Source organism: Pseudomonas sp. UME65 (assembly GCF_014170225.1).
GTDB lineage: Bacteria > Pseudomonadota > Gammaproteobacteria > Pseudomonadales > Pseudomonadaceae > Aquipseudomonas > Aquipseudomonas protegens.
The window spans coordinates 54,356-166,382 of sequence record NZ_LZZQ01000019.1 but is presented as its reverse complement, the minus strand read 5'-3'; the positions used below and the strand labels follow the sequence as shown (position 1 = coordinate 166,382).

Here is a 112,027-nt window from a genome sequence, read left to right as displayed (position 1 = left end):
GGTTCGCGCCTGCGCGCCTTCGCCGCCGCGCAGTACAGCCACCTGTATTTTCACCAGGGGGTGAAACTGCGCCTGGGCCGCCTGATGGCCACCCACCCACCGCTGGCTGCGCGCATCCAGCGCCTGGACCCGCAGTGGGATGGGCGCTTCAAGCCGCTGTAAGGGCCCTACCAGAGGGCAATGTCGTAAGTGATGTAGAGGCGGTTGCTGTCCCGCCCACGGGAGTAGTCGGAGCGATACACATAATTGCGCAGCTTCACCCCCAGCCCCTTGAACGAACCTTGCTGAAGCACATAGGCCAGTTCGCTGTCGCGCTCCCACTCATCGACCCGGGTCCTGGACTTGCCGCCATTGCCACTCAGGTAGCGGGAACTGAAGGTCAGGCCGGGGAGACCGAGACCAGCGAAGTTGTAGCCGTAGCCGAGCATCCAGGTCTTCTCGCCCTCTTCGATGAACTTGCCGATGCCGGCGTTACTGAAGGAGTAGACCGTGGCGCCGCTGATATAGGGCAAGCCGGCATCGCCACTGAGGCGCTGATAGCCGCCGCCAAGGGAATGTCCGGCAATCGCGTAGGTCAGTTGGCCGCTGAACATGCGGTTGGCGATCTTGCCGTCAAACGCAGCGCCTGAATCGGCGCTGCGAAAGTAGCGCAGGTCGCTGGTCAAGGTCCCCTGCCCCAGCGCCAGGTCATGTTGCAGGCCGACGAAGTCCTGCCGATAGAAGTTCTCAAGCTCGCCATGGAAATAGCTCAGGCGCAGGGTCTTGCTCCATTTGTATTCGGCCCCGCCGTAGCGGAAGTCCCCGGACTGGCCGCCGCTGTAGCCGTCGGGGGCCAGCCCCACGCTGTCGGTGGAATCGCGCAGTTTGAAGCGCTGCAGATAGCCGCCGGTCAAGCTCAGGCCGTCGATATCCGTGCTGGTGAGCTGGGTGCCCTGATAGGTCTGCGGCAACAGACGGGCATCGTTGTAGACCAGCACCGGGGTCTTGGGCAGCAGGGTGCCGTACTTGAGCGTGGTCTTGGCCAGCCGCACCTTGGCCGTGGCGCCGGCACTGGCAAATTCGCCTGCGGCGCGACCGTCGTCGTGCACCGGCAACAGCCCCGTTCCACTGCGCCCCTTGCCGGAGTCGAGCCTGACACCCAGCAGCCCCAGGGCATCGACCCCGACCCCCAGGGTGCCCGGGGTGAATCCGGACTGATAATCGAGCAGGAAACCCTGGGCCCATTCAGTGCGCTCGCTCTTGGCCGTGCGCGCGGCCTTGGCGCTGAGCCCGTGTTCGTCGCGGAAGTTCTCGTTGAAATAGACGTTGCGCAGTTGCAGCTTGAGGCTGCTGTCATCGATGAAGCCAGCGCCCTGGGCCGCCGCCAGGGGCAGCAGGCTCAGGCTGGACAGAATCAAGGTGCGAGTGTGCCAATAGCTCATGAGGTAGTTCTCGTTATTGTTATTCAAGGCGCAGTTGTCCCTGGCGCCCCTGAAACAAGCGCGCCGGGCCACCAAAGAGGGTTTCGAACGAATCAGACGAACAGGGTCAGGGCGCCGGTCAGCAAGGCCAGGGCGGTAATCACCAGAGAGGTCAGCACGGCCCACTTCACCGTGGCTTTCTGGAAGTCGCCAATGTCACGGTCCACCATGCCCACCAGCAGCAGGGTCGAGGCCACCAGCGGGCTCATCAGGTGCACCGGCTGGCCGAGGATCGAGGCCCGGGCGATTTCCAGGGGGGAAATGCCATAGGCCGCCGCCGCGTTGGCCAGGATCGGCACCACGCCGAAGTAGTAGGCATCGTTGGACAGGACGAAGGTCAGCGGCATGCTGGTCAGCGCCACCACCAGCGGGAATAGGTGACCCCAGGACGGCGGAATCCAGTCCACCAGGGTCTGCGCCAGGGCGTCGACCATCTTGGTGCCGGAGAAAATCCCGGCGAAGATCCCCGCGGCGAACACCAGCAGCACCACGGTCATGGCGTTACCCGAGTGGGCGAGAATGCGCTCCTTCTGAATATCCAGCTGCGGGTAGTTGATCATCAAGGCCAGGACAAAACCGATCAGGAACAGCACCGCCGAGTGCATCAGCCCCAGCACCAGCGCGGTCATCACCGCCATCACCAGCAGCAGATTGACGTAGGCCAGCTTGGGCCGTTTGTGAGGGGTGTCTTCGAGAATCGCCTTGATGTAGCAGTCGCCACCGCCGCTTTGCAGTTGGGTATTGCCGATGCGCTTGCGTTCGGCCCGGCCCAGCAGGTAGGCGGTAAACACCACCCAGGCGGCGCCGCCGATCATGGTCGGCAGCAGCGGCACGAAGTACTCGCCGGCATCCAGGCCCAGGGCGGCGATGGCGCGCGTGGCCGGCCCGCCCCAGGGGGTCATGCCGCTCATGATGCTTAAGGACAGCATGGAAATGGTGGCGAGGATCATGGGGTTCATGCCGATGCGCTTGTACAGCGGCAGCATGGCCGCGCAGGTAATCATGTAGGTGGTGGTGCCATCACCGTCCAGGGCCACCACCAGCGACAGCAACGCGGTGCCCATGGCGATCTTGGTCGGATCACCATTGACCCGCTTGAGAATCTTGCGGATCAGCGGGTCGAACAGCCCCGAATCGATCATCAAGCCGAAGAACAGAATGGCGAACAGCAACAGCGCCGCCGACGGCGCGACCATTTTCAGGCCGTCGAGCATCATCTTGCCGGTGGTGCCGGCAAACCCGCCGAGCACCGCGAAAACGATCGGCACCAGGGTCAACGCCACAATGGGCGACAGGCGCTTGGTCATGATCAGGAAGGTGAAGACCACCACCATGGCGAGGCCGAGTAAGGCGAGCATAAGTCGATTCTCTTGTTTTTATGGTGAGCGTGACCGGCACGCAGGCGCGGCCACCCGGGCACCGGGCGCCCCTCTGGGGCGCCCGGCACAGGTGTTGAGTCGGTACTTGGGGTAAAGCGCTGGTGCCTGGCGGGTCTAGCCGAGCTTGCTCGCCAGAGCGGCGGCTGGGCTGTCATCGGCGGCAGCAGCCTGGGCCGCAAGCGGCTGGCCATCGAGCGTGCGCAACAGCACCTGGCGGTCGCAGGCCTGCTCCGAAAGGGCGATCACCACGGTTGCCACGGCGTTGCTGGCCAGGCTGGTCAAGGCCCGGGCCTCGGACATGAAGCGATCGATACCGATCAGCAATGCCAGGCCTGCCAGGGGAATGTCATGAATCACCGTCAGGGTCGAGGCCAGGGCCACGAAACCGCTGCCGGTCACCCCGGCGGCGCCCTTGGACGACAGCAGCATGATCGCCAGCATGGTGACCACCTGCCCGGCACTCAGGTCGATGTTGCACGCCTGGGCAATGAAGATCGCCGCTAGCGACAGGTAGATCGCCGTGCCGTCGAGGTTGAACGAATAGCCGGTGGGCAGCACCAGCCCCACCACGCTTTTCTTGCAACCCAGGGCCTGGAGTTTTTCCAGCATGCGCGGCATCACCGGTTCTGTGGACGAGGTGCCGAGCACCACCAGGAACTCTTCACGCAGGTAGCGCAGCAGCTTCCAGAGGCTGAAGCCGTTGGCCCGGCAAATGCCGCCCAGCACGACGCAGACAAAGAAGCCGCAGGCGACATAGAGGGTCATGATCAGTTTGGCCAGGGCGCCCAGGGAGGTGATGCCGTACTGGCCCACGGTAAAGGCCAGGGCCCCGAAGGCGCCGACGGGGGCAAAACGCATCAGGTAGGAAAAAATCTTGAACACCATGTGCGAGGCCGACTCCAGCACCTGCAGCACCGGTTTGCCGCGCTCGCCCAGGGACGACAGGGCAAACCCGCACAGCACCGCGATAAACAGCACCGGCAACACCTCGCCCTTGTTGAAGGCGCCGACAAAGGTCTCGGGAATGATGTGCATGAAGAACTCCACCACCCCCAGCTTGGCTGCCGAATCGGTGTACTGGGACAGCCCCTGGGTGTTCAACCGGGTGGGGTCGATGTTCATTCCCGCGCCGGGCTGGAACAGATAGACCGCCGCCAGGCCGATGAACAGGCTGATCAGGGTCAGGCCCAGGAACAGCAGCATGGTCTTGCTCAGCAAGCGCCCCAGGGAGCGCTTGTCGCTCATGCCGGCGATACCGGTGACGATGGTGCAGAACACCACGGGGGCGATCATCATCTTGATCAGCTTGATGAAGGCATCTCCCAGAGGCTTCAGGGCAATGGCTTGCGCGGCCCAGAAGTGCCCCACCAGGACCCCGAGGAACACGGCGCAGAGGATCTGGAAATAGAGCGATTTAACAACTTTCATGGCATCACCCATTTTTAGAATTGTGTTGATGCAACGCGGGTCGACAGCAACGACTAACCGGCCAGGCGCTGTGAAGCCGGCGCGTAGACATACCCGGAAAACAATCGGCGAGCGGTGCGGACCACCGAGGCGCGGATGGTCTCGGGGCTGGTTCCGCTGTAGGACAATACGACATCTATCGCCCCGCTGGGGTGTTCGATACGAACCTGGTGCAGACGCGGTTCACTGACCCCGCCCAGCATCTCGGCCACCACGCTGCCGGCGGTGACACTGGCGGTAGCCAGGCCGATGGAGCCGGTGATGGCCAGGGCCCGATGGCAGTTGTGGGGCATGAAATAGCGCACCGCCAGGGTGCCCCCGGCCCGGGCTCGGGACACCAGCACCGGCTTGGGAATCACTTTGTCACTGACATCCCCCAGGCCCATGGCCAGGCCGGCCTTGAGCCGCAGGCTCTCCAGGCGCTGGAGAAAGTCCGCATCGGCATCCAGTTCGGCAGGGGTTTCATCGCCGCGCTTGCCCAGGCAGGCCGCCTGTACCAGCACCATGGGCATGGCCATGTCGATGCAGGTCACGACAATGCCTTCGATCAGGTCCCGAGGCCGGCCGGTGGGAAACAACTGGCCGGTCTTGCTGCCGGCGGCATCGAGAAAGGTCAGGGCCACCGGCGCCGCGCTGCCCGGCACGCCGTCAATGGTGGTGTCGCCTTCGTAGCTGACCTTGCCATCGGGGGTCTGGACCTGGGCATTGACCAGGGTGCCGGTGTTGAGGTTGCGAATCCGCACCTGGGTCTGTGCCCCCGTGGCCTTGACCAGCCCCTGCTCGATCGCGAAAGGCCCGACGGCGCAGAGCATGTTGCCGCAGTTGGGCGCGGTATCGACCCGCCGCTGCGACACCATGACCTGGACGAACAGGTAATCGACATCCGCGTCCGGGTGCAGCGACGGACTGACGATCGCCACCTTGCTGGTTTGCGGGCTGCCACCGCCGATGCCGTCGATTTCCAGCTCATGGCCGGAGCCCATCAGGTTGAGCAACAGCTCATCACGTTCGGACACCGCCACCGGCAGATCCCAGGCCAGAAAAAACGGCCCTTTGGAGGTGCCGCCGCGCATCAACACACAAGGAATTCGTTGCATGAACACTGACTCTTGTTGATCAATCGAGGTAATTGATGTTCTGGACACAAGAGTGGCAGGGATTAAAAAGTGTTTCCAATGCAAAGATCAGAGAGATTATTGCGTTACAAGCATGAATTAAATATCGTGTCCGGCACCGCCACACCCGACGCCCGCCTTGAGAAACCAGCATGGAATATGAGCTCCAGGACATCAGATCTTTCGTGAAAATCGCCGAACTGGGGAGTTTCCACGAAGCCGCCGACGCTTTGCACCTGTCCCAGCCCGCCCTGAGCCGACGTATGAAAAAGCTCGAAGAGGGCCTGGGCACCGCGCTCCTCGACCGCACCACGCGCAAGGTCAGCCTGACCAGCGTCGGCCGCGACTTCCTGCCCAAGGCCCGACGACTGCTGGACGACTTCGACGACTCGATCCTCAACATCCGTGAGCTGGCAGAACGGCAGATCGGTCAGGTGACCCTGGCCTGTATCCCCACGGCGGCCTTCTACTTCCTGCCGTCAGTGATCCGCCTGTATAACCTGCGCTATCCGAAAATCCGCATCCGCCTGCTCGACCTCAGCGCCAACGAGGGCCTTGAAGCGGTGCTGCGCGGCGAAGCGGACTTCGGCATCAACATGATGAGCGGCCAACACCCGGACATCGAGTTCGTGCCCCTGGTCAACGAGCCCTTTGTCCTGGCCTGCCGGCGCGACCATGAACTGGCCGAGCGCAGCTCGGTGACCTGGTCGGAACTCAGCGATTATCGCTTGATCGGCGTCGGTCGCCTGAGCGGCAACCGCATGTTGCTGGACCATGCCCTGTCCGGCTTGAGCTGGCGCCCCCAGTGGTTCTACGAGGTGCAGCACCTGTCCACGTCACTGGGCATGGTGGAGGCCGGGCTCGGGGTTTCGGCGATGCCGAGCCTGGCCATGCCGGCCGCCGATCACCCGACCCTGGTCAGCGTTCCGCTGACCGAGCCCGTGGTCAATCGCACCCTGGGGCTGGTGTCCCGGCGCGGCGCGTCGCTATCGCCGGCCGCGGAAAAATTTGTCTCGATTCTGCTGGAGCAGTGGCCGCACTGACCCGCCCGCCCCCCTGCTCTCCCGTACTCCGACGTGCCTTGCAGGGCGCACCGCCAGTCTCAGAACATCCACGCCGTTTTTATCCGGGCGCAGACTGGCAATACCAATCCGCTCATCGTCACCGACGAGCCTTTATCATCACCTGCGCCCCGTTCTCCCTGGAGTCCCCCCGATGCCCCATGAAGGCAACCTGCTACAAGCCGCCGTCGTGTTCCTCTGCGCCGCGGTGCTCATCGTGCCCCTGGCCAAGCGCCTGCAACTGGGGGCCGTGCTCGGCTACCTGCTGGCCGGGGTGCTGATCGGCCCCTCGGTGCTGGGCCTGGTGGGCAACCCCCAGAGCGTCAGCCATATCTCCGAACTGGGGGTGGTGCTGCTGTTGTTCATCATCGGCCTGGAGCTGTCGCCCAAGCGCCTGTGGGTGATGCGCAAGGCGGTGTTCGGCGTCGGCCTGGCCCAGGTGCTGCTGACCGGGATGCTGATCGGCGTGGTGGCGCTGTTTCTGTTCGGCCAGTCGCTCAACAGTGCCATTGTCCTGGGCCTGGGCCTGGCCCTGTCGTCCACCGCCCTGGGCCTGCAAAGCCTGGCCGAACGCAAGGAGCTGAACAGCCCTCATGGGCGCATGGCCTTCGCCATCCTGCTGTTCCAGGACATCGCCGCCATTCCACTGATCGCCATGGTCCCGGTGCTGGCCGGTGGCGATCACCACACCAGCAGCGCCGAGGACCTGCGCCACGGCCTGCAAGTGCTGGGCAGCATCGCCGTGGTGGTGGTGGGCGGGCGCTACCTGCTGCGCCCGGTATTTCGCATCGTGGCCAAGACCCGCTTGCCGGAAGTCTCCACCGCCACTGCCTTGCTGGTGGTGATCGGCACCGCCTGGCTGATGGACCTGGTGGGCGTGTCCATGGCCCTGGGCGCCTTCCTCGCCGGCCTGCTGCTGGCGGACTCGGAATACCGCCACGAGCTGGAAGCACAGATCGAACCCTTCAAGGGCCTGCTGCTGGGGCTGTTCTTCATCAGCGTCGGCATGGGCGCCAATATCAGCCTGCTGCTCAGCGCGCCCATCGCGGTGCTGGGCCTGACCCTGCTGCTGATCGCCCTCAAGCTGCCGCTGCTGTTCGTGGTCGGGCGCCTGGCCGGTGGCCTGGGACGCGAGAGTGCGGTGCGCCTCGGGGTGGTGCTGGCGGCGGGCGGCGAGTTCGCTTTCGTGGTGTTCAAGATCGGCCGCGACCAGGGCCTGTTCGAGCCCCGCCTGTATGACCTGCTGGTGCTGACCATCACCCTGTCCATGGCCCTCACCCCACTGCTGTTGCTGGCCTGCACCCGCTGGCTGAAACCCAAGGCCAAGCCGGTGGAAATGCCCGCCGAGTACCGCCGGATCGATTCCGACGGGCCGCGGGTGGTGATTGCCGGCATGGGCCGCATGGGGCAGATCGTGGCGCGGATCCTGCGGGCACAGAAAGTGCCCTTCGTGGCCCTGGACACTTCGGTGGAAACCATCGAACTGATCCGCAGTTTCGGCGGCATGCCGGTGTTCTACGGCGACCCGTTGCGCCCGGAGATCCTCAGCGCGGCCAAGGTCGGCGAAGCGGAGTACTTCGTCATTGCCACCGACGACCCGGAAACCAATATCAAGACCGCCGAGCAGGTCAGCCGGCTCTACCCGCACCTGAAGATCATCGCCCGCGCGCGCAACCGCCAGCACGTGCACCGGCTGGTGGACCTGGGGGCCCAGGCGGTGCGGGAAACCTACTATTCCAGCCTGGAAATGAGCCGCCGCACCCTGGTGGGGCTGGGCTTGAGCCAGGCCCAGGCCGATTCGCGGATCCAGCGTTTCACCCAGCACGACGAACAACTGCTGGCGGCCCAGCATGCCGTCTACGACGACGCCGCCAAGGTCCTGCAAAGCGCCCAGGAAGCCCGCGCCGAACTGGCCCGGCTGTTCGAAGCCGACGAACAGGACGAACAGATCGAAAGCCCGCTGCCGCCGATGCGCTGAGGCGCCAGGCCCTGCGCCACCTCGCAGGAGCCGGCTTGCTGGCGAAGGCGGCCTCAAGGACGCCGGGGAATGATCTGAGGGCCGTGGTGTACCCTTCGCTGGCAAGCCAGCTCCTACAGGCCGGCACGACACACCGTAGGAGCCGGCTTGCCGGCGAAGGCGGCCTCAAGGACGCCGGGGAATGATCTGAGGGCCGTGGTGTACCCTTCGCTGGCAAGCCAGCTCCTACAGGCCGGCACGACACACCATAGGAGCCGGCTTGCCGGCGAAGGCGGCCTCAGCAACACCGGAAAACGATCTGCATGACGCAACACGCCCTCCGGCGGCTACCGACAGATTCTGTCAGCAGAGGGCGTGTAGAGTGGACGCCGCCCCGGCTTTGAATGGATACGCCCCATGAGTTCTACCCAAGAGCAGGCCCCCGCCCTCAAGGAAATCTTCAACCCGCAGCGCCTGATGCATATCGCCGACGCCATGCACACGGTGCATCCGGCCTTCGACCGCCAGGGGTTCCTGCAACGGGCCGGCCACGGCCTCGCCGAGCTGTCGCTGATGCAGCGCCTGGCCCGGGTCAGCGAGAGCCTGCACCAGGTACTGGGCCTGGACTACCCCAGCAGCCTGGAGCTGCTGCAAGCCCTGGCGCCGCGCCTGAACAGCCGCTTCGTGTGCATCTTCCTGCCCCACTACGTGGCCAGCTACGGCCTGCATGACTTCGAGCTGTCCATGGCGGCGCTGAAGTATTTCACCGGCTTCGGCTCATCGGAGTTCGCCGTGCGCCACTTCTTGCGCCAGGACTGCCAGCGCACGCTGGCCGTGATGCACGAGTGGGCCACGGACAGCGATGAACACGTACGCCGCCTGGCCAGCGAAGGCAGCCGCCCGCGCCTGCCCTGGTCGTTCCGCCTGGAGCAGTTGCAGGCCGACCCGCAACTGGCGGCGCCGATCCTCGAACGCCTGCGCAATGACCCCAGCCTGTACGTGCGCAAGTCGGTGGCCAACCACCTCAACGACATCACCAAAGAGCACCCGCAGTGGGTCCTGGAACGTCTTGAAGGCTGGCCCCTGGAGCAGCCGCACAGTGCCTGGATCGCCCGTCATGCCTTGCGCAGCCTGATCAAGCAGGGCGACCGCCGGGCCCTGGCGCTGATCGGCGCCGGGGCCCGGGCCGAGGTCCAGGTTTGCCGCTTCCAGGTGGCCCCCGGGCAATTGCGCCTGGGGGACAGCCTCAACCTGTCCCTGACCCTGGCCTCCACCTGCTCGCACGAACAGCTCCTGGTGGTGGATTACGCCATCGACTACGTCAAGGCCTCCGGCGCCACCGCGAGCAAGGTGTTCAAGCTCAAGACCTTCACCCTGCAAGGCCTGGCCCAGGTGGAGCTTGGCCGCAGCCAGCAGATCCGCGAACTGACCACCCGCCGCCACTATCCGGGGCGCCACGGCGTGCGATTGCTGGTCAACGGCGAACCCCTGGCCACAGGCCATTTCGACTTGCTCGTCCCCTGATCCCCAAGGAAGCCCCATGGCAATCATCAGCAAATGGGCGAAATCCATCGCCCGGGTCCTGGAAAGCAGCTTCAGCGTCAGCAGCACCATCGCCAGCCACTCCGGCGTCCTCGGTGACGCCCGGGAGAGTTTCATCCGTGACGTCCTCAAGCGCTTTCTGCCGAGCAACATCAGCATCGGTGCCGGGCAGATCATCGACTCCGAGGGGGGCATCTCCAAGCAGATCGACCTGATCATCTACCGCAACGATTTCCCCACGCTGCGTACCTTCGGCTCGGCGGACGTGTACCTGATCGAAGGGGTGATCGCCACCGTGGAGGTCAAGTCCCAACTCAACGAGAAGAGCCTGTTCGAGGCGCTGGAGAACGGCAAGTCGGTGCGCAACCTCAAGCCCTCGGTGCTGCGCCACTCCCTGGACGAGTACAGCGCCCGCATCTATGGACGCGACTATCAGAACCTGACGGTGTCGCAGATGAATTCGGTCATGGGCCTGGTGCTGCCGCCAGCCTATGTGTACGGGTATCGAGGCTACCCCGGCAGCAGCCTGGAGCCGTTGCGCAACAGCCTGAACGCCTGGCACAACATCCCCGACCGTGCCGGCGAACTGGACGTGACCCTGATGCCCGAGGTCATTGCCACCCAGGGCTGTGTGACCCTGAAGAACCTCAACAACCACCTGGCCCTGCCCCGGCCCGGCGCCGCCGACCTGGAGGCCTGTCGCCAGAGCTACAACACGGCCATGTCCAGCAGCATGAGCAAGCAGGAATTCTTCGGTTGCTTTCGCGAAAGCAACGCTGAGAGCTTCGACTACGGCATCGCCATCAAGGCCTACGAAACGCCGCTGCAATACCTGATTTCCAGCTTGCTGGAGGCGGTGACCTCACGCATCGGCTACCAGCAACTGGGGGGGACGGCGATCCAGTACAACCTGTTGAAATACCACCTGACTGAAGAGATGGAGGGCGGCTGGTCCGGCGCCGCGATCAACCTGACCCGGGTGCGTGATCCCAAGCTGGATCTGGCGGGCAAGTTCGGCTTGTGGAAGGCCGGGGCCTGAAGCGATCGACAGGGCCCGCAAACCGCGACTGGGCGCTCAGCCCGCCGTGGCCTTCGTGGGCAGCGCGATCAAGTGCTCGCTGCAGCCGAAGCCACCCACTGCGTCGTCGTACCAGAACACTTCCACCACCGCGATGCAGCCGTCATAGGACTGCCCTACCAGCGTGCCGTCGGCCTTGAACACCCGCAGGTAGCCGCCAACGCTGTAGCGCGAGCTGTCGCCATCGCCGGGCATGGTCATGGTGGGAATCCAGGTGCGCCAGCTGAACAAGCGGTACTTCTGGTAGTAGAAGGCCTGGTCGGCGCTGTAGTCGCGGCCCTGATACGGCGTGCCGTAGTAGAACGAGCCATAGGCCTGGTACGCCAGGTACAGCGCCAGCGCGGCGCCGAGAATGAGGTTGATCTTTTTCATTGCAGGGTCGTTCCTTTTACCCGTGGAAACATCAAGAAGGAGGCAGGCCCAGCATGCGCAGGCACGCCTGGACAATGGCCTCGGCCAGGGCCCGGCCATCGTCCTCGCCGGCGGCGATCACATCGTCGGTGGCGCCATGCACCCCGGCGTAGATCAGCGAAGCGATCACCCCTGGCTGGGCCAGGGACCAGCAGCCGGCGCGCTGGCCGCCTTCGAGAAGGCCCAGCAACTGCTCGAGGATCGCGTTCTTTTCCGGGTTGCCGCGGTCGTGATGATGGTGGTTGGGGTAGACGATGTCGTGCAGGCGGTAGGTGTCGAGGTAGGCCTGCACGCTGGTGCGGATCCAGCTGCTGAGCTGCGCCACCCAGTCGTCCTCGGGGCAGGCCGCCACCGCCTGCTCCAGGCGCTGCAGGTAGTGCTGGGTATAGCGTTGCCCCAGGGCCACCAGCATGTCGTTCTTGGATTGGAAGTAGTGATAGAAGGTGCCCTTGGCCACCTCGGCGCGCTCGACGATCTCGCTGATGGTGGTGGCTTCCACGCCCTGGCTGAGGAACAGGTCTTGGGCGGCGGCCATCAGCTCTTCCAGGCGTACTTCGGCCGGTTTGGTGCGCGGCCGCGGCTGGGCAGCGCGCTTGGCAACCGGGGAGGTTTTGACACTCATGAACGAATCCGGGCTGTTCGACAAAGGTCGCCATTCTAGGGGATTTGTGGGGGAAAAGAGAGTTGAGAATCTTTTTCATTCTCCATTGACCGACGGTCAGTCGAAATACTATGCTCGCCCTGCAAGCCCATTCCAGACCTTGCGGGAGATACATCATGCAGCGCTATCGTCGCCCGGCCCTGGTCGCCGCCGCCTACCTCGGGACCTTCCTGGCGTCCCTCGACATCAGCATCGTCAACGTCGCCCTGCCAACCTTGCAGCAGGCCCTGGCCACCGACCTGGGCGGTCTGCAATGGGTGGTCAATGCCTACGCCATCTGCCTCTCGGCGTTCATGCTCTCGGCAGGCCCCCTGGGGGATCGCTTTGGTCACAAACGCTGCTGGCTGATCGGTGTGCTGCTGTTCTGCCTCGGCTCGGCGCTGTGCGCGCTGGCCCAGGAGCTTTCGCTGCTGCTGGCCGGGCGCGCAGTGCAGGGGCTGGCCGGGGCCCTGCTGATTCCCGGAGCGATGCCGATCCTCAGCCACGCCTTTCCCGAGCCTCGGCAACGGGCCCACGTGATCGGCGGCTGGTCGGCCTTCAGCGCCCTGGCCCTGATCCTCGGCCCGCTGCTGGGTGGCCTGTTGCTGGAGCACCTGGGCTGGCAGAGCATTTTCCTGATCAACCTGCCCATCGGCCTGCTGGCCCTGGCCCTGGGCGGCTGGGGCATCAGCGAGCGCAAGTACCCCCAGCACGCCGCGCTCGACCCCCTGGGCCAGATCCTCAGCGTGCTCTGCCTGGGGGCCCTGACCTACGGCCTGATCGTCGCTGGCGAGGACGGTTTCGGCAGCCGCGAGGCGCTCACCTCATTGCTGCTGGCGACGCTGGCGCTGCTGGCCCTGATCCAGGTCGAGCGTCGAGTGCAGCGGCCCCTGGTGCCCGTCGCCCTGTTTCGCCAGCGGCCCTTTGCGGTGGCCAACCTGGCCTCGTTCATCCTCGGGTTTTCCTGCTACAGCAGCCTGTTCTTCTTCTCGATCTTCCTGCAGCAGATCCAGGGCTGGTCCGCCGCCGACACCGGCCTGCGCATGCTTCCGCAGTTCGTGGTCACAGGCGTTGTATCGATGCTCTTTGGCCGCTTGCACCGGCGCATCCCCCTGCCCTGGCTGATGGTTGGCGGCTATGGCCTGGTAGGCCTGGCCATGAGCGCCATGGCCGGCTTCGATGCCCACACGTCCTACTGGCGGGTGGGTTCGCTGTTCGGTCTGCTGGGGCTGGGCATGGGCCTGGCGGTGCCGGCCACCGGGCTGGTGGTGATGGCCTGCGCACCGGCAGAGCGCGCCGGCATCGCCTCGGCCAGCATGAACGCCCTGCGCCAGACCGGCATGAGCGTCGGCATCGCCCTGCTCGGCAGCCTGATGAGCACCCGGGCAGTGCAAGTGCTCAGCGAATCCGGCGCCACGGCCGGGTTCGACGGCGCCGCCGAACTGGCCCGGCAAGCGGTGACCGAACACCGCCTGCCGCTGCACGACCCGCTGTTCGCCGACCTCTATGGCGCCGCCATGACCAGCGGATTTGGCCTGGCCATGGCCCTGGCCGGTTGCGCCAGCCTGCTGGCCATGGGGCTGTTGCTGGGAACTCGCCAGCAAGCGGTCCGCGAGCCTGCCGGCAGCCCCGGCACCAGGCCGGCTCGTTGACAAGCGCCGTGGTGGCACCGACCTTCCAGGCCCGGGACCGCTACATCCGGCCTGACGACTAAGGCGCCGTCCTCCACGATGTCGCAAAGGCGTTGCTCAAGGTCGAATCCAGCCTGCCGCCCCAGCGCGCACTGTCCATACTCAAGGGCCTTGTCCCCTGGTAATGGAATACCCCCGTGAACCTGCCACCGGTCCTGCCTGACACCGCCCCTGCCCTGGTCAACCCGCTACGCCTGGATCAGGACGATCTACGGCATTTCAAGGAGCGTGGCTTCATCAAGCTGCGGGGGTTGTTGACGCCTGCGGCCATCCTGCAACTGCGGGAGCTGGCCAACAGCCAACTGCGCCCGACCTCCTCGGGCACCTCGGCCCATGGCGACGGTTTCAGTCGCCTGACCCACCGGGTGACCCAGGTCGGCATCCTCGAACGCCTCTACCGGCAACCGGCCTTCGCCCAGGTGCTGACCCGCCTCAGCGGCTGCCGCCTGATCATGAGCGAGGCCCAGAGTTTCGAGCTGGGGGTGGGACGCTCGGGCTTTGCCTGGCACTACGACTCGCTGAACTTTCGCTACATCCGCCCCCAGGACCCGGCCTTCAGCCTGTGGATGCCGTTGCAGCCGATACGCCCCGAAGTGCAAGGTGGCGGCATGGCCTGGGTGCCCCTGTCGCAATTCTCGGCCCAGGAGAATTTTCAGTTCTCGCGCCTGCTGGCAGGCAAACTGGCACGGGGCGAGTCGGTGGCCGAATTTTCCGCGCACCTGCACCAGACCTACTGCACACCCGGGATGCTCACCGACAGCTTCGAAGCACAGCGCATCGAAGACTCATTCGAACCCGGCGACGCCCTGCTGTTCAGCAAGTACCTGTGGCACCGCTCCAGCCCCTTGCTGGCCGGCGACCTGGAACGCCGCCAGGCTGTGACCCTGCGCCTGCTGGACTGGCGCGCATGCCTTGATCCACTGATGCAGGAAGGCGAAACCCGCAGCGCCGGTGGCCTCGGCATGGGCCTGGACGGTGGCCCGCTGAACCCAGTGTCCTACGGCTCGCGCTTCGTCGATATCACGCCCGGGGCACCGATCCGCAGCTCGGTCCATTGCGGGCCGATCCTCTGATCCAGGCTAGATCTCAGGCCCCAGCAGCACCTGCTGCTGCGCCGCACACTGCTCCACCAGGTAATCCCAGACCACCCGCAGCCGCACCGATTTGTGCAGCTCGCGGCGGGTGCTGATCCAGTAGGCGCGCTGGATGCTTTCCGTCGGCAGCAGCGGCACCAGTTGCGGGTCGGCGGCGGCCATGTAGCACGGCAGCACGGCGATCCCCAGGCCGGAACGGGCCGCTTCCTGCTGGGCAATGACACTGGTGCTGTGGAACACCACCTGGGGGTTGCGGCAGAAGCTGTTGAGGAACATCAGCTCCTGGCTGAACAAGAGATCATCGACGTAGCCGATCCAGGCATGCCGGCCCAGGTCCTCGCGGCTGCGCAAGGGCGGCGCGCGGTCCAGGTAGGCCTGGCTGGCGTACAGCGCCAGGCGGTAGTCGGTGAGCTTGCGGGTCACCAGCATGTCGGCGCTGGGTCGCTCCAGGTGGATGCTGATCTCCGCCTCACGGTTGAGAATGCTGACAAAGCGCGGCACCGCCACCAGTTCCACTTCCAGCCCCGGATACCGCTCGAACAGCCCAACCATGCGGCTGGCGAGAAACTTCACCCCCAGGCCCTCGGTGACCCCGACACGGATCTTGCCCAAAGGCGCGCTGGACTGGGTGATCTCTTCCTGCACCAGCAAGGCGACGTTTTCCATGGCCTCGGCGTGCTTGAGCAGCGCTTCGCCGGCCGGGGTCAGTTCGTAGCCCTGGGCGTGCTGGACGAACAGTGCGGTGCCCAGGGCCTTCTCCACCGCCTCGATGTGCCGGGCCACCGTGGCGTGGGTGGTGTTCAGCCGTCGCGCGGCGGTCAGCAGGCGGCCGCTGCGTTGCAGCTCAAGAAAGAAGCGCAGGTCATTCCAGTCGAACATGGGGTTTCCTTGCCGGAGTCGAAGGCCAACGCTGTTAGAAAACGCACAGCGGGTGGGTAAAAACTAACATTCTTTTAACGAAAGCTAACAACTAGGATGGCTCCCAATAAGAACGAAAAACGAGGTTAAGGATGCTCCCTGCCTTTGACGCCTACGACTACATCGTGGTCGGCGCCGGCCCCGCCGGCTGTCTTCTGGCCAATCGCCTGTCGGCCAACCCCCAGCACCGTGTGCTGCTGCTGGAAGCCGGTGGCCGCGACAACTATCCCTGGATCCACATCCCCGTGGGCTACCTGTTCTGCATCGGCAACCCGCGCACCGACTGGTGCTTCAAGACCGAGGCCGAGCCCGGCCTGCAGGGCCGCAGCCTGAGCTACCCACGGGGCAAGGTGCTGGGAGGCTGCTCGTCGATCAACGGCATGATCTACATGCGTGGGCAGGCTGCCGACTACGACAGCTGGGCCGCTGAAGGCAACCCGGGCTGGGGCTGGGACCAGGTGCTGCCGCTGTTCAAGAAAAGCGAGAACCACTTTGCCGGCGGCAGCGAACTGCACGGCGCCGCCGGTGAATGGCGGGTCGAGCGCCAGCGCCTGTCGTGGCCGATCCTCGATGCCTTTCGCAGCGCTGCCGAGCAGAGCGGCATTCGCAACATCGACGACTTCAACGGCGGCGACAACGAAGGGTGCGGCTACTTCCAGGTCAACCAGAAGGCCGGGGTGCGCTGGAACGCCGCCAAGGCCTTTCTCAAACCCATCGCCCAGCGCCCGAACCTGGTGGTGCTGACCGGCATCGAGGTGCAGCGGCTGCTCCTCGAGGACGGCCGCGCCACAGCGGTGCGGGCCAGTTGCCAGGGGCGCCTGGAGAACTTCAAGGCGCGCCGCGAGATCATCCTCTGCGCCGGCTCCGTCGGCTCGCCGAGCATCCTGCAGCGCTCGGGGATCGGCCCGGCGCCGCTCCTGCAACGCTTGGGGATCGGCGTCAGCCATGCACTGCCCGGGGTGGGCGGCAACCTGCAGGACCACCTGCAACTGCGCCTGATCTACAAGCTGGAGAACGCCCGCACCTTGAACCAGATCGCGGGCAGCCTGTGGGGCAAGATGGGCATGGGCCTGCGCTACCTGTATGACCGCAGCGGCCCGCTGTCCATGGCCCCCAGCCAGCTTGGCGCCTTTGCCCGCTCGGGCCCGGAACAGACCCGGGCCAACCTGGAGTACCACGTGCAGCCGCTGTCCCTGGAGCGTTTCGGCGAACCGCTGCACGCCTTCCCGGCCTTTACCGCCTCGGTCTGCGACCTGCGCCCGCAGAGCCGTGGCCGGGTCGAGATCCGTTCCGTGGAGGCCGGCGATGCGCCGCTGATCCAGCCCAACTACCTGAGCCACCCCGAAGACCTGCGGGTCGCCGCCGACGCCATCCGCCTGACCCGACGCATCGTCAGCGCCCCGGCCCTGCAACCCTTCAAGCCCAGCGAATACCTGCCCGGCCCCGAGCTGCAAAGCACCGAGCAACTGCACGAGGCCGCGGCCCGCATCGGCACCACCATCTTCCATCCGGTGGGCACCTGCCGCATGGGCAGCGATGCCCAGGCGGTGGTGGACGCACAACTGCGGGTGCACGGCATTGCGGGGCTGCGCATCGCCGATGCCTCGATCATGCCGCGCATCACCTCGGGCAATACCTGCTCACCGACCTTGATGATCGCTGAAAAGGCCGCTGAACTGATCCTTGCCAGCGTCCCCAGGAGCACCGTCCAGCACAAGGAACCCGCCACCCCGGCATGAGCGCAGGAGCCGGCTTGCCGGCGAAGTAACCCCCAAGGCCGGCGCCCGGCTTACGGGCCTCTTCGCTGGCAAGCCAGCTCCTACGGGACAGCAGGAACAGATGCACCTGATGTAGGAGCCGGCTTGCCGGCGAAGGCGCCTCCAAGGCCGGCACCTGGCTCACGGGCCTCTTCGTTGGCAAGCCAGCTCCTACGGATGAGGGAAACGAGGGTTCATCGTGCGGTCGCGGTGAATCTGCAACAGCGGCGCCGGAAACGGCGTCGGCAGTGGAACAACAACAATAATCACTGTAAGGAAGCCCCCTATGTCAGAACACGCACAGCCCCTGAACGCGCCCCTGCAGGACTCCACTGCCAAGGGCAGCCAGAAGGTCATCTTCGCGTCGTCCCTCGGCACGGTGTTCGAGTGGTACGACTTTTTCCTCTACGGCGCCCTGGCGGCGGTGATCAGCAAGCAGTTCTTCGCCGGGGTCAACGACACCACGGCCTTCATCTTCGCCCTGATGGCCTTTGCCGCCGGCTTCGTGGTGCGCCCCTTCGGCGCCCTGGTGTTCGGCCGCCTGGGGGACATGATCGGGCGCAAGTACACCTTCCTTGCCACCATCATCCTCATGGGCGTTGCGACCTTCGCCGTGGGCCTGTTGCCCAACTACGCCAGCATCGGCATCGCCGCGCCGATCATCCTGGTGGCCCTGCGCATGCTCCAGGGCCTGGCCCTGGGCGGCGAGTACGGCGGCGCCGCCACCTACGTGGCCGAGCACGCGCCCCAGGGCAAGCGCGGCCTGCACACCAGCTGGATCCAGTCCACCGCGACCCTGGGCCTGCTGCTGTCGCTGCTGGTGGTGCTGGCCTGCCGTTACTTCACCGGCGACCAGTTCGAGGTCTGGGGCTGGCGCCTGCCGTTCCTGCTGTCCATCGTGCTGCTGGGCATCTCCACCTGGATCCGCATGAGCCTGCACGAGTCGCCGGCCTTCCTGAAAATGAAAGAGGAAGGCCGCGCCAGCAAGGCGCCGATCCGCGAATCCTTCGGCAAGTGGGAAAACCTCAAGGTGGTGCTGATCGCCCTGTTCAGCATCAATGCCGGGCAGGCGGTGACCTTCTATGCCGCGCAGTTCTACGTTTTGTTCTTTCTCACCCAGTTTCTCAAGATGGACCCGGCCCTGGCCAACAGCCTGCTGATCATCAGCGTGGTGATCGGCGCGCCGATGTTCATCTTCTTTGGCTGGCTCTCGGACAAGATCGGCCGCAAGCCGGTGCTGATGCTCGGCCTGCTGCTGGCCACGCTGCTGTACTTCCCGATCTTCAAGGCCCTGGCCCACTACGCCAACCCGGCCATCGACCAGGCCAGCCGCCAGGCGCCCATCAGCGTCACCGCCGACCCGGCCACCTGCACCTTCCAGTTCGACCCGGTGGGCAAGGCGCGCTTCGACAGCCCCTGCGACAAGGTCAAGACCTTCCTGGTGAAGCAGGGCCTGCCCTACAGCAGCATCGCCGCCCCCGCCGGCAGCCCGGTGCAGGTCAGCGTCGGTGATGTGAAGATCAACGGCTTCGACGAGGCCGCCCTGCGCGGCGCAGTGACCCTGGCCGGTTATCCGCAGCAGGCCGACAGCCAGAACGTCAACAAGACCATGGTGGTGGTGCTGATCGTCGCGCTGATCCTGATTGCCGCCATGTGCTACGGCCCGCTGGCGGCGCTGATGGTGGAGCTGTTCCCGACCCGTATCCGCTACACCTCCATGTCCCTGCCCTACCACATCGGCAACGGCTGGTTCGGCGGTTTCCTGCCGACCGTGTCCTTTGCCCTGGTGGTCTACACCGGCGATATCTTCTATGGCCTGTGGTACCCGGTGCTGATTACCGGGGTCAGCCTGGTGGTGGGGTTGTTGTGCCTGCGGGAAACCCGGGACGTCGACATCAACCACAACTGAGCAGCGTGCTCGGGCTTGCCGACGGGGGCGGTCTTGCGGGCCTCTTCGCTGGCAAGCCAGCTCCTACGGTGGCCGGTGATAGTGCGGGGAGCCCGTAGGAGCCGGCTTGCCGGCGAAGGCGGCCTGGCGGACCTCAGGTGTTGTTGCAGCCCTTGGCGATGGAGTCTTCGTTGGAGGTGTAAGGCCGTGAAGGCTCCAGGTTCCACTCCGGCTTGTTGCGCGCAATATTGAAGTGGCAGACCAGTTGCCGGCGCATGCTGCCCACGCTGCTGTCGCGGTTGTCCGGGTTGTTCTTCCACTGGGCGGCCAGGTAGTGGTCGCTGGCCAGTTCGTTGAAGAAGTTGTTGGTCTGGTTGTCCTTGACGTTGCGCCCGCAATCGGTGGGCGTGACTTCCAGGGTCATGACTTTCTTGCCGAAGCCCGGGTCATCACGTTCGATCCATACCGCACTCTGCACATAGCGATCGCAGCTGTTCTTCTCGGTGATCGGGTAGATCACCTGCTTCTTGTTGTCGTAGACGAAACTCGCGTCCTGCGCCGGCGTCTGCGGCAGCTTCATGTTGATCACCGGCAGGTACTGCTGCACGGCCTTGTACCACTGGATCTGGTTCAGCCGTGCACCTTCCAGGCCGCCATCCTCGGTGTAGAACAGGGCCAGGATCGAGGGCGATTGCGGCGGTTTCTCCTCCCACTTGGCCAGGCGCAGCTCATTCTGAGTGCCGAAGGATTCTGCGGCGATCTGCGCCATGGAGCGGATGCTCTGGTAGAACGCCGGGCCGGCGGCGCTGTTGCGTTCGTCACGTACATCGAAGGAACACTGGCGCGAGTGGTCGCCACGGTTCTGTCGGTAGTTGGCGCCCCATTGCTCGGCGGTGGTCACACCGATCTCGTGGCAGTACTTCTCGACATTGCCCGGGGTGCGCCGCGAGTCGGTGCAGCCCTGCTGCCCGCGGTCGTCGGTGGCGGCGTCGATGGGGAAGGAACAGAGCACCGCATAGTCCTGGTGATCCTTGGGGTTGCCGAAGATGGTGTCGAAGATGAAGCCGCTCTGCAGTCCGTAGGCCAGCTTGCGGAACTTCGAATCCTTGCGCAGGTAGGACGCCGATACGCCGCCGCTGGCCTGGCTTTTCGGGCTGATGCTGTAGAACTGGTAGTCGGTGGACGGCCAGGTGGCGCGAAACAGCACCCCGGAACACAGGAATGCCGGTTTCGACGGGCCGCCGCAATCCTGGCGGGTGTCGTTGTACAACTGGTTGAGGCGGGCCACCGTGTCGCTGCCCTGGTCGGCCTGCACCGTGGGCAACAGGCACAGGCCGGCGAGGCCGATGGCAACGGCAATGGGGGTTCTGCGTGCTTTCATGGGGTGACTTCCGTGTGGTGTGTAAACCCTGGCCAGCCAAGTCGTGGTCCGGCAATAAGCAGAAGATAGAAGTGCTGGTTGGCCCTGATGGACTTTTCCCGGCCTGTGTCCCCGATCCCCACCACCGGCAGCAGGCGCACGGCGATGGCTTGAATAAAACGCCGCATTGCGCCACTGTCTCGGCACTTTTTCCGGCGGAGACCGAACATGCTGTTGATCTTGCCCGCAGTGGTGGCCCTGGCCCTGATCCTGGTGTTCTGGCGCCGTCAGAAAGCCCTCACGGCCTTGCGTCGGGAAGCCCACATCCGCAACTTCACCCTGCCGCCGCGCTTGTTCGAGCCCCTGCGCACCCAGCACCCGCACCTGAACCTCAAGGACTGCCAGCTGGTGGCCCAGGGCTTGCGCCAGTTCTTTCTCGCCTACCTCAAGAGCGGCCAGCGCTACGTGTCGATGCCGTCCCAGGTGGTGGACGACCTGTGGCACGAATTCATCTTGCATACCCGGGACTACCAGCAGTTCTGCAACCAGGCCTTCGGCCAGTTCCTCCACCACACCCCAGCGGCGGTGCTCGGCCAGAACGCCGCGCAACAAAGCGACAACGGCCTGCGCCGGGTCTGGCGCCAGGCCTGCCTGGAAGAAAACATCAACCCGGCCCAGCCCAGCCGCCTGCCACTGCTGTTTGCCCTGGACGCCAAGCTGAAGATTGCCGGGGGCTTTCACTACGTCGCCGACTGCCAGTCCCTGCGCCGCCTGACCGACAACGGCGGCAGCGCCAACTTGGTGCACTGCGGCAGCGAGCTGCACAGCAGCTCCCTGGACAGCGACTCTTCCGGCAGCAGCAGCGACAGCGACAGCTCGCGTTTCGGCGGTGATGGCGACAGTGGCGGCAGCGATGGCGGTGGAGGCGACAGCGGCGGTTGCGGTGGGGGCGGTTGTGGCGGCGGGGGTGGCGATTGATCGCCTAGGGCCGCGCCACCGACAGCCCTCAGAATGGATTGCAGCCTGCGGCCTTCGCGGCTTCAGGCGATACCGTCGGACGGAACGGTCCAGGCTCCACAGGGTCTTGCCGCGGACCTTCGGCGTGACGCTGAGGGTCCATTCGTTGTTCTTCGTACCCGGGTCGAAACGCGCGGCCCAGGTGGCCTAGGCAATGTACTGGAGCGGTGATTTGCCAGGCGCAGGCGCAGTGCCTGTCGTACCCGCGAAGTCCACCGCCTGATCTGCCACTACGTAGCGAAAACGCTGTTGCGGCGGCTGGGCGCGATGCCCAGCACCCACATCAGAGCGCGCGGGCGTGGAAAAAGCTGGGCGTTAGAACAAGTGGATCGCCAGCTCGAAAACGCTCTCCCCACACCATGACGTCCTCCTGCGATGGCAACAGCATGGGGCGTGATCGATACCCTTTGAGAAGGGCCTCGATGCCTCGGGCAAAATCATGCCCAACAAAAAGCATCATGGACGCGACCAATCCGTTCGAGAACAAACGGCCTTGGCTGTCCAGCCAGAGCTGTGCATGACCATGATGTACATCACCCAAGCAAACAAAGTCGGTGCGCAGCGCTTCTTGCCAGCCATCTACTTGTTCATCGGGGCACGCCGGACAGCCAAACTCGATGTCACTAGAGGCACACTCCTCCCCCGTGCCGATATGCCCTACGGTCAATTCGCCAAATGCTTGCAGGATGCGAAATGCCGGATGTGCGCGGGGTACGTGACTATCAACCACAACGGCCCTGCCAGGGACCCATCCGGCAGCTCTGAAAAACGGTTCTATGTTCGGAGTCAGGAGATTCATGCGGCGAAGATAATCAAAGTGCAGGAAAAACGCAAAAGCCCTGGATACGGCCCCTGCCGGAACGCTATCCGTTGCTCTGCGCAACAGCTCGACATCCACGGCTATCGACGGCAACGCCATGGCCAGCCCATCCCTGTCTCGGTCAAACCTGCCCGGGACCGGGGAGAACAAGGGGGGATAGGGGAAGAGTAATGTGGAAGCGGCGCATCGCGCGCCGCTCCACTGTTTCCGATCGATCAGGCGATGATGTCGGTGACCGCCGCCTGGCCCACGGTACCCACGGCGAAGTCCACCGCGCCATGACCGGTCAGGTCGATCATCAGGCTGGTCTGGTTGGTTTCGGCGTAGTAGGTGAGGATCGCGTCGCCGGCATGCCCGGTGAAGCCGCTGACGAAGTTCAGGGTGGCACCACCGGAGGCGAATTGCGGGATCCCGGTGAGGTCGATCTTGTCCTCGCCACTGACGAAATCCATGATCCAGTCCGGGGCGTCGAAGGTCGAATCCGCGGCCGCGCCGTAGACGAAGGTATCAGCCCCTGCCCCACCCCACAGGGTGTCGCCACCGCCACCGCCATAGATGATGTCGTTGCCGGCACCGCCTTCGAGGATGTTCGCCGCGGCGTTGCCGATCAGCAGGTCATTGCCCGAGCCGCCGATGGCGTTTTCCACCGTCACGCCATGGGCGATGGACACGTTGCCCACCAGGCCGCCGACATCGGAGAAGCCCCCTTCATTGAGATTGATCTTCTGGTTCTGGGTGAAACCCGAGAAATCCAGGGTATCGTTGCCGCCGCCGTCCCAGACCGCGAACACCAGCTTGTCCGAAGCGCTGTGGGCGCTGTAGAAGTCCCGACCGGTGTTGGAGTTGAAGCCGTAGACAGTGTCGTCGGCACGGGTTTCCAGGTTGGCGCCATAGAGCTTCTGCACCGCAACGATATCGTCCAGCAACGGCGCCGAGGCGTAGGCACCGCCGCCGTCCTTGCTGAAGTCCTGCCCGGTGTTGCTCTCACTCCAGTAGCTCATCAGGCTGTAGCCGCGGGTGTCCTGGGCGTAGGTCACATCGTTGTAGGTCGGACTGCCGCTGCCGGCGTTGTACACGCCCGGGTGGGACAGGCCCAGGCTGTGGCCAATTTCGTGGGTCAGGGTCTGGCGGCCGTAGTTGCCGTTGCCCGGGGTTTCGTTGACCCGGTACTGGTCGTTGATCAGGTACCAGGACTGGCCGTCGTAGCTGCTGCCGGACGGCAGGTAGGCAAAGGCCGCGCCGCCGGTGCTGACGTTGTAGTTGCCGAAGCTCATGTGGCCGTCGCCACCCTTGGCCGCTTCAGTGAAGGTCACGTTGGCCACGTCCGCCCAGGATTGCAGAGCCAGCAGCGCCTGGGCTTTTTGCAGTGCGCTGAACTCGCTGAAGCTGCCCAGGGCCGGGTTGTAGTTGGCCGGTTTTTCGGTGAGGAAGCTGTAGCTCAGGTCGATCTTGCCGTCGCCGTTCTGGTCGTGCCAGGACAGGCCTTTGCGCAGGATCGAATCCGCCGCCTGGTCGGCGGTGAAGGATGGCTTGCCGTTCACCAGCTCGCTGCCGCCACGGTCATACAGGTGGCTGAAGGCCAGAACTTGCTGGTAGGCATGGCTGGCCTGAGCGGCCGAATCGATGCCGTTGCCGACTGCTTCCGAGAGTGCTTTTGACATTGCTACGTCCTTGTTCCAGACAAAAAATCCGATAGGACAGCTGCGACCCCGCCTGCGAGATCGTCCTATCACTCGCCCATTGAGGCGCTGGAAACCTGACATATCCGTCAGCCGTGAGTCCACGGTTTTTTTTGTCCTACAAAGCCCCCGGAACGCTCTGGCACGGGGTAAATTTTCCACTCGCACGAGGGGGCGCCAAGGGATAGGCTAGACACCGCACCGGGGCCCCGCGGCCCTCTTTGGATAGGAGTCTGTGATGCGCAAAATCCTGTTTCTGGGCACCTTGCTGATCCTTGCCGGCTCGGCCCACGCCGAAGGCATTCCACTGTTCAACGTCTCCTGCCCGGGCAATCTGGCAGTCAGCGCCGACCAGGGCGGCCCGGTTTACATCAACGGCAAAGCAGTCAAGAACAGTGCCGTGGATGACCGGCATTTCCAGGTCAAGACGGCGGAAATCACCCTGTCCATCAGCGTCGAGGACGATGAATCGGTGACCGTCAAGTACACCGACAAGCATGGCGCCAGTGGTCTCTGCGAAGCCGTGGACGACTGAGCCCTCTCCCCTTTTGCCTCACAACCTCAAGAGCCGTGCATGCACATCAGCGCAATTCCCTTCGCCACCACCGACTGGTCGAGCATCGAACCCACCGAGCATCGCGGCGAAACCGGCAGCGCCTTCTGGCGCACCCGGCAGTTCGGTGAAATTCGCGTGCGCATGGTGGAATACAGCCCCGGCTACCTGGCCGACCACTGGTGCTCCAAGGGCCACATCCTGTTGTGCCTGGAAGGCGAGCTGCACACCGAACTGGAGGACGGCCGGCGGTTCGTCCTGACCCCGGGCATGAGCTACCAGGTGGCGGACAACGCCGAGCCGCACCGCTCCTTCACCGCCGTGGGGGCCAAGCTGTTCGTGGTGGATTGAAGCGCTTCAGAACAGGCCCATCTGCCCACCCACCAGGGTACTGAAATCGTCCTGCACGAACGGCAGGATGGCGTCCGCCACCGGTTGCAACTGGCGGGTCAGGTAGTGCTCGTAGTCGATGGCCGCGCGGCGGTTTTCCAGGGGCTCGGGGCCGGCCAGGGTGATGACGTAGCTGATCCAGCCGCCGTTCTGGTACTGCAGCGGGCGGCCCTGCTCGCGGTTGTATTCGTCCGCCAGGCGCGCCGCGCGGACATGGGGCGGCACGTTGCGCTCGTAGTCGTCCAGGGGCCGGCGCAGGCGCTTGCGGTAGATCAACAGGTCATCCAGTTGCCCTGCCAGGGTGCGTTGCACGTAGTCGCGCACATAGTCCTGGTAGGGCTGGCGGTGGAAGATGCGCTGGTACAGCTCCTGCTGGAATTCCCGGGCCAGGGGCGACCAGTCGGTGCGCACCGTCTCCAGGCCCTTGTAGACCATCTCCTGGCTGCCATCGGCGCGCTGCACCAGGCCGGCGTAGCGCTTCTTGCTGCCCTCCTCGGCGCCACGGATGGTGGGCATCAGAAAGCGTTTGTAGTGGGTTTCGAACTGCAACTCCAGGGCGCTTTCCAGGCCGTATTGCTGCTGCAGGTGATCACGCCACCACTGGTTGACGTGGGCCACCAGGGCACGGCCGATCAGGCCTGCCTGTTCCTCGTCATGCAGGCCGCCGAGCCAGACGAAGGTGGAATCGGTGTCGCCGTAGATCACCTGATGCCCCTGGGCCTCGATCAGTTGCCGGGTGCGGGCCATGATCTCGTGGCCACGCAGGGTGATGGAGGACGCCAGGCGCGGGTCGAAGAAGCGACAACCGCTGGAACCCAGCACGCCGTAGAAGGCGTTCATGATGATCTTCAACGCCTGGGACAGCGGCGCATTGTGCTCGCGCTTGGCCACTTCGCGGCCCTCGGCGACCCGGGTCACGATCGATGGCAGGCAATGCCGGGTGCGGGAGAAACGCGCGCCGCGAAAGCCCGCTACCGAATGCTGCTCGTCCGGTTGGCGCAGGCCTTCCACCAGCCCCACAGGGTCGATCAGGAAACTGCGGATGATCGACGGGTACAGGCTCTTGTAGTCCAGCACCAGCACCGACTCGTAGAGCCCGGGCCGCGAATCCATGACGAAACCGCCGGGGCTGGCCTGGGGCGGCAGCTCGCCCAGGTTGGGGGCGACAAAGCCCTGGCGATGCATCAGCGGCATGTACAGGTGGGTAAAGGCCGCCACCGAACCGCCGCTGCGGTCGGCGGGCAGGCCGGTGACCGTGGCCCGTTCCAGAAGAAAGGTCAGCAACTCGGTCTTGGCGAAGATCCGCGTCACCAGTTCGCAGTCCTTGAGGTTGTAGCGGGCCAGGGCCGGCTTGTCCTCGGCGAACATGCGGTTGATCTCGTCCATGCGCTGGTAGGGGTTGTCGATCGACTTGCCCTCCCCCAGCAGGGTCTGGGCGACGTTTTCCAGGCTGAAGGAAGGGAAGCTCCAGGTCGCCGAACGCAACGCCTCGATGCCGTCGATGATCAAGCGGCCGGCGGCCGAGGCGAAATAGTGGGTACGGCTGCCGTGCTCGCGCCACTGCATTTCCTCGCCACCACGCCCCAGGCGCAGCGGCACCGCCAGGCGCCGGGCATGTTCGTGGAGTACGCGCAGGTCGAACTGCACCAGGTTCCAGCCGATGATCGCGTCGGGGTCATGCTCGGCCAGCCACTGGTTGAGCCTCTCCAGCAACTGCTCGCGGCTGGCGCAGAACTCCAGGTCGAAATCCACCGCACTGTCGTCGTCCCGGGCCTTGCCGAGCATGTACACCTGGCGCTGGCCGCAACCTTCCAGGGCAATGGAATACAACTCGCCGCGCTCGCTGGTCTCGATGTCCAGGGACACCAGCTTGAGGCTCGGCCGGTAGTTTGGCGCCGGCTTCATCTGCGCCTCCAGCAACAAGCCATCGGGGCCGGGCTGGCCGCCGAAGGACACCGGCGCGGTGATGAAGCGCTCCATCAGGTAGCGCTCGGGCGGCCGCACATCGGCTTCGAACACCTCGACCCCGGCGCGCCGCAGGGTCTTCTCCAGGCGCATCAGCTGATTGTGCTGCGGGCAGTACAGGCCCAGCACCGGGCGCTGGTGGAAGTCACGCAACTGCAATGGGCGCAGTTGCACATCCGGGTCGTCGCTCAGCAAGCGCTCGGCCTGGGCCCGCTGCGCCGCCGGGACGAAGGCCACGGAGGTCTGCAACGGCAGGCGGATCTGGCGCGGCCCCCGGTCGGTGGCCAGCCAGAAATCGACTTGCGTGCCCGCCGGCGTATCGCGCCAGTGCCGAGTCAGGACGAAGCCTTGTTGTACATCCACCGCTGCAACCTCAGAACATTTCAAGGCGCCGATTCTACCTGCCCAGCCCTGCGTTGGGGGGGCCGGATGATGGCTTTTCGGCTTTTGTCAGACAATATGTAGTGCCTGAAAATTTTCACTACAAAACCGTTGACGAGAGGATTTCGGCCTTGCATGATGCAGACGTCTCCCCGATCGGGGGACGAGGCAAAGGTGTTATGAGCAAGCTCGTCTGACCGCCGAGCTGTGACCCGGATGTGTACTGCCCACAAGGCAGATTGATGAAACTGACCTGGCATTGACCGTCCAGTACCACGACGGGAAGCCGGCGAAAACTCTTCAAGATGCTTGTGGCCGATGGTGGGAATGTCGGCAGCTTCATCCAGGTTTACGCTGCTTCTCTTCGTTGTGACGCTATTGCGTAGCAGTTAATCAAGGCAACTACACGCATCAGGCTCTGGGCCTTATCTGTATCCGACAGACACCCTCTGTCGCCCTGTTTCCGGTATCAGGGTTCAACTTACCGACGTAGCAAGATGAATTAGCGAATCAACTTAGATAGATCGATAAATGGTCAAGGGGGCTACAAATGAATCTTAATAACCAACCCACTATTGATGAATTGGCACGTATGTTCGCCGCACAGAAAGACAGCCACGACAGCCACATCCTGTGGATCGCCAAGTCGGGCCAAGTGCATATCGACTGCCTGTCGCCCCATAGCCATGAAGCAGAGTTCGACCAGAACAACCGGGAGCTGGCAGCCCGCCTGAAGATGTACCGCCGCGGCCAGGGCTACGTCGGCAAGAAAGCCGCCGCCGACAAGGACTTCATCGGCCGGGTCCTGGAGACCCTGAAAGCCGAATGGCAATCGCTGCGGGATAAATCGGAAGTTCGGGTTATTGATCGGTTCTGCTAAGTAACACGATCAATTCGTTAATCACCAACTAGTTGTTTAAACAATTGAATGGGCGCTCTTCATGAGCGCCCATTTTTATTGAAGCCAATTTCAAACCCGTAGGAGCCGGCTTGCCGGCGAAAGCGGTGCTAGCCTTGAAACCGCCTTCGCTGACAAGCCAGCTCTTACAGCTCAGAACGCAAAACACGAACACCCAAACGCCCCCCAGAACCCCTGGAAGTCACTCACCGGCACATTGGACATGCGCGCTTTCTGGTGCCCGTGGGCATGCACTGCGCACGGGCCGCTGCACTGGTGCACCCGGTTCTGCAACGGTGCGTTGGGCTTCCAATGCCCAGGCACCTTGGCCACCGGCGACCAGTCCGGGGTCACCGGCAGGCTCGGTGGGGCCAGTTTTTCGAAGTCACCGGCGGCATGCACCACCTTGCCATCCACCACGGTGAGCAGGGATTCGATCCACTTGATCGCCTCTTCCTCGACGCTGAAGTAGTCCGCCGACAGGGCCACCAGGTCCGCCAGTTGCCCGACCTTGATCTGGCCTTTCTTGCCCTGTTCCGAGGAGAACCAGGCGCTGCCGTGGGTGTAGAGCTCCAGCGCGGTATCGCGGCTCAAGCCCTGGGGGTACAGCTCCAGCCCGCCGACAGTCCGGCCACTGACCATCCAGTACAGCGAGGTCCAGGGGTTGTAGCTGGAGACTCGGGTGGCGTCGGTGCCGGCGCCCACCGGGACGCCTTCGGCGAGCATGCGCTGGATCGGCGGGGTCATTTCGGCGGCCTTGGCGCCGTAGCGCTCGACGAAGTACTCGCCCTGGAAGGCCATGCGGTCCTGGATCGCGATGCCGCCGCCCAGGGCCCTCACCCGTTCGATGTTCTTCGGGCTGATGGTTTCCGCATGATCGAAGAACCACGGCAGGCCGTTGAAAGGAATGTCGCGGTCGACCTTTTCGAACACATCGAGCATCCGCGAGATGGATTCATCGTAGGTGGCGTGCAGGCGGAACGGCCAGCGCTGCTCCACCAGGTGGCGCACCACCGGTTCCAGCTCCTGCTCCATGCCCTGCGGCAAATCGGGACGCGGTTCGAGGAAGTCCTCGAAATCCGCAGCGGAAAACACCAGCATCTCCCCTGCCCCGTTGTGCCGCAGGAAGTCGTCGCCCTGGCCGTAGGTGACGCTGGAGGTCCAGTGCTTGAAGTCCGCCAGTTCTTCCTTGGGTTTCTGGGTGAACAGGTTGTAGGCGATGCGCACAGTCAGTTGCTGTTGGGCCGCCAGTTCGTTGATCACCTGGTAGTCGTCGGGGTAGTTCTGGAAGCCGCCACCGGCATCGATGGCGCTGGTGACCCCCAGGCGGTTGAGCTCGCGCATGAACTGGCGGGTGGAGTTGACCTGGTACTCCAACGGCAGCTTGGGGCCCTTGGCCAGGGTCGCATACAGAATCATCGCGTTGGGCCGGGCGATCAGCATGCCGGTGGGGTTGCCGTTGCCATCGCGGACGATCTCGCCCCCCGGCGGGTTCGGCGTGTTGCGGTCGTAGCCCACCACCCGCAGCGCGGCGCGGTTGAGCAAGGCGCGGTCATACAGGTGCAGGACGAACACCGGGGTATCCGGCGCCGCCTGGTTCAGTTCTTCCAGGGTCGGCATGCGTTTCTCGGCAAACTGGAATTCGTTCCAGCCGCCCACCACCCGTACCCACTGCGGCGCCGGGGTGCGCAGGGCCTGTTCCTTGAGCAGGCGCAGGGCATCGGCCAGGGACGGTACGCCTTCCCAGCGCAGTTCCAGGTTGTAGTTCAGGCCGCCGCGGATCAGGTGCAGGTGCGAGTCATTGAGCCCGGGGATCACCGTGCGCCCCATGAGGTCGATGACCTGGGTGCCGGCGCCGCGCAGGGCCATGGCCTGGGCATCATTGCCCACGGCGATGAAGCGCCCGTCCTTGATTGCCACCGCGCTGGCCCGGGGTTTGGCCCGGTCCACGGTGTGCAGGCGGCCGTTGAACAGAATCAGGTCGGCAATTGCATCGGGTTTCATGGCATTGCTCCAAACGAAGGTCGGGAAGGAATCAGGCCGCACTGCGTGGCTGCAGCCAGCGGCTGAACAGGCGCGTGACCCGGGGCATGAAGACGTAGACCACCAGCAGCACGATGCTCAGGGTGATCAGCACCGTGGCCGGCACATAGCCGCCAAGCCAGGGCAGTTGGGCGAACAGCGGCTTCCACAATTGCGGCACCAGGAAGCTCAGCGGCAGGATCACCAGGAAGGTCACACACGCCTGTTTCCAGCGCGGTGGCGGGGTCGGTGCGCCGCCGTCCTGAGGGGTAAACCAGAATTCGCGATCGGCGTTGATTTCGGTCTGGTCACCGTCGGCCAGCAGGTGCTGGGCCTGTTGCACCAGCTCGCGGCGGTCGGCGGAATCCAGCCAGTGCTGCAACTGTTCGGTGCTGGCAAAGCGCAGCACGCTGGTGAACAACCCGAGGCCGCCGCTGTGGCCACGCACCACGTCGATGCCCAGGTGCCCCGGATAGCTGCGAGCCTTGGCGATGATCTGCCGCAGCCAGGTTTCATAGGCCTGATCCTGGCCCTGCTTGATCCGGTGACGGACCAGCAGGGTCACGACACCGTCGGTGAGTTCGATGTTCATCAGAAGGCTCCAGGGTCTGCGAGGAGATGCATTTGCGCATCACAGTTAAGGCCCGTAAGCGCTGGCTTGCCAGCGAAGCGGTCGGTGCGATCGCATTCGCCGGCCAGGCGGCGCCTACAGCTGACGTTGCGGGGCCTTGTGCACCATGCTGTAGGCGTAGTCCACGCCCATGCCGTAGGCACCACTGTGTTCCAGTACCAGGCCCATGACCGCGTCGTAGCTGTCCTTGTGCGCCCAGTCGCGCTGGTACTCCAGCAGCACCTGCTGCCAGGTCACCGGTACCGCGCCGGCCTGGATCATCCGCTGCACGGCCATGTCGTGGGCCTCCTGGCTGGTGCCGCCAGAAGCGTCGGTGACGATGTACACCTCGTAACCTTCGGCCATGGCCTCCAGCGCCGGGAAGGTCAGGCAGACCTCGGTCCACAGCGCCGCCATCACCAGTTTCTTGCGCCCGGTGGCCTTCACCGCGTCCACCAGCTTGCGGTCTTCCCAGGAGTTCATCGACGTGCGCTCGATGGGCTGCTGGCCGGGAAACACCGCCAGCAGTTCCGGCCAGATGTAGCCGCTGAAGCTTTCGGTCTCCACCGAGGTGAGGATGCTCGGCACGTTGAAGATCCTGGCCGCCTTGGCCAGGGCCACGGTGTTGTTCTTCAGGGTCTGGCGATCGATCGATTGCACGCCGAAGGCCATCTGCGGCTGGTGGTCGATGAGGATCAGGGCGGAGTTGGTCGGGTTGAGCAATTCACGAATGGACATGGCGCGTTCCTTTTGCAGTCAGAGAGTGAGGGTCGAACATGACCGGCTGATGGCGCTGCTTGCGCCCCGTGGCGTCCGGCTTGGTGGCTAATCTAGGGCCTGGCCGAAAAAGGAACAATTACCTAAAATCGAGAATCATTGATTCTAAATCAGGGACAATCATGGACCGTATCGAATGCATGCGCGCCTTCGTCGTCACCGTCGACGAAAACGGCTTTGCCGCAGCCGCCCGCGCCATGGACGTGCCCCGTTCCAAGGTCAGCAAACAGATCCAGGCGCTGGAAGAAGCCATCGGCGTGCAACTGCTGCAACGCACCACCCGCAGCCTGCGCCTGACCGAAGCCGGTGCCGAGTACTACGAAAGCGTTCGGGAAGTGCTGGCCACGGTGGACGAAGCCGAACAGCGCGCGCGCGATGGCATCGCCGAGTTGCGCGGAGTGCTGCGAGTCAATGCACCGATGTCCTTCGGTCTGCGTCGGCTCGGGCCGCTGGTGCCGCTGTTCCACGAACAGCATCCGCTGATCGAGTTGCAACTGGTGCTCAGCGACCAGCAGGTGGACCCGCTGCGCGGCGGCTTCGATGTCACCCTGCGCATTGCCAGCCTGCCGGACTCGTCCATGGTGGCCCGCCAGCTGGCACCGGCACCGCGAATCATGGTGGCCTCCCCCACCTACCTGGCCCGCGCCGGCATCCCGCGCCAGCCCAAGGACCTGAGCAGCCACCAGTGCCTGAACTATGGCTACCTGCAAAGCGGCGTCAGCCTGCAATTGAGCAACGGCAGTGACGTGCAGCGGGTGCATGTCACCGGGCCGCTGCACGCCAACAATGGTGACCTGCTGGCCCAGGCCGCCGAGGCCGGCATGGGCATCGCCCTGCTGCCGGATTTCATCGTCGAGGACGCCCTGGCGGCCGGGCGCCTGGTGCCGGTGCTCTGCGAATGGCAGGCGCCGCCCATCAGCATCAACGTGGTCTACCCCTCGGCGCGGCGGGTGCCGCAGAAGACCCGGGCCTTCATCGACTTTCTGGCGGGGCACCTGACCCAGAAAACCACGGGCTGAACCTTGTAGCGGACGAACGTACGCCTTCACCCGCAGGCGGGCTCCTACACTCAACACAGGTTCCCGCTACTGGCGCAACGGATCATGAAAATCTCCCTCAGGCTGGCCGTTTCCAGCATCCTCGGTGCCCTCGCCTACCTGGGCCTGGCGATCTGGGGCATGGGCGGTTTCTCCGCCTTCTTCGGCCATCCACAGTTGACCCTGATCGCCATCGCCACCCTGCTGATGGTGGTCGCCGCGCTGTACAGCGAAGTCAACCTGAGCAGCGGCGAGCAGGAAGACCAGGGCAACCGCTGGGTGCTGCCGGTGTTCGGGGTGATCGGCCTGTTGAGCGGCTTCGTCCCGGCCTACAGCGACCGCATCGATTTCTGCACCTTCGGCGGCGAAGGCCTGCGCTGGCTCGGGGCCTTGCTGTTCATCCTCGGCGGCGGGCTGCGGCTGTGGCCGGTGTTCATCCTCGGCCGGCGCTTCAGCGGGCTGGTGGCGATCCAGCCCAACCACCGCCTGGTGGTGGACGGCCTCTACCGCCACCTGCGCAACCCCAGCTACCTGGGCCTGCTGGTGAATGCCCTGGGTTGGGCCCTGGCGTTTCGCTCGGGGCTGGGGTTGTTGCTGGCAGCACTGACCCTGATCCCGCTGATTGCGCGGATTCATGCCGAGGAGGCCTTGTTGCTCAAGCATTTCGGCGATGAATACGAGGCCTATTGCGCCCGCAGCTGGCGCCTGCTGCCGGGCCTCTACTAAGGTTCTGTAAAAAAAATCAGACACGCCTGGCAGCCGGGACGCGCCGCTCTAGCACGCGGTTTTCACCATGAGCGAAAGCCCCATGCCAAGGGGCTTGCGCCCTTTACCCCCCTTACATTGGCCTGCGCTTTCTTGCAGTATTGATCCGCCCTGGAGGCTCGCCGCAGCAGTTCGCATCCTCCAGCGCCCGGTGTAAACCAAGAATAATCACCCCGAACTCGACAGCGAGATCACCCGGCAGATGCATCCCCAGAGCCCGTTCCACGGATTGGCCTGCACCCGCTCCACGGCCCCGCGCCTTGGCGGTGGTACGCTTGTCGACGCTCGTATCGCACTGCCCTGCCACTCCCCGCTGCACCCTGCCCAACGCCCTTGTGAGGTGCATGAGGTGCGCGCTGGCGTCATCGGTTTTCTCTTCCTGGACAGGCCCTGCCCATGAAGCTTCTGGTCAACCTGCCCATGGCCCTGTGCCGTTCCCGCCTGCGCCATTCCTCACGCCCTCCGGATCACTCGCCGCTGGCCTGATCGCGCTCCTGCGTGGTCCCTCCCAGACCTGATTTCTGCCCTTGCAACCGGCCCGTGCGCGGCGTCGTTGCAGGACCTGAAAACCTGCGCGCCCCACGGGCGCCAAGCGAGCACAAACATGAATTTTGCAGCCCTAGACGAAGCCCGGAGTTTCCTCGCCGCCAACCCCGATATCGACATGATCGAGCTGTTCATTCTCGACGCCAACGGCGTGCCCCGGGGCAAACTGTTGCACCGCGAAGAACTGCTGGCGGTGTACGAAAGCGGCCGGCCCCTGCCCAGCACCATCCTTGGCCTGACCCTCAACGGCGACGACGTGGAGAACTCCGGCCTGGTCTGGGATGTGGGCGATATCGACTGCCGTGCCTACCCCCTGGCCGGCAGCCTGGTACGCCTGCCCTGGCGGCAGATCCCTACCGCCGCGGTGCAGGTCAGCATGCACCCCCAGGAGGGCCTGCCCGCCAGCATCGCCGACCCGCGCCACCTGCTGATCAAGGTGATCGACGGGCTCAAGGCCGAGGGTTACCACCCGGTAATGGCCTGCGAGCTGGAGTTCTACCTGCTGGACGCCAAGCGCGACGGCAATGGCCGGCCGCAACCGGCGCTGGACGCCGATGGCGGTCGCCCGCGCAGCACCCAGGTCTACGGCCTGCGCGAGCTGGAGCAGATCGAACCGTTCCTCGCCGACCTCTACGCCGCCTGCAAGCTGCAAGGCATTCCGGCGCGCACGGCGATCTCCGAATACGCCCCCGGGCAAGTGGAGATCACCCTGGAACACGGCGACGCCCTGGAAGCCATGGACCAGGCCGTGCGCTACAAGCGCCTGGTCAAGGCCGTGGCCCACAAGCACGGGATGCAGGCCACCTTCATGGCCAAGCCTTTCGATCACCTGGCCGGCACCGGCATGCACATGCACGTGAGCATCGCCGACGCCGCGGGCCGCAACCTGTTCGCCAGCCAGGACCCGGCCGGCACCCCGCTGTTGCGCCAGGCGGTGGGTGGCATGCTCGCGTCCCTGCTGGAGTCGCTGCTGCTCTTCTGCCCCAACGCCAACTCCTACCGGCGTTTCCAGAGCAACAGCTACGCGCCCCTGGCCCCCACCTGGGGCGTCGACAACCGCACCGTGAGCCTGCGGGTGCCCGGCGGCCCGGCCAATAGCCGGCACATCGAGCACCGCATCTGCGGTGCCGACGCCAACCCCTACCTGGCAGCGGCGGCGATTCTCGCCGGCATCCATCGCGGCCTGCGGGAAAACCTCGACCCCGGCGAGCCGGTACAGGGCAATGGCTACGCCCAGGCCACCGAACTGCTGCCCACCGACTGGCTGACCTCGCTGGTGGCCCTGGAGCAATCGGCCTGGGCACGGGATGCCCTGGGCTCCGAATTCCTCGGTGTGTACCTGGCGGTCAAGCGTGCCGAGTACCGCCAGTTCATGGCCGAAGTCGGCGAGCAGGACTGGCGCTGGTACCTGACCCAGGCCTGAGGTCCGTTGCCGATCTGCCGTGCAGGGCTCAGGCGCATCCACTGCGTGCCGAACCCGCCGGCCCATCGACCGATTTCAAAGCCCTGGCCGCTGCCTGCCCGCAGCGGCCCGGCTCACTTTTTTGCGAGGTTCTACTCATGACAGCCGCCTTCGATCCGCGGACCCCGGCAGCCGAGCGCTGCCCCAGCTACTACAGCGCCACCCTTAACCAGGAAACCCACTACCCGACCCTGCAAGGCACCCATCAAGTGGATGTGGTGATCATCGGCGGCGGCTTCACCGGCGTCGCCAGCGCGGTGGAACTGGCCGAGCGCGGCCTGAAAGTCGCCATCGTCGAAAGCCACAAGATCGGCTGGGGCGCCACCGGGCGCAATGGCGGCCAGGTCACCGGCAGCCTCTCCGGCGATGAAGCCATGCGCAAGCAGATGCGCCGCCACCTGGGCGAGGAAGTGGACGATTTCATCTGGCACCTGCGCTGGCGCGGGCACCAGATCATCCAGCAGCGAGTAGAAAAATACGCCATTGCCTGCGACCTCAAGCACGGCCACCTGCACGCGGCCTACAAACCCAGCCACCTGCCGGGCCTGCGCGCCGACTACGAAGAAGCGGTGCGCCGCGGCATGGGCGACGAGGTCAGCCTGCTGGACCGGGCCCAGGTCCGCGGGCTGCTGGAAAGCGAGCTCTACCACGGCGCCATCAAGAACACCCGCAACCTGCACCTGCATCCGTTGAACCTGTGCATCGGCGAAGCCAGGGCTGCCGAAAGCCTGGGGGCGCTGATTTTCGAACACAGCGAAGTGCTGGAGATCGTCCACGGCGAGCGCCCGGCGGTGGTCACTGCCCAGGGCCGCATCGATGCCCGGCAAGTGCTGCTGGCGGGCGATGTGTACCACAAGCTGGAACCGAAGAAACTCAAGGGCAAGATCTTCCCCGCCATGGGCGGCATCGTCACCACCGAGCCCCTGGGCGACCTGGCCAGGCGCCTCAACCCCGAGGACCTGGCGGTCTACGACTGCCGCTTCGTGCTCGACTACTACCGCATGACCGCCGACGGCCGCCTGCTGTTCGGCGGTGGCGCCAACTACAGCGGCAAGGACTCTCGGGACATCGCCGGCGAACTGCGCCCGTGCATCGAACGCACCTTCCCGGTGCTCAAGGGCGTAGGCATCGATTTCCAGTGGAGCTGCGCCATGGGCATCGTGATCAACCGCATCCCGCAACTGGGCAAGCTCTCGGACAACGTCTGGTACTGCCAGGGCTACTCCGGGCATGGCGTGGCCACCACCCACATCATGGGCGAGATCATGGCCCAGGCCCTGACCGGCCACCTCGGCCACTACGACACCTTCGCCGCCTGCCAGCACATCCGCGTGCCCTTCGGCGACCAGTTGGGCAACCCGATGCTGGCGGCGGGCATGTGGTACTACCAGATGCTGGAGAAACTGCGCTGAGGGCCGGGCAAGCATCCGCGGGCCGCTGAACCGGCTTGCTGAACCGCCCCCTGTTCAGTAGTCTGCCCGCCCCTCGAAGGCATGGACCGCCCCGAACCCGCGGGCGGTCCCTGTGCTTCGTCTTGTAAAGACCCGCCCAAGCCTGAGGCTTGGGCCCAGCGAGACTGCCGTTATCCGAGTCCTCGACCAGGAAAGAATCGACCGCATCAATCAAGACCTGACCCGCGCCTGGAAGGCTGATGTTGAAACCACCTGCGTCCTCTCGGGCATCCTGCTGCTCCCCTGCCTCATCCTCATCTGCCTGCTGGATGGCCCGCTGTTTGCCAAGGTCATCCTGTGCACCTTCCTCTGCCTGATGGTCGGTGGCTGGTGCATCGCCAAATGGCTCAACGCCCAGGCGCAACCCAGGACCGACATCACGGGCGTAGAGGTGGAGCAACTGGAAGGCTACTTCGACCGCCGCTGGGTTCGGAACGGCGGCAAGCCCTATATCGAATACAGCTTTGGCAAGCATTGGTTGCACATCCAGACCTCGGCCTGCAGCTTCTTCAGTGGCGACACCCAGTTGAAGCTCAACCGCCGCTATCGCGTCGACGCCCTGTACCTCACAGGCCATTCCAGCGCCTACACCGGCTATTACCTTCTGGAAGAAACCTTCAAGGAAATCTTCGATGACAGCGACCTCAGCGCTACGGAGAAAATCCAGATCGCCGAGCGTGAGAAGCGGATCAACCAGGACCTAGAGGAACAACACAAACGCCTCTACCGCCTCTATCGCAACCCCCAGGGCGAACTGGAAGCCGTGGCCATCGGCTTCAATTTTGCCGCCTGCTTTCTCACCGTACTCTGGTCGTACTGCGTCAGCCTGTACTGGGTGACCGGCCTCACCCTGGCTGCCCTGGGCCTGATCCTGCTGATCCCTGATACAGGCGCCGGCCACCACGGGTTCGCCCTGGGCTGGCTGCTCAGCGCCGGGGTATTCGGCGCGTGCGGCAACCTGTGGCGAGAAAGGCAGGTGCTGTCCAAGGGTTTTTTCCAGGTCGATGCCCTGCTGTCCTGCAACCCCGACCAGGCCAAGGTGCAGTACAAAAGAAAGGTCGAAGAGGCAGCGCCGGGGTTCGGTCAATAGCGCCGCCGGGCAGGTCATTCCGGGTAACGCGCTACACAAAGCCCTAAGGTTCTCGTACCATCGCGCCGCTCACGAGCGGCGCCAGGGAAGGCCATGTACAGACACTCATGCCTCCCTGCCTGCGCCTTGTCCAAAGTCACTTTCAGGGTTCCCCATGTTCCGCGTAATCAAGGCTTCGTCCTTGCTGCTGGCCACCAGCATAGTTTCTGGCTGCATCAGCCAACCCGCCGCCATCGTCAGCGCCCCTCTGCAACCCGCAGCCAACGAACCCACGACCTATCTGGTGGGCGCTATTGGCCCGCAGTACCTGGGCGGCGGCGGTGCCGCCACCAACCTGCGCCTGCTGATTCGCAAGCGCGGCTCAATCAATGGCGCCGCGGCACTCTGGGAGGGCGACCCACGGCCAACGCCAGAGGACATCCATGAACCCCGCGCCGCCGGCAGTGTATTTGTCATGCCGCTCAAACCGGGTGATTACGAGTTCTACAACTTCCAGTTCTGGTCCATGGTCTACACCCCGGGGCTCGGCTCACGCCTGCAATCCCAGGAAGCGCGCGAAGAGTTCGTACTGCCGCTGCGCCTGGAGGCGGGCAAGGCGTATTACATCGGCGAGTTTCGCTCAGTCTGCAGCCAAGTGACCCAGTGCTTCTTTGCCTGGAGCAATCAAATGCCCCGTGACGCCGTGATTGCCCAGCGCCAGGTGCCGGGGCTGCCGGACCTGCAATGGATGCCGCTGGATCTGGACAAGGCCAAGCCCTTCATCCTTCCCGTCGACAAGCAAACCAGCCCAGCCAACGCCACTGCGGAGAATCATCCATGAAATCCTGCTTGACCCTTTGCGCCCTTCTGCTGCTCGCGGGCTGCACGGCAACCGACACCTTGCCGGACCGTCCGCTGCCGGATGGCCAAGCCTATTTGATGCCCCTGCATGTGATGGTCGATGACCCATTGCGCGCCGCTGAGTTACGTAACGCCTTGCGTGCCACCGGGGTGTTCGAAGATGTCCAGACCGGCGCCGGACAAGCTGGCGACTACAGCGCCCGCATTCAATTCAAGTCCGAGCGGGACATGCCGCCAATGCCGTTGATCTTCCTCAGTGCCGCCACTCTGTTCCTGATGCCGCTCTCCAATGGCATCGACACCCACACCGACATCAGCCTGCTGCACGAGGGCAAGCTCCTCAAGCGCTACAGCTATCGCAACCTGACGCATAAATACACCTGGCTGCTGGATCAAGGCGGTGAAATGCAAGAGCAGAATATCCAGCGCATCGCCCGCGCCTTTGCTGGCGATCTGCGTCAGGATCAACTGTTGCCAACCGCGAGTCAGGCCCAATGAACCCCATAGGTTTGACCGCCCTGCTGTGCAGCGCACTGATCATCACCGGTTGTGGCACCCGAATGGCGCCGCTGGACTACCGCAGTCAACATCCCTATGTACCGCTGACCCTGGACCTGGGCCCGGTGAAAAGTCGCTTCGACGAACAGGAGCAACGGGAAACCATCGCCGCCCTGCGTCAAACCGGAGCCTTCTCCTTTCTCGATGGTGGCTACAGTCGCAGCGGCTACAGCCTCCTGATCAGCGAGCCTGGAGGCAAGAGTGCGGGACTGCTTGGCGCGTTGAATGCCATCACCCTGCTGACCTTCCCCATGCCCTACTCCTACCAGAGCAACTTGCGCGGCAGCCTGCTCAAGGACGGCCAACTGCTCAAGACCTACAACTACCGTCGTGAAGGCTATAGTGTGGCGGCCTGGTATGTACCGCCGGTGCAGATCGAAAGCCGCAGAGAGATGCTCGATGAACTGCTGCGCGATTTGGAAAAGGACCGTTTGATTCCTCAGGAGAACCCACGCTGATGACTGCCAGCCTGTACCAGGGCGGCTGCCTGTGCGGGCAGATTCGCTTCGAGGCCCAGGGGCCTGCCGCCAATCCCCATACCTGCTCGTGCAAACTGTGCCAGCGCCACAGCGGCGCGCTGACGCTGGCGTGGGTCGAATTCCCCCGAGAGCGGGTGACCTGGACCGGCCCTGGCGGCGCACCGGCGACCTTCAGGTCGTCGGACTCTTCGAGCCGGGCCTTCTGCCGGGCTTGCGGCAGCTCCCTGGGGGCCATCGATGATCAGCCGACCGTTGCCTTGCTCCTGGGCTGCTTCGATGACAACCGCGAGCCGGCGCTGATGCCGCACAGCCATTCGTTCAGCGACCGCTGGCCCGAGGGCTGGCAGCCCGCACCGACAACGCAGGATAAAGGCGGACAGCATGAGTGAAGCACCCACTCGCTGCAGCTCCCCCCTCGCCTCGAACGTCTGGACCTGGTACGGCCAGGACGAATACCGGAGGATCATCCTGTTGGGAGAACTGGGCGTGGCCCTGGAATTTCTCGCCCTGGACGCCAAGCGACAACGGGTGGAGGTCGGTTGCTGTGCCGAGTGCAATCTGTGGTCTGGCTATCTGGACTATCTCGCTGGTTTTGTGAAGCAGTTTCCGCTGCATCTGGCGCCGCACTTGCTGCCGCGCTTGCAAGCACTGTTAAGCGGCTGTGAAGTACTGTGCCGGGAGGCTTACGGCCTGACCCTGGAAGACAACGGCTTCGAACACCCGCAATTGCGATCGCTGCGAGAAGGCGCCCGCGAGGCGCTGGAGATATTGGGTTGGTCGCAGGTACGGGAGCATATGCCGGAGCTGACCGAAGAATGCCGTGTGGCCTTGGAGAAATGGCCGGATTGACCGGCCCTGTCGACAAAGGCCGCGGGGCCTTGCCTGGCGATTGCCCGACGGGCCTCTGGCGGCCTTCAGCTCGCCGCGTCTCCTGCGGAGCCGATCGCAGCCTGCGGCAGCGGCTACAAAACCCGGATCGACATTAGCCTGTAGCCGCTGCCGAGTCCGCGAGGCTGCGAAAAGGTCCGTAGGACCTTGCTTGGCGATTTCCCAACGGACCTCTGGCGGCCCTCAGTTCGCTGCGTCTCCTGCGGAGCCGATCGCAGCCTGCGGCAGCGGCTACAGGACGCTGGGCAGGACCGGCTGGGAGAGGCCATTCGACGCATGCCGATAAGGCGGAGTGTGGGGCAAGGCGCGTTTGTGGGCAGTGCGCAGGTAGGCACGCTCGATCAACTGGCGCACCGCGTCGGTAACGGGCTCGCCCATCAGGTAGGCGTCAATTTCTGCGTAGCTGCAACCGTAAGCCGTTTCGTCCAGCTTGCCCGGCGCCAGTTCCTCCAGGTCCGCGGTGGGCGCCTTGTACACCAGATGCCTTGGCGCGCCGAGGGCCTCGGCCAGCAGCCGCACCTGGGTCTTGGTCAGCCCCGACAGCGGGGCCAGGTCGCAGGCGCCGTCGCCGTACTTGGTGAAGAAACCCATCAGGGCCTCGGCGCCGTGGTCGGTGCCCACCACCAGGCCGTTGCTGAAGTTGGCCACCGCGTACTGGGCCAGCATCCGCGCCCGGGCCTTGACGTTGCCCTTGACGAAGTCCGTGAGGGCCGGCGAAGGCTGCAGGCCGTCGATCCGCACCTGGTTCATCAGGCCCTCGACGCTGTCGGCAATGTTGCAAGTGCTCACCGCGTCCGGGCCAATGAGGTCCAGGCAAGCCTGGGCATCACTTTCATCCGCCTGCTGCCGATAAGGCAGGCGCATGGCGATGAAACGGGCCTCCTGCCCCGCGGCGCGCATCTGCTCCACCGCCAACTGGCACAGGCGGCCGGCGGTCAGGGAATCCACCCCACCACTGATGCCCAGTACCAGGGTGCTGCAGCCGGACTCGCGCAGTACCTGCTGGATAAAGGCCACACGCCGGGCGATCTCGGCGGCCTCGCCACCGCGAACCAGTTGCCGGTCAATGCCCAGTTCCCGGGCGATGCGTGCTTGGGTTGAATTGCTCATGTCAGGCCTCCAGGGGCGAGTGGGCAAGATCGACGTTGAACACCTGGGCCGCGTACCGGAGGAACGACGGGTCTTCGCAGACGTTCTTGATCGGGTCGTCGGAGAACTTCACCACCGGTTCGCCATGCACCCGCACCAGCTTCATCACGATGCTCAGCGGCTCCACGCCCTCCACATCGCAGGCCAGGCTGGTGCCCATGCCGAAACCGAAGCGGGCCTGGCCACGCACGTGGCGCAGGATCGGCAGGCATTTCTCGAAGTTCAGGCCATCGGAAAACATCAGGTCCTTGGTCCGCGGGTCAATGCCCAGTTCCCGGTAGCGGGCCAGGACCTTGTCGGCCCAGAGGATCGGGTCCCCGGAATCCTGGCGCAGGCCGTCGTAGAGCTTGGCGAAGTACAGGTCGAAGTCCTTGAGGAAGAAATCGGTGCTGATGCAGTCGGTCAGGGCAATGCCCAGGCGCCCGCGATACTCGTGCACCCAGTTCTCAAGGGCCGCATTCTGGCTCTCGCGCAGCCGCCCCAGTTGCTGGTGCACCATCAGCCATTGGTGGGCCATGGTGCCGATCAGCGGCAGGTCGAACTCATAGGCCAGGTGCGCATTGCTGGTGCCGACGAAGACCCCGGGGAAATCGCTGCGCATGATCTTCACCACTTCGCGCTGGGCCTTGAACGACAGGCGCCGGCGGGTAGAGAAATCCGAAACGCGGAACTCGGCAAGCTCGTCGCGGCTGGCGTTTTTCTCCAGCCATTCGAACTTCTGGTAGAGCCGGCGAGTGACATCCTCAAGCTCCACCTCGGGGTACTTATCGCGGTTGCGCAGTTCGCTGACCATGGCCAGCACCGGCTGCTCGAACATGATGCAGTGCAGCATCGGGCCGCGGACGCGGATGCTCAGTTGGCCGTCGACCGCCGCCACGTGGATGTAGCGCAGGTTGAAGCGGAACAGGCCGAGGAACTGTTCGAAGTCAGGGGTCAGGTATTCACGAAAGCGCTTGTTGAACAAAAAGCGCTGTTCGCCTTCGCGCATCTGCAGGCCGGCAAGCTTTTCCAGTTCCTGGCGGATCTCGGGGATCAGGTGCACCAGGGACTCTCTGGAACGAACGATGAACTGGTATTCCACGTCCACATTGGGGTGCTGGTGCAACACCGCCTGCATCATGGTGAAGGTGTAGTAGTCGGTATCCAGCAGGCTCTGGATCACGCCGTTGTTACGGTCGAATGCACTTTCCATGATGACTCCTCAAGCCTTGGCCAATCTGGCGGTTTCTTCGCGGGTCGCGGCAACCGTGATGCCCGCTTGTTGCATGTCGGCGATGGCTTGGGTAGCGCCCTCGGCGCTGATGGCCCGGCACGCCGGCAGGTGGATGAGCACCTTGAAACCGGCAGCGGCCAGTTGCAGGGCAGTAGTCTTGACGCAGAAATCCAACGCCAGGCCGCCGACTATGACTTGCTGTACGCCCTGGCCCTTGAGGTACTCGATGACCCCGGTGGAGAGCTTGCCGTGCAGGTCGTGGTAGCAGGCGCCGTAGGGGTGCAGGTCCGGCTCCACGCCCTTCCACACGAAGTAGTCGTAGTCATAGGGCGCAGGCAGTTCGTCCAAAAGGGTGAAGCCTTCAGTGCCCGGAACGCAGTGGCTGACCCAGGTCAGATCGGCATGTTCAAGGCCCGTGGGCTGGAGCATCTGGTCGTGTCCGGTCACCACCCAGGGAGCCTGGGGGCTGTGGGCGTCCTTGCTGCCGATACGCAGGCTGGCGAGGGTCGCCATGAAATTCAGCTCGCCGCCGATGCGATCGCCTTCGGTCACGGGCAACTCGTCCGGGCACAGCGGGGTAAAGCTCTTTTGTGCATCGACATCGAAGGAAGCGGTCTTCATCGTTTGGCTGTTCATGCTGGGTCTCTCCTCTGCATGGAGCACAAAGTACATGTCATGTACTTTCATAGCAAGACCCTGCAGGTTTTATTTTTCTCGAACCAAATTCAATAACCACGCACAAATAAGGTGCAGAAGATTATTTCCCACTGACAAAAGCGATGCTAAGGTACACGTCATGTACCAAACGAGGAAAAGCAGATGTTTGAACTGGCCCTCTATGGCGGCGCCTTCAACCCGCCCCACGCCGGGCACGCCCAGGTGATGCTCGAAGCCGCCCGCCATGCCCGCCGGGTACTGGTAGTGCCCAGCTTCCGCCACCCGGACGGCAAGCGCATGGCCGACTTCGAGCACCGCGCCAGCTGGTTGCAGGCAATCACCGCGCACCTGCAGCCAGAGTGCGACGCCGAGCTGGCGGTCAGCCGCCTGGAACGGCAACTGGCCCTGGCCGACCCGGGCCCGGTCTACAGCTTCACCCTGTTGCAACGCCTGGCCGACGACCTGGCCCTGGACGGCAAACGCATCGCCCTGGTGGTGGGCGAAGACGTCGCGCGCCAGTTGCCCAGGTTCCATCGCGGCGAGGAACTGCTGCGGCGCTTTTCCATCCTCTGCATCGAAGAGCAGCCCGGGGTGCGCAGCAGCGTGTTGCGCCAATGCCTGGCCCGTGGCGAAACGCCGCCCAGGCAATGGCTGGCCCCGGGAATGAATCCGCTAAACTACGGCCTCTACGCCGTCCACGGAAGTTGATATGCACGACCGCACCACCCTCCCCAGCGCCTACCTGCACACCATCGACCTGTGCCTACTGCGCTATCACCGCGAACGCGGCGAGCTGCAGATCCTCCTCCATCAACGGGATGCCGAGCCCTTCGCCGGGCACTGGGCGCTGCCGGGCATCGTGGTCAACGGCGACGTCGAAGACCGCAGCCTGAATGACGCGGTGGAGCGCCTGCGCCGTTCGAGCAAGGTGGACATGCCCCTGGCCTGGCTGGAACAGGTGGGCACGGTGGGCGACGCCTTTCGCGACCCGCGCTGCTGGTCGTCCTCGACCTTCTACCTGGGGATCCTCAGCGAGCCGGTGGAGCCCGCCGCGCAACAGGGCTTCTTCGCCCTCGGCGAGGTGGCCAGCGGTGCCTTCAAGCTGCCCTTCGACCACAACGCCCTGGTAGCCCAGGTGAACGAGCGGCTGTTTTCCAAATCCCTGTACAGCAGCCTGCCGCTGATGTTTCTCGGCAACGAGTTCAGCGCCCCCGAGGCGGTGAGCATCTTCTCCCTGGTGCTGCAGCGTCCGGTGCTCAAGACCAGCATCCGCCAGCGCCTGCTGAAGATGAGCGAGGCCGGCTACCTGCGCGACACCGGGCGCAAGAAGAGCGGCGACGGCGGCCGGCCCCAGGCCACCGTGGAGCAGCTCAAGCCCGCCGAGCTGTATTTGTTCGATCGTTGTTTCCTGGAGTGATAGCCCCCATGAGTTCCACCCCCGACACCCAGTGCCTGCTGCAAACCCCGTACTTCAAGGTGGTCCGTGAAAACGGCTACTTCATCATCAAGGAAGCCCAGGCGGTGAACGGCGTCGTGGCCGTGCCGACCCTGGCCGATGGCCGACTGATGCTGGTCAACCTGCGGCGCCGGGCCATCGGCGGCCAGTCCATCGAGTTTCCCCGGGGCGCCATCGATGCCGGTGAAAGCGCCTGCGACGCGGCGGCCCGGGAACTGCTGGAGGAAACCGGCTGGCAAGCCTCAGAGGTACGCCAGCTGGGGCTGCTGCACAGCAACACTTCGCTGATCGCCAGCGCCGTGGCGGTGTGCCAGGTGCAGATCGCCGAGCAGCAGGCCGCCGCCACCGATGGCGAAGTGGACCATGTGCTGTGGGCCAGCCGCCAGGAGTTGCTGGCAATGATCGCCGCCGGCCAGATCACCGATGGTCACACGCTGTCGGCAGCGATGATGCTGCTGGCCAGCGAGTCGGCCTGACGCCCCCATTTCTCCAGGGCAAAGTCGACAAAGCTGCGCAGCTTGGGCAGGCGATAGCGGTCCTGGGCATAGAGCAGGTGCATCGTCCGAAAGGGCAACTGATAGTCCTGCAGCACCGGCACCAGCCGGCCCTGCTGCAGGTCTTCCTCCACCAGCGCATCGGGCATCATCACCAGCCCCAGGCCACCCCGCGCCGCACGATGCAAACCGGACGAGGTGTTGGCCAACAATGACCCCGACACCGGAACCTGCACATCGCCTTCAGGCCCGCGCAACGGCCACAGGGTGGCGGTGGCGCTCCACTCATCACCGGCCGGGTAGGCAAATGCCAGACAGTTGTGCCGCTGCAGGTCCTCGGGGACCTGGGGCGTGCCGCAGCGCTCCAGATACTCCGGCGCAGCGCAGATCGTCAGGGTGTAGTCCTGCAGGCGCCGGGCAATCAGCGAAGCGTTGTCCAGGTTGCCCAGGCGCACCGCCACATCGAAGGTGCCATCGGTCAGGTCGAAGCGCTGGTTGGCCAGGGTCAGCTCGACCTTGACCTGGGGGCAGCGCTGGCGGAACTCGTCCAGCGCTGGCGCCAGGCGTTCGGTGCCGAAGGTCAGGGGTGCGGTGATGCGCAAGGTGCCGGTGGGTTCGCCCTGGACCTGCTCCGCCAGGCGCTCGGAATCCGCCACCAGCCCCAGCACCGCCAGGCAGCGCTGGTAGTAGTCACGGCCAAAATCGGTAAGCCGCTGGCGCCGTGTCGTGCGGTTGAGCAGACGCACTCCGAGGCGCTGCTCCAGGGCCCGCAGGTGATTGCCCACCATGGTGGTGGACATGCCGCACTCCCGGGCCGCGGCGGTCATGTTCCCCGCCTCCACCACCTTGACGTACACCGACATTGCCTGGAACAGATCCATTATCAACCCTGACTTCAAGATGATTAAAGAAATAGCGAGTTTATCTAGCCTGGGTGGCTAACGATACTGATAGCACACCCCCCAAGATGGAGCCGCCCGCCATGACCGCCGCCTGCCTGATGAGCACCTACCAACCCCTCGCGCTGAGCTTCTGCAAAGGCCTGGGCAGCCGTCTCTGGGACCAGGCCGGGCGAGAGTACCTGGACGCCATCGCCGGGGTCGCGGTGACCGGCATCGGCCACAGCCACCCACGGCTGGTCGGCGCCATCAGCGAACAGGCCGGCCTGCTGCTGCACAGCTCCAACCTCTACGACATCCACTGGCAGCGGCAACTGGCCGCCAAGTTGACCCAGTTGAGCGGCATGGACCGGGCGTTCTTCAACAATTCCGGGGCCGAGGCCAACGAGACCGCCCTCAAGCTGGCACGCCTGCACGCCTGGCACAAAGGCATCGAGCAGCCCCTGGTGGTGGTCATGGAAAACGCCTTTCATGGCCGGACCCTGGCCACCCTGGCCGCCAGCGACGGCCCGGCAGTGCGCCTGGGCTACGGCCAGTTGCCAGGCGGTTTTCTCAAGGTGCGCTTCGGCGATCTGGCCGCCCTGGAATCGGCCGTCGCCGAGCATGCTCCACGCATCTGTGGCGTATTGATGGAGCCGATCCAGGGGGAAAGCGGCATCCAGCTGGCCCCACCCGGCTACCTCAAGGCCGTGCGCGAGCTGTGCACCCGGCGCAACTGGCTGCTGATGCTCGACGAGATCCAGAGTGGCATCGGCCGCACCGGGCGCTGGTTTGCCTGCCAGCATGAAGACGTGGTGCCGGATGTGATGACCCTGGCCAAGGGCCTGGGCAACGGCATTCCCATCGGCGCCTGCCTGGCCCGGGGCAAGGCTGCCCAGCTGTTTACCCCGGGCAGCCACGGCAGCACTTTCGGCGGCAACCCCCTGGCCTGCCGCGCGGCCTGCACCGTACTGGACGTCATCGAGGACCAGCAGTTGCTGGCCAACGCCGAACAGCGCGGTGCCCAACTGCTGCGGCGGCTGCGCGAGGAACTCGCGGCGCATCCGGCGGTGCGGGAGATTCGCGGACTGGGGCTGATGGTGGGTATCGAACTGCGGCAGCCGGCCCGAGAGCTGGTGCAGGTCGCCGCCCGTGACCACGGGCTGCTGATCAATGTCACCCGGGGCACCACCATCCGCCTGCTGCCACCCTTGGTGATCGATGGGCAGGAAGTGGAGATGATCGTCGATGGGCTGCGTCAGACCCTGGAGGCGCTCTAGCCTGGGCGAGGCGGGGCAATGCAGTCGGCAGGCACCGGGGCGGTCAGCGCCTGCCCCGGCCTCCGCCCATGGGCTTCAGTCGTCCAGCGCCTTGGGCGCTGCGGCGGGCTTGGCCGCCTTGCCGGCCTTGGCATTGGCCGGCTTGGCCTCCGGCTCGGGGGCCGGAGCCGGCGCTGCGGCCTGTTTCTCCGCCGCCGGCAACTGGTCGACGGCACTGAAGACTTCCTTGAGCTCGATGGCCCCGGAGTGCTCCAGCTTCTTCTCGCCGTCCTTGCCCACCAGGATCACCTTGGTCTGCGCCCCGGCGCCCAGCTTGAGGCTGCGGATCAGGGCCATGGTGGATTGCGGGTCGATGTCCTTGCCATCGCGCTGGCCGATGGTGTTGATCACCGTGTACAGGACCATGTTGCGTTCGTTGAAGGCTTGACGGGTGGCCGGCTCTTCCAGGGACTTCTTCAGGCTCACCAGGGTCGGGTCCACGGTGCTGGGGGCAATCACGATCAGTGGCCGTGACTTGCCCAGGTCCTGGGTCAATGGGCCGTCGTTGTCGGCCGCCAGGACAGGGCCGGCAACAGCGAGCAGAGTAGCGAAGGTCAATGACCGAATGAACATGCGTCTCTCCTTATGTTTTCCACGCAGTAATGATTGCGCATTGCGGGAAAAGGTCCAGGCCGGGACTCAAAATCTGACATTTTTTTGCCCACGGCGCAGCGCTGGTCATCGGTTTGCCACAGGCCGCGCACGACCGGGGCTGGCGCCCTTCGAGCGGTCGGCACAACCAGGTTCGCGGTAAGGTTTTGTTGCATATGCAGCAGGAGCGCAGCCCGACAACGACGCCCCTGCAGCACTCGTTCCAACAGCCTTGCGCCCGTTCTTTAATATTCGAATCAATACAACAGCGGCCCTGGGTTGTTTATAAGAACCGCTGCACGACACATTCAACCCACACAACTCCAGCGCTCTTAACAACCATTGAAACGAACCACTCGCAGAACCTCCGGCAACAATCAACAAGAAGATTCCGAAAGTTTGAAACTTATGCCTCAAGTGTCATTTTTCAAACGTCAGAAAACAGGCGCGAATCTCCTACCCCGATAGAAAAATCTGTCTATATCAAGGCTTACAGAGGCCTCTCAGTTTATTGCCACAGCCCACGCCACGGGCCGCCGCGGCCTTTTAACTGCTGCCCTGCAACAACTCTAAGTTACATGCCAAGGCCTGCTTGAATTGCAGCAGACAATGATCTGGAGCAAATAACCGAAGCCATCACTACTTGTTCTTTTATTGCCGAGGGAACTATAGTGCGGCGCGGCACGGACAGCCCGATACGGCACAACTATAAAGCGGCAACTCGCCCTATTACCGAACACTATCCCTTACGGGTTTTTTCGAATGAGCGTCCGATACCGATGATCCCCCTCCTCATCTGCGATGACTCGAGCATGGCCCGCAAGCAGGTGCTGCGGACCTTGCCCAGCGAGTGGCGGGTGTCCGTGACCCAGGCCTGCAACGGGCGCGAAGGCCTGGAAGCCCTGCGCCGCGGGCTGGGCAAGGTGGCGCTGCTGGACCTGACCATGCCCGTGATGGACGGCTACCAGGTCTTGAGTGCGGTGAAGGAAGAAGGCATCGAGGCGCAGATCATTGTCATCTCTGGCGACATTCAAGAAGAAGCCGTGCGCCGCACCCGCGAGCTGGGCGCCCGGGCCTTCCTCAAGAAGCCCTTCGACCCGCAGCAACTGCGCGCCCTGCTCAACGAACTGCAACTGCTGGACAGCACTGACGCCAAGCCATTGGCAGCCCCTTCGCCAGCACCGGTGGTGACCTTTCGCGACGCCTTCCGGGAAACCGTCAACGTTTCCATGGGCTACGCCGCGGCGCTGATCGCCAAGGTCCTGGATGTCTTCGTGCACCTGCCGATTCCCCACGTCAATGTGCTGGAAGCCGGCGAGTTGCAGATGCTGCTGGCCGATGCCAACCGCGCCCGGCAACTGACCGCCATCTGCCAGAGCTACATCGGCAGCGGCATCGCCGGCGAAGCCTTGCTGATGTTCTACGACTCCGAAGTGGCCGACATCGCCCAGTTGATAGAGCAAGGCACCGACCCCTACCAGGAAATGGAAGTGCTGATCGACCTCTCCAGCGTGCTGATCGGCGCCTGCCTGAGCAGCATCGCCGACCAGCTGGACGTGTTCTTTTCCGTGGGCCATCCCCAGGTACTGGGGGAACACACCACCATCGACGAGCTGATCGTGCTCAACCAGCAGCGCTGGAAAAAGACCCAGGCGGTGGAGATCAGCTACAGCCTGGAAGAACAGAACATCCACTTCGACCTGTTGCTGTTGTTCACCGAAGGCTCCATGGCCTTGCTGGAACAGAAGCTCGCCTACCTGATGAGTTGAGCCATGCCCAAGAGAATGGATTTCAGTGAATTGCACTGGTTGCTGGCGGTGGTCCAGAGCATCGACGTGGGTATCGTCGTGCTCGACTTGGAGTGCCGGGTCCAGGTGTGGAACAGCTTCATGGAGAACCGCTCCGGAGTGCCCTCCAAGCAGGCCATCGACCAGTCGTTCTTCGAGCTGTTCCCCGAGGTCGAGCGCCCCTGGTTCACCCGCAAGGTGGGGCGCGTGGTGGCCCTCGGCACGCCGGCCTTCACCATCTGGAAGCAGCGGCCGTACCTGGTGCATTTCAACAACTACCAGCCGATCACCGGCCAGGGCGAGTTCATGTACCAGAACACCACCCTGCTGCCGCTGCGTTCCTCCAACAGCGAGATCCACCACGTCTGCCTGGTGATCTACGACCTGACCGACGTGGCAATCAACAGCCTGGCCTTGCAGAAGGCCAACCAGCAGTTGCAGCACCTGTCGCGCACCGACCACCTGACCCAGCTCTACAACCGCGGCCACTGGGAACAGCGCCTGCAGTTCGAATACAGCCGCCACGGCAGCAGCATCGCCCTGCTGATGCTGGACATCGATCACTTCAAGTCGATCAACGACCGCCATGGGCACCAGGCCGGCGATGCAGTGATCAAGCGCGTCTCCGAGCTGATCCACCAGCATGTGCGCGACAGCGACGTGGCCGGGCGCTATGGCGGCGAGGAGTTCGCCATTCTCCTGCCCCACACCGACCTTGCCGGGGCCCGCACCCTGGCCGAGCGCTTGCGCCAGTCGGTGGAAGAGCAGGAGGTGATCCACAACGGCCAGGCCATCGCCTTCACCATCAGCCTGGGCATCGCCTGCCTCGACCGTCCGGCCCGGGATCATCGCTGCCTGATCGAGTGGGCCGACCAGGCGCTGTACGCCTCCAAGCGCGCCGGGCGCAACCGGGTCAGTACCTACGCGCCTTGAACGGCAGCCCTGGAAAAACCTGAAAAAAACTCGCTCCCTAGGGATAAACTGCGCGCTTTTCCGGTCCATCCCCCGGTCTGCTACGCCTTTCCCAGCGCCACAAGGAGTCCTGCGCGCATGTCCCAGTCGAATTCGAACCACTCCCCGCAAGAGCAATGGCAGCAAGCCGTGCTGACCTATGCCCGCGACATCAATCGCTATGTCGAGACCGGCAACCGCGACGGCTGGAAGGGCTTGAAGGAACCGCACTTGCCCGATACCGAGCACCTGCTGCCAGACTGGCAGGCGGCCCTGGAAGCGAGCAACCAGGAGCCCTACGACGCAGCCCGGCGCCAGGCATTCCGCCAGGAGTGGCCGCCGGCGCACTTCCCATTGTCGCCACGCCTGGAAAGCCAGGGACGGATGATTCCGACCCTGGCCCTGTTGCCGGACGGCAGCCTGCTGGCGCGCATCGGCGCACCTTACGAGGCTGGCGAGGTGGTGCATATCGACGACGCAAGGATCCAGACCCTGGAGCAGATGGAAGGCTTCGGCATGTGCCCCCAGCGGCGCTATTTCGCTTGGGCCCGGGCTGACGGCATCCAGCTCACCGACGGCTGGAACGGGCCAGAGGTGGCAAGTTTTGCCTGGCCCGATCCCCACGCGAACCTGCCGGCGGGGGTGGCGCTTGAAGACACCGGGCGCCCTCGCCCCAGCAGCCTGATCCCCTTCCCCGACGGGCGCCGGGTACTGCTGGTGAGCTCCGACGGCATCTTCGTCCTGCAGGCCGAGGGCGCCACGCGCCTGCTGCCGAGCCTGGAAGACCTGCAGCAAGAGCTGGCCGACGGCGTCGCCCCCGAGGACCTGGGCATCGGCCTGAGCATGGAGCATGGCGCGGTGTCGCCCGATGGCCAGTGGATCGCCGTGGGCGAGCAAAGCAGCTCGCACCTGGTGTTCGATGCAAGGTTGCAACGGGTAGCGCAGATCGGCCCCGCCAGCGAGTACCCGCATTTCGCCCATTTCAACCAGCGCGGCGATCGCCTGCTGCTCAATGCCTGCCACTTCTATGGCGGTGCCAGCGTGGGAGTGGCGGTGGCCGACCTGCCAGGGCTGAGCACCGACTTCTACAGTGACGATGCGCGCACCCCGGTGCTGCAGGAAGGCGCCCGGGTGTATGCCGCGGCATCACGGGGCGACGAATTCATCATCGGCGACGCCTACGGCTATCTGCGGGCCTTCAGCGAAAACGGCGAGGAACGCTGGCAGCACTATATCGGCTCGACCCTCACCGCCATGGACATCAGCCCCGATGGCAAGACCCTGGTGGCCGCCACCTATGCCGGGATCATCGTCAAGCTTGACCTGGACGCCGGGCGCCCGGACTGGCAGATCGGCACCGGCGAGCACCTTGAAGTGCAGCGCTGGCTGTTCTGGAAAGACTTCGCCAAGCCGCTGCTGTGGTGACCGGGGGTTAAACCGGCGGGCGCGAGAAACTCACTTGCAGTTGCAGGTGATCCGGATCGTCGATCGCCCGCAGGTACTCCTCCACGCTGACCTCGCCGGCACTGGACCGGGCCCCCGGGCCCGGCACATGGCCGGCGAGCAGCTTGTGCACCACCGCCACCGCCGCGCAGCTGGGAATCTCCGGCCCGTGGTCATGGGTTGCGGTGAGCTGCACGCTCATCGACAGTGGCTGGCCGTCCTGGCCCAGGCCGTGCACGTCGATGTACAGGGCACTGAGCCCATCTCCGAAACCTTCGAACCAGGTGCCGCAGCGATGCAGGCGCGCCGCCCAGGGCGCCGGGTCGCCCACCAGGCCGAGCTTCACCGCCTGGGCCAGCAGCGCATTGGCCAGCCCGGCGATCATCAGCCCGGCGCCGGCCTGGAAGCTCAGGGTGTGGGCACCGTAGCGCTCAGCGAACAGATCCAGGTCCGGCACATCGACATTGGCCACCAGCCGCGTGCCCAGCCTGGGCAGCTTGCGCAGGGTCAGGCCCTGCCAGCCGATCACCGGGTGCGGCCGGCCGTCCTTGAGTTGCAGGATGGGTTTGCCGGCATAGGCCAGCACGCCCTGGATGGTGGACAGGCCGGGCATCTTCGCCGAGGAGGAAATGCCGTGCTCGATGCGCTCGATGCGGGAAAAACGCTCACGGTGCTCATCGATCATCGCCGCCGACAGGGTCGGCACCGAGCTGCAGCCGCTGAGCAGCGTCACCCCGGCGGCCCGGGCGGCCTCATCCAGAGTGCCAATGCCGCGCACGAACTGGCGACAGTCGGCCAGGTCGCAGTAGTTGACCCCGGCCTCGATGCAGCCCCGGGCCACCGCGTAGGACTGGCCCTGGAACGGCCCGCCGGTATGGATCACCCAGTGCACCTTAAGGGCCTTGAGCGCCGGCACCCATTGCGGCCCCATGGCATCGCCGCACCAGCCTTCGCAGGGCTGCCCGCCTTCAGCCTGCAAGGCCTGAACCTTGGCCGCGAGCTTGTGCGGGTCGCGCCCCGAAATCAGCAGATGCACCCCAGGGGTATGGATCAGATAGCGGCAGACGATGCTGCCGAAATTGCCATAACCACCCACCACCAACACCCTGAGCGCCATTGCCTGCATCCTTGAACTAAGCCGTTGCGCAGCGTGAACGCTGCCATTCGAGGCGCGGCAGCTTGGTGGATTTGCCAGCGCTCGACAAGCCCCCGCCAACCTTCGACATGCCCCCGAAACGCCCCTGGCAAGTGCTTGTAATATTCAGTTAGAAAAAAAATGCCAATGCCGGTCCGGCATAATGCTATGCAAAATCCTCATCATCTACGGCCCTGGAGCGTGATAGCCTCGTCCTGCTATGTCGGCCTCGCATAATAAACCCGTCGGTTCGCGCAACCGAACGGGATAAAGACGCCTTGCTACCCACCTTGTTTCATCTTCATCTGCCCAACTAACGTTTCGCTGTGAGCCGCTCTTTCCCCGGCTCGCCAAGGGAACTGATTGCAAAATTTGACTCGACCTCAAGGTCGATCTCTCGATCCTATCTCGGAGCTGTTATGTCCAGGCTTTCCCATCAAGATTTGCGCCGCGGTTTCCGTGAACTGATCGCTTCCAACTCCTGCTACCACACCGCTTCCGTATTCGACCCGATGTCTGCCCGTATCGCCGCCGACCTGGGTTTCGAAGTGGGCATCCTCGGCGGCTCGGTGGCCTCGCTGCAAGTGCTGGCGGCCCCCGACTTCGCCCTGATCACCCTCAGTGAATTCGCCGAACAGGCCACCCGCATCGGCCGCGTGGCGCAGTTGCCGGTCATCGCCGACGCCGACCACGGCTATGGCAACGCGCTGAACGTGATGCGCACCGTGGTCGAACTGGAACGCGCCGGCATTGCCGCGCTGACCATCGAAGACACCCTGCTGCCGGCCCAGTTCGGGCGCAAATCCACCGATCTCATCTCGGTGGCCGAAGGCGTCGGCAAGATCCGCGCCGCCCTGGAAGCCCGGGTTGATCCGGAACTGGCGATCATCGCCCGGACCAACGCCGGCATCCTTCCGGTGCAGGAAATCATCAGCCGTACCCAGCAGTACGAGCGTGCCGGCGCCGACGCCATCTGCATGGTGGGCATCCGTGATTTCGAACAGCTGGAACAGATCTCCGAGCACCTGAGCGTGCCGCTGATGCTGGTGACCTACGGCAACCCGGCGCTACGGGACGATGCGCGCCTGGCCGAGCTGGGCGTGAAGATCGCCGTGGACGGTCATGCCGCCTACTTCGCCGCGATCAAGGCCACCTACGACTGCCTGCGCGAGCAGCGGCAGATCTTCACCCAGGCGTCGGACCTGAGCGCCACCGAACTGGCCCACACCTACACCCAGCCCGAGGAGTACATCGTCTGGGCCAAGGAGTTCATGAGCGTCAAGGAGTAACACCGGCGATTGGCCGGGGTGAGGCGCCACGCCTCAACCCTGGGCCGATTTCAGCGCGCCTTCCACGCAGTCGAGGATCTGCCCGATGGTCCAGGGCTTGCGGATGAAGGACACCGGATAACGCACCCCGGAACTCTCGGGGGTCTCGAAACCCGACATGACCACGATCGGCAACTGCGGCCAGCGCTCGCCGCACAAATTGCTCAGGCTCGCGCCATTGAGGGTGCCGGGCATGGTGATATCGGTCAGCAGCAGGGCCACGTCCGCGGCCTGTTCCTGCAGGAATTCCCAGGCCCGATCCGCGCTGTCCATCGCCTGGGTGGCAAACCCTTCGTCCTGCAGGATCTCGCAGAGAAACTCCAGCACCGTCGGCTCATCCTCCACCACCAGGATCAAACGGGATTGGGCGCCGGGATTGACTGGCGTGGCTGGGTTCATGAGGGTGACACTCCCTGACGGATTGAGGCGGCTACACACAGGACCGCTGACAAGAGTTATGAGCGGCGCCTTGACGATAAATTCATTTACGCTGCAAGGCCGGCGCGTTTTTAGTACCGGTCCGATCCGCACGCGGAAGCGGGCGCCCCGTTCTTTCACCCACGGCAGGAACATCTTCAACCATGCAGTTCGATCCCAAGCGCCTGGCCCAGGCCCGGCATGTGGTGGTATTCAGCGGTGCCGGGGTCTCGGCGCAAAGCGGCATCCCGACCTTTCGTGACGCCCTGACCGGCCTGTGGGAACACTTCGACCCGGCGCGCCTGGCCACCGTGCAAGCCTTTCGCGAAGACCCGGCGCTGGTCTGGGGCTGGTATGAATGGCGACGCCAGAAAGTGCTCCAGGCCCAGCCCAATCCAGCCCATCTGGCCCTGGCCGAACTGGCCCGGCGGGTGCCGCGCCTGACCCTGATCACCCAGAACGTCGACGACCTGCACGAACGCGCCGGCAGCCCCTCGGTGCTGCACTTGCACGGCAGCCTGCACACCCCCAAGTGCTTTGCCTGCAACCGCCCGTTCAAGGGCCAACTGCCCTTGCCGGACTTGCCGGAACAGGGCGCCAGCCTGGAGCCGCCGCGCTGCACCGGTTGCAACGGCAAGATCCGCCCCGGGGTGGTGTGGTTCGGCGAACCCCTGCCCCAGGCGACCCTCAAGGCCGCCTTCAACGCCGCCGAAGCATGCGACCTGCTGCTGTCGGTGGGCACCTCCGGGCTGGTCCAGCCGGCGGCGCGAATTCCCCAACTGGCGCTGCAGCACGGCGCCTGCGTGGTGCATATCAACCCCCAGCCCCAGGCTTGCACCGGCGCCGAGGAATACAGCCTGGAGGGCAAGGCCGGGCAGTTGCTGCCGGAACTATTGCGCCAGGCCTTTGCCTGATTCCCTGGTGGCTCAAGCCGGGCCGCCGCTTCTGTTCAAGGACGCTTTCACATGCCGCAATCCCCCGACTCTTCATGGCTCGAAGCCGCCTGGGCGCAACGTGAAGAACAGATCTACCCGGCGCTGTTCGGCGCACTGGGCCCGGGCATCTATCCCCTGGACATGGCGCTGTTCAGCCAGGTCTTTGGCCAGCACGACGTCGATCCGCGCTGGCTCAGCCACGGGGTCTTCGAATCACCGCCCAATGCCGGGCGCAGCAGTTGGCTATACGTCACTTCGGGCCTGTCCAATGCCTGGGAAGATGCCCGGCCCGATGCCGATGGCGAATCCGGCATGGGCCACGAACTGCTGCTGGAAACCCGCGAACAGTCACCCTGGGCCCTGCGCCTGTTACGCAATTTCTGCGCCTACCAATTGCTGCTGGCCGCCGGCCGTTTTGGCGAGCAGCCGCCGTTGGGCGAATGGGACCGCATGCGTACCGGCGAGCCGATCAATGGCGGCGACAGCCTGTTGCAGGCACTGCTGTTCATCCCCGCGCCGGGTTTTGCCGGCCCCCGGCAACTGCTGAGCGGGCGCTTCGGATTTCTGCAGATCATCGGCCTGACCCTGGCCGAACACGCCTGGGGCCAGGCCGAGGGCTACCCGGCCCTGATGGAGCGCCTGGCCCAGGCCGGTGCTGCGCCGGTGCTGGACCCGACCCGAGCCAGCCTGTGCTGAAGGCCGGTGAAAAATCCGCCACCACCAGGGCGGATCGTCATTTTTCCCGCCACGGCGGGCCCGCATGAGGTAGATTCAAGCAGCGAACAATCTCGCGACGACGTTTGCTTTCTTGCCCTGCCGCTGGAAACCAAGCCCCGTACCGGTGGCTCTGTTCACTGCCCCGCTATTTTTTCGCCACTGGCCGCGCATGGTGCGGTGGCGACGCTTTCAGGAAATGGATGAATGCCGCAAAGACAAGTGATCAATGCTTCGGTGAGCCCGAAAGGCAGCCTGGAGACCCTCTCGCAACGTGAAGTGCAACAGCTCAGCGCCGCCGGTTCCGGCAGCATCTATACCCTGTTCCGCCAGTGCGCCCTGGCCATCCTCAATACTGGCGCCCACGTCGACAACGCCAAGACCATCCTCGACGCCTACCACGATTTCGAAGTGCGCATTCACCAGCAGGATCGCGGCGTGCGCCTGGAACTGCTGAACGCGCCGGCCGATGCCTTCGTTGATGGCGAGATGATCGCCAGCACCCGGGAAATGCTCTTCAGCGCCCTGCGCGACATCGTCTACACCGAGAACGAACTGGACAGCCAGCGCATTGACCTGGACAGCTCCCAGGGCATCACCGACTACGTCTTCCACCTGCTGCGCAACGCCCGCACCCTGCGCCCCGGCGTGGAGCCCAAGATGGTGGTGTGCTGGGGCGGCCACTCGATCAATACCGAAGAATACAAATACACCAAGAAGGTCGGCCACGAGCTGGGCCTGCGCAAGCTGGACATCTGCACCGGCTGCGGCCCGGGCGTGATGAAGGGCCCGATGAAGGGCGCGACCATCGCCCATGCCAAGCAGCGCATGAGCGGCAGCCGCTACCTGGGCCTGACCGAGCCGGGGATCATCGCCGCCGAAGCACCGAACCCCATCGTCAACGAGCTGGTGATCCTGCCGGACATCGAGAAGCGCCTGGAAGCCTTCGTCCGCGTCGGCCACGGCATCATCATCTTCCCCGGCGGCGCCGGCACCGCGGAGGAGTTCCTCTACCTGCTGGGCATCCTGATGCACCCGGACAACCGCGACCTGCCCTTCCCGGTGATCCTCACCGGCCCCAAGAGCGCGGCGCCCTACCTGGAGCAGCTCAACGCCTTCGTCCTGGCAACCCTGGGCGAAGCGGCGCGCCAGCACTACCAGATCATCATCGACAACCCGCCGGAAGTGGCGCGGCAGATGACCGAGGGGCTCAAGACCGTCAAGCAGTTCCGCCGCGAACGCAACGACGCCTTCCACTTCAACTGGCTGCTGAAGATCGACGAGAGCCTGCAACGTCCCTTCGATCCGACCCACGAGAACATGGCCAACCTGCAACTGAGCCATGCCCTGGCGCCCCACGAACTGGCGGCCAACCTGCGTCGTGCGTTCTCCGGCATCGTCGCCGGCAACGTCAAGGACCAGGGTATCCGCCTGATCGAACAGAAAGGCCCGTACAGCATCCACGGCGACCCGGCGATCATGCAGCCCCTGGACCAGCTGCTCAAAGCCTTCGTCGAGCAGCACCGCATGAAGCTGCCCGGCGGCGCCGCCTACGTACCGTGCTACCGCGTGGTCAACTGAGCCCTGCCCTGCCGCCTTGAACAACGCCGCGTTCGCTGCCTGGGAACGCGGCGTTTTTTTGCCCGGCATCCACCCGCAGCGCAAGCGCCTCTGTGCAGCGGCCTTGCGTCCTTGAGCAGCACAAAGAGGCCTGCTGGCCACTCTGACTTTCCCACCTGAGCGATATCGCCTTCCTGCCCTTCCGGCAGCCCCTCCTGAAGGTGCCCCCGTAGCTAAAAGCACCTTCTGCTCCCCTGCACCAATGAGCCTGCCTGGTCCTCCTCGCGGTTTGACAGCTTCCCAGGCAGTGTGAAATAGTTTTTCAAATTAATGGAACTTGATTCCATTTTTATCATAATTCAAAAAAAGGCCCTGTCATTGTGAGCGACGTTCCCGCTGCAACCCTCCTGCCCCTGGATTGTGATTTGCTGGTGATCGGCTCCGGCGCCGCCGGCCTGGCCTGTGCGGTGACCGCCGCGTGGCATGGCTTGAAGGTGATAGTTGTGGAAAAGGATTCCACTTTCGGCGGTGCCAGCGCCTGGTCCGGCGGCTGGATGTGGGTGCCGGGCAATCCCCTGGCACGCCGCGCCGGCATCCATGAAAACCCGCAGCAACCGCGCACCTACCTCAAGCATGAGCTGGGGGAGCGCTACGATGCCGCACGCATCGACGCCTTTCTGGATAACGGGCCGCAGATGGTGGCCTTCTTCGAACAACACACGGCCCTGCAATTCGTCGACGGCAATGGCATCCCGGATATCCACGGCCAGGTGCCCGGGGCCGGGATCGAGGGCCATCAGGTGATCGCCGCGCCGTATGACGCCCGGGCCATCGGCCCACTGCTCAAACGGCTGCGCAAGACCCTGCGGGAAACCTCGTTCCTGGGCATGCCGATCATGGCCGGGGCCGACCTGGGGGCCTTTCTCAGCATGACCCGTTCCTTCAGGTCGCTGCTGCATGTGGCCGGGCGCTTTGCCCGCCACCTGCGGGACCTGGCGCTACACGGCCGGGCCATGCACCTGGTCAACGGCGTGGCGCTGATCGGCCGGCTGGGCAAGTCCGCCGAGGACCTGGGGGTCAACCTGCTGGAGTCCACCCCGGCCCGCTCGCTGCTGCGCAATAGCCAGGGCGTGCAGGGCGCCCTGGTGGACACGCCTGAGGGGCCGCGGGAAATCCGCGCCCGGCGTGGAGTGCTGCTGGCCGCCGGCGGCTTCGCCAATGACCTGCCCCGGCGCCAGGCGTTGTTTCCCCGCGCCCCGGGGCCGGACGAGCACCTGGCCCTGCCGCCGCGCAGTTGCTGCGGCGACGGCATCCGCCTCGGCGAACAGGCCGGTGCCGTGCTGGCCACGGACCTTGCCAGCCCGGTAGCCTGGGCCCCCGTCTCTCGGGTGCGGCATGCCGACGGCAGCATCGGCCACTTTCCCCACATCATCGACCGGGCCAAACCCGGGCTGATCGGCGTGCTGGCCAACGGCAAGCGTTTCGTCAACGAGGCGGACGGCTACTACGACTACGCCGCGGCCATGCTGGAGGCGGTTCCCGCGGGCGAGGAAGTGGCGTCCTGGCTGATCTGCGACCACCGCTTCCAGCGCCGTTACGGCCTGGGTTATGCCCGGCCCTTCCCCCTGCCGGTGGGGCCGCTGGTGCGCAGCGGCTACCTGGTACGGGCCGACTCCATCCAGGCCCTGGCCAGCCAGTGCGGCATCGACCCCCAGGGCCTTGCGGCCACGGTGCAGGCATTCAACCAGCATGCCCGCAACGGCCAGGACCCCGAGTTCGGCCGCGGCTCGACGCCCTACAATCGCAAGCAGGGCGACGCCCTGTATCCCGGGCCCAACCCCTGCGTGGCGCCCATCGAACAGGGGCCTTTCTACGCGGTGAAAGTGCTGCCCGGCAGCTTCGGCACCTTTGCCGGGCTCAAGACCAACGCCCAGGCCCAGGTGCTGGATTCGCACGGCACGGCGATCCCCGGGCTGTATGCCGCAGGCACCGACATGGCCAGCGTGATGGGCGGCTTCTATCCCTCCGGCGGTATCAACCTGGGGCCGGCCATGACCTTCGGCTACATCGCCGGGCGCCATGCGGCCGGGGTCAGCGACTACGAAGTGCCGCTGAATCCTGGTGCCGAGGCCACCCTGGGCTGAGCCGCCAGGACGGGCTCAGGGGCCCCGGCCATCGCCGGCGTCCTCATTGACCAGCGGCGCCTGCAGCTGGCGTTCGAGCTGCTGGCCGAGGTAATACACCCCGGCCATGACCCCATGCTCGGGGTCATGCAACTGCCTGGACCAGGCCTGATCGAAGGCCGCGCCCAGGTCCCGTCGGGTCTGGGCCTGCAGGTCTTCCCGGTCATGGTCCTGGACCAGCGCCAGGACCCCGTGGCGGCAGCAGAGCATCGTTGGCCGCAAGGCATGTACCTCCCGCAAAGGCCGCGCCAGGCTCGACAGGTCGCCCTGGCGTTCCAGCAGTATAGGTAGCGCAAAGGCGGGCCCGATCGATTGCGAGCCGGGCTTTTTTCCTGCACCACGAAGAAACACTGCCACCGCCCACCGGCCCTCGGTATATTGCGCCCCGGCGCCTGCGCCACGGATCTGCCCCCTACAAGGAACCCCCATGCTCTACCGTATTGCCGCCGACAGCCTGGTGCTGTTTCACCTGTCCTTTATCGTCTTCGTGCTGCTGGGCGGCCTGCTGGTGCTGCGCCACCCGCGGCTGATGCTGCTGCACCTGCCCGCCGCAGCCTGGGGCGTGGCAGTGGAAGTGCTGCACCTGGAGTGCCCGCTGACCCGCTGGGAAAACCTGCTGCGCCACGCCGCCGGCCAGGACGGCTACGGCGCCGGCTTCATCGAGCATTACCTGATCCCGCTGATCTACCCCGCCGGGCTGACCCCGGGCATTCAGCTGTGGCTGGGCAGCCTGGTGCTGCTGATCAACCTCTGGGTCTACGGCTACCTGGCCCGACGCTGGCTGCGCAAGCGCCGCGCCTGAGCCTGCCGCCAGCCGGAACGGCGCACCGTTCCGGCCTTGCCTCCTCTGTTCTCCCCTCTATGAAACAGCCGAGACAGCAGCGCCGGCGCCTGAGGCAGGTGTTTCGCTATATACTTTTGTATATTGCGATTTCACACCCCCGAGATTTGCCCATGCACTGCCCCTCATCCACCCCGTTTTGCCTGACCCCGCAGGCGCTTGAGGCCGACTCGGCAGCGCCCCGGGTGCCAGCGCCAGCCCGCCAGGAACGCCGCTCGCGCCTGCGGCATCGGCAACTGATCCTCGATGCCGCCCGCAACGAGTTCGCCGCCAAGGGCTTCAGTGCCTGCCAGACCCTGGATATCGCGCTGCGCGCCGGGGTGCCCAAGGCCAACCTGTACTACTACTTCCACACCAAGGAAAACCTCTACGCCGAAGTCCTGCAGCCCCTGCTGGAACCCTTGCACCAGGCGTCGCGGCTGCTGCACCCGGAGGCCGATCCGGCGCAGGCGTTGCAGGCCTACATCGAGGCGCGGATGCAGATCGTCGAGGATTTCCCCCTGCGTTCGAAGATTCTCTGCAGCGAGTTGCTGCACGGCGCGCAGCAGTTGCCAGAGGCCTGGCGTGAAAGCCTGGAGGCGCAGAACCGCAGTGAAATCGCTTGCCTGCGCAATTGGGCCGAACGCGGCCTGATCCGCGCCATTGCCCCGGAGCACCTGCTGCTGTTCATAGGAGCGGCGACCCAGACCTACCCCACCCTGGGCTGGCAGATCGCCCTGATGAGCGGCGTAGCCCAGCCCTCCAGCAGGGACTTCCAGAGCGTCGCGGCCACCCTGACCCGCATGGTGCTGGCCGGGGCACTGCCGGCGCTGGCGAGCGCCCAGGGGCTGCCGGCCCGGGCCCTTGCGATCTAACCCGGTTCGAGTTCGCCCAGGCGTTCGCAAGCCAGGGTCAGGGCCTGCCAGGTCGGCTCGTCAGCGGGAATCAGGTGTTCGATGCGCAGCGACGCCACGGTAATGTCCTGGGGCATGCCGAAGGTGGTGAAGGTGGACAGAAAACGCAGCTCGCCCCCGGGCCCGCGCACCCGGGTCAGCAGCAACGGCTCGGCCGGGCTCGGGGTAGCCGGCGACTCTCCGGGGAACGGCAGGCCGGCCTGCAGCGCCGCCAAGCCGGGGTCGCCCATGGCCTCCCGGGAGGCCCGCTGCCAGGCCACCTGGCGCACCTCCTCGGCATTGATCAGGCAGTCACCGAAACCACCGGGCTCCAGCAGGGCCGTCAACAGGTTGAAGCCCTGTTCCATGGCGTGTTGCGACAACCCCAGCAGTTGGAACAGCGCCGCGGTAGCCTGATTGGCCGCCAGCACTTGCCAGCCACTGTCGATGACGATGGCTGGCGCCGGGTTGTTGGCCTTGAGCAGGTGCATCAGCGCTGCGCGCACCGGTGCCAGGCCGGGGTCGGCCAGGGGCAAGGCGGCGTAGCGCGGCGCATAGCCCGCGGCGAGGAACACCCGGTTGCGCTGGGGCAAGGGGGTGTCCAGGGTGGTCAGCAGCGCATCCAGCAAGGCCGGGCTGGGCTGGGCGCGGCCGGTCTCGACGCAGCTCAGGTGGCGCTGGGAAATCCCCGCCTGCAACGCCAGGTCTAACTGGCTCAAGCGCGCCTGGCGCCGTAACTGGCGCAACTGTGCGCCCACCGGCAAGGGCCCGGCGCGGGGAGCTTCAAGGGTGCAGGGCATGGCGGCGCGACCGCTGTCGGGCACAGGCATCCCGGCTCAGCCCACACGCTTGCAGAAGATCAGCTCGGGGTCCTGCTCGTCGAGGTTCTCGATCACCCCACTGGGCTGGAAACCGGCCTTGGCAATCAGGCCCCGGGCCGCCAGGTTCGACTGGTTGGTGGAGATGAACAGCCGGGGCGTGCGACAGGCCCGCTCGGCGGCGCCGAGCAAGCGCCGGGCCACGCCCTGGCGTTGCTGCCCCGGAGCCACCACCACCAGGGACACGAAGCCATGGTCGAAGAAGTCATGGTTCAGCAGCAGGTAGCCGGCGACCCGGCCGGCCGCCACCTCCACCCAACCCTGGCCACGGCCCACCGCCACGCGTACGGCATCGCCCCGGCTGGCGTGGGCCTGGGCATAGGTGTCGCACTCGAGCATGGCCGGCACATCATCGGGCCCGGCCACGCGGATCACCCGGCCTGCGCCGGGAGCCTGCTGGTTGGAAGTCATCGCTGTTCAATCCTTGAAAGTGAAAGTCGCACCGCCCCAGCTGACAGCCTGAAGCGCCCCGCTGTCTATGACCTGGGGGGTCATTGAGTGACAACAGGCTTGCCACTTAGCCTGTTCATTCCCGCTTGTTCAAGGATTTTCACCGTGAAAAACACACTCTGGCGACTCTGCATCGGGCTGTTCGCCGGCCATGAGCTGGATGCCGTGGCGCAGCGTGAATGGCGCCTGCTGTATGGCCTGCGCGACCTCGACCCCATGCTCGGGCAGCACCTGTTCATTGCCCTGCACGTCCCCCTGTGTGCCGGGCTGGTCCAGCTGTGCGGCCATCGGCGCCGTCGCGTGCGCGAGCTTGCCCGCCAGTGGCTGGCGGCGCTCGCCCTGGTGCATGCCGGGTTGCATCAACGCCTGCGCGACGACCCGCTGTACCTGTTCGACTCCCTGCTGTCGCAAAGCCTGATCTTTGGCTGTGGCGCAGCCGGCCTGCTGTATCTGCTGCTGGGCCTGGCCACCCGCAACCGCCGCGCCGTACACCCTGCCCATCCCTGATCGAGGACTGCGCCATGCGCCACCCTTACCCCGCCCTGCTGGCTCTACTGGGCTTCAGTGCCTACACCCTGTACTGCCTGTTCCAGGCCGAACAGTCGCTGCTGCAATTCGGCCTGCAACTGCTGTCGCGCCCGGACACCGCACAAGTGGTGATCGACCTGTACCTGATGGCGCTGCTGGCGGCTGCGTGGATGCTGGGAGACGCCCGCGCCCGTGGGCGCTCCTGGCGTTCGGTGCTGCCCTATCTGCTGCTGACGGCGGTCTTCGTCTCCATCGGGCCCTTGCTGTACCTGGTGGTTCGCGACCTGCGCCCGCCCCGGCAGCCACTGGCCGGCGGCGCTTGAGCGCGGGCCTCAGATCAGGCGCTGGATCTCCTTGTGGCGCCACACCAGCTTGAAGTAGCAGACCTGCAGCACCAGCATGGTCAGGTAGGCCACCGGGAACGCCATCCACACCCCTTGCAGGCCGAAATGTGCGTCCAGCACATAGGCCGCCGGCACCTGCACCCCGAGGATGCAGAAGATCGAGATCGCCACCGGCACCAGCACCGTGCCGCTGGCGCGCATGATGCCGCCGACCACCGCCTGGAAACCGAACACCAGGATGCTCCAGAGCATGATGTGCAGCAGGTGCTGGGCCTGCACCAGGGCTGCCGGGTCGATGATGAACAGGCCCAGCAGCCAGTGGGAAATCAGGTAGCCGAGCAGCACCAGGGCGCCGGTGAGGCACAGGTTGATCGCAAGCCCGGTACGCAGGATCGGGGTGATGCGCTCCAGGCGCCCGGCGCCGATGGCCTGGGCGCCGAGGATCGAGGCGGTGATAGCGATCGACAGCGCCGGGAACTGCACGTAGTTGACGATCTGGGTCACCGCGCCATAGGCCGCCGTGGCCTGGGAACCGTGGCGGTTGACCAGGGCCAGGATCACCAGTTCGGAAAGCGAGATGACCACCATCTGCACCCCGGTGGGCAGGCCGATGCGCAGCACCTTGCCGAGTATCGCCCGGTTCAGCCGCAGCGCCGCGAACAGCGCCCGGTCCGGGGCCAGGGGGTGGTCGCGGCCACTCAGGCGCCAGACCAGAAACCCCATGGCCAGGATATTTCCCGCCAGCCCGGCGAAGGCCGCACTCTGGATACCCATGGGCGGCAGGCCCAGCCAGCCACGGATCAACGCCGGGGTCAGCAGCAGCCCCGCCAGGGTCGAGACCATCAAGGCCAGCAGGGGCGACAGGGTATCGCTGACACCCCGCAGCAACTGGGTGTAGAGCACGAACACCAGCAGCAGCGGCATGATCAGCATCATCACCCGGGCATAGCCCACTGCGTCGTCCAGTACATCCGCCGGTGTGCCCAGGCCCTGCAGGGCCGGGCGGGCGAACAGCATGCCCAGCACCGCCCCCAGCAGGCCGATCAAGGCCCCCAGCATCAGGGTACTGCCGGCCACCGACTTCACCGCATCCAGCTCCCGGGCACCCCAGGCCTGGCCGATCAGCACAGAGGCACCGGCCCCCAGGCCGATCACCAGGGCAATGAAGAAGAACACGATGGGGAACATCCCCGACACCGCCGCCAACGCCTGGGTGCCCAGCAACTGGCCAATGTAGATACCGTTGAGGGTGCCGGAAAACGACTGCAGGAAATTCGACAGCACCATGGGCAGCAGGAAGACCAGGTACACCTGCCAGAGGGGGCGCTGAGGGGAAATGGACATGAAACAGGCAACCTCGGATCAAGAGGACGAAGGGCCGCGAAGAAGCCCCGTGGCACGGGGCTCGCGTCGGACCTGAAACATGCAGCAACCCAGGCCGCGCACGGCGTTCCGACAGCGCGGCCCGGGGTTTATATCAGTGGTTGACGTCGACCACCACCCGCCCGCGAACCTTGCCTTCAAGCAACTCGTGGGCGACGGTCAGGGCCTCTTCCAGGCCCACTTCGCGGGTGATCCGCTGCAGGTGCTGCAGGTCCACCTCGGCGGCCAGGCGTTCCCAGGCATGCACCCGCTCGTGATAGGGACGGGTCACGCTGTTGATCCCCAAGAGGCTCACCCCACGCAGGATGAAGGGCGCCACCGAGGCCGGGAAATCCATGCCCTGGGCCAACCCGCAGGCGGCCACCAGGCCATCGGCGGCGGTGCCGGCACAGACGTTGGCCAGCGTATGGCTGCCCACCGAGTCAATGGCCGCCGCCCAGCGTTCCTTGGCCAGCGGACGCCCCGGCTGGGACAGCTCGGCGCGCTCGATGATGCGGCTGGCGCCCAGCGCCTTGAGGTAGTCGGCCTCCTCCGGACGCCCGGTGGCGGCGATCACCGAGTAGCCCAGGCGCGACAGCAGGCTGATGGCAAAACTGCCGACCCCGCCGCTGGCACCGGTGACCAGCACCTCGCCGTGTTCGGGGGTCAGGCCGCTGCGCTCCAGGGCGATCAGGCAGAGCATGGCGGTGTAGCCGGCGGTGCCGATGGCCATGGCCTGGCGCGCGCTGAAGGCTTCAGGCAGGTGGATCAGCCAGTCGCCCTGCAACCGGGCCTTCTGCGCCAGCCCGCCCCAGTGGCTCTCGCCCACGCCCCAGCCATTGAGCAGCACCTGTTCACCCGGGCGAAAGCGCGGATGGCTGCTGGCTTCGACGGTGCCTGCCAAGTCGATACCAGGGACCATGGGAAACTGCCGCACCACCGGGCTCTTGCCGGTGATTGCCAGGCCGTCCTTGTAGTTCAGGGTGCTGTAGGCCACCCGGACCGTGACATCGCCCTCAGGCAGTTGCGCCTCCTCCAGCTCGCGCAGATGGGCGCGATAACCTGCAGTGTCTTTGTCGATCACAATGGCCTTGAACATCATGGACTCCTGTTGGCAAGGGAGGCTGCAGCGCTGGCTGCAACGGCGTAGAGCGCGAACGCGCCATCCTACGCAAGCCTCTGCAAGGCGTCCATGAGCCTCCCCTCCCCACCCGCGACGCTCGAAACAGCCCACTGCCCACGCCGGCGTCGCGTATCGCAGTACAGCCCGGCGCGCCCGGCCTGCCGGAACCGGGGCGTGGAGTAGCCCGGGCGTGGCAGAACCTGGCCCCAGAGCGCTACCATGCGGCGGCATCTGCCCCCTGACCGAACGGATTTCCGACCTTGTCCCATCTCCTGGAAAAAGCCGCCGCGCGCGGCGACCTTGCTGCTCTCGAGCGCCTGCTGGATGCGGGTGCGGACCTTGAATGGCAGCACAAGGGCACCGGCCGCACGGCCTTGCTGGCCGCCACTATCGCCGGGCACCGGCCGACCGTGGCGCTGCTGCTGGCGCGCGGCGCGAATGTCCAGCAGCCGTGCAAGGCCCTGGGCTACAGCCCCCTGGCCTGGGCCGCCAGCCACGGCGACACCGCCCTGGCCGAGTTGCTGATCGCCCATGGCGCAGCGCTCGAACAGGCCAGCCCCGAACTGCAACGCACCGCCCTGATGAACGCCGCCCAGGCTGGCCACGAGGCAATGGTGGCCTTGCTGCTCGAGGCCGGCGCCAACCCCTCGCCCGTGGATTTCCAGCAACGCAACGCCTGGTCCCTGGCCGAAGAAAATGGCCATGCCCAGGTCATGCAACAGCTGGAGCAGGCCGGTACCGGGGCACCGCCAGCGCCTGCACCGGCCCCTTCCCTGCCCTGGCCGCCGCTGGTGCCTGGCACTGACAGCAGCGCAGATCCGGTCACCCAGGTGCGGGCCTATACCCTGGCTTTGTACTCTTGGGAACAGCGCGGCAATGCCCTGGGCCACGACGCGCTCGACGCCGCCTTCTGGGCCGAACCGCAACAGTTGCTCGAACGTTTTTGTACCCTGCGACCGCGGGCCTATCCGCGAGCCTCCTATGGTTACCCCACGACCCACGCCGAGGCCGACGAGCTACTGGGCTGCCAGTTGCTCAAGCCCGCCCAGGCCGAAGTGCTGGTGCGCGACCCGGCGTCCCGGGCCCTTTGCTACGAGCATCGCTTCGTGGTCAAGCGGGTTGCCGGCCAATGGCGCATCGACAGCGTCAAGCGCCGCCTGGCCGGCACCCAGAAATGGGCAAACGCCATTCTCTAGCGGGGGCAAGGGGCAAGAGCGAACGGGCGCAGCCTGCTCGACGTGCGTCACGGTTCGAGCCCGTCGCCCTTGGCGTGCAGTCGCCCGCCATCACCACCGCTGTCCAGATCCGCGTTGAAACACGTGCCGACAAGCCCCTGGCCCGACAGCAGGCGGCCGCCAGCCAGCAGCAATTGCTGGTTGGCAGGCGGGCTGCTGCCCGTGGTTAAATGCCGCCCCGAAAAAATGACCGGCCCCGCTGATGACCCCTCTCGCCCTCGCCACCCTCAACCAGCACCTGTTGACCGCCCTGGCCGCCGCGCCCGGCGAAACCCGGCGCCTGTTCCATGGCCGCGGCCGCTGCTGGCCGGGGCTGGAACAGCTGACCGTGGACTGGCTGCAGGGGGTAGTGCTGGTGTCCTTGTTCAAGGAACCCGAAGCCGGGCAACTCGAAGCCCTGCAGCAGTTGCTGGCGGACCTGGGCTCGACCCCGCAATGGGTGGCCAGCGGCGCCCGCAGCCTGATGCTGCAACACCGCTACCTGCCCGACAGCCGTGGCGAGTGGCTGCTGGGCGAGGCCATCGACAGTTGCACCATCACCGAGGAAGGCCTGCGCTACCAGGTGGACCTGGGCAGCAAGCAGAACAACGGGCTGTTCCTCGACATGCGCTACGGGCGCAACTGGGTGCGGGCCAATGCCCGGGGCAAGAATGTCCTGAACCTGTTTGCCTATACCTGCGGCTTCTCGGTGGCGGCGATTGCCGGCGGTGCCGAGCGGGTGGTCAACCTCGACATGTCCCGGGCGGCCTTGAGCCGCGGCCGCGACAACCACCGGCTCAACGGCCACGACACCAGCCGGGTGAGCTTCCTCGGCCATGACCTGTTCAAGTCCTGGAGCAAGGTCAAGCAGGGCGGGCCCTATGACCTGGTGATCATCGACCCGCCGTCGTTCCAGAAAGGCAGCTTTGTCCTCGGCAAGGACTATGCGCGGGTGCTGCGGCGCCTGCCGGAGTTGCTCACGGCCGATGGTTGCGTACTGGCGTGCATGAATGATCCGGCGTTTAGCGTGGATTTTCTTCTGGAGGGGATGGCCGAAGCCGCGCCGGGGTTGCGCTTTGAACAGCGGCTGGAGAACCCGCCGGAGTTTCCGGATGCGGATCCGCAGTGCGGGCTCAAGGCACTGGTATTTCGGCATGGGGCATAGGCCTTGATCCTGGCTGGGTGGCCGTTGCTGCAGCAACGGGCATCCAGCCAGGCCCTTACAACTCCATCCGATACTCGATCACCCCCGGCTTGTGCGCCACCCAGTCATACAACCGTTGCGCCCGCTTGTTGCTCTCCTGGGTATGCCAGTACAAACGAGCGCACTGGTGTTGCCGGGCAAAGGCCTGCACCCACTCGATCAACAGTTTCCCCGCCCCGCTGCCGCGAATCGACGGGGCCACGTACAGGTCTTCCAGATAGCAGAAGTCGCCGACGGCCCAGGTCGAACGGTGCAACACCAGGTTGACGAAGCCGATGACTTCATCGCCCTGCACCGCCACCGCCGAATACATCGGTTCCCGCGAATCGAGGAAACGCTCGAACGTGCGGCGGCTGACCTCTTCGCTCAGCGTCACCTGATAGAAATCCTGATAGGCCAGCCACAGCGGCAGCCATTGCTGGTAATCCCCAGGCTGAATCGCCCGTACCGTCACCGCAGGTTGTTGATCGCTCATTACGCGCTCCTCTTGATCATCCACACCGGGATCAGCCCCGGTTATTGAAGAGTGCGCAGGTTAGTGCGTGAGTGGCGGATTTTATCAGGCCAATTCTGCCATCTGTAACAGACCACTTTTCCCAACCCCTCACAGCCCGGGCTGCTGATGGGTCACGCAGTGAATGCCGCCGCCCCCTGCGGCGATAGCGTCGATATCCAGCTGGATCACCTGCCGCCCGGGATACAGGCTGGCCAGCAGGCGGTGGGCCTTGCCCTGGTCAGCCAATTGCTGAGCCCTTTGTGCGAACAGAGCGTGCGCGGCCCGACCTGGGCCTGGCTGATTCACCGCGACAGTGAAAGCAGCCCGCTGACCCGCAGTTTCTCGCAGTGGCTACAGGCTGCGCTGAAGGGAACAGTGCAGGCAGGCCCCTACAATTGAGACAGGCGCTCGGCAGACTCCGCGGCCTGATATCCAGGGTGACGATCTGGACGCTGGGTTAACTGACGATGTTGTTGCGCTTGGCAAAGTCCACCAACTCCAGAAAGGAGTCGGCATTGATCTTTCTCAAGATCCGAGTCTTATAAGTACTGATGGTCTTATTACTAAGCAACATCTTGTCGCCAATTGCCTTATTGCTATAACCCAGGGCCAGTTGCTGCAGGATCAGGATCTCTCTATCGGTCAGTTTCTTTATCCGCGCGGCATCACTGGCCGAGCCATCGCTGGCTTTCGGAGCATTCAGGGAACGATTGGGGAAATAGGTGTAACCGTCCAGCAAGGCCGTGATGGCATTGCTCAGGCTCTGCATGCTTTGCTCTTTGCTGACGAAACCATTGGCACCCACTGCAATACAGCGATTGAGATAGGTCTCCACTGGCAGCGAGGTAAATATCAGGATCAATACCGGCTGTGCCAGTGCCCGGATGCGACTGATGACCTCCAGGCCATCCTGTTTCGGCATGCTGATGTCGAGAATGACCACATCCGGTTCAAGACTTCTGATCAGGCTCACGGCATCTACCCCGTTATCGGTGTCTCCGACAACATCCAGGCCTTGGCTGCCCAATGCAATTTTCAGTGCGGAGCGAATAACAGGATGATCATCGACGATCAGTACTCTTTTCATATTTCACATCACTGACAAATTATAAAAGTGCAATTTAAAACAATACTGACTGGCGCCAGAATTCCAACTAGAAAGTTGTGAAGCCACACCTCACAGAACCTCAGGCCCGGAATTAAACTCGCCTATTAAGAGGCAAATGCAAGGGGTTGTAAAGTATACATTTTTTACCACCTTTAAAAATAATCGCCCTTCTTAGTTGATTACGATGAACATTGTAAGATGCGAAGATTTTCTTGATTCCACTAGGAAATTTCCCACAAAACGGAGGGAACGAGCTGAAAGATTTGCCAGGAAAGGTCGATGAAGATAGCCCTTGTCATCACTCCTCAGACGCTCATCCATGCCCGAAATCAGTGTACTGGTCCTTGAAGACCAACCGTTCCAGCGACTGGTCGCTGTGTCGGCGTTAAGAAAGGCCGGTATTGGCCCACTCTGTGAAGCCGCCGATGGCGATGAAGCACTGGCGGTGCTCAAAGCCGCGGGTGGCGTGGATGTAGCGATCTGCGACCTGCACATGCGCGGTATGGATGGCCTGACCTTCCTGCACCATGCCAGCCAGAGCGGCCTGTTACGCTCGGTCATCCTCAGCAGCGACCTGGACCCGATACTGCGCCAGGCGACCGCGTCGATGATCCAGTCCCTGGGGCTGGAGTTTCTCGGAGACCTGGGCAAGCCCTTCAACCTCGGTCGCGCCCGCTCGCTGCTGCAGCGCTACAGTCGCCCGGCGCTGGCCTCGGAGGTTGCTGCCGAGCCCCCCCGAACACCCAGTGTTTCAGACATCTTGCGCGGCCTGAACAATGGGGAATTCGAAGCCTATTACCAACCCAAGGTGGACTTGGCCAATGGCCAGTTGCGCGGAGCCGAAGTACTGGCACGCTGGAACCACCCGCAGCTAGGCATCCTGCCCCCCGCGCGCTTTCTGTCCACCATGGAAACCAACGACTTGATCGGGCAGCTCTTCGGCGCTCTGCTCAGCCAGGGCATTGCCCTGCAACGGCAGTTGATCCAGCTGCGGCATCCCGTGGAGCTGGCCTTCAACCTGCACGTCTCGCAACTGGCCTCGGTAGAACTGGTGGAACACATCGGCCAGGCCCTGGAGCAGTTCCAGTTGCCCGCCAGCGGCTTGCTGTTTGAAGTGACAGAGTCCGGTTTGATCCAGGCGCCGGCCAGCAGCCTGGAAACCCTGCTCAGGTTACGACTGCTGGGCTGCGGCTTGGCCATGGATGATTTTGGCGCCGGCTACTCTTCGCTTGAGCGGCTCTGCGAATTCCCCTTCAGCCAGATCAAGCTGGATGCCTCGTTCGTGCGCAAACTGGATTTTCAACCCCGCAGCCGGGCCGTCATCCGCAGTGCCGTCACACTGGCGCAGGCCCTTGGCCTGTCCCTGGTAGTCGAAGGCGTCGAGACTCCCGCGCAGTCACAGCAATTACATGAACTGGGCTGTGCCCTGGCCCAGGGGTTTCTGTTCGCCCGCCCGATGCCCGCCAAGCATTTCATCTCCTACTGCCAGGATCAAAATGTGCAGCAATTCACGCCCCATTGATCCGTGTTGATAGACAATGCAAGCCACACCGCGCACCACCGATGGCCCCCCTGCACTCCGGGCATTTGCCTGCTGCTTGAGCTAGCGTTCTTAAAGCCTTTCGTTCCAACCAGGTAGTTCCGATTTTGCCCATCTCGTCTTTTTTTGCCCGCTCAAGGCACCTGCTGCCGGCGCTCTGCCTCATGTTGATGAGCGGCCTCGCCTGGGCTGAGAGTTCCACGCTCCCTTCCCTGAACATCAACAGTCAGTTGACCCCAACATCCAGCGAAATCGTCCTTGACGACGCCGACTGGCATTGGCTGCGACAGAAGCATCGCCTGGTCCTGGGCGTCTCCGCGTCGCGCTTTCCACCCTATGACATTCTCTACAGCAACCAGGACTACGAAGGCATCACCGCAGACTACCTGGCGCTGGCCGGGAAGCTGCTGAACATCCAGGTGCAGGCCGTCTCGGTCCCCGACAGGGCTACCGGGCTGGCCGCCCTCGCCTCAGGAGAAATTGACCTGCTAGGCACCTCCAACAGTTTCGAGGATCACAACCCGGCGGTGATACTGAGCAAACCCTATGTGCGGGATCGGCCGGCGCTGTTCCGGCGCCAGGGCGATACACGGATCTTTGCCGATGACCTGCATGGGCTGAAGATCGCCATGCCCAGGGACTACCTGCGGCTGGCCGAACTGCAGGCCCGCTTCCCTGCCGCGCAGATCATCTCGATGAACTCCCACATGGAAGCCATGGCGGCACTGGCCTTCGGCAGGACCGATCTGTACCTGGGCGATAACCTTTCGGCCTTCGACATGATCAATCAGAGCTACTTCAGCGAAGTGCGCTTCGAGCGCTTTCTCGACCTGAATGTGGCCGGCTTCAGCTTCGCCATGAATCAGGACAACCCGCGCCTGCATCGCATCATCGACCGGGTGATCGATACGCTGGGCGAGGATCGCCAGCAGCTCATCATCAAGCGCTGGACCGGGGGCGATGTGGCGCTGGCCGACGGCAAGCTGACCCTGACCCCTCAGGAAAATCGCTGGATCACGCGCCACCCTGTCGTGCGCCTGGTGATCAATGACGATCTGGCCCCCGTCGCCTACTACAACACCGAGGGCAACTTCACCGGTATTGTCGCCGACCTGCTGGTGATGATTTCCCTGCGTACGGGCCTGCAATTCGAGGTGCAACGCCAGGGCAGTTTCTCCAGCATCATGACGGCCCTGAAAAACAAGAGTGCCGACTTGACGATCCTGACGGCCAGTCCCGATCGCGAAGATTTCCTGCGCTTCAGCCGCCCTTTCGGCACCACGGCTTTCGCCCTGGTGAACAAGGAAGGAGCCGGGGCCGCCAGCGCCGACCTCACCGGCTTGCAGGACAAGCGGCTGGCCATGGTCGAAGGGCATGTGCTGCTCAAGAAAAGCGCCAGCGAATTTCCACGGATCCATATCGTCACCGCCCCCACCACTCTCGATGCCCTGAGCCTGGTCAACGACGGCAAGGCCGATGCCGCACTCCTGGCCCTGACCAGTGCGCGCTATTACGTCGCGCGGCTGTATGACCAGAAGCTGCACGTCGCCAACATCATCGATAACGGCCAGGCCACCGGCAACTTCGCCATGCGCCGCAGCGATACCGAACTGCAGTCGATCCTGGACAAGGCCTTGCAGAGCATTCCGCCTGACGAACTGAATGCCATTTCCTACCGCTGGCGGGCCAACGCTTCGATGAGCGGACAGACCTGGCGCGACTACCGCGGCGTCATCGCCATCGTCGTCACTGGCGCCCTGCTGCTATTGCTGATGGCCCTGGGCTGGATCTTTCATCTGCGCCGGCAGATCAGCAAGCGGCTCGAGGCGGAACAGGCGTTGAGCGAGCAATTGACCTTCGTTCAGACCCTGACCGATGGCATGCCGCACCCGGTGTACGTGCGGGATCGCAACGGCCACATGCTGTCGTGCAATGACAGTTACCTGCAAGCCACAGGCCTCACGCGCCAGCAGGTGATCGGCAAGACCGTCACCCAGCTCCTTGAAGACCCGGGCGTGTCGATCCCCGACCTGCACGACAACTATCTAGAAGCCATGGAGCAGGACCAGATCATCAATAGCTCGCAGAGCATCGAGCTGTGCGGCAAGACGCTGTGGATCGATCGCTGGGTCCAGCCGTTCCATGGTCCCTCCGGTGCGGTCAAAGGCGTGATCTGTGGCTGGCTGGACCTCACCGACCATCGCCGGCTGGTGGATGAACTGGAGAGTGCGAAAGACCTGGCCGACGAAGCCAGCCGGACCAAGACCGCCTTTCTCGCCTCCATGAGCCATGAAATCCGCACCCCGATGAATGCAGTGATCGGCATCCTTGAGCTGGTCCTCAAGCGCGGCGAGCGCGGCCAGTTCGACCAGGCCAGTATCGAGATCGCCTACTCCTCGGCCAAGAGCCTGCTGGGGCTGATCGGCGATATTCTCGATATCGCCCGTATCGAGTCCGGACGCCTGAGCCTGTCGCCGAAACGAGCCAACCTGCGTGAACTGATGGAGTCGGTGGTGCTGGTCTTCGAGGGCCTGTCGCTGCAGAAAGGCCTGGAGCTGAAACTGGATATCGACTCCAGCACCAACTGCGACGTGCTGATCGATCCACTGCGCTTCAAGCAGGTGTTGTCCAACCTGCTGAGCAATGCCATCAAGTTCACCGACGAGGGCTGCGTCAAGGTCCAGCTCAGGGGCGAGATTGTCGAGACCGCCCGCCTGAATCTGCACCTGCTGATCGAGGATTCCGGGATCGGCATCTCCACCGAGGATCAGCAAAAGCTCTTCCAGCCATTTGCCCAGGCCACTCATGGCGTCCACAAAGGCCAGGATGGGGCAGGCCTGGGTCTGCTGATCAGCCGCTCGCTGTGCGAACTCATGGGGGGGCGCCTGACCATGACCAGCACCCGGGGCCAAGGCACCCAGGTCCAGGTCGAGCTGCAACTCAATATCCTCGAACCCGTCGAGGCCCCTCATTCGCTCAACATGAAGCTGCTGCCCGAAGCCGCCCAGGCGTGGAACGTGCTGGTGGTGGACGACCACGCCATCAACCGGGAGATCCTGCGCCAGCAGATGAACTTCCTCGGACACCAGGTGACGGAAGCCGACAACGGCTCGGTCGCGCTGGACAAGTGGCGCAAGGGCGAGTTCGATGTGGTGCTCACCGACTGCCACATGCCCTTGCTCAGCGGCCCGGAACTGGCCAGGGCGATTCGCCAGGAAGAGAACGAGCAACAGCATTCGCCCTGCGTCATCGTCGGCCTTACCGCCGACGCTCAACCCGAAGAGCTGGAACGCTGCATTCAGGCAGGGATGAACGAATGCCTGATCAAGCCGGTGGGCCTGGATGTTCTGGCGGAACGCATCACCAGCATCTACCGGACCTGTCAGCGCAACATCGATTGCCTGCCGCAAAACGACCGCGAACCCATCGCCGACTTCGATCAGAACGTGCTGTATGACCTCACGCCATTGGCTGAACTGACGGTTGGCGATCCCAGCCTGATGACCCATCTGCTCGACGAATTGCTGGTGAGCAACCGCAAGGATCTTGAGGACCTTATCCAACTGGTGGAAGAGAAAAATGCGCGGGGCTTGTCTGAACTGGCCCATCGAATAAAAGGCGCAGCCCGAGTAGTCACCGCCAACCGATTGATCAGTTGTTGTGAACAACTGGAACGGATCTGTACCGAACAGCAATTGCCCTATTCGGTTCTGCTGGAGGCAGGCGACGCCGTTGAACAGGCGATCTTTGAACTGGAGCAGGCACTGGCGCGGTTGCCCAAGGAATAGGACCGCACTGGTGCAAAACCGCTTTCCATTCCTGCCCCTAACTCCACGCATGGCGGCGCCTTAAGCTGGCGCCTGTGCAATCCGCACTGCCTTCCAGGAGCCGCCCGTGCCCCCGATCCACGACATCAACTGGCCGCTGTGGCTGTCCACCATGCTGCCCATGGCCCTGAGCGCCGGCCCCGGCAACCTGATGGTGGCCAGCTCCGGCGCCCGCAGCGGCGTGCGGCGTTCCCTGCGCTTCATCTGCGGGCTGGACCTGACCTACCTGCTCCTGGCGCTACTGGTGGGGCTGGGGCTGTATCACAGCCTGGCGGCGTATCCAGGGTTGCTCTGGGGCCTGCGGGTAGCGGGCAGCCTGTACATTTTCTGGCTGGGCCTGCGCCTGCTGCTGCGGCCATTGCGCAAGCCTGGCGAGCAGAGTGAAGCCCTGCAGTTTCGTGATGGCGTGATGCTGCAACTGGGCAACGTGCAGGGTCTGGTGATGCTGCTGGTCATGTTCTCCACCTTCAGCCCGGGCGCCGATGCGGGCACTGCCGTGGTGCTGGCGCTCAGCGCCGCGCTGATCGCGGTGAACCTGTTCGGCCACCTGCTGTGGGCCAGCCTGGGCTCAAGCCTGCAGCGGCTGATGCGCGACCGCCCGCGCCTGCTGCTGGCGCAGAATGCGCTGTTCGGCTTGCTGCTGATGGCGGTGGCCGGGTGGCTATTGCTGCGTGGCGCCTAGCGCGTCAGCCGGCCTTGCCTCACCCTGCAAGCCCTGGCGCGCCAGCAGATCGCAGAGAAATTCCGCCACCCGCTCGACTCGCTCCTGGCCCTGGGTCGCCAGGTTGCGCAGCAGCCAGATATCCGCGCGGTGGGCCGGAGCCTGGGGCAAGACCCGGTGCAGGCCCAGGGGTTCTGCGATATAGGCTGGCAAGGCGGCAATCCCCAGGCCCGCCTGCACCGCCTTGAGCTGCGCCTCCAGGTTGCCGGTGCGCATCCACAACGGCTGATCACCGCTGAGCTGGTCCAGCCAGCGGGCCAGGGGCATGTGGGCCAGGGTCTGGTTCCAGCCGATCAGCGAATGCTGGCGCAGCTCCGAAGGCTTCTCGGGGCAGCCATGGGCTGCGGCATAACCTGGGGAACAGAACAGCGCCTGGGTCAACTCGCCGACCCGGCGCAGGGTGAAGTTGCCGGCTTCCGGCCGTTGCAGGCGCAGCAGCAGGTCGCTGTGGCTCTGGGTGAGCTTGACCGAGCGCGCCGCATTGACGAAATCGAAGCTGATCTGCGGATGCTGCAAGCGAAACTGCGCCAGTGCGGGAATGATCAGGTGGCTACCCATCAACTCCGGGCATTCGATGCGCACCACCCCGGCCATGCGCGCGCCTGGCCGGGACAACTGGCGTTCCATCAGGCGCAAGCGCTCCTCGATCTCCAGCGCCATGGGCAGCAGGGCCTGGCCGGCTTCGGTGAGGAAATAGCCCTGGGTGGTCTTGAGGAACAGCACGCTGCTCAAGGCCTGCTCCAGCACCAGGATCTTGCGCGAGACCGTCGAGGCCGACACCTTCAGCGCCTGCCCGGCGTCGGTGATGTTGCTGGCATTGGCGACGGCAATGAAAAACCGCAGATCGTCCCAGTTCACGCTTACCTGCCCTATCCCTGAAAACCCAGGCCCGGGATCTTATGCGAAATAAGCAGCGCAGCGGTCAGACTTTTCTCCTGTAAAGTGCCCAAAATCTTTCCTGCCCACGGATCGGGAGCCCCCATGCTGGAACTGCACACCCCTCGCCTGAACCTGCGCCCCCTGAACGCCCATGACTGGGAGCTGTTCCTGGCCCTGCACAGCGACCCGGAAAACCTGCGCTATGTCTGCGATCCGCTCTCCCGCATGCAGATCGAGGAGCGTTTCACCTCGCGCCTGCCCCATTGGGACATGGATTGCGACCACTGGCTGTGCCTGGTGATCCGTGATCGCCACAGCGGCGAGGAGCTGGGCTTCACCGGCCTGCGAGTCAGCGACCGGCCCAGCGCCGAAGCCGAGGTCGGCTACCTGCTGGCCCCCGGTCATCAAGGCAAGGGCCTGGCCACGGAATCCCTGCGCACGCTGATGCAGTACGCCCGCCACAGCCTGGGGATCAAGCGCCTGGTGGCCACGGTCACCGACGGCAATGCTGCGTCCTGCCAGGTTCTGGAGCGATGCGGTTTCGTCTTCCAGCAACGTGACGAAGGGGCCTTCCGCATGGGTGGCGAAGACTTCGACGACCTGATTTTCAGCTGCCCCCTGACGGCCTGAGTGCGGCTTTGTGGGACCCCACCTACGCCTGCCTGGCGTGGGTTTTTCTTGACAGCGAAAATTCCCAACGGCTATTGTCTGACAACCTGACTACCAAGGTTTTACCCACCCATGCTTGAACTCCAGCGACCCGACTCTCTCGTTGTGCGCGTGGTCAATGCGATCCGCACCGAGATCGACTCCGGCCGCCTGGCCCCCGAATCGCGCCTGCCGACCGAGCAGCAACTGGCCGAGCAGTTGAACGTCAGCCGCTCGGTGATTCGCGAGGCCATCGCCCAGCTCAAGGCCGACGGCGTACTGATCGCCCGGCGTGGCCTGGGTTCGTACATTTCCAAGACCCCCGCCGGCACCGTGTTCCGTTTCCCCCAGGGCGATGGCCGCCTGCCGGACCTGGCGCAGATGTTCGAGATGCGTTTGTGGATCGAAACCCAGGCCGCGTCGATCGCCGCCCAGCGCCGCGACGCCGCCGACCTGCAACGGATGCAGGGCGCGTTGCAGGAAATGCACGACAAGCGCAGTGATTTCGAAGCCGCGGGGCTGGCCGACGTGGAGTTCCACCGGGCCATCGCCGAGGCCAGCAAGAACGACTATTTCGTGGCCTTCCATGATTTTCTGCGCAGCCAGCTGACCAGCGCCCGCAAGGCCGCCTGGGAGAACTCGGCGCTGCGCATGGTGGGCGGTTCCGCCGATGCCACCCAGGAACACCAGGCGCTGTACCAGGCGATTGCCGCTGGCGACCGCCAGGCCGCCGCCGGTTGCGCCGACGCCCACTTGCGGGCTTCGGCCAAGCGCCTGGGCCTGGAGCTGCCGACTATCGATTGACCCCAGCTTCACGCTTCGAGCCGCATGCCACGGCCTGCGGTTTTTTTGTCGGATTAGTTAGTCTGACAACCTGATAACCAGACCGAAACGCATTGGATCCAAGGTACCTAAGAACAATGATTTATGACTTTTGCATCATCGGCGGCGGCATCGTCGGCCTGGCTACGGCGATGGAGATCCTCAAGCGCCAGCCCGGCGCTTCGCTGGTCATCCTGGAAAAGGAAAACGTCCTGGCCAAGCACCAGACCGGGCACAACAGCGGGGTGATCCACGCCGGCATCTACTACGCCCCGGGCAGCCTCAAGGCCGACCTGTGCAAGCGTGGCGCCGAGGCCACCAAGCAGTTCTGCAGCGAGCACGGGATCAAGTTCGAGGTCTGCGGCAAGGTGCTGGTGGCGTCCAATGCCCTGGAAGTGCAGCGCATGGAGGCCCTGTACCAGCGCTCGCAACAGAACGGCCTGAAGGTGGAGCGCCTGGACGCCGAGCAACTGCGCCAGCGCGAACCGAATATCGTCGGCCTTGGCGGGCTGTTCCTCGACGCCACCGGCATCGTCGACTACCGCGAAGTCTGCGACACCATGGCCCGGGTGATCCGCCGCGAGGGCGGCGAGATCTGCCTGAGCCAGACCGTCACCGCGATCCAGGAAAGCGCCGACAGCGTCACCGTCAGCAGCCACGGCGGCAGCTGGCAGGCGAAGAAGCTGGTGGCCTGCGCCGGCCTGCAATCGGATCGCCTGGCGGTGATGGCCGGGGTGAAGATCGACCACCAGATCATCCCCTTCCGCGGCGAATACTTCCGTCTGCCGGCGTCGAAGAACAACATCGTCAATCACTTGATCTACCCGATCCCCGATCCGGAGCTGCCGTTCCTCGGGGTGCACCTGACCCGCATGATCGACGGCAGCGTTACCGTCGGCCCCAACGCGGTACTGGGCCTGGGCCGGGAGAACTACAGGAAGTTCTCCATCAACTGGCGCGACGTGGCGCAGTACGCCAGCTTCCCCGGTTTCTGGAAAACCATCTGGCAGAACCTCGGCTCCGGCACCACCGAGATGAAGAACTCGCTGTTCAAGTCCGGCTACCTGGAGCAGTGCCGCAAGTACTGCCCTTCTCTGCAAGTGGAAGACCTGCTGCCTTATGAGGCGGGGATCCGCGCCCAGGCGGTGATGCGCGACGGCAGCCTGGTGCACGATTTCCTGTTCGCCGAAACCCCGCGCATGTTGCATGTGTGCAACGCGCCCTCGCCCGCCGCCACCTCGGCGATTCCCATTGGCTCGATGATTGCCGACCGGATTTTCCAGGCCGCCTGAAACACCCCGCGCCATCACCTTGCAGCGCAGTGCCCCGGCACTGCCAAGCGGGCCGCGTGTCGCCGCAATACCCCTTGGCCGCCCCTTAGGGCGCGTCGCGCAAGGCTCGCGTCAACTCGACAATAACTACAATGATTCATGAGGATGTACGGATATGACCGCAGTTGAAACCAGCAGTACTGCAGCGGAAACCCCACAGCAAACCAAGAAACGCCTGCGCAAGGTCGCGGCGGCCACCATCTTCGGCTCGATGCTGGAGTGGTATGACTTCTACCTCTACGCCACCATGGCGGCCATCGTCTTCTCGAAGATCTTCTTCGATAACAGCAACCCGAAAAGCGCCACCCTCATGGCCTTCTCGACCTTTGCCATCGGCTTTATCGCCCGCCCCTTCGGCGGCATCCTGTTCGGCTACCTGGGGGACAAGTTCGGCCGCAAGCAGGTACTGGTGCTGACCTTCTGCCTGATGGGCGTGTGCACCGCGCTGATCGGCCTGATCCCCAGCTACGCGTCGATCGGCATCTGGGCGCCGATCCTGCTGGTGGCAATCCGCATCATCCAGGGCCTGGGCGCCGGCGCCGAACTGTCCGGCGCGGCGGTCACCTCCTATGAACACGCCAGCGAGGGCAAGCGCGGCAGCCAGGGCGCCTGGCCGGCGCTGGGGCTGAACCTGGGCCTGCTGCTGTCGTCGCTGACCATCTACCTGCTGACCATCAACGGCAACGACTTCCTGCTGGCCGGCGGCTGGCGCATTCCGTTCGTCTGCAGCATCGTCCTGGTGGCCGTCGGCCTGTGGGTGCGCAACAGCATTCCGGAAACCCCGGAGTTCAAGGAACTGAGCAAGGAAAGCCAGAAAGCCAAGGCCTCGCCGCTCAAGGCGCTGTTCAAGAACGACCTCAAGGGCCTGGCCGTGGTGTTCTTCGTGGCGGTGGGCTACAACGCCCTGAGCTACATCTTCAAGACCTTCTCCCTGGCCTACCTGACCCAGTACAAGAACGTCGATGTGCACGTCACTTCGCTGTCGGTGACCATCGCCAGCCTGATCGCCATCGTCGCCGTGCCGTTCTTCGGCTGGCTCTGCGACAAGTGGAGCAGCAAGACCGTGCTGATCCTCGGCGGGCTGTTCTCGGTGCTGTTCGCCTACCCCTTCCTGGCCCTGCTCAACACCGGTGAGAGCCTGATGATCTACATCGCCATCGGCGTCGGCACCGGCATTCTGGCGCCGATGATGTTCGCCCCACAGGGCTCCTTCCTCAGCCGCCAGTTCCCCACCGCGACCCGCTCTTCGGGCTTCGGCACCGGGCGCGAGATCGGCACCGCCATCGCCGGTGGCCTGGCGCCGCTGGGCGCTCTGTCCCTGGTGACGGCCTCGGCCACCCACTCCACCGACGGCGTGGTGATCATTCTCGCCGTCGCCGCGGTGCTGGTGGTGGTGTTCGCCTTCCTCGACCAGGGCCGCAAGCACTCGGCCTTCAAGAACTGAGGCTGGACCCAACCCTGCCCGGGCCGCTCCAACGGCCCGGGCAGACTTTGCTAAGGTGGCCGCTGAACCCGCATTACAGGCCACCCCATGTCACCCGATAGCGCATTCGGCGTCGATGCCGACGGCTTGATCGCCCTTCCTGCCGAACCACCCCTGCAGCCCGAGTACCGAGCCCTGCTCGACGAGCTGTGCGCCGCCCTCACCGCTCCCGCCAGCCCGCCGCTGCATAGCCTGTACCTGTACGGCAGCGTCGCCCGTGGCACAGCCCGGCCTGGAGCTTCCGACCTGGACCTGTGCCTGATCCTGCAAGATCCCGCCGACCCGGTCGCGTGCCAGCATCTGGAAAACCTGCGCCAGGCCCTGCAAGCGCGCCACCCGCTGGTGTCGAAGATCGATTTCGATATCGGCGACCTCAACCAGGTGCTGGAAACGCGGAACCTCGACAGCTGGGGCTATTGGCTCAAGCACCATTGCCGCTGCCTGTGGGGCGAAGACCTGCGCTCGCGCTTTGCACCTTTCAGGCCCAGCCGGGAGATTGCCCTGGCGGTGAACGGTGACTTTCTCGCAGTGCTGGACGACTACGCCGAGCGCATCGACCGCGAACAGATGCCCCCCGAAGTCCTCCGGCTGCAACGGCAGGCCTCGCGCAAACTCGTTCGCGCCACCAACCTGCTGCGCCAGGAGCAGGAGCCGAGCTGGCCCCAGAGCCTGGATGAGCACGTGCGGCTGTTTGTGCAGCACTACCCGGAAATGGCAGGCACCATCGACGTGTTTCGCCAGGCCGCCGAGGCAACGGCCCCCGCCGGCGCCGGTTTCAGCGACCGCTTGCGGCAGATGGCGCAGTGGATGAGCCAGGCACTGGCCCCGCCGCCATCCAGGAATTGACCCATGCAATTGCACCGGACCCGGCAACGGCTGCATCTGGGTTTCAAAACGGCTCAACCCCGCGAGGCGCTGCCCCATCTACTGCAAGCGCCGCCGGAACGGGGGTCGCTGCCGGATCAGACCTGCAGCACCTCGATCCCCAACTGCCGATAACCTTCGATGTCCACACCCGGCGCCTCCTGCTCGGTCACCAGCCGGTGCAAGCGGTTGCATGGCACCACGACGAAGGGTTCCATGGCGCCGAGCTTGTCGGCGGTGGTCACGGCGATGACCTCGCTGGCACTGTCGAACATTGCCTGCTTGATCGGCACCTCGTCGAAATGCAGGGAGCTGATGCCGATCTCCGGGTGGATCGCGCAGACGCCGGTGAACATCAGGTCGGCCTTGATTCCCTGGATCATGCGCAGTGCTTCATGGCCGCTGGCGGACAGGGTTGCCGGGTTGAGCTGGCCACCGGCGAGAATCACCCTGACCTTGGGGTACTCGGCCAGGGCCACGGCAATCATCGGCGAGGCGGTGACCGCGGTAAGGCTGATGCCCGCCGGCAGCGACTGGGCGATGTGCAGGGTGGTGGAGCCGGAATCGAACAGCACCGTCTGGCCGTCCTGCACCCATTGCACGGCATATTGCGCCAGGCGCAGTTTCGCCTCATTGGTTTCGCCGACCCGGGTGAAATAGTCCTTGCCGCTGTCCTTGGGCCGCGGCAGCGCGCCACCATGGACCCGCTGCACCAGGCCGGCGGCATCCAGCTCCGCCAGGTCGCGGCGGATGGTGTCTTCGGACACCGCGAAATGCCGGCTCAGTTCGGCGGCCATGACCTTGCCGTCGCGCTCCAGCAGCAAGAGAATTTTCTGCCGGCGTACCGAAGGGAGTTCGGCGTAATGATGCTGTTCTTGCATGTTAATGCCTGCTTTTGCATTTTTTTGCGAGATTAGTCAGGTCCAGGGTCAAGCACAAGTCATCCCTCCTGCCGGAACGGTAGTCTGAATGCACCGACTGGCCCCCTCTAAAAACATATCCAGATACATTCAGAGACGTTGAAGTTACGCCTCACAAACTACTTACTATCTTGTAGGAAAGGTCCTACCCGTCCGTGGGCACGGCCCTCTTAGAAGTCACTCAGTAACTCCTTAATATCAAACCCATGCGCTCCCCACCTATTTAAAGGATGTTGTTATACAGCGCATGGTTTCTCTGTTTTCGATTAAGGATGAAAAATGAACTTCAAGAAAGCGCCTCTGGCAATCTTCGCAGCACTGGTACTCGGCAGTGGCTCGGCTTATGCGGTCGACGATCCTGTAACTCCACCTGCCACCAGCAGTGCCGGTGGCAGCGGCAAAGTAAACTTCATCGGTAGCATTATCGATGCCCCCTGCTCTCTGGATGCCAAGAGCAAGGACCAAACTGTTCGTATGGATGAAGTATCCAACAAAGTACTGGCCAACAATGGCGAGTCCTCCATTCAGAGCTTCAACATCGAACTTCGTCAGTGCGATATCAGCAAAATGAAGAAGGTCAAGGTCACCTTCGGTGGCGACGCCGACCTCACCGACAACACCCTGCTGGGTATCGCCGGCTCGGCCAAGGGCGCCGGCATTGCCCTGACCAACGGCTCCGGGGCCCAGGTCAAGCTGGGTGAAGCTTCCGTTGCCCGTGACCTGCTGGTGGGCGACAACACCCTGGCGTTCGGCGCCTTCCTGCGTGGCACGACAGCCAAGGATGTAGCGGTCACCCCAGGTGAGTTCACCGCCACGGCCAACTTCATGTTGTCTTACGAATAACCGAACCCCGGAAGCATTCTAATGCTTCCGGACTTGAATATTCGAAAATACCGAGACTTCAATGTCTCGGTATTTAAAAAATAGCAACTCTATACCCAACTAAAAAATTCCGACCAACTGTAATAGCAACACTAAAACCCCCACAAGACATCAACGGCGCACAGTGCCTTGAAAGTTATCCCCAGAAACATCGGAGTTCCAACACAAACTCCACCCCGTTTTTTATGCCATCGACTGAATTAACAGCCGATAACAAGCCATTTTCTTCAGTATTCAAACTATGACCGCAGGGAAGATCACTCTATCAATAGGGGTGCTAGTCAGTTCGCTGGGCTGGCCATTGGTCTCAATGGCCGTGGACTTCAACCTCGACGTCATGGATGTGGACGAACGCAGCAGCATCGATCTCAGCCGTTTCAAAACAGCGCATTACGTCATGCCCGGCCAATACCTGATGGGTATTCAGATCAATGATCGCAAACTGCCCGAACGCAGCCTGAACTTCTATGCCGTGGACCCGCAAGCCTCTACCACCCGTGTCTGCATCCCCATGGACCAGGCTGCCAGCCTTGGCCTCAAGGAAGACGTCCTGAACCGGCTGGCCAGTTGGCACGAGTCGCAAAACTGTGCGGATCTGGAAAGCATCCAGGGGCTGCGACTGGTCCCGGACATGGAACAGGGCGTGCTGCGTCTCAGCGTGCCCCAGGCCTGGATGGAGTATCGCGATCCTAACTGGAGCCCCATCAGTGAATGGGATGAAGGCGTTTCCGGGCTCCTGCTGGACTACAGCCTCAATACCTCCGTGAACCGCTACCCAAGCTCCGGCAGCACCCGGCAGATCAGCGGCAACGGCACCCTGGGGGCAAACCTGGGCGCCTGGCGTCTGCGCGGGGATTTCCAGGGCAGTCGCTACCAGACCCACGCCTACAGCCGCCAGGATTTTTCCTGGAGCAGCTTTTACGCCTTTCGTCCTCTGCCGCGGCAAGGGGCAAAGCTGCTGGTGGGCGAAGTCAGCCTGAACTCCAAGCTGTTCGACTCCTTTCGCTATCGGGGCATCAACCTGGCTACCGATGACCAGATGCTGCCCCCCAGCCTGCGCGGCTATGCCCCGGAAGTGGTGGGCGTGGCCAAGGGCAACGCGCGGGTCACGGTGCGCCAGGACGAACGCGTGCTGTATGAAACCACCGTGCCGCCAGGCCCTTTTCGCATTCGCGACATCAACAGCGCGGTCAGCGGCAAGCTGGACATCGAGATCCGCGAAGATGACGGCAGCACCCAGAGCTACCAGATGGAAACCGCCAACGTCCCCTACCTGAGCCGGCCAGGGTACATGCGCTACAACCTGACACTGGGCCGACCGACCAGCTATGACCGGGAAGACACCGGCCCGACCTTCGCCACAGGGGAAATGTCCTGGGGCCTGAACAGCGACTGGTCGCTGTTCGGCGGCACCCTGATGACCTCCGGCTACACCGCGCTCGCCGGCGGCATCGGGCGCAACCTCCACCGATTCGGCGTGGTGTCCCTGGACGTCACCCATACCCGTGCCGACGTCCCCGTGGAAGGGCAACTGCGTGGCAGTTCCCTGCGCCTGAACTACGCCAAGCGCTTCGATGAATACGACAGCGAAATCAACTTTGCCGGCTATCGCTTCTCCCAGCGCAACTTCATGACCATGAACGACTTCATCAACGCGCGAAACCTTGAGCGCTACCAAAGCAACAGCAAGACCGCCTACACGATCCTGGCCAACAAATCGTTCCGCGATCTGGGCTTCAGCGCCCACCTGTCCTACACCCATGAAGACTACTGGGACCGAACGGCCACGGACTACATCAGCGCCAACCTGAGTCGCTACTTCGACGTGGGCCGCTTCAAGGGGCTGGCCATGACCCTGTCCCTGACCCAGACCCGCAACGTCTCGGAAACCGACAACAGCCTGTCGCTCTCCCTCACCCTGCCCTTCGGCGATGGCCAGCGCATCGGCTACGACGCCTACGCCAACGACACCGGAGTGCGACATGCGGCCAGCTATTCAAACTACCAACCGGACCGCAACTACATGATCCGCGCCAGCACCGGGCTCGACAGCGACGGAGTGCAAGGCTACTACAGCCAGCAGACCGCCAGCGCCGACTACAGCCTCAATGGCAGCTATCAAAATGACGGCAGCCAGAGCATCGGCCTGTCCGTGCAAGGTGGCGCCACCGTCACGGCCATGGGCGCCGCCCTGCACCCACCGACCTACAACGGCGGCACGCGGATCATGCTCGACACCGATGGCGTGGCCGGGGTGCCCCTGCAAAACGGCGAAACCCGCACCAACGCCATGGGCGTGGCGGTGCTGCCCGCCTTCACCAGCTACGCCCGCACCGATGTACAGATCGACCTCAATCGCCTGCCCGACGACATGGATGCGAGCAAATCGGTAACCGACGCCACCTTGACCGAAGGCGCCATCGGCTACCGCAAGCTGACCGTCATCCAGGGCAGCAAGGCCCTGGTCACCCTGAAACTGGAAGACGGTTCCTACCCGCCGTTTGGCGCCAGCCTGCGGGACGCCTCCGGGCGCGAAGTGGCAATTGTCGCTGACAGCGGGTTCGCCTATCTGACCGGTATCAAAGCCGATTCAGCGTTCCAGGTGTTCTGGGGCAATGGCAAAAGCTGCAACGTCGCCCTGCCCGCCAACCTGCAGTCCGAGCAGCGCCAAACCTTGCTCTGCACAACCCGATTCTGACCCGAGGCCCCCTTATGCTTCTCCATTCCCGTTTCTTGAAACACCTGACCGTCATGGGCTGCCTGCTCCTCCCCGGAGTTGCCCCGCAAGCCGCCATTTCCCTGGACCGTACCCGAGTGATTTTCGACGGTGAAAACAAGTCACTGAGCATCCGCATCCGTAACGACAACAAAGAAATGCCCTACTTGGCGCAGTCGTGGATCGAGAATGATCAACAACAGAAAGTAACCGGCCCATTGATTGTCCTGCCGCCTTTGCAACGGCTGGAACCGATGTCGGGTGGCCAGATAAAGCTGTTGAAGTCCGCAGAAGTCGAGCAGCTGCCAAAAGACCGCGAGTCGCTGTTCTATTTCAACTTGCGCGAGGTTCCGCCGCGCGCGGAAACCGAAAACACCATGCAGATCGCGCTGCAGACAAAAATCAAACTCTTCTACCGCCCGCAGGGCATTACCCCGGAACGAGGGGTTATCTGGCAGGAGAAGTTGAGGCTGAAAAAAGCCGGGCAGGGTTTCAACGTCGAGAACCCTACGCCTTACTACATCACCATCAATGACCTGAAGGACCTCTCGGACAAACGCAGCGAGACGGATTTCAGCCCCGTGATGCTGGCGCCCTTCTCAGCCCGGGACATCCATCCCGACAAGGGCCAGATCACACAACCGGTGCTCACCTACATCAATGACTACGGTGGTTACCATCAACTTGCCTACCGCTGCGATCAAAGCGCGTGCCAGTTCAAAAAAACCGACTGACAGCACCTGATGCGCCAGATCAATAGATTGTTAATCCACAGTACTCGCCCTTCGGGTCGGGACTTCGGCCAGCAGGTGGCTCAATGAACAACATACTGATGGGATGCTTCGCACTGGGTGCAGTATTGCTGCCAGCCGGTTTTACCGGCGCTGACGAAATACGCCTGAACTTTTCCGGAAACCTGATTGTTCCCTCCTGCGAACTGACCGTGGAGAATCCGGAACAGACGGTAAAGTTCGATGACTACAACAAGAAGGACTTGATGAGCAGCGGCAAGAGTCATGGGGTGCCGTTTTACATCACGATTAAAACCTGCGCCTCCGCCAACAAGATCAACATCACCTTCAAGGGACAGGAAGAGCCACTGCTCAGCGGCGCTCTGGCGATCACCGGAGCGGCCTCCGGTGTCGCCATCGGCCTGGAAACCTCGGCGGACAAACCCATCAGGATCAACAGCGACACCTTGAGCTACAGCCTTTCCGAGGCGTCCCGAGAGGAACTGTCCTTCAAGGCCTACCTGCTCAAGATCAAGGATAAAACCATCGAAGGCGGCAACTTTTCCGCCGTCGCCAATTTCGAGCTGGCCTACCCATGAACCTGGCTATCCACCGCAAGACCCTCGGCGCGCGGACTCTGGCGCTGGCCCTGGCCCTGGTGTGCGGCACCTGCCTGGCGGGAACCTATAACGCGACGGCGAACATCTCCGGAAGCATTACCCAACCCGGTTGCAAGTTCAGCCTGGGCAACTCGCTGGATGTAAGGTTCGGTGATATCGACGTCACCAAGATCGCCGCCGAGCACTACAGCGTCCCCATTGAACTGGACATCGACTGCGGTGCCGGACCTTCCTCGATCGTGTTGAAGTTGACCGGCGTTTCCGGCTACAGCCCGGACGTCATCCAGACCGATGTGCAAGGCCTGGGCATCAAGTTGACCAGTCAACGATGGGGGACGGTCTGGCAAGCCAACACCAGCATTCGCACCACCACCACAAACAACAACCATATCAACGCGACCTTGACCGCACTTCCCGGCACGCAATTTCAAACGGGCGCGTTTTCAGCCAACGTGAGTATTTCGGCAGATTATGACTAGCTCAAATATGGACGACAGCATGTTTACCGATACTCCCCCAATACTGCGAAGTCCTTATATGAAGTTTTTAATCGGTACTGTTTTGCTGTTGCTGACGTTTCCCGCAATAGGCGGGTTATTGGTAAAACACAATGAAAGTAATGACACCTACCGCATTCATGGAGACATGGACGCTCTTTGGGTCAGCGAGCAGTCCAAACAACTCTTACCCAGCGGCCTGATTCAGTGGCCCACAAAGAACGGCATCTGGGTTTTCGTGACCTACGGCGCGAGAGCCTCGCAACCGCCCATCTATGCAGCCCCCAACCTGGGCCCGACTGACAATCCCAATACTGTCCTCAACCAAGTAGCCTCAAGTCAATTATCCACGGGTATCCCTTTAGACTTTGGGTGGGATGGCAAGACCCTGCTGATTTTGATGATCTGCGACTACAAAACCAATGACCCCATGATGCGCTGCAAAATAGCCAGCTCGGCGAAAGGAGAGATTCCCCCGCCGACGCCCGTGGAACCGACCATGAGCTGCAGCATCATTGGCAACATCGACCTGCAGCACGGCAACCTGACCCCGGAAACCGTCAATACCAACCAGGCCCACTCCACGGCCTATGTCACCTGCAGCCGCAGAGCCACGGTGTCCATCGCCATCGAAGGGATGGTCAAGCTCAATGGCGTGGAAGGCTTGTACTCACAGTTGACGGTAGGCGGCGCGCCCGTGGACAAAGAATACAGTTTCACCGCCGACAGCAGTTACACGCCGGTGCTGTTCGAGTCGCTCCTGAGAACCATCGGCACTGTAACCCCTGGCAACTTCAGCGGCAGTGCCCGGGTGGTACTGACCTTCCCTTGAGCCCTGGCACAACCGGCTCAAATCAAGCGAGGCGCCCGCTGAGTACTGGACAGGGCCGCTTCCCCTAGGCGCTCGCGCACCAGCGCCTGGGCCTGGCGGGTCATCTGGTCCAGCTGCCGGTCGCGCTTTTTCTCCGCTTCCAGCATGGCCTTGCGCCCGTGCTGGGCCAGCAGGTAGGTGTGGATCTGCCGCACTTCCACCGATTGGTAGATCGGTGCCACATCCAGCACCGCCAGCAGGCCGTCGCTGCCGTGGCCCCGGGTGTTCATCAGCACCTGCGGGCCGCGGGCGCCCAGCAGCTGGAAGCCCAGGGCCTCGAAACACCCCACCTTGGCCACGTTGCAGGCGAGTTCCGCATGGGGGTAACGCGCCAGCATGGCTTGCAGCATCTGCCGGGCAATGCCCTGGCGCCGGTGGCCTTGCAGCACCGCCATGTACGCCACGGCGCAGGCCTGGGGATCGTCCTTGACCGGCAGGTACAGGGTGAAACCCAGCACCTGGTCCGGGGCCTGCGGGTCGGTGGCCACCACCAGCTCCACCGTAATCCCCCGGGAACCGTCCATGGCCTGCAGGTACAGGTGCACCTCATAGCCGACGCCGTACTGGTACAGGTTGTACAGCGGGTTGCTCGGGGCGATGGCCACCGCGCTGACGTCGGTGATGTAGTCCACCACCATCTGCTGGATCTGGCTCTGGATGGCTTCGGGCGGCGGGGCTTGGAACAGGGTGATGCTGGACATCGAGGCGGTGACTCCGAGGATTGGGGCATGCCCGGCTACGGCGGGCGCGCCATGATAACCCGGCGCGGGTGACACAGGCGCACAACCGGGCAGCGCATCGGGTGCGTGCATCGGCGAAAAAGCGCGAATGGGATCGGGAGCAAGAGACTGGCGGGCTGCGGCTATGGCGGGGCCATGGCCGCAACCGGCACAGGATGCGGATGCACCGGCGCATCCGCAGTGCCCCGCCCGACTAACGCGGGCGGGGCCGAGGGCTTACAGCGCCATGTCGGCCGCTGGGTTGCTCTCTGGCTTGGCCAGGCTGGCCGGAGCCTGAGGCGCCGCGCCCTTGACCGGCGGTGGCGGGGTCAGTTGCAGCACTTCAGCGGTGTAGGCCCATTCTTTGGCCACACGCTCAGGGCTGTCGTTCAGCGCAGTGCCGTAGCTCGGCACGATCTGCTTGAGCTTCTCCTGCCAGGCCGGGGTCGCGACCTGGTCCTTGAAGACTTTCTGCAGCACGCTGAGCATGATCGGCGCGGCGGTCGAAGCACCTGGGGATGCGCCCAGCAGGCCGGCGATGCTGCCGTCTTCGGAGGCCACGATCTCGGTGCCCAGTTTCAGCACGCCGCCCTTCTCTTCGTCACGCTTGATGATCTGCACGCGCTGGCCGGCCTGCCACAGGCGCCAGTCCTCCTGCTTGGCGTTGGGGAAGTATTCCTTCAGCGCGGCGAAGCGGTCGTCATCCGACAGCATCAGCTGGCCGGCCAGGTATTCCACCAGCGGGTACTGCTCGATACCCACCTTGGTCATCGGCCAGAAGTTGTGGGTGGTGGTGCTGGTCAGCAGGTCGAAGTACGAACCTTCCTTGAGGAACTTGGTGGAGAAGGTAGCGAATGGGCCAAACAGGATCACCCGCTTGCCGTCCAGCACACGAGTGTCCAGGTGCGGAACCGACATCGGTGGCGCGCCGACCGAAGCCTTGCCGTAGGCCTTGGCCAGGTGCTGCTCGGCCACGCTGGCGTTGTCGGTCACCAGGAACGAGCCACCCACCGGGAAGCCGGCGTATTCGTTGGCTTCAGGAATGCCCGACTTCTGCAGCAGGTGCAGGGCACCGCCGCCGGCGCCGATGAACACGAACTTGGCGTCGGTCTCGGTTTTCGAACCGTCCTTGAGGTTCTTGTAGGTCACGCGCCACGAGCCGTCTTTATTACGCTCGATTTCCTGCACTTCGCTGGACAGTTTCAGCGCGAAGTTGGGCTGGGCCTGCAGGTGGGCAACGAACTGGCGAGTGATCTCGCCGAAGTTGACGTCGGTGCCGATCGGGGTCCAGGTCGCAGCGATCTTCTGCGCCGGGTCACGACCTTCCATCATCAGTGGAACCCACTTCTTGATCTGCTCGGCGTCTTCGGAGTACTGCATGCCGCTGAACAGCGGGCTGGCCTGCAGGGCCTCGTAGCGGGCCTTGAGGAACTTGATGTTGTCATCGCCCCAGACGAAGCTCATGTGCGGGGTGGAGTTGATGAACGAACGCGGGTTCTTCAGGACGCCGTTCTTGACCTGCCAGGACCAGAACTGCCGGGAAATCTGGAACGCTTCGTTGATCTCGATGGCCTTGGCGATCTCGATCTTGCCGTCCTTGCCTTCCGGCGTGTAGTTCAGCTCGGCCAAAGCGGAGTGGCCGGTACCGGCGTTGTTCCAGCCGTTGGAGCTTTCTTCTGCGACGCCGTCCAGGCGCTCGACCATCTCCATCGACCAATCCGGCTGCAGCTCATTGAGCCAGACCCCGAGGGTCGAACTCATGATGCCGCCACCGATCAGCAGCACATCCACTTTCTTCGGCTCAGCCGCGTGCGCGGTCGTGAGGCCTATCGACATCGCCAGCCCGATCAGGGCCGTGTTCACTTTCTTAAACATTCTGAGTACCTACGATAGAACGCCATCCGCCGCCCCATCCTCGATCCTGCGTACTCCGGTGATTGCGAAACAGTCATTTCGCAGGTCCTGGACCAACACATTCAAAAGAACTGGAGGGTGGGCACACAAGGCCGACGAGACAGGCTCGACCTCAGTTTTATATCGCTCCGGCGCTGACTTCTTGTCGTTCTTGGCTTCAGCTACTTGAGTGACAGTGTTTCTCAGGGCACGTCACGGGACGCAACCAACAGGCAGTTTCCCCCTGCCCGACCTTGCGCGTCGCAAACTGCCGGACGAACAAGAATGACGCCCGCAACTGCGGGGGCCAACAGGAAATTAGGGGTCGGGTTCAACCAAAGAGGTAAACGAACACTGCCTGACATTACATTCGGCGGGGTCGTGCAGACACTCCCACAGCCTTGCAAGGGACCCGAACAGGCCACTTGAAGCTAAGCACGGGTAAGGTATTTCTGCACAAACGATGAACCGATTCAGCGCAAGAATATCATTACGGCATCAGCCTGTCTTGGCCGGAGCCACGAGCCGCCCGCCCGGGAAAACCTCGACGCTGTACGACACCTGCCGCAATCAATGCGTCACAACGACGCTGGCCGCCCCTCATTCACAGCGGCAAATGCGCCTTCGCCAAGAGGTGACCTTGATGCATGATGGCACCGCGCCACAACACCACCTTCACCCATTTACTGCAAAGGACGGCCATGCCAGGTATCGACAGTGTTGCAACAGAGTTCCGCGCGTTCCTGAAGTCCTGGGAACAGGAGCGCCCGCACCTTCCCTCGGCCCTCAGCGTGCTCGGCAATGGTTTCGAGGGCTGGCTGAAGTTCGAATTCTATTTCTGGCTGATCCAGCACCGGGGGTTGGCCGGGCCACGCGACGGCTGGCTCGGCGACGTGGGCGTGGAATACAAGGTCGCCCTGGACCAGCGCTGGTCCGACATGGACATTCACCATAAGCAATGTGACCTGTGGATCCGCGACGCAGACAAGCAGCGCTTCCACTTCATCGAACTCAAGGCGCCCTTTGCCAACGCCAACCAAGGCAAGTTGTTCATCTCGGCATCGGACGACTACTGGTACATGACACGCCTGAAGGCCAAGGAAGAAAAGGTCGCCAGCGGCAGCGTGATCATCTTCGGCGTCGGCTTCACAGAGGATAAATGGACAAAGCATCTGGAGGCGGTCGTGGAATACACCGGCTGGGTCGAACACGCCTCCCGCGATATTGGCGAAGTACCCGGGGTCGAGAACCTGCGCTGGGCCGTGCTGACCATGCACTACCCCAGCTAGCTGCAATCCGTCCTTCGATCGTTCAGGCAAATTGGATAGGATGCTGCGCTGCAACGCCGGGAAAGCACCCGGCGCCGCGCCCCCAAGAACAACAAGGAACAACCATGCACCCGACCTCACTGCAAGACACCACCGCCCCCGAAGGCGTGTGCTTCGGCTGCGGCAGCAGCAACCATCACGGCCTGCACATCAAGAGCCACTGGCACGAGGACGGTGTGCACGTGGTGGCCGAGCACCTGCCCGACGCCAAGTACTGCGGCTGGCCGGACCTGGTCTACGGCGGCCTGATCGCCATGCTGGTGGACTGCCACTCCAACTGGACCGCCATGGCCTACCACTACCGCAACGAACAGCGCGAGCCCGGCAGCCTGCCCCGCATCGACTGCGTCACCGGCAACCTGGGCATCAAGTTCATCAAGCCCACCCCCATGGGCGTGCCCCTGACCCTGCGCGCCAGGGTCGAGGGTGAAGTAGGCCGCAAGAGCCAGGTGATCTGCGAGGTGTATGCCGGCGATGTGCTGACCGCCATTGGCGATTCGGTCTTCGTGCGGGTCGATACCAGCCAGCTCGCGGCAGCGGCTCACGGTAGAGACGCCTGAGCCGAGGGCCTGGGAAGGCGGTCGGAACTATCGCGCATGCAGGTGGGACAGGTGCCGATAGCCCGCCGCTCGGGCAAAATCCGCCAGCCGCCACAACGAACCGTTAGCCCCCCAGGTGCCATCAGCCACGTCATCCAGCAGGATCGAGGTCATCAGCATTCGCGGATCGTCCTCTGCCAGACAGGCGGCCAGCGCCTGATGCAAGCCCTCGACATAGGCCAGGCGCTGGGCAGCATCGAGCACGCCCGCCGGGACCTTGACCCGGACCATGCAAGGAACCGCCTGGGCACTGGAGTCGGCACCTCCACAACTCCAGAAGCCCGGCGCCAGCTCTTCCAGCAGTACCCAGCACAACGCCCGCTGACGGGGGTCATCACCTATTTGCTCCACCGTCAGGGCCACTTGGGTAACCTCTTGCAAGACCTTGGCACGCTGCCGGGCATCGAAAGCGCCCTGGGGGATCTTGATCAGAATATTAGGCATCGGCATCACCACTTACACAGAAAAGGAGCGGCTATTGAGCCTGTGCTCATCCCTGGCCAACAGCGATCGATTCGACATCTTTCATGCATAATCCGCCAATGAACGATTTCACCGTCTTGCTCCTACCCGGTTCCTTTGCCTCCAGCGTCGCCCTGACCCTGGACATGCTTTCCAGCGCCGCGCTGCTGGCCCCACGCCTGGGGCTCGGGGCTCCGCGCTGGCGGGTTTGTGCCTTGCAGGGTGGCCAGGTAGCCCTGGGCCAGGGCCTGCTGCTCGAGGTCGAGGCCCTGGATGCCAGGGGCGATGATCGGTCCTGCTGGATAGTCCCGGGGCTGGGCATCGACACTCCCGAGGCCATCGCCCAGCGCCTGCTGCAAGCAGACATTGCCCCGTTGCTGGATGCAGTGCGCGATCATCTGGAACTCGGAGGCGAAGTGGCAGCATCCTGTTCCGCCGTTTTCCTGTTGCAGGCCGCCGGGCTCCTGCCCGGGCGCCGGGTTACGACCTCCTGGTGGTTGGCGCCGCTGCTGCAAGAGTGGGCCGTCGACACCAAGGTGGATCCGGACCAGATGGTCGTGGTCGACCCTCCGCTAACCACCGCCGGAGCAGCATTTGGCCAATCGGATTTGATGCTGCATCTGCTGCGCAGCCGTTTCGGCACGAGCTTGGCAGACGCGGTGGGGCAGACGCTGCTGATTGATCGGCGGCAATTGCAGGCGCCGTTTCGGGTACCGGCAATGATGGCCCAGGGCAACACCCTGATCAGCCGGCTTACCGCCCATATCGAAGCCGGCTTGCCAAACCTGCCCAGCGTCGGCGAACTGGCCGCACAGTTCAGCATGTCCGAACGGACCCTGGGTCGCCAGATACGCAAGGTCACCGGCCACAGCAGCTTGCGCCTGATCCAGAATGTGCAACTGAACCGGGCGAGGGCTCTGTTGCAAAGCAGCAAATATTCGGTGGAGCGCGTGGCCGAGCAGGTGGGATACCAGGACGCCACGGCCCTGCGCCGGCTGATGCGCAAGTTGCTCAACGCCACTCCGAGGCAATTGCGCTGAGCCCACCACGGTCCCCAGGCAAGAGGACTTTTGATACATTGCCGCTCCCTTTCTCTCGAACAGGACACCTGCCCTGACCATGGACATTCAGGAAATCCAGCGCCGCCTGGCCAAGCCGGCGCTGCAATTGACTCCCGGCGGTTTTCGCCCCTCCGGCAGCGACGAGGAAAGCTGGCTGGGCCGGGTCTTTATGTTTCGCGAGGATGAAGAGCTGCCGCGCAACAGCGCCGGGGAAACCCTGCTGCCGTTCGCCCAGCTCTATCTGCCGGCGCTGCCCTTCCACAGCCCGCTGCTGGAAGGCGTGCGGGTGCTCACGGTGTTCGTCGCCAACCCCTTTCCCGAGCCCCTGGAACCCATGGGCGAGCGCTGGCTGATTCGCGAGTACAGTGCCGAGGATGTGCTGGTGCGCAAGGACCTGACTGCCCCCGGGGCCTTTCTCAAGCCCTTCCCGCTCAAGCCCGAAGCCGTGCCCGCGGACTTTCCGCTGTGGGACGGCGGTGGCGTGCCGGAGGACCTGGAGCGGGAAATCCTCGAACTGGAAAACTCCGGGCAGATCGAGTGCTACTACGACCTGGTGAACCATTGCTACCAGCACAAGCTCGGGGGCTACCCCTCGTTCTGCCAGTCGGGAATCGATGTCGGGGACGGCTTCGAATTCGTGATGCAGATTTCCTCCGACGCCAAGATCAACCTCAACGTGGTGCACGGCGGCAGCCTGATGTTCTGGAAACACCCCGCCAGCGGCGAATGGGCGCTGTACTACGACTTCCATTGAGGCGCAGCGGCTAACACCGATTTCATCCACCGGCGGATGAAATGCCCCGGCGCCGGGTGCATCATGGGCGCTGTCCATTTCCCGGGAGACTTGCATGCCCATGCGCTCACTGTTCTTGCCCGCCACAGCCCTGGCCCTGGGCTTGCTGGCGGCCACCGGCGCCGTCGCCGACGACCAGTCGCAACTGATCGAATCGATCAACGCCTACCGCAGCCAGCCGCAACGCTGCGCCAACCAGGCCTCCTCGGAGCTGCCGCCGCTGACCGGCGACCCACGGCTGATCCTGCCGGTGGACAACGTCGGTGACCTGCAGCAGGCCCTGGCCCGGGCGGCCTACCCCATGGTCAACGTGCAGGCCATCAGCCTCTCCGGCCCCCGGGATGCCCAGGCAGCGATGCAGGCGGTACGCGAGAGCTTCTGCCAGGTGGTGCTGGACCCGCAGTTCGTCGATATCGGTGTCAATCGCCAGGCCAACCAGTGGCGCATCGTGCTCGCGCGACCGCTGCTGTCCGCGCGCCTGGGGGACTGGCAGGCCGAGGGCCAGCAACTGCTCGCGCAGATCAACAGTGCCCGCGGCCAGCCCCGGCAATGCGGTGGCCAGGGTTTTGCCGCCACCGCGCCCCTGGCCTGGAACGCCACCCTGGGCACCACCGCCGAGGAACACAGCCGGGCCATGGCCAACCAGAACTACTTCGACCACAAGGACCACGACGGCCGCACCCCGGGTGACCGCGCGGAACTGGCAGGCTATGCCGGCCAGCAGGTGGGCGAGAATATCGCCGCCGGCCAGGACACGGTGCGCAAGGTGGTGGACGGCTGGCTGGCCAGCCCCGGGCATTGCGCCAACCTGATGAACCCGGCCTACAGCGAGCTGGGCGCGGCCTACGCGGTGGACCCGAAAAGCGATGCCGGCATTTACTGGACCGCGATGTTCGGCGCGCCCTGAGCCCAGTGCCTGGGCGTGGCTGCTACACCCTGAAGCAGCAACCGGGGCCCCAGGACAATGAAGGAGCGACACTCACTCACCCCGGCCTGCGCAGTGCGCGGTCGGTTGGCCCGCACAACCATCGGTCGGCCGTCCTCACGGTGCGCCCGGGGCTTCTATGCTTGTAGCCCTGCCTTCGGATCATTCGCTCTCCCTCACACAGGAACGCTGATCATGCAAACCTTCGGTTACGCAGCGCAGTCCGCCGGGGTTCCCCTGGCGCCTTTCACCTTCCACCGTCGCGCCCTGCGCGCCAACGATGTGGCGATGGAAATCCTCTATTGCGGGGTCTGCCACTCCGACCTGCACCAGGCGCGCAACGACTGGGGCGCCAGCCGCTACCCCATGGTCCCGGGCCACGAGATCGTCGGTCGGGTCACCGCCGTCGGCCCCGAGGTCAAGCGGTACAAGGTCGGCGACAGCGTCGCCGTCGGCTGCATGGTGGACTCCTGCCAGGTGTGCGACCAGTGCCGCAAGGGCGAAGAACAGATGTGCCGCGAGCACAATACCCAGACCTACAACGGCCTGGACCGCATCACCCGCGAGGTGACCTACGGCGGCTACTCCAAGCACCTGGTGGTGCGCGAAGAATTCGTCCTGCGGGTGCCCGAAGGCCTGGACCTGGCCAAGGCCGCGCCGCTGCTGTGCGCCGGCATCACCACCTATTCGCCGCTGCGCACCTGGAATGTCGGGCCCGGCAGCCGGGTCGGGGTCATCGGCCTCGGTGGCCTGGGGCACATGGCGGTCAAGCTGGCGGTGGGCATGGGAGCCAAGGTCACGGTCCTGAGCCGCAGCGCCGACAAGCGCGCCGACGCCCTGGCCCTGGGCGCCGATGCACTGCTGGTGTCCAGCGACCCGCAGGCCATGGCCCGCGCCCAGTCGAGCTTCGACCTGATCATCGACACCATTCCGGTGCGCCACAACGTCTCGCCCTACATGCCCCTGCTGGACATCGACTGCACCCTGGTGATCGTCGGCCAGGTCGGGCCGATCGACGAACAACTGACCCTGCCCATGCTCCTGGGCCGGCGCCGGCTGGCCGGTTCACCCATCGGCGGCATCGCCCAGACCCAGGAAATGCTCGACTTCTGCGCGCGCAAGAACATCCTCCCGGACTGCGAAATGATCGCCATGCAGGACATCAACCAGGCCTTCGAACGCATGGAACGGGCCGATGTGCGCTACCGCTTCGTGATCGACATGGCGTCCCTGGGCAGCGGCGCCTGAAACCCGGCCTGGCACCAGCAGTGAACGCTCGCAAGTGAATGAAGGGTCGATGACGGCACCCTTGCCTATTGCTTTGCACCGCCGTGTCGATAACCCGTCACACCGCTCCCTCTGGCGCGCCGCTGCCCGCATCCGGGCCGCGACGCACCAGAGGGGGTGACCGACCTTCATTCGATAGCGAGACGATTCAATGGTTATGTTCCTGATCCTGTCAGGGCTGGCACTTACGGTGGCGATGCAGTTCGCGATTTTCTGCGTGGCCCTGAAGAATTCTTTGGGCAATGCCATCCTCAGCCTGTTCATTCCCTTCTATGTGTACGTCTACGCCAGGAAAGACCCGCAAGCCCGGCCCTTTCTCTGGGGCTGGTACCTGGGCATAGCACTGCTGGTCGCGGGGGTTCTGGCCTCGGCCTAGGCACCGCGCCACAGGCTGCCCCCGGCCAGGCACAAAGCAAAAGCCCCGAACATTCGGGGCTTTTTTTCATCAGGCCTGCCTGCAACTCATTTGTTGGCCGCCATCTGCCCCGCTTCGCCCTGGCTCACCAGGGCCTTGAGCGATGCGTCGAACTGCTTCAGGGCATCGACCTGCAACTCGGTCTGCTGGTTGATCTGCGCAGCGATCTCCGGCGCCGCCTTGCCCCGTACCCAGACCGACGGCAGTTCCTTGGCCTGGATCCCGGCTGCCTGGCCGATGTACTGCAGGTTGGCGTCATAGAACTTGGCGATGAAGCGCGCCTCGACCTTGCTGTTGCGCTTGGTCACCAACTGGTTGTAGGTATCGAGCATCACCACCACATCGGGGTGGGCCTGGACCACCGCGTCAAGGCTGTCATAGACGGTCACCGAACCGAAATGCTTCTGCAGCGAAGCCATCAGCCAGTCGATTGCCCGTTTCGGGTCCGAGCTGTTGACGAAGGCTTGGCTGATGCGCGGATCGAGGCCGGCATTCTTCGCCCCGTTGAGCGCCACCGCATGGTAGTGCTCCAGGTATTGCAGGGTGCTGATGGTGTTTTCACTGTACAGCACGCCTACCGACTGCGCGTGCTGCAGGTCGGTGCTGCTGTCGGCCATGGGCAGGAAGTGGCAGGAGGCGTCGTCAGTGGCGAGGGTGGCCGCAGAAGCCCCGGTTCCCGCGATCAAAAGCACCACGAGGGTCACTAGAGTCGAGATTCTCATCGGGTGTTTCCTTCTGCAGCAAGCACGGTGTAAGCGCTATCTTCCTCCTTTGCCGGAAAAACGGAACCTGCACTTTTTGATGATAACTATCGATTGCAGCAATGGTTGACAATGGGCACCGATGCGCCTCGAAGGCGGTGGCCTGCGCCGCTCGCGCCCTTCGATAAAGCCGTCAATTTCTGGCATACAGCTCGCCCTGGCCCCGATAGAATCAAGCCCCCTTTTTCTGCAAGACGAGTCCGGACCATGGATGCTCACTCGATACTGACCTACACCCTGGTGGCAGCCATCGCCATCGCCAGCCCCGGCCCCGCTACCCTGGTGGCGCTGCACAACAGCGTGGCCTACGGCGCCAAGTCCACTATCTGGTCATCGTTGGGCAATGTCAGCGGGCTGTTCTGCATGTCTGCCGCGGCCATGCTCGGCCTCGGGGCACTGATCGCCAGTTCCGAATGGATTTTCAACGCGGTGAAGATCGTCGGTGCCGGCTACCTGTTCTACCTGGGTGCCAAGCAGCTGTTCAGCAAGAGCCAACTGCTGAGCGAAGCCAGCGCAGACAGCACCAAGGTCGGCAAGCCGCCGCGCCTGAAGCTGTTCAAGTCGGCCTTCCTGACCGCCGCCACCAACCCCAAGGCGACCATCTTCTTCACCGCCCTGTTCCCCCAGTTCATCGACCAGCACGCCGCGCTGCTGCCGCAGTTCTTCATCCTGACCCTGATCTTCATGGCGCTGTCGTTGACCTCCCTCAGCGTCTACGCGGTGCTGGCCTCCCGGGCCAAGGGCGTGCTGACCCGGCCGGCCCTGTCCAAGTGGGTCAACCGGGTGGTGGGTTCCACCTTTATCTTCTTCGGCACCACCATCCTCGCCATGCGCCGCCAAACGGCCTGAGCCCTCAGACGCGATGCAAATAGACCTGCTCAAGGAATCGCTGCTGGGCCACTGGGTAACCACTGCCGGCGTGCTGCAATGCGAATTGCAGTTCGGCAGCCGCCTGGTCTACGTCCAGCACCCCAGCAACGAACCGCCCCAGCGCCGGCTCGCGACCGCGCAGCAAGGGGTACAGGCCGCCTGGGACGACATCCCCCAGGCCCTGGCCTTTGCCGAGCGCCTGTGCGTGCCCGGCATGCGCAAGGTCTGGCAGCTGTACGCACAAGGCCTGCTGTCGTGCCCGCCACTGGAGGTCTACTCGATTCATTTCGAGATCAACAGCCCTTACCCGTCCTACACCATTTCCCAGAACCCGGATTTCGACTGGGAGACCAGCCTGACGGTGGAGGACGAGCAGGGACAGGTGCACCGCCTGTCTCTGGCCGAGTACGAACCTGGGGAAGACTTCTGGCTGAGCGTGCGGCGCCTGGGCGCCGGCCAATTCCAGAGCGATACCTGATCAGCCCTTCTTTTTCTGCAAGGCCTTGAGCCGGATGCCGGCCCGCTGCACGGCGGCCATTTTTTCCGGGCGCTTCATGCGCTTCCATTTGCGGATGTCGTCCTTGCTGCGCCCGCAACTCAGGCACAGGTCGCCACTGAGCTGGCACAGGGCGATGCAGGGGTTGTCGATTTCCTTGGCCATGGCTCAACCCCGGCCCGGGCGCAGGCGCTTCAGGCGTTGCGCCCAATCGCCACCATTGATCCGCCGGCATTGCTCTTCGCTGTCGAAGAACACACGGGCTTCCAGGGCGTCGAGGTGAACATCGGCCTCTTCCAGGGCCCGGGCCGTCAGTTCGAGCATCCGCGCGCCCTGCCCGGCCGCCAGGGCCTGCTCCTTGTGGGCCTGGGTGTCGAAGACCCAGACCACCACCAGGCTCGCCGCGAAGGCGGCGTAGTCCACTTCGTGGGTCAGCCAGGAAAAACCGACGATTTCGGCCTTGGCGGCTTCGCAGGCTTCGGTCAGGGTGGCGGCCAGCAGGCGCTCCGCGGCCGCCTGCTGGCGTTTGTTGAATGGCATGACAAGCCTTGAGTCGCAGCTAAAAGGCCGCACACCATACCTCAAGCCACTCGCCCGCGGCGGCGCTTTGCGGCTAGGCTAGTGCGCTCCTGCCCGCTTCAAGGAAGAACGCACATGCAAAAGACCTCCTTCGCGCTGCTCGTGGCAGCGCTCCAGCTCGCCAGTGCCAGTGCCCTGGCGGCCACGTCGCCGGTGGCCGACGCCATCTGGTTCAACGGCCCGATCATCACCATCGATGACCAGCACCCCAAGGCCCAGGCAGTGGCGGTGAAGGACGGCAAGATCCTCGCCGTGGGTGACCGGCAACAGGTACTCAAGAACAAGGGCCCGGCCACGCAGATGCTCGACCTCAAGGGCGCGACCCTGCTACCGGGCTTCGTCGACCCCCACGGCCATGTGTCGATGGTGGGTTTCCAGGCTGCCAGCGCCAACCTGCTGCCGCCACCGGATGGAACCAACAACAGCATCCCCGGGCTCCAGGAAACCCTGCGCAGCTTTGAGCAGCAGTCGCCGATCCCCAAGCAGTTCGGCGTGCTGTTCGGCTTTGGCTATGACGATTCCCAGTTGCAGGAACAGCGCCACCCCACCAAGGCCGACCTGGACGCCGTGACCCGCGACCTGCCCATCGCCATCGTCCACCAGTCCTCGCACCTGGGGGTGCTCAACAGCAAGGCGCTGGAACTGGCGGGGATCGACGCGTCGACCCCCAACCCGGAAGGCGGGGTGATCCGCCGCGTCGACGGCAGCCAGGAGCCCAACGGAGTGCTGGAGGAAAACGCCTTCTTCAACGCCCTGATCAAGATCTTCCCCAAGCTCACCGCCGACCAGGCGGTGGACATGCTCAGCGCCGGGCAGAAGCTGTATGTCAGCTATGGCTACACCACGATCCAGGACGGCCGCTCTTCCCCGGACCAGGTCAAGACCGCGATCAAGGCCGCGGGCGATGGCAAGTTGCTGGCGGACATCGTCTCCTACCCGGATATCCTCACCCCCGGCGTCAAGCAACTGATGGTCGCCCCCTGGTATCACCCGAGCAACCAGCCGGTGGTGTACAACCAGCACTTTCGCATCGGTGGGGTCAAGCTGACCCTGGACGGCTCGCCCCAGGGCAAGACGGCCTGGCTGAGCCAGCCCTACTTCAAGCCGCCCCAGGGCCAGGACGCCAGCTATGCCGGCTACGGCGTGGTCAAGGACGCCGACGCCCTGGCCCTCTATAAAGAGGCCCTGGCCAACCGCTGGCAGATCCTTTCCCACACCAACGGCGACCGCGCCATCGACCAGTTGCTCGGTTCCATGCGTGCCGCGGAACAGGCCTACCCCGGGGTCGATGTGCGGCCGGTAATGATCCACGGCCAGACCCTGCGCAAGGACCAGGTGGCCGAACTCAAGCAACTGAAGATCTTCCCTTCCCTGTTCCCCATGCACACCTACTACTGGGGCGACTGGCATCGCCAGTCGGTGCTGGGGCCCGAACGCGCGGAAAACATCTCGCCGACCCAGTGGGTGCACCAGGCCGGGATGAAATTCACCACCCACCACGATGCACCGGTGGCCCTGCCGGACTCCATGCGAGTGCTGGCAGCCACGGTCAACCGCACCACCCGCAGCGGCTACGTACTCGGCCCGGACCAGCGGGTGACGCCCTTGCAGGCGCTGAAGGCCATGACCCTGTGGTCGGCCTACCAGCATTTCGAAGAAGACCGCAAAGGCTCCATCACCCCGGGCAAGCTGGCGGATTTCGCGGTGCTCTCGGCCAACCCGCTGACCGTCAAACCCGAGACCCTGAGCGAGATCCAAGTGCTCAAGACCGTCAAGGAAGGCCGGGTGATCTATGAGCGTCCGGCAAAGGTGGCAGGCTTGCCGCCGCCGTTCGGGATGCACGGCGATCCGTCATTGCCGGTACCCCAGGGCATCAAGGCCGTGGCCCAGGGCGACGGCGACCTGGGCCCGGCCCTGGATGTGATCTACGACCGGCTGGCGCCCGCCCAGTAAGGTAAAACCCAACGCCGGCTGTCGTGTTCTCTAGACGGCAGCCGGCGCAGGGTTTTCCTCCTCGCGGTCATTCAACCCTCACCTTGCGTACCGGCGACCCCGGACGCTGGCGACTTTCCCAATCCGGGGCCAACCCCACCGCAACCTCGTCAGCCACCAGCAGCTTACGCCCGCGCACCAGGTCGGCGGCACGCTCAGCGAGCATGATCGTCGGCGCATTGAGGTTGCCGTTGGGCTCGCTGGGAAACACCGACGAGTCGATCACCCGCAGGCCTTCAAGACCGTGTACACACAGTTCGGAATCCACCACGGCCATCTCGTCCTCGCCCATGCGACAGGTGCCGCAGGGGTGATAGGTGCTCTCCAGGTTCGCCCGCACGAACTCGTCGATCTGTGCATCCGTGTTGACCTGCGGCCCCGGCGCAATCTCGCCGTCGCGGTAACGGTCCATCGCCGGCTGGCCGATGATTTCCCGGGTCAGGCGCACACAACGGCGGAAACCCTCGCGATCCTCCTCACGTTGCAGGTAGTTGAAGAGAATTTCCGGGTGCTCGTACGGGTCGCCGGAACGGGCCCGCACATGGCCGCGGCTCTTGGGTTTGTTGGGGCCCGTGAGCACCATGAAGCCATGCCCCTTGATGGGTTTGTTGCCGTCATAGCGCATGGCCGCGGGCAGGAAGTGAAACTGGATATCCGGCCAACCCAAGCCCTGCTCGGAACGAATGAAGCCACCGGCCTCGAAGTGGTTGCTGGCCCCCAGGCCGTCCTTGAACAGCAACCAGCGCAGACCGATCAGCAGCTTGCTCAGCGGGTCCATCTTGCTGTTGAGGGTCAGCGGCTCCTTGCAGCCGAACTGGATATAGACCTCGGCGTGATCCTGGAGGTTTTCCCCCACTCCCGGCAGCACGTGCCGAGGCTCGATCGACGCCCTGTGCAACACCTCGGCCGGCCCGACCCCGGAGCGTTGCAGCAGGTGCGGCGAACCGATGGGGCCGGCGGCGACCAGCACCTCGCGGTTGCACCGCACTTCATGGACCTGCCCCTGACGGTCATAGGCGACGCCCACCGCGCGCTTGCCCTCGAAGAGGATTCGGCGCGTCATCGCCTGAGTCAGCACCGTCAGGTTGGGGCGCCCCATGGCCGGTCGCAGGTAGGCATTGGCGGTCGAGCAGCGCACGCCGTTCTTCACCGTCATGTGCATGGCGCCGAAGCCCTCCTGCATGAAACCGTTGCAGTCTTCGGTCCTGATGTAGCCCGCCTCGACACCGGCATCGATCCAGGCCCGGTACAGGGGGTTGTGCATGTTGTTGCCATTGTTGGTGTGCAACGGCCCGCCCTGCCCGCGGTAGCTGTCACCGCCGGCCTCGTAGTCTTCCGCCCGCTTGAAATACGGCAGGCAGTGCCGATAGCCCCAGTCCCGCGCCCCCAGGGCTTGCCACTCATCGAAGTCATGGGCGTGGCCGCGGATGTAGACCAGGCCGTTGATCGAGGACGAGCCCCCCAGTACCTTGCCCCGCGGGCAATGGATACGCCGGCCGTCGAGGTAGGGCTCAGGCTCGGTCTGGTAGCGCCAGTTGTACTTGCTGGTGTTCATCGGCATGGAAAAGGCGCTGGGCATCTGGATCAGCACGCTACGGTCGCTGCCACCGAACTCCAGGACCAGTACCGAGGTACCCGGGTCCTCGCTCAAGCGGTTGGCCAGCACGCAGCCGGCCGATCCGGCACCAATGATGATGTAGTCGAATGTTTGCCTGCTCATGGTCATCTCCCGACCGTCAATTGATTGAGAATCGGCAGCGCCTCGCGGGGTTGCGCGAGCCCTTCGGCGCACGCCCCCGCGGCGTCCTCAAGGCGCAGGATCACCGCCTCTTCGTGCGCCAGGTCCAGCGAACGGCTCAGGCCGTAGTAGGCCACCCCGGACACCAGCAGCCCCACCAGCCAGGCAACGTCGATACTGCCTAGGGCCCTGGCCAGCGGGCCGACATAGACCTCGCGCTGCTCCACGCCGTCGTAGATGTAGAAGAAGGGGATCATGCTCGCGAAGCCGATGGCGTAGGCGACGATCCCGCGCAGGCCCCAGCTGCCGTAGAGGTTGCCCCGGGGCATGAAGAAGTGCGTGATGGCGTAGCGCCCCTTGCGCACGAAGAAGTAGTCGGTGAGGTTGACTGCAGTCCAGGGCACCAGGAAATACAGCATCACCACCAGGTAGATGCTCAGCACCGACAGCCCCTGGTTCGAGCGCTGGATGCTCAGGGCCACGCCCAGTTGCAACAGGATCACGAAGAGAATCGCCAGGATCCGAGCCTTGCGCGTCGGCTTGATGCTGATGATCGAATCGACACAGGTCAGGGTGGTCAGCTTGGCGCTGTAGATGTTCATCGCGATCACCGGCAGGAACGCCAGGATGGTCACCAGCACCACCGCCGTGCCCACCAGCGGTGACAAGGTGTTGCCCACCTGCCCCAGTGCCACCAGCACATCGGTGGAATGCAGGTGGTCGGCCAGCCAGCCGCCCACGGCGATCATCCAGGCGCCGGACAACGAAGCCCCGAGGAACACCACGGCGATCAGCTTGCCGCTGTGGGTGTGCTTGGGCAGGTAGCGCGAGTAGTCGGACACATAAGGCGCATAGGCGATGTTGTAGCTGGCCGCGGCGGCGAACTGGGCGACGCCGCCGGACCAGTTGAAGCCCAGGGGCTGCGGAGCCACGCCGCCTGCCGCCACGGCCAGCGGTTGGGCATCGGGCACCCAGTGCATCAGTACCGCCAGGCTCACCAGGCCATAGAGCGGCAGCGACAGGTACAGCGCCCACTTGAAACTGCGGTGCATCCAGTCGTGGCCAAGAATCGCCAGGGTCGCCCCCGGCACGGTCACCGCCAGGGCCACCAGCAGCGGATCGAAGCCGAACAACGTCTGCAGCCCCTGCATCATCAGCACCAGGTTGACGATGTTGAAACCGGCGAACACGAACAGGGTCGCCAGCAGCACCAGGATCACCCCGCGATAGCCGAACTGCGCCCGGGACTGAATCATCTGCGGCAAGCCCAGGTGCGGCCCCTGGGAACCATGGAAGGCCATGAACAAGGTGCCGAACATGATGCCCAGGGTGCCGGTCACCGTGGTCCAGAACGCCGTGAGGCCGACGCTGGGCCCGACAAAGCCGATGGTCATGGTGAAGAAGGTGAAGTTGCCCAGAAACCAGAACGGCCCCTGGCTGGAGAGCTTGTCGGTGCGCTCGTTTTCCGGGATGTAATCGATCGAATGGACTTCGACAACGGAGCCGTTGTCGGCACTGGAGACACTCGGGGCAGGCTGGGCATTAGTGTTCATGATGGGCTCTTATTGTTGGTCGATATCATGACGGGGCACTGGTGCGGTACTCGATGCCTGGGCACCTCCTGCAGGCTCTGACGAGGGATGTGCGGGCGCCCCAAGGACGCCCGAAATCGGTAAAGGCAGGCTCGCCTGTCAAGGCAGGGTGATCCAGACCGCCTTGGTTTCCATCAGGTGGTCGAGCTGCTCCGGCCCCAGGTCCTTGCCGAACCCCGACAGCTTGTAGCCACCAAAAGGCATCGCGGGGTCGATGGTGCTGTGGGCATTGACGTACACCGAGCCGGCCCGCAGACGCGGAATCAGGCAGTGAACCCGGCCCAGGTCGTTGGAGTAGATCGCCGCCGCCAGGCCATAGAGCGAGTCATTGGCCAGCGCCAGCGCCTGCTCGTCATCGTCGAAAGGCGCGGTCACCAGCACCGGCCCGAAGATCTCTTCCTGGACGATGCGCATGTCATTGCGGCAATGGGCAAAAATGGTCGGCTCGACAAAGTACCCCGGCCCCTCGAGCGGCTGGCCGCCGTAGACCAGCTGGGCGCCCTCGCCCTTGCCGATCTCGATGTACTCGCTGACCCGCTGTTTCTGCTGGGCCGATACCAGGGGGCTGATGAAGCAGTCCGGGTCCAGCCCCGGGGCCACCTTCAAGGTCCGGGTGTAGGCGATCAGCTCATCGAGAAACGCGTCATAGATGCTGTGATGGATATAGGCACGGGTACCGGCGTCGCAGACCTGCCCCGAGTTGAAGAACACACCGTTGGCCACGGCCTCGGCGGCCGCGCGCAAGTCGGCGTCGGCCAGCACGAGCACCGCCGACTTGCCCCCCAGTTCCAGGGTCAGGCGCTTCATGTCGTCCAGCGCCGCGCGCCCCACGGTACGGCCCACCGGGGTCGACCCGGTGAAGCTCAGTTTGTCGATCCCCGGGTGCGCGGCCATGGCCGCGCCGATCACGCTGCCGCGCCCGCTGACAATATTGATCACCCCGGCGGGGATGCCCGCCTCTTCCACCAGCTCGGCGAAGCGCAAGGCCGAGAGCGACGTCAGCTCGGCGGGCTTGACCACCACCGTGCAACCGGTGGCCAGGGCCGCACCCAGCTTCCAGGCCAGGGTCTGCAACGGGAAGTTCCAGGGCACTATCACCCCGACCACGCCCACCGGCTCCTTGCGCGTGTACGCCAGGTAATTGCCCGGCAACGAGGGCTCGACGGTGCGTCCGTGGAGCTTGCTGGCCCAGCCGGCGAAATAGCGCAAAGTGTCGACCGTACCCTGGATATCGACATCCCGGGCACTGGCCACCGATTTGCCCATGTCGATCGATTCGATTTCCGCCAGTTCCGTAGCGTTGTCCGCAATCAGTTGCGCCAGGCGGTGAATCATCGCCTCGCGCTCCAGCGGCTTGAGCAGGCTCCATTCGCCGCCGTCGAACTGCTTGCGGGCCGCGCTCACGGCACGCTCCAGGTCCTCCACGGTGCCCATGGGAATATGGGTGAGCAGGCCCTCGGTGGACGGCTCGCGGACCTGCGCGGTCTGGCCGTCGCTGGCATCGACCCAGGCGCCACCGATGAACATCTTCTGCGCCTTGCCGAGAAAGCGCTGGGTGGCCTCGCTGATTGCGAACTGTTGCAGGTACTGCTTGACGATCGTGTCCATGTTCATGCCCTCTGCCCGACGCTGGGCGTCGAGTCACTGTGCTTCGCTGATCGCCCCAGGTCGGTGCCGGAGGCAGGTGTGTCTCATTACCGGGAGCGAGCCTGGGCGCGCTCATGGAAGATGAAACCGAGGCTGTTGAGCAGCAGCTGCGCCGCCAGAATCGAGGTGATGCCCGAGGGGTCGTAGACCGGCGCCACCTCCACCAGGTCCATGCCGACGATCCGCCCCTGGCTGCGCCTGGCCAGGGCCTGGATGATCTCCAGCACTTCGTAGTAGAGGAACCCGCCATGGCTGGGCGTGCCGGTGCCGGGGGCGATCGAGGGATCGAAACCGTCAATGTCGATGGTGATGTAGTAGTCGATGCCCTCGGGGATCAGCGCCAACACGCCTTCAGTGCCCAGGCGCCGGACCTCGCGGACCGAGAGGATCTTCGACCCGGCGGCATGGGCCGCCTCGTAGTCGTCGCGGTTGGATGAGGACACGTTGCGGATCCCCATCTGGGTCATGCCGATAATGTGCTGCATCTCCGAGGCCCGGCGCAGTGGGTTGCCGTGGCCGTAGCGCACGCCGTGACGCTCATCGACAAAATCCAGGTGGGCATCGAAGTGAATGATGTGGATCGGCCCGCGCCCCTCGAACGCCTTGATCACCGGAGCGTGCACCGAGTGATCACCCCCGAGCACCACCGGCATGGCCCCGGCCTGCAGGATCTTGCCCACGGCGAACTCGGTGTTGGCATTGCTGGTGGCCATGTCGGTATGAACGATATCCGCATCGCCCACGTCCACCATGCGCACATCCTCCGCGGTCAGGTACATCACATCGTCTTCGTGGTCGTAGGCCCCGGCGTGGCCGAAGGAAAACAGGGTCGAGGCCTCACGGATCCCCCGCGGCCCGAAGCGCGCACCGGAACGCCATTGGGTACCCATGTCGTTGGGCACCCCGAGAATCGCCACATCGGCATCCAGGGTGTCCCAGTCGGTGCACACCGGGGATTTGGCAAAGGTGCAATGGCCCACGAAAGGCAGGTTCAGGCGGCCGGACTCATAACCGTGCTTCGACATGTTCAGCGTCTCCATTTCTTGTTATTCGCTGGGGCGGGCGGGTGCGGCCGCCGCCGTTGAATCGACTATGAGCGCTGGTTTATATGGAGAAAATGCTGAACATCAGATACTCATATCGGCATTGCCGATGTGTCCACAGGCGGGAGGTGTCCAGTGATTCAACTGCACGATGTCGATCTCAAGCTGCTCAGGGTATTTGCCACCATCGTCCGTTGCGGCGGTTTTTCCGCGGCGCAGGCGGCGCTCAATACCGGCCAGTCGACCATCAGCGAACAGATGACTCATCTGGAGACACGGCTCGGGGTCAAACTCTGCCAGCGCGGACGCGGCGGGTTCCGCTTGACCGAGCAGGGGGTGGCGATTCATGAGGCGACCCAGCGCCTGCTGTCGGCGGTGGAGAACTTCTGCATGGACGCCGATGTGCTCAAGCAGCACATCAGCGGCCAGCTCAACCTGGGGATCATCGATACCACCATCAGCGACCCCGACTCACCGCTGCCGCGGGCCACCCAGCGCTTTGTCTCCAGGGGGCATGACGTGCACCTGAATGTCTACGTGGGCACCCCGGCGGAGCTGGAAGAGCGGGTGCTGGACGGGCGCCTGCACCTGGCCATCGGGCACTTCCCGATCCACGTACCGGGCCTGTTGCACAGCGCCTTGTACCAGGAGGCCCTGGGGCTGTACTGCGGCCGCTACCACCCGTTGTTCGCCAGCCAGGCCGACACCGTCGAACTGCTTGAGGAAGTGGCCGCGAGCCGGGTTGTCGCGCGCGGCTACATGCAGCAACACGATCTGCAATGCCTGGGTGTCAGCAAGG

General features: G+C 64.2%; 106 protein-coding genes and 1 pseudogene (2 of these 107 cut by a window edge). 66 read left to right on the top strand and 41 right to left on the bottom strand.

Annotated elements, in window-relative coordinates; translation table 11 throughout:
* Nucleotides 1–162: the final stretch of a M48 family metallopeptidase gene (locus tag A9971_RS32300; protein WP_183000479.1), read on the top strand. Its footprint begins 849 nt before the window's first position; the window shows 162 of its 1,011 coding nt (coding positions 850–1,011); its start codon lies off the left edge, out of view; the stop codon is at nucleotides 160–162.
* A gap of 5 nt (nucleotides 163–167) precedes the next feature.
* Here A9971_RS32300 and A9971_RS32295 read toward each other — a convergent pair whose 3' ends face one another.
* The 4 genes from A9971_RS32295 to A9971_RS32280 form a co-directional block, all read right to left on the bottom strand.
* A complete protein-coding gene (locus A9971_RS32295) occupies nucleotides 168–1,421 on the bottom strand; it encodes an OprD family porin (protein WP_183000514.1) in 1,254 nt (417 codons plus the stop codon).
* Between the two features lie 92 nt (nucleotides 1,422–1,513).
* Entirely contained in the window at nucleotides 1,514–2,818 is a 1,305-nt protein-coding gene (locus A9971_RS32290; protein ID WP_041117598.1) for a CitMHS family transporter, read from the bottom strand.
* A gap of 135 nt (nucleotides 2,819–2,953) precedes the next feature.
* Nucleotides 2,954–4,279, bottom strand: coding sequence for a C4-dicarboxylate transporter DctA (dctA, locus tag A9971_RS32285; RefSeq protein WP_183000478.1), 1,326 nt, complete (start codon nucleotides 4,277–4,279; stop codon nucleotides 2,954–2,956).
* 41 nt (nucleotides 4,280–4,320) lie between these two features.
* Nucleotides 4,321–5,403 (bottom strand): 4-oxalomesaconate tautomerase, encoded by a 1,083-nt coding sequence (locus A9971_RS32280; protein WP_183000477.1) that lies wholly within the window; start codon nucleotides 5,401–5,403, stop codon nucleotides 4,321–4,323.
* Nucleotides 5,404–5,573: 170 nt separating this feature from the next.
* Between A9971_RS32280 and A9971_RS32275 the strand changes: the two genes are divergently transcribed.
* From A9971_RS32275 to A9971_RS32260, 4 genes are all read left to right on the top strand, one after another.
* A complete protein-coding gene (locus A9971_RS32275) occupies nucleotides 5,574–6,464 on the top strand; it encodes a LysR family transcriptional regulator (protein ID WP_011060793.1) in 891 nt (296 codons plus the stop codon).
* 172 nt (nucleotides 6,465–6,636) lie between these two features.
* On the top strand, nucleotides 6,637–8,460 hold the full coding sequence (locus tag A9971_RS32270; protein ID WP_011060792.1) for a monovalent cation:proton antiporter-2 (CPA2) family protein: 1,824 nt from the start codon (nucleotides 6,637–6,639) through the stop codon (nucleotides 8,458–8,460).
* Nucleotides 8,461–8,856: 396 nt separating this feature from the next.
* Complete coding sequence (locus A9971_RS32265) at nucleotides 8,857–9,963, top strand: DNA alkylation repair protein (protein WP_183000476.1); 1,107 nt, start codon at nucleotides 8,857–8,859, stop codon at nucleotides 9,961–9,963.
* Nucleotides 9,964–9,979: 16 nt separating this feature from the next.
* Nucleotides 9,980–11,020: a DUF6602 domain-containing protein gene (locus A9971_RS32260; RefSeq protein WP_183000475.1), complete on the top strand. Its 1,041-nt coding sequence runs from the start codon at nucleotides 9,980–9,982 to the stop codon at nucleotides 11,018–11,020.
* Nucleotides 11,021–11,056: 36 nt separating this feature from the next.
* On the opposite strand, the gene A9971_RS32255 is transcribed toward A9971_RS32260, so the two are convergent.
* A complete protein-coding gene (locus tag A9971_RS32255; RefSeq protein ID WP_011060789.1) occupies nucleotides 11,057–11,431 on the bottom strand; it encodes a hypothetical protein in 375 nt (124 codons plus the stop codon).
* 31 nt (nucleotides 11,432–11,462) lie between these two features.
* Nucleotides 11,463–12,092 carry a TetR/AcrR family transcriptional regulator gene (locus A9971_RS32250; RefSeq protein WP_015635232.1) on the bottom strand — a complete coding sequence of 210 codons (630 nt, stop codon included), beginning with the start codon at nucleotides 12,090–12,092 and terminating at the stop codon, nucleotides 11,463–11,465.
* Nucleotides 12,093–12,247: 155 nt separating this feature from the next.
* Between A9971_RS32250 and A9971_RS32245 the strand changes: the two genes are divergently transcribed.
* Both A9971_RS32245 and A9971_RS32240 read left to right on the top strand, forming a co-directional pair.
* Nucleotides 12,248–13,762 carry an MFS transporter gene (locus A9971_RS32245; RefSeq protein WP_183000474.1) on the top strand — a complete coding sequence of 505 codons (1,515 nt, stop codon included), beginning with the start codon at nucleotides 12,248–12,250 and terminating at the stop codon, nucleotides 13,760–13,762.
* A 176-nt stretch (nucleotides 13,763–13,938) separates the two neighbouring features.
* Nucleotides 13,939–14,874 (top strand): phytanoyl-CoA dioxygenase family protein, encoded by a 936-nt coding sequence (locus tag A9971_RS32240; protein ID WP_019094400.1) that lies wholly within the window; start codon nucleotides 13,939–13,941, stop codon nucleotides 14,872–14,874.
* Nucleotides 14,875–14,880: 6 nt separating this feature from the next.
* On the opposite strand, the gene A9971_RS32235 is transcribed toward A9971_RS32240, so the two are convergent.
* Nucleotides 14,881–15,774, bottom strand: coding sequence for a LysR family transcriptional regulator (locus tag A9971_RS32235; RefSeq protein ID WP_041117577.1), 894 nt, complete (start codon nucleotides 15,772–15,774; stop codon nucleotides 14,881–14,883).
* A 131-nt stretch (nucleotides 15,775–15,905) separates the two neighbouring features.
* On the opposite strand from A9971_RS32235, the gene A9971_RS32230 reads away from it, so the two are divergent.
* A complete protein-coding gene (locus A9971_RS32230) occupies nucleotides 15,906–17,552 on the top strand; it encodes a GMC family oxidoreductase (RefSeq protein WP_019094403.1) in 1,647 nt (548 codons plus the stop codon).
* A 304-nt stretch (nucleotides 17,553–17,856) separates the two neighbouring features.
* Nucleotides 17,857–19,479: an MFS transporter gene (locus A9971_RS32225; protein WP_011060783.1), complete on the top strand. Its 1,623-nt coding sequence runs from the start codon at nucleotides 17,857–17,859 to the stop codon at nucleotides 19,477–19,479.
* A gap of 133 nt (nucleotides 19,480–19,612) precedes the next feature.
* On the opposite strand, the gene A9971_RS32220 is transcribed toward A9971_RS32225, so the two are convergent.
* Nucleotides 19,613–20,839: a DUF2599 domain-containing protein gene (locus A9971_RS32220; protein ID WP_183000473.1), complete on the bottom strand. Its 1,227-nt coding sequence runs from the start codon at nucleotides 20,837–20,839 to the stop codon at nucleotides 19,613–19,615.
* A gap of 207 nt (nucleotides 20,840–21,046) precedes the next feature.
* On the opposite strand from A9971_RS32220, the gene A9971_RS32215 reads away from it, so the two are divergent.
* On the top strand, nucleotides 21,047–21,796 hold the full coding sequence (locus A9971_RS32215; protein WP_183000472.1) for a hypothetical protein: 750 nt from the start codon (nucleotides 21,047–21,049) through the stop codon (nucleotides 21,794–21,796).
* A gap of 322 nt (nucleotides 21,797–22,118) precedes the next feature.
* On the opposite strand, the gene A9971_RS32210 is transcribed toward A9971_RS32215, so the two are convergent.
* Together A9971_RS32210 and A9971_RS32205 are read right to left on the bottom strand one after the other, a co-directional pair.
* The gene (locus A9971_RS32210; protein ID WP_183000471.1) at nucleotides 22,119–22,754 is read right to left on the bottom strand and encodes an SUKH-3 domain-containing protein; all 636 of its coding nucleotides are present in this window, start codon (nucleotides 22,752–22,754) and stop codon (nucleotides 22,119–22,121) included.
* A gap of 116 nt (nucleotides 22,755–22,870) precedes the next feature.
* Nucleotides 22,871–24,316, bottom strand: coding sequence for a serralysin family metalloprotease (locus A9971_RS32205; RefSeq protein WP_015635227.1), 1,446 nt, complete (start codon nucleotides 24,314–24,316; stop codon nucleotides 22,871–22,873).
* A gap of 256 nt (nucleotides 24,317–24,572) precedes the next feature.
* On the opposite strand from A9971_RS32205, the gene A9971_RS32200 reads away from it, so the two are divergent.
* Both A9971_RS32200 and A9971_RS32195 read left to right on the top strand, forming a co-directional pair.
* Complete coding sequence (locus A9971_RS32200) at nucleotides 24,573–24,869, top strand: hypothetical protein (protein ID WP_183000470.1); 297 nt, start codon at nucleotides 24,573–24,575, stop codon at nucleotides 24,867–24,869.
* A gap of 39 nt (nucleotides 24,870–24,908) precedes the next feature.
* Entirely contained in the window at nucleotides 24,909–25,238 is a 330-nt protein-coding gene (locus A9971_RS32195) for a DHCW motif cupin fold protein (RefSeq protein ID WP_053150870.1), read from the top strand.
* Between the two features lie 6 nt (nucleotides 25,239–25,244).
* Here the strand turns inward: A9971_RS32195 and A9971_RS32190 are convergent, their stop codons facing one another.
* Nucleotides 25,245–27,605, bottom strand: coding sequence for a DNA polymerase II (locus A9971_RS32190; protein WP_183000469.1), 2,361 nt, complete (start codon nucleotides 27,603–27,605; stop codon nucleotides 25,245–25,247).
* 568 nt (nucleotides 27,606–28,173) lie between these two features.
* Here A9971_RS32190 and A9971_RS32185 point away from each other — a divergent pair.
* Entirely contained in the window at nucleotides 28,174–28,503 is a 330-nt protein-coding gene (locus tag A9971_RS32185) for a hypothetical protein (RefSeq protein WP_041117563.1), read from the top strand.
* A 171-nt stretch (nucleotides 28,504–28,674) separates the two neighbouring features.
* Here A9971_RS32185 and A9971_RS32180 read toward each other — a convergent pair whose 3' ends face one another.
* The 3 genes from A9971_RS32180 to A9971_RS32170 form a co-directional block, all read right to left on the bottom strand.
* Nucleotides 28,675–30,525, bottom strand: a complete 1,851-nt coding sequence (locus A9971_RS32180; RefSeq protein WP_123473205.1) for an amidohydrolase — start codon at nucleotides 30,523–30,525, stop codon at nucleotides 28,675–28,677.
* A 31-nt stretch (nucleotides 30,526–30,556) separates the two neighbouring features.
* Complete coding sequence (locus A9971_RS32175; protein ID WP_011060774.1) at nucleotides 30,557–31,135, bottom strand: antibiotic biosynthesis monooxygenase; 579 nt, start codon at nucleotides 31,133–31,135, stop codon at nucleotides 30,557–30,559.
* Between the two features lie 114 nt (nucleotides 31,136–31,249).
* A complete protein-coding gene (locus A9971_RS32170; RefSeq protein WP_015635223.1) occupies nucleotides 31,250–31,891 on the bottom strand; it encodes a hydrolase in 642 nt (213 codons plus the stop codon).
* A gap of 161 nt (nucleotides 31,892–32,052) precedes the next feature.
* Here A9971_RS32170 and A9971_RS32165 point away from each other — a divergent pair, with 161 nt between their 5' ends.
* From A9971_RS32165 to A9971_RS32120, 10 genes are all read left to right on the top strand, one after another.
* Nucleotides 32,053–32,949, top strand: coding sequence for a LysR family transcriptional regulator (locus tag A9971_RS32165; protein WP_053157810.1), 897 nt, complete (start codon nucleotides 32,053–32,055; stop codon nucleotides 32,947–32,949).
* Between the two features lie 84 nt (nucleotides 32,950–33,033).
* On the top strand, nucleotides 33,034–33,693 hold the full coding sequence (locus tag A9971_RS32160; protein ID WP_161466988.1) for an isoprenylcysteine carboxylmethyltransferase family protein: 660 nt from the start codon (nucleotides 33,034–33,036) through the stop codon (nucleotides 33,691–33,693).
* 643 nt (nucleotides 33,694–34,336) lie between these two features.
* Nucleotides 34,337–35,701, top strand: a complete 1,365-nt coding sequence (locus tag A9971_RS32155) for a glutamine synthetase family protein (protein ID WP_053150859.1) — start codon at nucleotides 34,337–34,339, stop codon at nucleotides 35,699–35,701.
* 137 nt (nucleotides 35,702–35,838) lie between these two features.
* Complete coding sequence (locus tag A9971_RS32150; protein WP_183000468.1) at nucleotides 35,839–37,152, top strand: FAD-binding oxidoreductase; 1,314 nt, start codon at nucleotides 35,839–35,841, stop codon at nucleotides 37,150–37,152.
* 112 nt (nucleotides 37,153–37,264) lie between these two features.
* The gene (locus tag A9971_RS32145; protein ID WP_183000467.1) at nucleotides 37,265–38,281 is read left to right on the top strand and encodes a DUF2628 domain-containing protein; all 1,017 of its coding nucleotides are present in this window, start codon (nucleotides 37,265–37,267) and stop codon (nucleotides 38,279–38,281) included.
* Between the two features lie 154 nt (nucleotides 38,282–38,435).
* A complete protein-coding gene (locus A9971_RS32140; RefSeq protein WP_019094411.1) occupies nucleotides 38,436–39,101 on the top strand; it encodes a hypothetical protein in 666 nt (221 codons plus the stop codon).
* Nucleotides 39,098–39,619, top strand: a complete 522-nt coding sequence (locus A9971_RS32135; RefSeq protein ID WP_065363765.1) for a hypothetical protein — start codon at nucleotides 39,098–39,100, stop codon at nucleotides 39,617–39,619. The genes A9971_RS32140 and A9971_RS32135 overlap by 4 nt, the downstream gene beginning before the upstream one ends.
* Nucleotides 39,616–40,137, top strand: a complete 522-nt coding sequence (locus A9971_RS32130) for a hypothetical protein (RefSeq protein WP_077933903.1) — start codon at nucleotides 39,616–39,618, stop codon at nucleotides 40,135–40,137. Before A9971_RS32135 ends, A9971_RS32130 begins: the two co-directional genes overlap by 4 nt.
* Entirely contained in the window at nucleotides 40,137–40,547 is a 411-nt protein-coding gene (locus tag A9971_RS32125) for a GFA family protein (RefSeq protein WP_183000466.1), read from the top strand. The genes A9971_RS32130 and A9971_RS32125 overlap by 1 nt, the downstream gene beginning before the upstream one ends.
* Nucleotides 40,540–41,007, top strand: coding sequence for a hypothetical protein (locus A9971_RS32120; RefSeq protein ID WP_183000465.1), 468 nt, complete (start codon nucleotides 40,540–40,542; stop codon nucleotides 41,005–41,007). Before A9971_RS32125 ends, A9971_RS32120 begins: the two co-directional genes overlap by 8 nt.
* Before the next feature lie 270 nt (nucleotides 41,008–41,277).
* Here A9971_RS32120 and nadE read toward each other — a convergent pair whose 3' ends face one another.
* The 3 genes from nadE to A9971_RS32105 are packed head-to-tail and all read right to left on the bottom strand — an operon-like array spanning nucleotide 41,278 to nucleotide 44,044.
* Nucleotides 41,278–42,156 (bottom strand): ammonia-dependent NAD(+) synthetase, encoded by an 879-nt coding sequence (gene nadE, locus A9971_RS32115; protein WP_183000464.1) that lies wholly within the window; start codon nucleotides 42,154–42,156, stop codon nucleotides 41,278–41,280.
* A gap of 1 nt (nucleotide 42,157) precedes the next feature.
* Nucleotides 42,158–43,387 (bottom strand): nicotinate phosphoribosyltransferase, encoded by a 1,230-nt coding sequence (pncB, locus tag A9971_RS32110; RefSeq protein WP_011060764.1) that lies wholly within the window; start codon nucleotides 43,385–43,387, stop codon nucleotides 42,158–42,160.
* 9 nt (nucleotides 43,388–43,396) lie between these two features.
* Nucleotides 43,397–44,044: a nicotinamidase gene (locus A9971_RS32105; protein WP_183000463.1), complete on the bottom strand. Its 648-nt coding sequence runs from the start codon at nucleotides 44,042–44,044 to the stop codon at nucleotides 43,397–43,399.
* A 183-nt stretch (nucleotides 44,045–44,227) separates the two neighbouring features.
* On the opposite strand from A9971_RS32105, the gene A9971_RS32100 reads away from it, so the two are divergent.
* Genes A9971_RS32100 through A9971_RS32090 form a run of 3 tightly spaced genes read left to right on the top strand, consistent with a single transcriptional unit; the run spans nucleotide 44,228 to nucleotide 45,997 of the window.
* Nucleotides 44,228–44,773 carry an adenylyltransferase/cytidyltransferase family protein gene (locus tag A9971_RS32100; protein WP_183000462.1) on the top strand — a complete coding sequence of 182 codons (546 nt, stop codon included), beginning with the start codon at nucleotides 44,228–44,230 and terminating at the stop codon, nucleotides 44,771–44,773.
* 1 nt (nucleotide 44,774) lies between these two features.
* Nucleotides 44,775–45,482, top strand: a complete 708-nt coding sequence (locus A9971_RS32095) for an NUDIX hydrolase (RefSeq protein WP_183000461.1) — start codon at nucleotides 44,775–44,777, stop codon at nucleotides 45,480–45,482.
* Between the two features lie 8 nt (nucleotides 45,483–45,490).
* The gene (locus A9971_RS32090; protein ID WP_053150832.1) at nucleotides 45,491–45,997 is read left to right on the top strand and encodes an NUDIX hydrolase; all 507 of its coding nucleotides are present in this window, start codon (nucleotides 45,491–45,493) and stop codon (nucleotides 45,995–45,997) included.
* Here the strand turns inward: A9971_RS32090 and A9971_RS32085 are convergent.
* A complete protein-coding gene (locus A9971_RS32085; RefSeq protein WP_011060759.1) occupies nucleotides 45,949–46,896 on the bottom strand; it encodes a LysR family transcriptional regulator in 948 nt (315 codons plus the stop codon). The two genes, A9971_RS32090 and A9971_RS32085, sit on opposite strands and share 49 nt — an antisense overlap.
* Before the next feature lie 101 nt (nucleotides 46,897–46,997).
* Between A9971_RS32085 and A9971_RS32080 the strand changes: the two genes are divergently transcribed.
* The gene (locus A9971_RS32080; protein ID WP_015635206.1) at nucleotides 46,998–48,173 is read left to right on the top strand and encodes an aspartate aminotransferase family protein; all 1,176 of its coding nucleotides are present in this window, start codon (nucleotides 46,998–47,000) and stop codon (nucleotides 48,171–48,173) included.
* Between the two features lie 75 nt (nucleotides 48,174–48,248).
* On the opposite strand, the gene A9971_RS32075 is transcribed toward A9971_RS32080, so the two are convergent.
* A complete protein-coding gene (locus A9971_RS32075) occupies nucleotides 48,249–48,785 on the bottom strand; it encodes a DUF4174 domain-containing protein (protein ID WP_011060757.1) in 537 nt (178 codons plus the stop codon).
* Between the two features lie 797 nt (nucleotides 48,786–49,582).
* Between A9971_RS32075 and A9971_RS32070 the strand changes: the two genes are divergently transcribed.
* From A9971_RS32070 to A9971_RS32060, 3 genes are all read left to right on the top strand, one after another.
* Entirely contained in the window at nucleotides 49,583–50,572 is a 990-nt protein-coding gene (locus A9971_RS32070) for a response regulator (protein ID WP_183000460.1), read from the top strand.
* 3 nt (nucleotides 50,573–50,575) lie between these two features.
* Nucleotides 50,576–51,523 (top strand): sensor domain-containing diguanylate cyclase, encoded by a 948-nt coding sequence (locus tag A9971_RS32065; RefSeq protein WP_011060755.1) that lies wholly within the window; start codon nucleotides 50,576–50,578, stop codon nucleotides 51,521–51,523.
* 117 nt (nucleotides 51,524–51,640) lie between these two features.
* On the top strand, nucleotides 51,641–52,966 hold the full coding sequence (locus A9971_RS32060) for a hypothetical protein (protein ID WP_183000459.1): 1,326 nt from the start codon (nucleotides 51,641–51,643) through the stop codon (nucleotides 52,964–52,966).
* Nucleotides 52,967–52,973: 7 nt separating this feature from the next.
* On the opposite strand, the gene A9971_RS32055 is transcribed toward A9971_RS32060, so the two are convergent.
* Nucleotides 52,974–54,101 (bottom strand): saccharopine dehydrogenase family protein, encoded by a 1,128-nt coding sequence (locus A9971_RS32055; RefSeq protein WP_183000458.1) that lies wholly within the window; start codon nucleotides 54,099–54,101, stop codon nucleotides 52,974–52,976.
* Between the two features lie 437 nt (nucleotides 54,102–54,538).
* Between A9971_RS32055 and A9971_RS32050 the strand changes: the two genes are divergently transcribed.
* Nucleotides 54,539–55,408 carry an oxaloacetate decarboxylase gene (locus A9971_RS32050; RefSeq protein ID WP_011060752.1) on the top strand — a complete coding sequence of 290 codons (870 nt, stop codon included), beginning with the start codon at nucleotides 54,539–54,541 and terminating at the stop codon, nucleotides 55,406–55,408.
* Nucleotides 55,409–55,441: 33 nt separating this feature from the next.
* Here A9971_RS32050 and A9971_RS32045 read toward each other — a convergent pair whose 3' ends face one another.
* Nucleotides 55,442–55,846: a response regulator gene (locus A9971_RS32045; RefSeq protein WP_011060751.1), complete on the bottom strand. Its 405-nt coding sequence runs from the start codon at nucleotides 55,844–55,846 to the stop codon at nucleotides 55,442–55,444.
* A 182-nt stretch (nucleotides 55,847–56,028) separates the two neighbouring features.
* Between A9971_RS32045 and A9971_RS32040 the strand changes: the two genes are divergently transcribed.
* The 4 genes from A9971_RS32040 to A9971_RS32025 all read left to right on the top strand — a co-directional run bounded on the left by A9971_RS32040 (nucleotide 56,029) and on the right by A9971_RS32025 (nucleotide 61,217).
* Nucleotides 56,029–56,778: an NAD-dependent deacylase gene (locus tag A9971_RS32040; protein WP_053150819.1), complete on the top strand. Its 750-nt coding sequence runs from the start codon at nucleotides 56,029–56,031 to the stop codon at nucleotides 56,776–56,778.
* Between the two features lie 51 nt (nucleotides 56,779–56,829).
* Nucleotides 56,830–57,495, top strand: coding sequence for a suppressor of fused domain protein (locus A9971_RS32035; RefSeq protein ID WP_183000457.1), 666 nt, complete (start codon nucleotides 56,830–56,832; stop codon nucleotides 57,493–57,495).
* A gap of 225 nt (nucleotides 57,496–57,720) precedes the next feature.
* Nucleotides 57,721–59,094 carry a nucleotide 5'-monophosphate nucleosidase PpnN gene (gene ppnN, locus A9971_RS32030; RefSeq protein ID WP_041117516.1) on the top strand — a complete coding sequence of 458 codons (1,374 nt, stop codon included), beginning with the start codon at nucleotides 57,721–57,723 and terminating at the stop codon, nucleotides 59,092–59,094.
* A 359-nt stretch (nucleotides 59,095–59,453) separates the two neighbouring features.
* Nucleotides 59,454–61,217, top strand: coding sequence for an FAD-dependent oxidoreductase (locus tag A9971_RS32025; RefSeq protein WP_183000456.1), 1,764 nt, complete (start codon nucleotides 59,454–59,456; stop codon nucleotides 61,215–61,217).
* Nucleotides 61,218–61,232: 15 nt separating this feature from the next.
* Here A9971_RS32025 and A9971_RS32020 read toward each other — a convergent pair whose 3' ends face one another.
* A complete protein-coding gene (locus A9971_RS32020) occupies nucleotides 61,233–61,478 on the bottom strand; it encodes a hypothetical protein (RefSeq protein ID WP_259656333.1) in 246 nt (81 codons plus the stop codon).
* Between the two features lie 205 nt (nucleotides 61,479–61,683).
* Here A9971_RS32020 and A9971_RS32015 point away from each other — a divergent pair, with 205 nt between their 5' ends.
* Nucleotides 61,684–62,058, top strand: coding sequence for a DUF2784 domain-containing protein (locus tag A9971_RS32015; RefSeq protein ID WP_011060745.1), 375 nt, complete (start codon nucleotides 61,684–61,686; stop codon nucleotides 62,056–62,058).
* A 152-nt stretch (nucleotides 62,059–62,210) separates the two neighbouring features.
* Nucleotides 62,211–62,951, top strand: a complete 741-nt coding sequence (locus tag A9971_RS32010) for a TetR/AcrR family transcriptional regulator (protein ID WP_169893682.1) — start codon at nucleotides 62,211–62,213, stop codon at nucleotides 62,949–62,951.
* Here the strand turns inward: A9971_RS32010 and A9971_RS32005 are convergent.
* On the bottom strand, nucleotides 62,948–63,799 hold the full coding sequence (locus A9971_RS32005; protein WP_183000455.1) for a helix-turn-helix domain-containing protein: 852 nt from the start codon (nucleotides 63,797–63,799) through the stop codon (nucleotides 62,948–62,950). The genes A9971_RS32010 and A9971_RS32005 overlap by 4 nt on opposite strands.
* A 6-nt stretch (nucleotides 63,800–63,805) precedes the next feature.
* Nucleotides 63,806–64,258: a GNAT family N-acetyltransferase gene (locus A9971_RS32000; protein WP_183000454.1), complete on the bottom strand. Its 453-nt coding sequence runs from the start codon at nucleotides 64,256–64,258 to the stop codon at nucleotides 63,806–63,808.
* A gap of 144 nt (nucleotides 64,259–64,402) precedes the next feature.
* Between A9971_RS32000 and A9971_RS31995 the strand changes: the two genes are divergently transcribed.
* Nucleotides 64,403–64,804 (top strand): DUF6713 family protein, encoded by a 402-nt coding sequence (locus A9971_RS31995; RefSeq protein ID WP_065363747.1) that lies wholly within the window; start codon nucleotides 64,403–64,405, stop codon nucleotides 64,802–64,804.
* Between the two features lie 14 nt (nucleotides 64,805–64,818).
* Nucleotides 64,819–65,148 carry a DUF2834 domain-containing protein gene (locus A9971_RS31990; RefSeq protein ID WP_011060740.1) on the top strand — a complete coding sequence of 110 codons (330 nt, stop codon included), beginning with the start codon at nucleotides 64,819–64,821 and terminating at the stop codon, nucleotides 65,146–65,148.
* 9 nt (nucleotides 65,149–65,157) lie between these two features.
* On the opposite strand, the gene A9971_RS31985 is transcribed toward A9971_RS31990, so the two are convergent.
* Nucleotides 65,158–66,513 (bottom strand): MATE family efflux transporter, encoded by a 1,356-nt coding sequence (locus A9971_RS31985; RefSeq protein ID WP_011060739.1) that lies wholly within the window; start codon nucleotides 66,511–66,513, stop codon nucleotides 65,158–65,160.
* Between the two features lie 133 nt (nucleotides 66,514–66,646).
* Nucleotides 66,647–67,630: an MDR family oxidoreductase gene (locus A9971_RS31980; protein ID WP_123473186.1), complete on the bottom strand. Its 984-nt coding sequence runs from the start codon at nucleotides 67,628–67,630 to the stop codon at nucleotides 66,647–66,649.
* A gap of 284 nt (nucleotides 67,631–67,914) precedes the next feature.
* On the opposite strand from A9971_RS31980, the gene A9971_RS31975 reads away from it, so the two are divergent.
* Complete coding sequence (locus A9971_RS31975) at nucleotides 67,915–68,850, top strand: ankyrin repeat domain-containing protein (RefSeq protein ID WP_183000453.1); 936 nt, start codon at nucleotides 67,915–67,917, stop codon at nucleotides 68,848–68,850.
* Nucleotides 68,851–69,091: 241 nt separating this feature from the next.
* Nucleotides 69,092–70,033: a class I SAM-dependent methyltransferase gene (locus A9971_RS31970; RefSeq protein ID WP_011060737.1), complete on the top strand. Its 942-nt coding sequence runs from the start codon at nucleotides 69,092–69,094 to the stop codon at nucleotides 70,031–70,033.
* 55 nt (nucleotides 70,034–70,088) lie between these two features.
* Here the strand turns inward: A9971_RS31970 and A9971_RS31965 are convergent, their stop codons facing one another.
* The 3 genes and pseudogenes from A9971_RS31965 to A9971_RS31955 form a co-directional block, all read right to left on the bottom strand.
* Complete coding sequence (locus A9971_RS31965; RefSeq protein WP_011060736.1) at nucleotides 70,089–70,547, bottom strand: GNAT family N-acetyltransferase; 459 nt, start codon at nucleotides 70,545–70,547, stop codon at nucleotides 70,089–70,091.
* Between the two features lie 129 nt (nucleotides 70,548–70,676).
* A pseudogene (locus A9971_RS31960) lies at nucleotides 70,677–70,799 on the bottom strand (agmatine deiminase family protein); the annotation flags it as partial.
* 226 nt (nucleotides 70,800–71,025) lie between these two features.
* Entirely contained in the window at nucleotides 71,026–71,655 is a 630-nt protein-coding gene (locus tag A9971_RS31955; protein WP_047336427.1) for a response regulator transcription factor, read from the bottom strand.
* Between the two features lie 340 nt (nucleotides 71,656–71,995).
* Here A9971_RS31955 and A9971_RS31950 point away from each other — a divergent pair, with 340 nt between their 5' ends.
* From A9971_RS31950 to A9971_RS31940, 3 genes are all read left to right on the top strand, one after another.
* Nucleotides 71,996–73,198: an EAL domain-containing protein gene (locus tag A9971_RS31950; RefSeq protein ID WP_183000452.1), complete on the top strand. Its 1,203-nt coding sequence runs from the start codon at nucleotides 71,996–71,998 to the stop codon at nucleotides 73,196–73,198.
* Nucleotides 73,199–73,446: 248 nt separating this feature from the next.
* Complete coding sequence (locus tag A9971_RS31945; protein ID WP_259656332.1) at nucleotides 73,447–77,004, top strand: transporter substrate-binding domain-containing protein; 3,558 nt, start codon at nucleotides 73,447–73,449, stop codon at nucleotides 77,002–77,004.
* A 106-nt stretch (nucleotides 77,005–77,110) separates the two neighbouring features.
* Complete coding sequence (locus A9971_RS31940) at nucleotides 77,111–77,725, top strand: LysE family translocator (RefSeq protein ID WP_183000451.1); 615 nt, start codon at nucleotides 77,111–77,113, stop codon at nucleotides 77,723–77,725.
* Here A9971_RS31940 and A9971_RS31935 read toward each other — a convergent pair.
* A complete protein-coding gene (locus A9971_RS31935) occupies nucleotides 77,705–78,622 on the bottom strand; it encodes a LysR family transcriptional regulator (RefSeq protein WP_183000450.1) in 918 nt (305 codons plus the stop codon). The genes A9971_RS31940 and A9971_RS31935 overlap by 21 nt on opposite strands.
* Before the next feature lie 123 nt (nucleotides 78,623–78,745).
* Between A9971_RS31935 and A9971_RS31930 the strand changes: the two genes are divergently transcribed.
* The 5 genes from A9971_RS31930 (at nucleotide 78,746) to A9971_RS31910 (ending at nucleotide 83,773) form a co-directional block, all read left to right on the top strand.
* Nucleotides 78,746–79,273, top strand: a complete 528-nt coding sequence (locus tag A9971_RS31930) for a GNAT family N-acetyltransferase (RefSeq protein ID WP_183000449.1) — start codon at nucleotides 78,746–78,748, stop codon at nucleotides 79,271–79,273.
* A 111-nt stretch (nucleotides 79,274–79,384) separates the two neighbouring features.
* Entirely contained in the window at nucleotides 79,385–80,095 is a 711-nt protein-coding gene (locus A9971_RS31925; protein ID WP_011060731.1) for a FadR/GntR family transcriptional regulator, read from the top strand.
* Between the two features lie 116 nt (nucleotides 80,096–80,211).
* Nucleotides 80,212–81,405 (top strand): L-2-hydroxyglutarate oxidase, encoded by a 1,194-nt coding sequence (gene lhgO / locus A9971_RS31920; RefSeq protein WP_065363738.1) that lies wholly within the window; start codon nucleotides 80,212–80,214, stop codon nucleotides 81,403–81,405.
* Nucleotides 81,406–81,559: 154 nt separating this feature from the next.
* Nucleotides 81,560–82,888 (top strand): MFS transporter, encoded by a 1,329-nt coding sequence (locus A9971_RS31915; RefSeq protein WP_015635186.1) that lies wholly within the window; start codon nucleotides 81,560–81,562, stop codon nucleotides 82,886–82,888.
* Nucleotides 82,889–82,975: 87 nt separating this feature from the next.
* The gene (locus tag A9971_RS31910) at nucleotides 82,976–83,773 is read left to right on the top strand and encodes a nucleotidyltransferase domain-containing protein (RefSeq protein ID WP_183000448.1); all 798 of its coding nucleotides are present in this window, start codon (nucleotides 82,976–82,978) and stop codon (nucleotides 83,771–83,773) included.
* A gap of 116 nt (nucleotides 83,774–83,889) precedes the next feature.
* On the opposite strand, the gene A9971_RS31905 is transcribed toward A9971_RS31910, so the two are convergent.
* Complete coding sequence (locus tag A9971_RS31905; RefSeq protein WP_183000447.1) at nucleotides 83,890–84,672, bottom strand: DeoR/GlpR family DNA-binding transcription regulator; 783 nt, start codon at nucleotides 84,670–84,672, stop codon at nucleotides 83,890–83,892.
* A gap of 318 nt (nucleotides 84,673–84,990) precedes the next feature.
* Here A9971_RS31905 and A9971_RS31900 point away from each other — a divergent pair, with 318 nt between their 5' ends.
* From A9971_RS31900 to A9971_RS31875, 6 genes are all read left to right on the top strand, one after another.
* The gene (locus A9971_RS31900; RefSeq protein ID WP_183000446.1) at nucleotides 84,991–85,554 is read left to right on the top strand and encodes a fimbrial protein; all 564 of its coding nucleotides are present in this window, start codon (nucleotides 84,991–84,993) and stop codon (nucleotides 85,552–85,554) included.
* Nucleotides 85,555–85,909: 355 nt separating this feature from the next.
* A complete protein-coding gene (locus tag A9971_RS31895) occupies nucleotides 85,910–88,291 on the top strand; it encodes a fimbria/pilus outer membrane usher protein (RefSeq protein ID WP_183000445.1) in 2,382 nt (793 codons plus the stop codon).
* A 14-nt stretch (nucleotides 88,292–88,305) separates the two neighbouring features.
* Nucleotides 88,306–89,043, top strand: a complete 738-nt coding sequence (locus tag A9971_RS31890) for a molecular chaperone (protein WP_042941188.1) — start codon at nucleotides 88,306–88,308, stop codon at nucleotides 89,041–89,043.
* Between the two features lie 83 nt (nucleotides 89,044–89,126).
* Nucleotides 89,127–89,639, top strand: coding sequence for a fimbrial protein (locus A9971_RS31885; protein ID WP_183000444.1), 513 nt, complete (start codon nucleotides 89,127–89,129; stop codon nucleotides 89,637–89,639).
* A complete protein-coding gene (locus tag A9971_RS31880) occupies nucleotides 89,636–90,139 on the top strand; it encodes a fimbrial protein (protein WP_183000443.1) in 504 nt (167 codons plus the stop codon). The genes A9971_RS31885 and A9971_RS31880 overlap by 4 nt, the downstream gene beginning before the upstream one ends.
* A gap of 19 nt (nucleotides 90,140–90,158) precedes the next feature.
* On the top strand, nucleotides 90,159–90,989 hold the full coding sequence (locus A9971_RS31875) for a hypothetical protein (protein ID WP_183000442.1): 831 nt from the start codon (nucleotides 90,159–90,161) through the stop codon (nucleotides 90,987–90,989).
* A 17-nt stretch (nucleotides 90,990–91,006) separates the two neighbouring features.
* Here the strand turns inward: A9971_RS31875 and A9971_RS31870 are convergent, their stop codons facing one another.
* Both A9971_RS31870 and mqo read right to left on the bottom strand, forming a co-directional pair.
* Nucleotides 91,007–91,729: a GNAT family N-acetyltransferase gene (locus tag A9971_RS31870; RefSeq protein WP_183000441.1), complete on the bottom strand. Its 723-nt coding sequence runs from the start codon at nucleotides 91,727–91,729 to the stop codon at nucleotides 91,007–91,009.
* Nucleotides 91,730–91,984: 255 nt separating this feature from the next.
* A complete protein-coding gene (gene mqo, locus A9971_RS31865) occupies nucleotides 91,985–93,622 on the bottom strand; it encodes a malate dehydrogenase (quinone) (RefSeq protein WP_011060725.1) in 1,638 nt (545 codons plus the stop codon).
* 665 nt (nucleotides 93,623–94,287) lie between these two features.
* Here mqo and A9971_RS31860 point away from each other — a divergent pair.
* Together A9971_RS31860 and A9971_RS31855 are read left to right on the top strand one after the other, a co-directional pair.
* A complete protein-coding gene (locus A9971_RS31860; protein WP_077933878.1) occupies nucleotides 94,288–94,929 on the top strand; it encodes a hypothetical protein in 642 nt (213 codons plus the stop codon).
* Nucleotides 94,930–95,033: 104 nt separating this feature from the next.
* On the top strand, nucleotides 95,034–95,528 hold the full coding sequence (locus A9971_RS31855) for a PaaI family thioesterase (RefSeq protein ID WP_011060723.1): 495 nt from the start codon (nucleotides 95,034–95,036) through the stop codon (nucleotides 95,526–95,528).
* A gap of 27 nt (nucleotides 95,529–95,555) precedes the next feature.
* Here A9971_RS31855 and A9971_RS31850 read toward each other — a convergent pair whose 3' ends face one another.
* Entirely contained in the window at nucleotides 95,556–96,011 is a 456-nt protein-coding gene (locus A9971_RS31850; protein WP_183000440.1) for a tautomerase family protein, read from the bottom strand.
* A 98-nt stretch (nucleotides 96,012–96,109) separates the two neighbouring features.
* Between A9971_RS31850 and A9971_RS31845 the strand changes: the two genes are divergently transcribed.
* From A9971_RS31845 to A9971_RS31825, 5 genes are all read left to right on the top strand, one after another.
* The gene (locus A9971_RS31845; RefSeq protein ID WP_183000439.1) at nucleotides 96,110–97,069 is read left to right on the top strand and encodes a GlxA family transcriptional regulator; all 960 of its coding nucleotides are present in this window, start codon (nucleotides 96,110–96,112) and stop codon (nucleotides 97,067–97,069) included.
* Between the two features lie 79 nt (nucleotides 97,070–97,148).
* The gene (locus A9971_RS31840) at nucleotides 97,149–97,844 is read left to right on the top strand and encodes a hypothetical protein (protein ID WP_183000438.1); all 696 of its coding nucleotides are present in this window, start codon (nucleotides 97,149–97,151) and stop codon (nucleotides 97,842–97,844) included.
* Between the two features lie 100 nt (nucleotides 97,845–97,944).
* Nucleotides 97,945–98,790 carry a CAP domain-containing protein gene (locus A9971_RS31835; protein WP_170866308.1) on the top strand — a complete coding sequence of 282 codons (846 nt, stop codon included), beginning with the start codon at nucleotides 97,945–97,947 and terminating at the stop codon, nucleotides 98,788–98,790.
* Nucleotides 98,791–99,003: 213 nt separating this feature from the next.
* Entirely contained in the window at nucleotides 99,004–100,056 is a 1,053-nt protein-coding gene (locus tag A9971_RS31830; RefSeq protein ID WP_183000437.1) for an NAD(P)-dependent alcohol dehydrogenase, read from the top strand.
* 196 nt (nucleotides 100,057–100,252) lie between these two features.
* The gene (locus tag A9971_RS31825) at nucleotides 100,253–100,471 is read left to right on the top strand and encodes a hypothetical protein (RefSeq protein ID WP_019094443.1); all 219 of its coding nucleotides are present in this window, start codon (nucleotides 100,253–100,255) and stop codon (nucleotides 100,469–100,471) included.
* A gap of 86 nt (nucleotides 100,472–100,557) precedes the next feature.
* Here A9971_RS31825 and A9971_RS31820 read toward each other — a convergent pair whose 3' ends face one another.
* Nucleotides 100,558–101,232, bottom strand: a complete 675-nt coding sequence (locus A9971_RS31820; protein WP_015635178.1) for a hypothetical protein — start codon at nucleotides 101,230–101,232, stop codon at nucleotides 100,558–100,560.
* 246 nt (nucleotides 101,233–101,478) lie between these two features.
* Between A9971_RS31820 and A9971_RS31815 the strand changes: the two genes are divergently transcribed.
* Nucleotides 101,479–102,120, top strand: a complete 642-nt coding sequence (locus A9971_RS31815; protein WP_041752171.1) for a LysE family translocator — start codon at nucleotides 101,479–101,481, stop codon at nucleotides 102,118–102,120.
* 13 nt (nucleotides 102,121–102,133) lie between these two features.
* On the top strand, nucleotides 102,134–102,619 hold the full coding sequence (locus A9971_RS31810) for a hypothetical protein (RefSeq protein ID WP_123473175.1): 486 nt from the start codon (nucleotides 102,134–102,136) through the stop codon (nucleotides 102,617–102,619).
* On the opposite strand, the gene A9971_RS31805 is transcribed toward A9971_RS31810, so the two are convergent.
* Both A9971_RS31805 and A9971_RS31800 read right to left on the bottom strand, forming a co-directional pair.
* The gene (locus A9971_RS31805) at nucleotides 102,620–102,802 is read right to left on the bottom strand and encodes a DUF1289 domain-containing protein (RefSeq protein WP_011060713.1); all 183 of its coding nucleotides are present in this window, start codon (nucleotides 102,800–102,802) and stop codon (nucleotides 102,620–102,622) included.
* Nucleotides 102,803–102,805: 3 nt separating this feature from the next.
* Nucleotides 102,806–103,177, bottom strand: a complete 372-nt coding sequence (locus A9971_RS31800) for a hypothetical protein (protein WP_183000436.1) — start codon at nucleotides 103,175–103,177, stop codon at nucleotides 102,806–102,808.
* Nucleotides 103,178–103,291: 114 nt separating this feature from the next.
* Between A9971_RS31800 and A9971_RS31795 the strand changes: the two genes are divergently transcribed.
* A complete protein-coding gene (locus A9971_RS31795; RefSeq protein WP_183000435.1) occupies nucleotides 103,292–105,169 on the top strand; it encodes an amidohydrolase in 1,878 nt (625 codons plus the stop codon).
* 67 nt (nucleotides 105,170–105,236) lie between these two features.
* Here the strand turns inward: A9971_RS31795 and betA are convergent, their stop codons facing one another.
* The 4 genes from betA to speB form a co-directional block, all read right to left on the bottom strand.
* On the bottom strand, nucleotides 105,237–106,928 hold the full coding sequence (betA, locus tag A9971_RS31790; protein WP_183000434.1) for a choline dehydrogenase: 1,692 nt from the start codon (nucleotides 106,926–106,928) through the stop codon (nucleotides 105,237–105,239).
* A gap of 2 nt (nucleotides 106,929–106,930) precedes the next feature.
* On the bottom strand, nucleotides 106,931–108,499 hold the full coding sequence (locus A9971_RS31785; protein ID WP_183000433.1) for a cytosine permease: 1,569 nt from the start codon (nucleotides 108,497–108,499) through the stop codon (nucleotides 106,931–106,933).
* 138 nt (nucleotides 108,500–108,637) lie between these two features.
* Nucleotides 108,638–110,146, bottom strand: a complete 1,509-nt coding sequence (locus A9971_RS31780; RefSeq protein ID WP_183000511.1) for an aldehyde dehydrogenase — start codon at nucleotides 110,144–110,146, stop codon at nucleotides 108,638–108,640.
* An 86-nt stretch (nucleotides 110,147–110,232) separates the two neighbouring features.
* Nucleotides 110,233–111,210, bottom strand: coding sequence for an agmatinase (gene speB, locus A9971_RS31775; protein WP_065363722.1), 978 nt, complete (start codon nucleotides 111,208–111,210; stop codon nucleotides 110,233–110,235).
* A gap of 153 nt (nucleotides 111,211–111,363) precedes the next feature.
* Between speB and A9971_RS31770 the strand changes: the two genes are divergently transcribed.
* Nucleotides 111,364–112,027: the 5' portion of a LysR family transcriptional regulator gene (locus tag A9971_RS31770; RefSeq protein WP_183000432.1), read on the top strand. It continues 263 nt past the right edge of the window; 664 of the gene's 927 nt are visible here — the first part of the coding sequence; it begins with the start codon at nucleotides 111,364–111,366; its stop codon lies off the right edge, out of view.

What these genes read in the sequence shown, in the direction of transcription:
- A9971_RS32295 (WP_183000514.1), bottom strand. Translation starts at nt 1,421, where the DNA reads ATGAGCTATTGGCACACTCGCACCTTGATTCTGTCCAGCCTGAGCCTG.
- A9971_RS32290 (WP_041117598.1), bottom strand. Translation starts at nt 2,818, where the DNA reads ATGCTCGCCTTACTCGGCCTCGCCATGGTGGTGGTCTTCACCTTCCTG.
- dctA (WP_183000478.1), bottom strand. Translation starts at nt 4,279, where the DNA reads ATGGGTGATGCCATGAAAGTTGTTAAATCGCTCTATTTCCAGATCCTC.
- A9971_RS32280 (WP_183000477.1), bottom strand. Translation starts at nt 5,403, where the DNA reads ATGCAACGAATTCCTTGTGTGTTGATGCGCGGCGGCACCTCCAAAGGG.
- A9971_RS32275 (WP_011060793.1), top strand. Translation starts at nt 5,574, where the DNA reads ATGGAATATGAGCTCCAGGACATCAGATCTTTCGTGAAAATCGCCGAA.
- A9971_RS32270 (WP_011060792.1), top strand. Translation starts at nt 6,637, where the DNA reads ATGCCCCATGAAGGCAACCTGCTACAAGCCGCCGTCGTGTTCCTCTGC.
- A9971_RS32265 (WP_183000476.1), top strand. Translation starts at nt 8,857, where the DNA reads ATGAGTTCTACCCAAGAGCAGGCCCCCGCCCTCAAGGAAATCTTCAAC.
- A9971_RS32260 (WP_183000475.1), top strand. Translation starts at nt 9,980, where the DNA reads ATGGCAATCATCAGCAAATGGGCGAAATCCATCGCCCGGGTCCTGGAA.
- A9971_RS32255 (WP_011060789.1), bottom strand. Translation starts at nt 11,431, where the DNA reads ATGAAAAAGATCAACCTCATTCTCGGCGCCGCGCTGGCGCTGTACCTG.
- A9971_RS32250 (WP_015635232.1), bottom strand. Translation starts at nt 12,092, where the DNA reads ATGAGTGTCAAAACCTCCCCGGTTGCCAAGCGCGCTGCCCAGCCGCGG.
- A9971_RS32245 (WP_183000474.1), top strand. Translation starts at nt 12,248, where the DNA reads ATGCAGCGCTATCGTCGCCCGGCCCTGGTCGCCGCCGCCTACCTCGGG.
- A9971_RS32235 (WP_041117577.1), bottom strand. Translation starts at nt 15,774, where the DNA reads ATGTTCGACTGGAATGACCTGCGCTTCTTTCTTGAGCTGCAACGCAGC.
- A9971_RS32230 (WP_019094403.1), top strand. Translation starts at nt 15,906, where the DNA reads ATGCTCCCTGCCTTTGACGCCTACGACTACATCGTGGTCGGCGCCGGC.
- A9971_RS32225 (WP_011060783.1), top strand. Translation starts at nt 17,857, where the DNA reads ATGTCAGAACACGCACAGCCCCTGAACGCGCCCCTGCAGGACTCCACT.
- A9971_RS32220 (WP_183000473.1), bottom strand. Translation starts at nt 20,839, where the DNA reads ATGAAAGCACGCAGAACCCCCATTGCCGTTGCCATCGGCCTCGCCGGC.
- A9971_RS32215 (WP_183000472.1), top strand. Translation starts at nt 21,047, where the DNA reads ATGCTGTTGATCTTGCCCGCAGTGGTGGCCCTGGCCCTGATCCTGGTG.
- A9971_RS32210 (WP_183000471.1), bottom strand. Translation starts at nt 22,754, where the DNA reads ATGGCGTTGCCGTCGATAGCCGTGGATGTCGAGCTGTTGCGCAGAGCA.
- A9971_RS32205 (WP_015635227.1), bottom strand. Translation starts at nt 24,316, where the DNA reads ATGTCAAAAGCACTCTCGGAAGCAGTCGGCAACGGCATCGATTCGGCC.
- A9971_RS32200 (WP_183000470.1), top strand. Translation starts at nt 24,573, where the DNA reads ATGCGCAAAATCCTGTTTCTGGGCACCTTGCTGATCCTTGCCGGCTCG.
- A9971_RS32195 (WP_053150870.1), top strand. Translation starts at nt 24,909, where the DNA reads ATGCACATCAGCGCAATTCCCTTCGCCACCACCGACTGGTCGAGCATC.
- A9971_RS32185 (WP_041117563.1), top strand. Translation starts at nt 28,174, where the DNA reads ATGAATCTTAATAACCAACCCACTATTGATGAATTGGCACGTATGTTC.
- A9971_RS32180 (WP_123473205.1), bottom strand. Translation starts at nt 30,525, where the DNA reads ATGAAACCCGATGCAATTGCCGACCTGATTCTGTTCAACGGCCGCCTG.
- A9971_RS32175 (WP_011060774.1), bottom strand. Translation starts at nt 31,135, where the DNA reads ATGAACATCGAACTCACCGACGGTGTCGTGACCCTGCTGGTCCGTCAC.
- A9971_RS32170 (WP_015635223.1), bottom strand. Translation starts at nt 31,891, where the DNA reads ATGTCCATTCGTGAATTGCTCAACCCGACCAACTCCGCCCTGATCCTC.
- A9971_RS32165 (WP_053157810.1), top strand. Translation starts at nt 32,053, where the DNA reads ATGGACCGTATCGAATGCATGCGCGCCTTCGTCGTCACCGTCGACGAA.
- A9971_RS32160 (WP_161466988.1), top strand. Translation starts at nt 33,034, where the DNA reads ATGAAAATCTCCCTCAGGCTGGCCGTTTCCAGCATCCTCGGTGCCCTC.
- A9971_RS32155 (WP_053150859.1), top strand. Translation starts at nt 34,337, where the DNA reads ATGAATTTTGCAGCCCTAGACGAAGCCCGGAGTTTCCTCGCCGCCAAC.
- A9971_RS32150 (WP_183000468.1), top strand. Translation starts at nt 35,839, where the DNA reads ATGACAGCCGCCTTCGATCCGCGGACCCCGGCAGCCGAGCGCTGCCCC.
- A9971_RS32140 (WP_019094411.1), top strand. Translation starts at nt 38,436, where the DNA reads ATGTTCCGCGTAATCAAGGCTTCGTCCTTGCTGCTGGCCACCAGCATA.
- A9971_RS32135 (WP_065363765.1), top strand. Translation starts at nt 39,098, where the DNA reads ATGAAATCCTGCTTGACCCTTTGCGCCCTTCTGCTGCTCGCGGGCTGC.
- A9971_RS32130 (WP_077933903.1), top strand. Translation starts at nt 39,616, where the DNA reads ATGAACCCCATAGGTTTGACCGCCCTGCTGTGCAGCGCACTGATCATC.
- A9971_RS32125 (WP_183000466.1), top strand. Translation starts at nt 40,137, where the DNA reads ATGACTGCCAGCCTGTACCAGGGCGGCTGCCTGTGCGGGCAGATTCGC.
- A9971_RS32120 (WP_183000465.1), top strand. Translation starts at nt 40,540, where the DNA reads ATGAGTGAAGCACCCACTCGCTGCAGCTCCCCCCTCGCCTCGAACGTC.
- nadE (WP_183000464.1), bottom strand. Translation starts at nt 42,156, where the DNA reads ATGAGCAATTCAACCCAAGCACGCATCGCCCGGGAACTGGGCATTGAC.
- pncB (WP_011060764.1), bottom strand. Translation starts at nt 43,387, where the DNA reads ATGGAAAGTGCATTCGACCGTAACAACGGCGTGATCCAGAGCCTGCTG.
- A9971_RS32105 (WP_183000463.1), bottom strand. Translation starts at nt 44,044, where the DNA reads ATGAACAGCCAAACGATGAAGACCGCTTCCTTCGATGTCGATGCACAA.
- A9971_RS32100 (WP_183000462.1), top strand. Translation starts at nt 44,228, where the DNA reads ATGTTTGAACTGGCCCTCTATGGCGGCGCCTTCAACCCGCCCCACGCC.
- A9971_RS32095 (WP_183000461.1), top strand. Translation starts at nt 44,775, where the DNA reads ATGCACGACCGCACCACCCTCCCCAGCGCCTACCTGCACACCATCGAC.
- A9971_RS32090 (WP_053150832.1), top strand. Translation starts at nt 45,491, where the DNA reads ATGAGTTCCACCCCCGACACCCAGTGCCTGCTGCAAACCCCGTACTTC.
- A9971_RS32085 (WP_011060759.1), bottom strand. Translation starts at nt 46,896, where the DNA reads ATGGATCTGTTCCAGGCAATGTCGGTGTACGTCAAGGTGGTGGAGGCG.
- A9971_RS32080 (WP_015635206.1), top strand. Translation starts at nt 46,998, where the DNA reads ATGACCGCCGCCTGCCTGATGAGCACCTACCAACCCCTCGCGCTGAGC.
- A9971_RS32075 (WP_011060757.1), bottom strand. Translation starts at nt 48,785, where the DNA reads ATGTTCATTCGGTCATTGACCTTCGCTACTCTGCTCGCTGTTGCCGGC.
- A9971_RS32070 (WP_183000460.1), top strand. Translation starts at nt 49,583, where the DNA reads ATGATCCCCCTCCTCATCTGCGATGACTCGAGCATGGCCCGCAAGCAG.
- A9971_RS32065 (WP_011060755.1), top strand. Translation starts at nt 50,576, where the DNA reads ATGCCCAAGAGAATGGATTTCAGTGAATTGCACTGGTTGCTGGCGGTG.
- A9971_RS32060 (WP_183000459.1), top strand. Translation starts at nt 51,641, where the DNA reads ATGTCCCAGTCGAATTCGAACCACTCCCCGCAAGAGCAATGGCAGCAA.
- A9971_RS32055 (WP_183000458.1), bottom strand. Translation starts at nt 54,101, where the DNA reads ATGGCGCTCAGGGTGTTGGTGGTGGGTGGTTATGGCAATTTCGGCAGC.
- A9971_RS32050 (WP_011060752.1), top strand. Translation starts at nt 54,539, where the DNA reads ATGTCCAGGCTTTCCCATCAAGATTTGCGCCGCGGTTTCCGTGAACTG.
- A9971_RS32045 (WP_011060751.1), bottom strand. Translation starts at nt 55,846, where the DNA reads ATGAACCCAGCCACGCCAGTCAATCCCGGCGCCCAATCCCGTTTGATC.
- A9971_RS32040 (WP_053150819.1), top strand. Translation starts at nt 56,029, where the DNA reads ATGCAGTTCGATCCCAAGCGCCTGGCCCAGGCCCGGCATGTGGTGGTA.
- A9971_RS32035 (WP_183000457.1), top strand. Translation starts at nt 56,830, where the DNA reads ATGCCGCAATCCCCCGACTCTTCATGGCTCGAAGCCGCCTGGGCGCAA.
- ppnN (WP_041117516.1), top strand. Translation starts at nt 57,721, where the DNA reads ATGCCGCAAAGACAAGTGATCAATGCTTCGGTGAGCCCGAAAGGCAGC.
- A9971_RS32015 (WP_011060745.1), top strand. Translation starts at nt 61,684, where the DNA reads ATGCTCTACCGTATTGCCGCCGACAGCCTGGTGCTGTTTCACCTGTCC.
- A9971_RS32010 (WP_169893682.1), top strand. Translation starts at nt 62,211, where the DNA reads ATGCACTGCCCCTCATCCACCCCGTTTTGCCTGACCCCGCAGGCGCTT.
- A9971_RS32005 (WP_183000455.1), bottom strand. Translation starts at nt 63,799, where the DNA reads ATGCCTGTGCCCGACAGCGGTCGCGCCGCCATGCCCTGCACCCTTGAA.
- A9971_RS32000 (WP_183000454.1), bottom strand. Translation starts at nt 64,258, where the DNA reads ATGACTTCCAACCAGCAGGCTCCCGGCGCAGGCCGGGTGATCCGCGTG.
- A9971_RS31990 (WP_011060740.1), top strand. Translation starts at nt 64,819, where the DNA reads ATGCGCCACCCTTACCCCGCCCTGCTGGCTCTACTGGGCTTCAGTGCC.
- A9971_RS31985 (WP_011060739.1), bottom strand. Translation starts at nt 66,513, where the DNA reads ATGTCCATTTCCCCTCAGCGCCCCCTCTGGCAGGTGTACCTGGTCTTC.
- A9971_RS31980 (WP_123473186.1), bottom strand. Translation starts at nt 67,630, where the DNA reads ATGTTCAAGGCCATTGTGATCGACAAAGACACTGCAGGTTATCGCGCC.
- A9971_RS31970 (WP_011060737.1), top strand. Translation starts at nt 69,092, where the DNA reads ATGACCCCTCTCGCCCTCGCCACCCTCAACCAGCACCTGTTGACCGCC.
- A9971_RS31965 (WP_011060736.1), bottom strand. Translation starts at nt 70,547, where the DNA reads ATGAGCGATCAACAACCTGCGGTGACGGTACGGGCGATTCAGCCTGGG.
- A9971_RS31955 (WP_047336427.1), bottom strand. Translation starts at nt 71,655, where the DNA reads ATGAAAAGAGTACTGATCGTCGATGATCATCCTGTTATTCGCTCCGCA.
- A9971_RS31950 (WP_183000452.1), top strand. Translation starts at nt 71,996, where the DNA reads ATGCCCGAAATCAGTGTACTGGTCCTTGAAGACCAACCGTTCCAGCGA.
- A9971_RS31930 (WP_183000449.1), top strand. Translation starts at nt 78,746, where the DNA reads ATGCTGGAACTGCACACCCCTCGCCTGAACCTGCGCCCCCTGAACGCC.
- A9971_RS31925 (WP_011060731.1), top strand. Translation starts at nt 79,385, where the DNA reads ATGCTTGAACTCCAGCGACCCGACTCTCTCGTTGTGCGCGTGGTCAAT.
- lhgO (WP_065363738.1), top strand. Translation starts at nt 80,212, where the DNA reads ATGATTTATGACTTTTGCATCATCGGCGGCGGCATCGTCGGCCTGGCT.
- A9971_RS31915 (WP_015635186.1), top strand. Translation starts at nt 81,560, where the DNA reads ATGACCGCAGTTGAAACCAGCAGTACTGCAGCGGAAACCCCACAGCAA.
- A9971_RS31910 (WP_183000448.1), top strand. Translation starts at nt 82,976, where the DNA reads ATGTCACCCGATAGCGCATTCGGCGTCGATGCCGACGGCTTGATCGCC.
- A9971_RS31905 (WP_183000447.1), bottom strand. Translation starts at nt 84,672, where the DNA reads ATGCAAGAACAGCATCATTACGCCGAACTCCCTTCGGTACGCCGGCAG.
- A9971_RS31900 (WP_183000446.1), top strand. Translation starts at nt 84,991, where the DNA reads ATGAACTTCAAGAAAGCGCCTCTGGCAATCTTCGCAGCACTGGTACTC.
- A9971_RS31890 (WP_042941188.1), top strand. Translation starts at nt 88,306, where the DNA reads ATGCTTCTCCATTCCCGTTTCTTGAAACACCTGACCGTCATGGGCTGC.
- A9971_RS31885 (WP_183000444.1), top strand. Translation starts at nt 89,127, where the DNA reads ATGAACAACATACTGATGGGATGCTTCGCACTGGGTGCAGTATTGCTG.
- A9971_RS31880 (WP_183000443.1), top strand. Translation starts at nt 89,636, where the DNA reads ATGAACCTGGCTATCCACCGCAAGACCCTCGGCGCGCGGACTCTGGCG.
- A9971_RS31875 (WP_183000442.1), top strand. Translation starts at nt 90,159, where the DNA reads ATGTTTACCGATACTCCCCCAATACTGCGAAGTCCTTATATGAAGTTT.
- A9971_RS31870 (WP_183000441.1), bottom strand. Translation starts at nt 91,729, where the DNA reads ATGTCCAGCATCACCCTGTTCCAAGCCCCGCCGCCCGAAGCCATCCAG.
- mqo (WP_011060725.1), bottom strand. Translation starts at nt 93,622, where the DNA reads ATGTTTAAGAAAGTGAACACGGCCCTGATCGGGCTGGCGATGTCGATA.
- A9971_RS31860 (WP_077933878.1), top strand. Translation starts at nt 94,288, where the DNA reads ATGATGGCACCGCGCCACAACACCACCTTCACCCATTTACTGCAAAGG.
- A9971_RS31855 (WP_011060723.1), top strand. Translation starts at nt 95,034, where the DNA reads ATGCACCCGACCTCACTGCAAGACACCACCGCCCCCGAAGGCGTGTGC.
- A9971_RS31850 (WP_183000440.1), bottom strand. Translation starts at nt 96,011, where the DNA reads ATGCCTAATATTCTGATCAAGATCCCCCAGGGCGCTTTCGATGCCCGG.
- A9971_RS31845 (WP_183000439.1), top strand. Translation starts at nt 96,110, where the DNA reads ATGAACGATTTCACCGTCTTGCTCCTACCCGGTTCCTTTGCCTCCAGC.
- A9971_RS31840 (WP_183000438.1), top strand. Translation starts at nt 97,149, where the DNA reads ATGGACATTCAGGAAATCCAGCGCCGCCTGGCCAAGCCGGCGCTGCAA.
- A9971_RS31835 (WP_170866308.1), top strand. Translation starts at nt 97,945, where the DNA reads ATGCGCTCACTGTTCTTGCCCGCCACAGCCCTGGCCCTGGGCTTGCTG.
- A9971_RS31830 (WP_183000437.1), top strand. Translation starts at nt 99,004, where the DNA reads ATGCAAACCTTCGGTTACGCAGCGCAGTCCGCCGGGGTTCCCCTGGCG.
- A9971_RS31825 (WP_019094443.1), top strand. Translation starts at nt 100,253, where the DNA reads ATGTTCCTGATCCTGTCAGGGCTGGCACTTACGGTGGCGATGCAGTTC.
- A9971_RS31820 (WP_015635178.1), bottom strand. Translation starts at nt 101,232, where the DNA reads ATGAGAATCTCGACTCTAGTGACCCTCGTGGTGCTTTTGATCGCGGGA.
- A9971_RS31815 (WP_041752171.1), top strand. Translation starts at nt 101,479, where the DNA reads ATGGATGCTCACTCGATACTGACCTACACCCTGGTGGCAGCCATCGCC.
- A9971_RS31810 (WP_123473175.1), top strand. Translation starts at nt 102,134, where the DNA reads ATGCAAATAGACCTGCTCAAGGAATCGCTGCTGGGCCACTGGGTAACC.
- A9971_RS31805 (WP_011060713.1), bottom strand. Translation starts at nt 102,802, where the DNA reads ATGGCCAAGGAAATCGACAACCCCTGCATCGCCCTGTGCCAGCTCAGT.
- A9971_RS31800 (WP_183000436.1), bottom strand. Translation starts at nt 103,177, where the DNA reads ATGCCATTCAACAAACGCCAGCAGGCGGCCGCGGAGCGCCTGCTGGCC.
- A9971_RS31795 (WP_183000435.1), top strand. Translation starts at nt 103,292, where the DNA reads ATGCAAAAGACCTCCTTCGCGCTGCTCGTGGCAGCGCTCCAGCTCGCC.
- betA (WP_183000434.1), bottom strand. Translation starts at nt 106,928, where the DNA reads ATGAGCAGGCAAACATTCGACTACATCATCATTGGTGCCGGATCGGCC.
- A9971_RS31785 (WP_183000433.1), bottom strand. Translation starts at nt 108,499, where the DNA reads ATGAACACTAATGCCCAGCCTGCCCCGAGTGTCTCCAGTGCCGACAAC.
- A9971_RS31780 (WP_183000511.1), bottom strand. Translation starts at nt 110,146, where the DNA reads ATGGACACGATCGTCAAGCAGTACCTGCAACAGTTCGCAATCAGCGAG.
- speB (WP_065363722.1), bottom strand. Translation starts at nt 111,210, where the DNA reads ATGTCGAAGCACGGTTATGAGTCCGGCCGCCTGAACCTGCCTTTCGTG.